We start from the raw sequence: 115,343 nt of genomic DNA, 5'->3' as shown, positions 1-115,343 counted from the left end.
GCAAGGGCCGCCGAGGAGACAAGCACGAGGGCGCCAACCATGATGCTGCGCAAAAACAAGACGGCCATGAGAGACCTCTAACCTGAACAAGGGGTGTGATCCTACCGACAACGGCTACCTCTCGACACCCGGGAGGCGATCCGTGGCTGACAGGAGATGCCCCAGCGCCGCAGCATTTACCGCTATAATCGCGCATTTTTCCGGGCCCACGGGCCCGCCAACGCTTTCAAGCAGGCACGCATCCATGACCACTCAGGCCGCCGAAGTCGCCAAGCGCCGTACTTTCGCCATCATCTCGCACCCCGACGCCGGTAAAACCACCATCACCGAGAAGCTGCTGCTGATGGGGCAGGCAATCGCCGTGGCCGGTACGGTCAAGTCGCGTAAATCGGACCGCCATGCGACCTCCGACTGGATGGAGATGGAGAAGCAGCGCGGGATTTCCATCACCACCTCGGTGATGCAGTTCCCCTACCGCGAGCACATGGTCAACCTGCTCGACACCCCCGGCCACGAAGACTTCTCCGAGGACACCTACCGTACCCTGACGGCGGTGGACTCGGCGCTGATGGTGCTCGACGGCGGTAAAGGCGTGGAGCCGCGCACCATCGCCCTGATGGACGTCTGCCGACTGCGCGACACGCCGATCGTCAGCTTCATCAACAAGCTGGACCGTGACATCCGTGACCCGATCGAGCTGCTCGACGAGATCGAGGCGGTGCTGAAGATCAAGGCTGCGCCGATTACCTGGCCGATCGGTTGCTACCGCGACTTCAAAGGCGTTTACCACCTCGCCGACGACTACATCATCGTCTACACGCCTGGCCATGGCCACGAGCGCACCGCGACCAAGATCATCGAAAAACTCGACTCCGACGAAGCCCGCGCTCACCTGGGTGACGAGTACGATCGCTTCGTCGAGCAACTCGAACTGGTGCAGGGCGCCTGTCACGAGTTCAACCAGGAAGAGTTCCTCAGCGGCCAACTGACCCCGGTATTCTTCGGTACCGCGCTGGGCAACTTCGGCGTCGACCATGTGCTCGACGCCGTGGTCGACTGGGCGCCGCGCCCGCTGGCCCGCGTCGCCCACGAGCGCACGGTGGAGCCGGTGGAAGAGAAATTCACCGGTTTCGTGTTCAAGATCCAGGCGAACATGGACCCCAAGCACCGCGACCGCATCGCCTTCATGCGCATCTGCTCGGGCAAGTACGAGAAAGGCATGAAGATGCGCCACGTGCGTACCGGCAAGGACGTGCGCATCGGCGACGCCCTGACCTTCTTCTCTTCCGAGCGGGAAATGCTCGAAGAGGCCTGGGCTGGCGACATCATCGGCCTGCACAACCACGGCACCATCCAGATCGGCGACACCTTCAGCGAAGGCGAGGCACTGGGCTTCACCGGCATCCCGCACTTCGCTCCGGAACTGTTTCGCCGTGTGCGCCTGAAGGACCCACTCAAGTCCAAGCAACTGCGTCAGGGCCTGCAACAGCTCGCCGAAGAAGGCGCCACCCAGGTGTTCTTCCCCGAGCGCAGCAACGACATTATCCTCGGCGCCGTCGGTGTGCTGCAGTTCGACGTGGTCGCCAGCCGCCTGAAGGAGGAATACAAGGTCGAGTGCGGCTACGAGCCGATCACCGTCTGGTCTGCGCGCTGGATCGACTGCAGCGACAAGAAGAAGCTCGAGGAATTCTCCAACAAGGCCGTGGAAAACCTCGCCCTCGACGGCGGCGGCCACCTCACCTACCTGGCGCCGACTCGCGTCAACCTGAGCCTGATGGAAGAGCGCTGGCCGGATGTGAAATTCAGGGCGACACGCGAACATCATTGATTGGCGCGGATGTGAAGTCAGGATGAAAAGAACCGGCCAGTAGGCCGGTTCTTTTTTGCGCGTCAGGCTGCGCCAAACGCCGGCCTATGGGTTCCGCGGCACCTGAGATGGACGAAAAAAGCGTCACCCACCCTACGCTCACCTCGCCGTACCGCTGCCATCGTCTATCGCTTATCCTCCGGCAAGCTCCAGGCGATGACCGAATCACCGATCCTGGTGCCGAACGAGCCGTGCCCGCCAGCCATCTGCACGACGAACTGCCTACCGGACTTCTCCGAGACGTAGGTCATGGGCGTGGCCTGACCGCCTGCGGGTAGGCGGCCCTTCCAGAGCTCCTTGCCGGTTCGCAGATCGTACGCACGCAGGTAGTAGTCCAGTGAACCGCTCATGAAGGCCACCCCGCCGGCAGTGACGATCGGGCCTCCCAGCGCCGGTGTGCCGACCGGGAATGGCAGCCCCAGCGGAGCACTGTCGCGACTGGTGCCATTCTTGTGCATCCATACTTTCTTCATGCTGCGAAGGTCGACAGCCGTCACGTAACCCCAGGGCGGCGACTGGCAGGGCAGGCCGAGCACCGACAGGAAAGGCTCCAGACGCACCATGTAGGGCGCACCCAGGTTGGGCTGCAGGCCGGTTTCACCACCACCGCGGCGCTCCTCGATTTCGACCTCGCTACGCTTGACCATTTGCGAGATGAAGGCCAGGTAGTTCGGTGCTCCGAACAACAGTTGCCGATCTGGATCGACCGCCACGGATGGCCAGTTGAAAACCCCGACGTTGCCCGGATAGATCAGCGATCCCTGCTGGGAGGGTGCCGTGTAGTCACCCTCGTAATGCAGTTTGCGGAACTGGATACGGCACATCATCTGATCCAGCGGCGTGCCGCCCCACATGTCGCGCTCGCGCAGTGGCTGCTCAGGCGCATAGCTGAGCGCGGACGCCGGCTGAGTTGGCGCCGTGGAGTCGCCATAATCGGTGCCTTGCGGAACCGCGACTTCGTTGACAGGCACGATGGGCTCACCCGTGCGACGATCGAGCACATAGAGGTCGCCGCGCTTGGTCGCCTGGATAATCGCCGGCACCCTGCCCTGCGGGCCGTCGATATCGACCAGCGTAGGCTGAGAAGGCAGGTCGCGATCCCATAGGTCATGGTGCACGGTCTTGAACTCCCAGCGCACTTTGCCAGTGGCCAGATCCAGCGCCAGCAGACTGGCGATGAAACGCTCGGACAATTCCGTCCGAGGAATCGACCATTGGTCCGGGGTCTGGTTGCCCGTAGGGATGTAGACCAGCCCCAGCGCCTCGTCGGCGGTGGCGATGGTCCAGGAGTTGGGCGTGCTGCGTACGTAAGTCTCGCCTGGCGCCAGCGGTTCGGTGGCCTCCGGATTACCCGGATCGAAATTCCATACCAGCTCGCCGGTCTTCACATCGTAGGCGCGGATGACACCACCGGGAGAGTCCACCGAACCGTTATCGGTGATGGAGCCGCCGACGATCACCAACTTCTCGGTGACCACTGGCGGAGAGGTAGGCAGATAGACGCCAAGCGCGCCCTCTCCCAGGCCCGCCTTCAGATCGACCGTACCGGCATCGCCAAAGTCCTCGCAGGGCTGGCCATCCTCGACATCCAGCGCAACCAGCGTGCCGTCATTGGTAGGCAGGAACAGGCGACGCTCGCAGCGCGCGGCAGGCTGATCCACCTGCTCGACAGCCGCAGAGGTTCTCTTGCCCTCATGATAGGCCAGCCCGCGGCAAGTCATGTGCTGGTAGTACTCGGCGTCTCGATTGATGCTGGGATCGAAACGCCAGCGCTCCTCCCCCGTGTCGGCATCCAGCGCAATGGCCACACTGTGAGGCGTGCAGATGAACAATTTGCCACCGACCTTCAGCGGGGTGACCTGATTGGTCAGCTCGCTGGGATCACCGGGCCCAGGCAGATCACCCGTGTGAAACTCCCAGGCCTTCTCCAACTTGCCGGCATTCGCTGGGGTGATCAGATCCGCCGTCGAATAGCGGTCACCCTGCTTCGAACCACCGTAGGCCGGCCATTCGCTTTGCGAACGCTCGGCGTGGCCCCGCGGAGTGCCCCCCTGCATCTGCGCGTCGCTGAATTCACCCTTGATGGAGTGGTAGTCCTGCGTCAGGGAATAGCCTGCCATCAACGCACCGGCCAGCACGCCAAGCCCCAAAATCCCGCTGGCGCCATCACGCCAGACTGGCCGAATGCCGACACTGCGATTAACGAAGGGCAGGAGTAGCCAGAGGCCCAGAATGCACCACAGATCGATCCGCGGCGCCAGCTGCCACCAATCGAAGCGAACCTCATAAAAGGTCCAGGCCAGCGTCCCGAGAAGCAACACACCATAAAGACCAATAGCCGCCCTGCGCCGGGCGAACAAAAGGGCTGCTACCACCAGCAAACCAATGCCTGCCACAAGGTAGTACCAGGAGCCACCCAGAAAGGCGAGATAGCAACCGCCGACGACCATCAGCAGAGCAAGCAGAAGTATCGCCAAGGTTGTGAGGGTGATGGGTAGAGGACAGTAGTCGTTTTTAATCATGATGGCTCTCCGCCTGAACTTTTCGCGCCGGAAACCGAAATCATGCAAATATCGGACAGGCCCATTTAATGGAACGGACAAAATATTATTTAGTTCCGTCTACCGACACGGAGAGCAGCCGGAAAACACCATACTCAACTTAAGGCTAAATAGGCGACTCGCAGATAAAAACTCATCACACAAACTATAGTTAATCGCCAAAACAACATGAGATCAAAACCATGCCCCTAAACTTACAGAAACCATTAAATAGAAACAACACATCTCACAAATTTTTCTCTCAACCCCTACATGGAGCATCTAAAAAATCATCACCTAACAATCAGAGGGCCGACAATCACCTTTCCAGCCGCGCGCTGAACTACCATCGATGACGCACGACCAAGCTCCTGCACTATCGCGACGAATTGATATGATCACGCCTGCTGGAGATGAACTCGCACCGCCTCCCATAACCACGTCGAGCACGACACCTCCATCCCCATAAAATCTAGCCACTTGTGGCTCCTCAACAACTAATGAACTGGATTGAGCGCAGCCTAGTTCAAAGTGAAATCGAAGTTACACCGCCTGAAACCTCTCCTTCAACCAAAGCGCGACAACCAGATAACTCTGCTTATTAACGGAAATAATATAATCTTTATAAGAAGGAACAGAAATAGCAACCAGAACTGCAGCAACAGCAACTACAACCACCAACCAAACCAAATCCTTTATAAGCACACATACTTCGCCCCCTTGGCAATCCTATTGATCGAAGTCCATGGGTATCCACCCCTGATGCCAGAACCGTGGCGCCCACCCAACGACATTTTTATCCAAGTATTTTTCCTCTGCGCGGGGAACATCTGGGGCTTGAACCAAAAGCACAAATGTGAGTATAGCCATAGCAAATACACCGCCCCCCAACCAAAAAAACCTTAATAGTGAAACGTTGCTCAGGCCGCCCTTCTGCCATCGCGCCACTGCAACTCCGGCCATTATTGCCATCCATGTTTCTGAGTAAGGCATTACGAAAACCCCATCAACCTGAGCCAAGACTAAAGCGCCAATAAGCGTAGTCCACAAAGCCGCATCAACAGGGCTAGCCCCGTCGCAACGAAGAGCTAGAAACCCACGTTTTACGCCCCTGAAGAACATTACCAAAAGTATAAACGTAGCAGCCACGCCCCACTCACATAGCCATTGAAGAATGGCCTGATGAGGATGCGCTGCTATTGGATTATAAAAAGCCGAAAAATGCATTGGCCCTACACCCAGCCATGGGCTTTCAAGGAAAAGTTCCCATGCCAATAACCAAATGGTCTCCCGAGAAGATAACCCTGTACGCAACACCTCACTTTCAACCGGTTCCATGCCATAAAAAAGAGGGATCACTTTAAACAAAAAATAAAACGCAAAAAAACCTAAGAGTACAAAACCGACTTGCACCGCACAAAAACCAATAAAACGCCGACCAATCAAAGCAAGACTAAAATAGGAAATAAATAGACTAAACCAAAGCCCACGCCCACCCAAAAGAAAACTTAGACACCACTGCGTAATGAGCATAAAACCAAGAAGTGCTGTCACCCAAAAACGATCGCGCCTAACAGCCTCTGCAAAAAAAAGACCTATGATTGGAATAACGATAACCTGAAATTGCGCAAAAAAACGCGGATTTGCGAAACCACTAAACATTACTGAGGCATCCAAAATCCTGATACCCGTTAAGAATGCAGAAAAATATGATACCCAGAAATTAAAAACATGTAGACCAGAAACGCAAACAGATAGAAGCAACAATACTCGCTGAAAAGAAAAACTAACAGAAAAAAAACTAACAAGCAAAACCACACCAAACAAACCTAGATATCGCGCCCACTCAATTAATGCCCAGACAGGATAACGAGAATTAAAGCATGAAAGTATACCCAGAAAAAAAACCGCCCCCCCTGCAGCAACCAAACCGGGACTCACCTTCAAACGAGGAGTGGAGAAAATAACCGCCAGAGAAAAAACACACAGTATAATTTGCCCAATACGCTGCTGATCGTGCCATCCATACCCTGGAAAAATTATAAAAATTGAAGTAGCCGAAAAGCATACCGCAAACACCGTGAAAACAAAGAACAATACCGTGCGATACACACTCATTTTTTTATCCTAAAAAAAAAGGGCCAACTCCGAAGAGAGGCCCCCAAAATCTAAAGCTAAAATTTATTACGATTTAGTGCAACCACTTGGAAGGAAAGAGTCTTTGAACGAGGTAGGTGCACTGACAACACGGCAAGTCCAAACGCCATCAGCGGCACGACCCAACTGAATGCTGGCGCCAGCGATGGCAGGATTTCCAGCCAAAGCACAGGTCAGCGCATTGTTTGCGACGCCAGCAACAGGCCTATTCACACCGATAGTAGTGCAACGTGCAGTACTTGCTGCGAGCCCCATATTAGTAGCGGTGTAGAAGGCATCTGCTTTGCCCTCGTTCACTGCAGACTCATACGAAGTCTTGGCGCCGGCAATTTCAGCCAGGCCGGTAGTTACCTGAGTCTTGGCAACATAGTCTTGATAGGCCGGAATAGCGATTGCAGCCAAAATACCAATGATCGCAACAACGATCATCAGTTCAATGAGAGTGAAACCCTTCTGCATTTGAGCTTTCATATTAATCTCCGAGTTAGTGTTAGGCAGACAGCCTGACACAAGCAATGCAGTTCTCGTGCCAGAAAACCACTCGCACAATTTTCGCGGTAATTCAGGCAGGTCAAATCAGCTGTCCTCCAGTTTGAATCGGCTAAAGCCGCTAATTTTTTTCACCTTGTGCCATTTTTCGTCAGTTCGCTACCAGCCGTTTGGCAGCAATTGGCATCTGCGCTATAACGCATCCAAAGAATTGCATGAGGTTCCCATGAGCGAGAACATTCCCCTTTCCGGCCTAGCCAAGCAAGTGGTGCTGGCTGAATTGCTAGATGAAAAAGCCGCTCAGCAAGCGCAAGCACAAGCCAAGCGCAATAAGCTGTCGCTAGTGCATTATCTTGCGCAGAACAAATTGGTTAAAAGCAGAGCCCTGGCCGAGCTTACCGCAGACCAGTTCGGCATCGCTTATTTCGACCTGTCGGCGCTGGACAAAGATAGCCAGCCAAAGGAGCTGGTTAGCGAGAAGCTTGTACGCCAACACCGCGCGCTCCCTTTATGGCGCCGGGGCAACAAGCTTTTCGTCGGCATTTCCGACCCCTCCAACCACCAAGCCGTAACCGACATTCAGTTCAGCACTGGCCTTTCCACCGAGGCTCTGCTGGTGGAGGACGACAAACTTGGCGATGCCATCGAGAAATTTTTCGACACGGGCCATACCGGACTGGAGGACATGGGTGATGTCGATCTCGATGGGCTGGAAACCGAATCGGTGGATGATGACAAAAGGGGCGACGGGGCTCAGGAGGCTGACGATGCTCCAGTCGTTCGCTTCGTCAACAAGATGCTGCTCGATGCAATCAAGGGTGGCTCGTCCGACCTGCACTTCGAACCCTACGAGAGAAGCTACCGCGTGCGTTTCCGTACGGACGGCATTCTCCATGAAACGGCGCGCCCGCCTATCCAGCTAGCACCGCGCATTGCTGCACGCCTGAAGGTAATGGCCGGGCTGGATATTTCCGAACGGCGCAAGCCTCAGGATGGCCGTATCAAGATGAAGATATCGAAGAGCAAGGCCATCGACTTTCGTGTGAACACTCTCCCGACCCTATGGGGGGAGAAAGTTGTAATGCGGATTCTCGACCCCAGCAGTGCCCAGATGGGCATCGATGCACTGGGCTACGAGGAAACCCAAAAGGACCTCTACATGGCGGCGCTAAAGCAGCCCCAAGGGATGATTCTGGTCACAGGCCCCACAGGCTCGGGCAAAACCGTCTCCCTCTATACAGGCCTGAACATTCTCAACACTGCTGACGTAAACATCTCTACCGCCGAAGATCCGGTGGAGATCAATTTGGAAGGCATCAACCAGGTAAACGTAAACCCTAAACAAGGGATGGACTTCACCCAGGCGCTGCGGGCATTCCTGCGCCAGGATCCGGATATCATCATGGTTGGTGAGATTCGTGACCTGGATACGGCGTCTATCGCCATCAAAGCCGCACAGACCGGTCATATGGTGATGTCGACCCTGCACACCAATAGCGCAGCGGAAACCCTGACACGGCTACGCAACATGGGTGTTCCCTCCTTCAACATCGCCACCTCGGTGAACCTGATCATCGCCCAGCGCTTGGCTCGCAAGCTCTGCGGCAGTTGCAAGAGAGAGGTGCCGATTCCCAATGAGGCGCTTCTGGAGGAGGGCTTCCCAGAAGACAAGCTTGGAACCTTCAAGCTCTACGGGCCGGTGGGGTGTGAAAATTGCAAGGGCGGTTATAAAGGTCGTGTCGGTATTTATGAAGTAGTTAAAAACACGCCAAGCCTGCAGCGGATTATCATGGAGGAAGGCAACTCCATCGACATTGCCACGCAAATGCGTAAAGACGGCTTCAACGACCTGCGCACCTCGGCCCTGCTGAAGGCCATGCAAGGCGTTACCAGCCTCGAGGAAGTCAACCGCGTGACCAAGGATTAATCATGGCAGCAGCAAAAGTAGCAAAGACCAGCACGTTCGTCTGGGAAGGCAAGGATCGAAAGGGTTCCGTAGTCAAGGGCGAGCTTAGCGGACAAAACCCTGCGTTGGTCAAGGCTCAGCTGCGCAAACAGGGGATTAACCCGACCAAGGTACGCAAGAAAGGTATATCGATATTAAGCACGGGCAAGAAAATCAAACCCATGGATATCGCATTGTTCGCTCGGCAGATGGCGACAATGATGAAGGCAGGCGTACCACTGCTGCAGTCCTTTGATATCATTGCCGACGGTCTGGAAAATCCAAATATGCGTAAGCTTGTCGACGAGCTCAAACAGCACGTAGCAGCAGGTAACAGCTTTGCAGCTGCGTTGCGTACGAAGCCCGCTTATTTTGATGATCTATTTTGCAATTTAGTTGACGCAGGGGAACAGTCAGGAGCACTAGAAACTTTGCTAGATCGGGTGGCGACCTACAAAGAGAAAACCGAGGCATTGAAAGCCAAGATCAAAAAAGCAATGAACTATCCAATAGCAGTAGTCGCAGTGGCAGTGATCGTTACTTGTATTTTGTTAATTAAAGTAGTTCCACAGTTTCAGGATGTTTTCTCGAGCTTCGGGGCAGAGCTGCCTGCATTTACACTTTTTGTAATCGGTATCTCAGAAGGGCTCCAAGAGTGGTGGTTCATCTTCATTATCACGTTTGTGGCAGCAGGTTATGCCTTCCTGCAAATTAAACAACGTTCGGAAAATTTCCGTGATGCTTTAGACCGCTCTATCCTTAAAGCCCCCGTTGTGGGCAATATAATTTACAAATCATCGGTTGCACGTTATGCCCGCACCCTGTCGACTACTTTTGCTGCCGGCGTCCCATTAGTTGAGGCGCTTGACTCGGTAGCGGGAGCAACAGGCAACGTGGTTTTCCGCAATGCCGTTAACAAGGTAAAGCAAGACGTGTCCAGCGGCATGCAGCTGAACTTCTCCATGCGCTCTACCAATGTGTTTCCTGCCATGGCAGTTCAGATGACCGCTATCGGTGAAGAGTCAGGCGCACTGGATACTATGCTCGACAAGGTGGCCAGCTACTACGAAGCAGAAGTTGATAACGCAGTTGATGGGCTAACAGCTCTCATGGAGCCCCTGATCATGTCCGTTCTCGGCGTACTGGTCGGCGGCCTGATCATCGCCATGTACCTGCCAATCTTCCAGCTGGGTGCCGTCGTTTAATCCATGACCGTAATCGACTTCCTGGCCGGCAATACGCCGGCCTTCGTTTTCTGCGCGCTCGTTGTCGGGTTGCTGGTCGGCAGCTTCCTCAACGTCGTGATTCACCGCCTGCCCAAGATGATGTTTCGCGACTGGCGTATTCAGGCGCGTGAGGTGCTGGAGCTACCGGCAGAGCCCGAGGGTGAGACTTACAATCTGGTACTTCCCCACTCCAGTTGCCCGCAATGCAAGCATGAAATCCGCCCGTGGGAGAACATCCCGGTTGTCAGCTACCTTTTTCTGCGTGGCAAGTGCTCTGGCTGCAAGGCGAAGATAAGCCTGCGCTATCCGCTGGTCGAGCTAAGCTGCGGGCTGTTGTCGGCGTATGTCGCCTGGCATTTCGGCTTCGGTTGGCAGGCGGCTGGCATGCTGGTGCTGGCCTGGGGGCTGCTGGCGATGAGCCTGATCGATGCTGATCACCAGCTATTGCCGGATTCGCTGGTGCTGCCGCTGTTGTGGTTGGGCCTGATCGCTAACCACTTCGGCTTGTTCACCAGCCTCGAAGAAGCCCTGTGGGGTGCGGTCGCCGGTTACCTGAGCCTCTGGTCGGTGTTCTGGCTGTTCAAGCTGGTCACCGGCAAGGAAGGCATGGGTTATGGCGACTTCAAGCTGCTGGCGATGCTCGGCGCCTGGGGCGGCTGGCAGATTCTGCCGCTGACCATCCTGCTGTCCTCGGTGGTCGGTGCGGTACTCGGCGTGATCATGCTGCGAATGCGTGATGCCAATACCAGCACGCCGATTCCCTTCGGGCCCTATCTGGCCATTGCAGGCTTTATCGCGCTGCTGTGGGGCAAGCAGATCACCGACGGTTATTTGCAGTTTGCAGGCTTCAACTAACGCCCGGGCCTTGCGTCGAGCAAACCAGGCTGCGGGCCGCTGCGGTGAATGGCCTGGCCATCGCCGATAGCGCGGTGAACCTTCATACGCTTCGCGCCGAGGGCGGCGCTCCTACACTTCTGGTGGCGTGTTGCGATTCTGTGGGAGCCGCGCCCCCGCGGCGAATAGGACGGGCAAAATCGATGGTGCGGACAGCGATGCAATCGCCTCGCTTCGCAGCGAATGCCGCCTCGGATAGCGCGCCAAGCCTTCGATCTTTTCGCGCCAAGGGCAGCGCTCCTGCAATCGGGGCGCTTGCCAACACGCAGAGCTGATTCGCCACACGCAGGGTCGCTCCTTTACAATTCGCCCCTGATTTCGAATGAGGGGCGCGCGCGCACCATGAAACTCTGGACGCTCGGCCTTACTGGCGGCATTGGCAGTGGCAAGAGCGCGGTTGCCGAACACTTCGTCGCACTGGGCGTGGACCTGATCGATGCCGACCAGGCCGCGCGCTGGGTCGTGGAGCCTGGCCGCCCCGCCCTGGCCGCCATTGCAGAGCACTTTGGTGCACAGGTTCTGCAGGCCGATGGCCAGTTGAACCGTTCGGCCCTGCGCGCACGGATCTTCGCGAATCCCGCGCAGCGCCGCTGGCTGGAGAGTCTGCTGCACCCGCTGATCGCTGAGGAGGTTGCGCAGTTCCTGGCCAATGCGAAATCGCCCTATGCGATCCTGGTGTCGCCACTGCTGATCGAATCCGGGCAGTACAAATTGACGCAACGCGTGCTGGTAATCGACGTCCCCGAGCGGCTGCAGATCGAGCGCACCATGCGCCGCGATCGGCTGTCAGCTGAACAGGTGCAGGCGATTCTGGCCGTTCAGGCGACCCGCGAAGAGCGCTTGCGCCATGCCGATGACGTGCTGACCAATGATCGCGACCTGGCCTGGGCGCGAAGCGAAGTCGAGCGCCTGCATGCCTTTTACCTGACCTTGAATGGAGGCCAACCATGAGCACACCTACCCTCGTCGCCTGCCCGACCTGCGCCGCCCCCGTTGAATGGGGCCCGCAGAGCCCGAGCCGGCCGTTCTGCTCCGAGCGCTGCAAGCTGATCGACCTCGGCGCCTGGGCCTCGGAAGAGCACGCGATTCCCGGCAACGAACTGGAAGATGACCTTTTCTCCGAAGATCTGCCGCCTAGCCGGCACTGACAGCTGCCGATTGCTTCGGACCACTTGCAACCGCCTGCCAGATGAAGGACGGTCCGACTTCCAGGCCGGCGATTTTCGTCAGCGTGATCGATGATCGTTGCGGCGACCAGAGAGGCCCGCCCATCGGTTGAGGAATCCGCCAGTGAAACCACACGGGAACACCATGAGCCCTCTGCAAACCCTCCTCGCCACGGTGCCGCAGCAAGGGCAGGTGCGCTGGATCGGCGTGCGTCCGCAGTCACGTGGCGAGATGCTCGCCCTGGACGCAGTGGAAGCGCGCCGTGAAGCCGGCCTCACCGGAGATCATGCGCGCCCGGGGCCACTTAACGCGCGGCAGGTCACGCTGATCCAGTGGGAGCACCTGGCCGTGGTCAGCGCCCTGCTGGGGCGCGATCCCGAACGCGCGATAAGACCGGAAGATCTGCGGCGCAATATCGCCATCAGCGGCATTAACCTGTTCAGCCTCAAGGGTCGCCGCTTTCGGATCGGCCAGGCCATTCTGGAAACCACTGGCTGGTGCCAACCCTGCGCACGCCTCGAGGAGCGCCTGGGCCTGGGAACGTTTCAGGCAGTGCGCGGCCACGGCGGCATAACCGCACGAGTGCTGCAGGGCGGCGTCATCCGCCTGAGCGACTCGCTCGAGGTCGAGCCTCTGGAGCGATTCGAGTAGCGCCAGAGCACTCCATGTCGCGCTCCGTGCACAGTGGCACCCTGCTAGACTGAGCGCATTGTGGAAGCGGTGGCTGCCCTGCCGATTGAACCTTGGTGATCAACGTCGAGTCGATGAATACCTGAGTGCCCCTCGGCATCGCTGCGCACGTCGGTTCGACCTGCCCTGCTGAGCCGCCCTCCGAGTCGCCTGGCGCTATGAGCCTTCGCTCGCCCGGACTCGACACCGATTTTTTAGCCTTGTGAGAAGTATCGATGACCCATCGAATCGTAATTGTCGGCGGTGGTGCCGGCGGCCTGGAACTCGCCACCCGCCTGGGGAGAACCCTCGGCAAACGTGGCAAAGCGCATATCACGCTGGCCGACGCCAACCTGACCCACATCTGGAAACCGCTGCTGCATGAAGTGGCTGCTGGCTCGCTGAACTCCACGGAGAACGAGCTCAACTACGTTGCCCAGGCCAAATGGAACCAGTTCGAATTCCAGCTTGGCCGCATGAGCGGCCTGGATCGCGAACGCAAGACCATCCAGCTTGCGGCGACTCTGGATGAAGACAACCGCGAACTGGTGCCCGCGCGCGAACTCGCCTACGACTCGCTGGTGATCGCGGTAGGCAGCACGACCAATGACTTCGGCACGGAGGGAGCGGCCAACCACTGCATCTTCCTGGATACCCGTGAACAGGCCGAGCGTTTCCACCGCAAGATGCTCAGCCATTATCTGCGCGCCCATGCAGGCAATGGCGACAACGACCAGATCAGCGTTGCCATCGTCGGCGCCGGCGCCACCGGCGTGGAACTGGCTGCGGAGCTGCACCACGCTGCCCACGAGCTGGCGGCCTACGGCCTGGATCGTATCCGCCCCGAAAACATGCGCATCACCCTGATCGAGGCAGGCCCACGCGTGCTACCAGCGCTGCCGGAGCGCATCAGCGCACCCGTGCACCGTACCCTGCAGAAGCTCGGCGTGAACGTGATGACCAATGCCGCGGTGAAGGAGGTCACGGCTGACGGCCTGCTGACCGCCAGCGGTGAACAGATTCCAGCCAGCCTCAAGGTGTGGGCAGCGGGCATCCGCGCGCCAGCGTTTCTCAAGGATCTGGATGGCCTGGAGAGCAATCGCATCAATCAACTGGTCGTCACATCGACCCTGCAGACCACGCGCGACGAGAACATCTTCGCCTTCGGCGACTGCGCAGCCTGCCCGATGGGCGATGGCAGCGAACGCAATGTACCGCCTCGCGCGCAGGCCGCTCACCAGCAAGCCTCGCTGCTGGTCAAATCGCTTGCGCTGCGCCTTCAGAATCAGCCGCTGCCGACATACGCCTACAAGGATTACGGCTCGCTGATCTCGCTGTCGAGCTTTAGCGCCGTCGGCAATCTGATGGGTAACCTGATGGGCAGCGTGAAGCTGGAGGGTTGGCTTGCGCGGATGTTCTACGTGTCGCTGTATCGCATGCACCAGATGGCGCTTTATGGCCCATTCCGCACGTTGCTGCTGATGCTCAGCGACCGTATCGGCCGCAGCACCGATCCGCGACTCAAGCTGCACTGATTCCAAGGGCAGCCTGTCGTAAGGTGGACGACGCTTGCCCCGTCCACCACTCTGCAAGCGCAATGGTGGATGAAAAAAGCGTCAGCTACGCCCCCATCCACCATCCGGGGAGCAGGACGCTGCCGCCAGAAAGCAAAAAACCCGCTCTAGGCGGGTTTTTTACTCTCAAGCAGTGCTTGAAATGGTGGGTCGTGTAGGATTCGAACCTACGACCAATTGGTTAAAAGCCAACTGCTCTACCAACTGAGCTAACGACCCAAAAATGGTCGGGGTGAGGGGATTCGAACTCCTGACATCCTGCTCCCAAAGCAGGCGCGCTACCGGACTGCGCTACACCCCGAAGAAAGATTGGCTCCGCGACCTGGACTCGAACCAGGGACCCAATGATTAACAGTCATTTGCTCTACCGACTGAGCTATCGCGGAACTATGCTTCTTTCAGTCTCTGTTACTAACTTTTGGCTTTCGCCATTTGCCGCTGCAGAGGCGCGCCATTTTACGGTTCCGCGAACACATGTCAACCCCCTAAATTGCTTTTATGACAATGCTTTGCGAAAGAATGGCCAATTGCTATACCTTCACCGCATACCTGCACTGTTCGAAGCACCACGGTGAGGTTTCAATCAGGATTACAGATGACCACTCAGGGCACGCCGCCGACACCACCAAACGGCTCGCGCACACTGGCAAGCCGAGGCATCCAACCCCGCTTCAGTGAGCTGGGGCAGAGCTGCCGCAAGATGGTGCTCAATCATCTGGCGGATAATCTGCAGCGCACCTTCGCCCAGGTCGATGACACCCTTTTCCAGTGCGCGGAGAAAGCCGAGAACAATCAGGTGCAGGCATTGTTCTTCGACAACATGCGCAGCATCCGCAAACTGCGCCCGCAGATCGAACGCCACTATCACCTCAGCATCTCTCAGGGCATTGCCGACTTTCTCGACGGCAAGCGGGTAGCAACCACGACATCGCCCACTGATATGCATGCCGAGGACATGGCCCTGGTACAGACCGAGGATTACGAAGAGATCCTTCAGGTGACCAATATGGCCAGCCGCGTTCAGGCCCGCTGCGCCCAGGCATTGTTCGCGCTGGAGCAGCGCCTGGCCCTGCTCAATAACGGCCAGCCGCTGCCCGAAGGCAGCAACCCGATCGCGCCGAAAACCATCGCCCAGGCTTTTCTAGGCGCACTGGCTCCCTGCGGGCTGACGCTACAGATAAAGCTGGTGCTGTATGGCCTGTTCGATAAACAACTCATGCACGAACTGGACAAGCTGTATGACGCGCTCAATCAGCGCCTCATAGATGCCGGCGTGCTGCCCAACCTGAAATACACCGCCACGCGCTCGGCGCAGACAGCTCGTGCGCCTGCGCAGCCCGAGGCGGCACGGCAGCAGACCCGCAGCAACGTGACCGATGAGCCCGCGCTGCTCGATCTGGATGCCGCGCCGCCTGCCGACCTGAATCAGCTGGTCGACGGTGTCAGCGCCCTGCTCGCCGAGTACCGCAAGCACCAGAGCGCACTCAGCCTGCTCAGCGGCACGCCCAGCATGGCCAGTTTCGCGCCAGAGGGGGCGAGGCGTACCTACGATGCGGGTGAGTTACTGGCGGCGCTCAATCGCATGCAGCAGACCTCCGCCAGCGAACTGGCCCTGCGCCTGGAACACCCCCTGCAGGTCGCCGGGCTGAAGGCTGATCTGCAACGACAACTGGCCAGCCACAGCGAGGATCCGCAGCAGCACCGCCTGGGCAATCGTGAAACCGATGTCATCGACCTGGTCGGCATGCTGTTCGATTTCATTCTCGATGACGACAATCTGCCTCAGCCCTACAAGGTCGCGCTCTCCCACCTGCATACGCCGTACTTGAAAGTGGCATTGCTGGACAAGGCATTGTTCACCCGCCAGCACCACCCGGCGCGCAAGCTGATCAACGCCATGGCCAAGGCTGGCGTTCTCTACGGCGCAGTGGATGAAACCCATGGCCTGCTGGCCAAGGTGCACTGGGTGGTGAAGCAGGTGATTCAGCACTTCACGGGCGACCTGCACCTGTTCGACGAGTTGTTCAGCGAGTTCAGCGAGTTCACGGGCACGCTCAAGCAACGCGTCGACCTGCAGGAACGCCGTGCCGTGGAAACCGCCAAGGGCCGCGACAAGCTACTTGGCGCACGGCACACCGCCGCTCAGGTCATTGCGCAAAGCCTGGCCAAACGCTCGCCGCCGCCGATCATTCGCCACTTCCTCGAACGCACCTGGATCGACGTGCTGGTATTCATTCAACTGCGCCACGGCCCAACCAGCAGCGAGTGGCAGCGCGCCAGCGAAGCCGCCGAGCAACTGGCCTGGAGCGGTACGCCACTCGATGCGGCGCAACGGGACCACCTGCAGCGGGTACGCGTCGAGATGCTCGAAGCGCTACGCAAAGGCCTGATGCTGCTGGGCGGCTATCACGAAGACGATATCCGCCGCCTGTTGCAGGACCTGGTCGCCTGCCAGCACGCCGTGCAAGCGGGCCAACCGGGGATCGCCTCAGGGCTTGCGTTGCCGCCCAGCCCAAGTCAGTTAGGCGCGATGCTGGGAGACGATGCCGCGCTCCTCGACCCGACCCTGGCCAACGCACCACTGTCGAAGGGTGGCATGCGCCTGGTGGGTGATCTGGAAAAAATCGAGTTCGGCACCTGGTTCGAATTCATCGAAGGCGATAGACGGCAGACGCTGAAGCTGTCCTGGTACAGCCCCACGACCCACAACTACATGTTCGTCGACCTCAACGGACAGCGTGCCGCGGTCAAGTCGATCAGCCAGTTGGCCCTGGAAATGGAACAGGGTACGGCACGCCTCAGCAAACCGGACCGCGCGGCGCCCATGGTCGATCGTGCATTGACCGCCGTTTATCGCGTTCTGCAGCAACTCACCGGCCGCAATCAATGAGGTTCGTGTATGGATGATCGTCGTCAGCATGCCCGTTACCAGGCCACGTCACTGCTTGAAGTTTTCGAACAGCACAGCGGTCGCTACCTCGGCCGTGTCGCCGATATTTCCAGCGATGGGCTCATGCTCTGCAGCCCAACGTCTCAGCCTGCCGATACCCTGGTGGAATGCCAACTGGTGTGCCAGACGCCGCTCAACGGCGTGGGCGAGCTGCACTTCATCGGCGACTGCCTGTGGAGCCGCGAGGGCGAGCCAGGCCAGCAATGCTGGGCGGGTTACCGCATCATCGATATCGATCAGCACAACACCGAGGCGCTGAACGCCGTCCTGCGGCACTTCCAGGCTCATACCTGATCTTCCGACCCGGGCCGGAAAGCCCGATTGCAGAGCCCGACCCGCCCGACCGATAGACAGCATCGATCAAGACATCGGCAACAGCGATTAGACGCATACTGGCCAAGGGCCTACGCTTCTCTGTGTCAATCCGCCGCAGGGGAGCTTGCCGTGCCCCGGTCAGCCGAGATATCCAGCACTTCCGACGTTACCGCACCAGCTGCCGCGCAGCCGGAGAGCTACGCCTACGCGGAGCTCGGCAACCCAGAGACCGGCGACTGCGCCGTCCTGGCTCAGGAGAGTGCGCTGGCCATCAGCTACAACGGCATCAGTTATGCCGTGATGATGGTGTCGCCCACAGCAGTGGAGGACTTCATCGCCGGTTTCAGCCTCAGCAGTGCAGTGGTCGACTCCATCGACGATATTTATGACATTCGTTTGCGTTATATCGGCGCAGCGATCAATGCCGAAGTAGAAATAAGCAGCCGCGCCTTCTGGGCAATGAAGCAACAGCGCCGGCAGCTGGCCGGAAGCAGTGGCTGCGGCCTGTGCGGCGTGGAAGCCCTCGATCAGGCCCTGCCGCAATTGACCACCCTGGCCAAGGCCGAGCTGCCCGACCCCGCTCACCTGGTCAACCTGCGCGAGCGGATCGCCGCCGTTCAGGACCTGGCCCGCCGCAGTGGTGCCCTGCATGCCGCCCTGTATGTCGATGGCAGTGGCGAGATACGCGCCTGCCGTGAAGACATCGGCCGGCACAACGCGCTGGACAAGCTGATCGGCGCCCTGCTGCGCGAACACCTCGATGTTCGCCAGGGCTTTGCGGTGGTAACCAGCCGCTGCAGCCTGGAATTGATTCACAAGGCGGTCAGAGCCGGCCTCGGCAATCTGGTCAGCCTTTCGGCACCGACCGCCCTCACCGTGCAGTGGGCGCGCCGGCACAACCTCAACCTGATCCATCTGCCCCACCACAGCGCGCCCCGGGTCTACAGCCCCGCGCCGCCTGCAAGAGAAGAACAGCCATGAGCCTGCAACCCGTTAACCCGCGTTACAAACCCTATAAAGGCGCTGCCGCCGGTTGGGGTGCGCTGATCAGCGTCACCCAGTTCTGGCTGGACAGCAAACAGCCGTTCAAGAACCTGCGTGCGCTGCTCAAGACCAACCAGAACGGCGGCTTCGACTGCCCGGGCTGTGCCTGGGGCGACTCCCCGGAAGACGGCCGCATCAAGTTCTGCGAGAACGGTGCCAAGGCAGTCAACTGGGAAGCCACCAAACGCCGCGTCGACGCGAAGTTCTTCGCCAAGTACAGCGTCAGCCAGTTGCGTGAACAGAGCGACTACTGGCTCGAGTATCAGGGCCGACTGACCGAGCCGATGCGTTACGACGCAAGCACCGATCGCTACGTGCCGACCTCCTGGGACGACGCTTTCAGCCTGATCGCCAAACACCTGAAGAACCTCGAAAGCCCGAACCAGGCCGAGTTCTACACCTCCGGCCGGGCCAGCAACGAAGCGGCGTTCCTGTATCAGTTGTTCGTTCGCGCGTTCGGCACCAACAACTTCCCCGACTGCTCGAACATGTGCCACGAAGCCAGCGGTGTCGCGCTGATCCAGAGCGTCGGCATTGGCAAGGGCAGCGTGACCTTCGCGGACTTCGAACACGCCGATGCCATCTTCGTGCTCGGCCAGAATCCGGGCACCAACCACCCGCGCATGCTCGAGCCGCTGCGTGAGGCGGTGAAACGTGGCGCCCAGGTGGTGGCCTTCAACCCGCTGAAAGAGCGTGGCCTGGAGCGTTTCCAGCACCCACAACATGCCCTAGAAATGCTTACCAACGGTTCCGAGCCGCTGAACACCGCATTCTTCCGCCCGGCTCTCGGCGGCGACATGGCGGCGCTGCGGGGTATCGCCAAATTCCTGCTGCAGTGGGAGCGCGAAGCGGTCGCCAAGGGTGACAAGCCGGTCTTCGACCACGCCTTCATCGCCGAACATACCGATGGCGTCGATGCCTACCTGGCGGTGCTCGATGAAACCTCCTGGGAATCGCTGGTCGAGCAGTCCGGCCTGACCCTGGAAGACATCGAGCAGGCCGCCCTGATGTACCGCCGCGCCGACAAGGTGATCATGTGCTGGGCGATGGGTATCACCCAGCACTTGCACTCGGTGGCGACCATCCAGGAAATCGTCAACCTGCAACTGCTGCGCGGCAACCTTGGCCGCCCTGGCGCGGGCCTGTGCCCGGTACGTGGCCACAGCAACGTGCAGGGTGACCGCACCATGGGCATCAATGATCGCCCACCGGTGCTGCTGCTCGACAACATCGAGAAGCGCTTCCAGTTCAAGGTGCCCCGCGAAAACGGTCACAATACCGTGGAAGCGATCAACGCCATGGTCGATGGCCAGGCCAAGGTGTTCATCGCCCTGGGTGGCAACTTCGCCCAGGCCACGCCTGACAGCCCACGCACGCATCAGGCACTGCAGAATTGCGAGCTGACCGTGCAGATCAGCACCAAGCTCAACCGCAGCCACCTGACCACCGGTACCGACGCACTGATCCTGCCGTGCCTCGGCCGCACCGACATCGACGTTCAGGCCAACGGCCCGCAAGCGGTGACCGTGGAGGATTCGTTCAGCATGATCCACGCCTCCAACGGCCAGCTCGATCCGCTGTCGAAGGAAATGCGTTCCGAACCGGCCATCGTTGCCGGTATCGCCAAGGCCACCCTGGGCAATCACCCGGTGGACTGGGATGCGATGATCGCCGACTACAGCCGCATCCGTGAGCTGATTGCCGACACCATCCCCGGCTTCCAGGACTTCAACAACCGCGTACAGCACCCGGGCGGCTTCTACCTGGGTAACTCGGCTGGGGCCCGCCAGTGGAAAACCACCACCGGCAAGGCCAACTTCAAGGCCAACGCCCTGCTCGCCGATCTGCTGCCAGCACAGGTCCGCAACAGCGGCCAGACGCCGGATCTGATCCTGCAGACCATGCGCTCTCACGATCAGTACAACACCACCATCTATGGCCTCGACGACCGCTACCGCGGCGTCCGTGGTCAGCGTGACGTGCTGTTCGTCAACGAGGCCGACCTAACGCGACTGGGCTACAAGCACGGCCAGAAAGTCGACATCACGTCGCTATGGGACGATGGCATCGAGCGCAAGGTCGTCGGTTTCACGCTGCTGGCATTCGACATCCCGGCAGGCCAGGCGGCCGCCTACTACCCGGAAGCCAACCCGTTGGTGCCGCTGGAAAGCGTCGGCCTGGGCAGCCACACGCCGACCTCCAAGTTCGTCGCCATTCGCCTGCACGCGGCGCAGGAAACCGCGCGTATTCTGTAAGCCTTGGCACCGCCCTCCCGCTCCGGCGCATGGCTGGAGCGGGAGGGTGACTGGCTGCGTACGGCATGCCCGATGCATGCAGCTCGTCGGAAACAGTGGCACTTATCGCCAAAAATAAGCTCTGATGTCCCTTTGCCGTTACCGCCCTCGGTTAACGTGCCCGCTTGAGCGCTCGACCGAAGCGCGTAGTTTCCAACCCAAGCCACGATGTGGCCCTTCGGGTTTCTGCCAGACGAGCGACAACCGTGCGAATGACCACCAGGCCGACTGCCTGGCACTTGGGTCATTGGCCTGCAACGGGAGGGAATACCATGCGGTTTTCATCTGCCGTCCTGCTTGGGGCGGCTCTGCTGAGCATCCACGCCCAGGCGGCGATCATGGAGCGCGAGCTGGGTGACTACGAGCTCAACCTGGGGACTACGCCGAGCCGCAGCATGGCGCAGGGGCTGGTCAAGCCAGAGAGCGGCGGCGCCTTTCACGGTGGCCTCGACTTGAGCCATCCAAGCGGCTGGTATCTGGGACAGTGGTCGCCCAATCTGGGTATCAGTCCAGGCAGTCGCATGGAGCTCAACAGCTATGTCGGCTATCGCCAGCAATTCGTCGACTCGCTTGGCTATGAAGTCGGCACCATTCGTTACAGCCATCCGGGTTACACCTACCTCGACAGTCAGGACGTCTACGCGGGCCTGACCTATGACACACGACGCTTCGGCTTCTCCTTCAGCAATGACCCCAGCCGTTTCAACAGTACGGTTCTGGCCGACCTGGGCCGCATCCACTTGCTGGGCATGGCCGTCGTGGTGCGCTACGGCAATCACTTGCTCGACAACCCCAAGACGGTTTCTGGCGGCGGCCAGGTGAATTCGTTCAATGACTGGTCCCTGAGCCTGTCTCGGCCCTGGAAAGGCATCGACTTCGATTTTTCCTATTCGGACTCCAGCCTGAGCGGCGACGCCTGTTCGGCCTATTCGGGCCACAATACCGAGTGCGAGGGCTGGTTCCTGATCAAGGCCTCCCGTTCGCTGTTCTGAATACGGGCAAAGCCACGCGCCGCCTGGGCAAGCCCAACGTCGCACACATTTAGATACATTCATTCGTGTATCTTTAATCCCCCCTCTCGGGAATTTCCTTGCAGATCAGGCTCTAAGCTTGTGTCGCCGGTACAGCACCGCCGACCGCATGATCCATGGCCATGCCATGACTACGCCCGCAAGGGTATTTTTCGAGGGTTGCGCGATGCGTACATTCCTTACCGCATTGGCTTTCAGTGCACTGGTTTCTCCCCTGGCCAACGCCGATACCACCAAGACCGCCATTGGCAGCGGCGTCGGTGGCGCACTCGGCAATATCGTCGGTCAGCACCTGGGTGGCAGCACAGGCGCCGCGATCGGCGCTGGCCTGGGCGGCGCAGCAGGTGGCGCCATCAGCTCACGCAACAAAACGGAAGCCGCATTGGGCGGCGGCCTGGGTGCAGCAGGCGGGTCGGTACTGGGCAGCCAGTTCGGTGGCAGCACCGCATCGACCATTGGCGCAGGTCTGGGTGGCGCTGCCGGCGGCGCTCTGGCCAACGAGGTGGCCGACAGCAACCGTAACGAATCCCGCTACCGCGATAACGGCCATCGCCATGGCAAGAAGCACTACAAACGCCATCACAAACATCGTCATCGCTAATATCCATACAACCAAGGGCGCCGTCAGCGCCCTTGGTCGTTCAAGGGACTCGCAACGCGTCCATCGCCAGTCGTAGCGTTTGCGGAATGGCAACCGGTCGGTTGCTCGACCGGTCGACGAACACATGCACGAAGCGCCCGGCCGCACAGGCCTGCTGCTCCCCTTCCTTGAACACCGCCAGCTCGTATTGCACCGAGCTATTGCCCAGATTGCCGACACGCAAGCCGATTTCGATGCGCTCGGGAAAGGCAATCGAAGCGAAGTAGTCGCAACTGGAGCTGACCACGAAGCCGACGACCTCGCCACGGTGGATGTCCAGGCCGCCCACCTCGATCAGATAGGTATTCACCGCACTATCGAAATAGCTGTAGTAGGTGACGTTATTGACGTGCCCGTACAGGTCGTTGTCATGCCAGCGCGTAGTGATCGGCAGGAAATGACGGTAGTGCTCGCGCAGATGCTGCGGCTGCTGCATGGGGACGACACCTTGCGTGGAGGATAAGCCGGCATGGTGCCGGCCTCCGCCACCACTGACAACCCGCGAGCAGCCATTCGATCAGTAGGCGACCTGATAGATCGCCAGCGCATGGGCCTGGGTCATCTCCCGCGGATTATTGGCCAGCAGACGCTCGTGCAGCATGGCATCGGTAGCCAGACGTGGCAGCAGCGCATGGTCGACACCGATGTCACGCAGGCGCCCAGGCAGGCCGCTACGCTCGCTGAGGTCGGCCAGTTCGATGATGAACTGCTCGGTATGATCCGTGGCATCGCCCGCACGCAAACGCTCGCCGAGCAACAGCGGCGCCAGCTCTTCATAAAGCGGTGCGGCGACGGCTGCATTGAAGCCCAATACATGCGGCAACAGCACCGCCGTACTCACCCCGTGAGGCACCTGACAATGCCCGCCGAGGGGATAGGCCAGGGCATGCACTGCCGCCAGAGGCGCGTTGGCATAGGCCTGACCGGCGAGACAGGCGCCAAGCAGCATGGCCTGACGTGCCTCGCGGTTACTGCCGTTGTGCACCGCTTCGTCCAGATTGGCGCCGAGCAAGCGCAACGCCTCGCGAGCGAGCATGTCGGACAGCGGATTCTTGCGCCGCGCGCCGGTGTACGCCTCGACAGCGTGGCCCATGGCGAGCATGCCGCAGGCGGCGGTTACAGGCGCTGGCAATTGCAGGGTGAGATCAGCATCCAGCAGCGCCAGGTCCGGCAGCAAACGAGCCGACACCACCGCGATACGCGTCGCATGAGCCGTAGTGACCACCGCAATGGGCGTGACTTCAGAGCCACTGCCTGCAGTGGTCGGTACCTGAATCAACGGCAGGCGCTGCCCCATGGCCTTGTCGAGCCCATACAGATCATCAAGCGATTGCCTGCATTGCGGGTGGGCCAGCAAGGCAACCAGCTTGGCAACGTCCAGAGAGCTTCCGCCGCCGAATCCAATGATCAGGCCGGCCTGCACGTTCTTCGCGAAGTGTGCCGCGGCGTTTACCACGCTCTCCGGTGCTCCCGCCGTTACCCCATCGAATAGGTGCAGGGCGATATCACCGGCAGCAAAGGCAGCCCGTACTTCTTCGACAAAATCGAGCCGAGCGACACCGGCATCGGTGACCAACACCACCGAGCGCGCTCCCCATGCTCGGCACAAGGGCACGAGCCGCTGCACGGCTCCCGGTTCGCAGATGAGATGGGCGGCCGTAGCGAAACTGAATGGCTGCATGACGCTTTCCTCTTCCAGTGGAGCGCTTGGATGATTGCGCGGCAGGCCATGCTTTTTTACGAATCGTACGAACTCGCAGATCACCACGATCAGGCAACGGCCCCTGCTGTTCATAGTAGGCCGTGAAACGACATCTGCCCGGAAAAGCCGATGACTCCTGCCATTCGTCGCGTTCTTGGGGACATACAGCATGCTCCGCAACGCACTTCCCCGCCGCAAGGCGCTTCGCTCGGGCATTTGGCCTCTGACCGCGCAGGCGAGCAACCATGCACCTTTGCACGCAGATGACGCAGATCGACGCGACTGCCCGACATTCAGCCACCGAAAAAGTGCTAGTCCATCCGGTTCTTGGGTTTATGACACATCCGCCTAAGGGATGCGTGATACCGGGCTTAGACTGAAAGCATCGAAGCGAAAGATGAGGTGACTCATGCCCCTTTCTATCGACGGCATGAATATCGGCCAGTACAGCTACCGCCCCGTTACGTCGTCGGGCAATGGCCTGCAGACCAACCAACTGGAGCGGGTGACGCCGTCCGCTCAGCGTCTCAATGAAGCACAGGAACGCCTGCTCGAACGTCAGCGCCTGGAGCAGGATCGCCAGGAGCAGCTGCGTGAGGCACGTGAGCAGCGCATCGCCTTGCAGGAGGAGAGAGAAGAGCGAGCGCTGCAGTTGCGTCTCGAACGTGAAGATGCGGCGAGCGCTCTCGATGAGCAATTGCGTGAGCAGCGCCTGGAAACCTTGCAGGAGCAGCGTCAGGACAACCTCAACCCGCTGTCGGCGGAGAACCTGGCAAGGCAGCGGGTACAACTGGAAACCAATCCAGCGGCCACCAATGCCTACCAGGTCAGCCCGCGATTGGCCGAGCAAGCCATCTCGACGTATCGGCAGACCGAGTCACCGGACTTCATCGGACGCAGCCTGGTGGCCTGACAAACGAACCGGCCGCCATGGGACGTCGCGATAACGACGCCCCATGGCGGCCGGTTTCATGCACGAGTTGGGAACATGCGCTCACCCGGACGAGTAAGCGCATCGAGAAATCATTCCTTGCCGAGCGCCTCCTGACGTTCCAGAAACTCTTCTTGCAGCAGCGCATCGGAATTTTCCGGCTCGCTGACATCCAGTTCCTGCTCGAGATGTCCGGTACCGACCGCTTTGCTTTCCAGCTTGCCGACCAGATGCTCCAGCGCGTGGCGCATCTTCTCGGCAGCGCCCTCCACCGCCTGATCCAGTGACTCGGCCTTGTGAGTGACCGAAAGCGGCTGATGGCCCTTGGGCCTGGCTTCGATCTGGCAGCGCTTGTCATCGGCACCGCTCTTGCTGCCATTCTCGTCGCTGATGTGCACTTCGACACGCGACAGGAACTCCTCGTAACGCTCCAGACGATCCGCCACCGATGCGCCGACCCATTCCTGGAGTCGGGCACTGCCTTCGATATGGTTGCTGTTCACTTGAACTTGCATGGTATTCCTCGCTTTTGACGGGTCTACAAGCTTGGAGGCAACGGATCAGGACTAGGTTCCTGCTGATTACCCCCTCGGCCAAGATACGCAGCACGCGCCAAGAAAGCGAAGGATGATCAGAACCGGTCGCGGATCACCACCTCGTCGAATGGCAGCTTGCCGATCCGCGGCTTGGCATCGACAGCTTTTCTGCCCACCGCGACCATCAGGCCGATCACGTGATTTTCCGGCAGATTGATCAGCTTGGCCACGGCATCGAAATCGAAACCATCCATGGGACAGGAGTCCAGGCCCTTGCCACGAGCGGCCAGCATCAGGGTCTGCGCCATCAGGCCACAACTGCGCATGGTCTCGTCGCGCTGCACCTGAGGCTTGTCACGGTAGTAGGTGTCGATGGCACCCGCCATGTACTGCTGCACTTCAACCGGCGCCCCCTCCCACACTCGACCGACATTCTGCTCCCAGCTATCGACCTGCGCACAGATCACCACGAGCATCGAGGCATCGGTCATCTGCGCCTGCCCCCAGCCAGCTTCGCGAATCTGCTGACGCAAGGCCGGATCACTGACCTCGACCAGCCGCACATGCTGCAGGTTGAACGCTGACGGCGCGAGCAGTGCCAATTGCAGCAACTCGTTCTTCTCTTCACTGCTGAGGGTGAACCCTGCGTCGTAGCCCTTGATGGCGCGGCGGCTGCGAATGGCTTCGTCGATATGCATGGGAAACTCCTGAATCGCTGACGGAAAGAATCAATGCTAGGGTCTGTTGCCTGGCAAAACCATCGGGCTTTTGCGATTCGATTCATCGCCTGCAACGATTTATTCGAACCCCGTCCGCCCTGGTCAGTCGATTACCCATAGCCCGCACCAGCGCGGGTTTGCCACGCGCCTTGCGAATCGTGCATGCAAGCCAGGGTTTACAAGGGACCCTTGAGGCTCTATTACGGATGTCCCACACGAACGTTCGAGCGTTAAGCTGTCGACCATGACCAACCCGCCCTACATCTCCCTTGCCACTGCCGACGCCGCTGCGCTGAAGGTGGGTGGAGACTGGACGCTCGCACACTATGGTGCACTGCTCCCTCAGGTGGATGCGATCAGGCGCGAGCGCACCGATGATCTGCATGCCGACATCAGCGAACTGGACGCGCTGGATACCGCTGGCGCCAGCCTGCTGGTCGAGTTGCTCGGTGCCGAACGGCTGATGGAGCTGCTGCCCACGGCAACGCTCAGCGACGAACGCCGCGCCTTGCTGCAGACCGTCGCCGCCGCCATGCAGACGGATCAGCAGGCCGCCGAGCATCCCGCCCGCTCGACCTACCGGGAGTTCTTCGGCCATATCGGTGAAGTGGTGGAAGGGGTCTGGCACAAGGCGGTCGGCCTGCTGGGCTTCGTCGGCCTCACCCTCAGCAGCATGCTGCTGATTCTGCTCAACCCGCGCCGCTGGCGGCTGACGTCCCTGGCTTCACACCTGGAACAGATCGGCCTCAACGCGGTGCCCATCGTTGCCTTGCTGACCTTTCTGGTCGGCGCCGTGGTGGCCTTCCTCGGCGCGACCATCCTCGCCGACTTCGGGGCGACCATCTACACGGTCGACCTCGTGGCGTTCTCATTCCTGCGTGAGTTCGGCGTACTGCTCACCGCCATTCTCATGGCCGGCCGCACTGCCAGTGCCTTCACCGCGCAGATCGGCTCGATGAAGGCCAACGAGGAAATCGACGCGATCCGCACTTTGGGTCTCAACCCGATGGAGCTGCTGGTGCTGCCGCGGGTGTTCGCCATGCTCATCGCCCTGCCGCTGCTGACATTCGTCGCCATGGTATGTGGCATGGTTGGTGGCGCCATGGTGTGCATGCTGACGCTGGATATCTCGCCGCCGATGTTCCTCTACCTGCTGCAGGAGAACATCCCGATCAATCACTTCCTGGTGGGCATGCTCAAGGCACCTATCTTCGCTTTTCTGATTGCCGTGATCGGTTGCCTGGAGGGCTTCAAGGTCACCGGCAGCGCCCGCTCGGTGGGGGAACGCACCACATCCAGCGTGGTGCAATCGATCTTCGTGGTGATCGTGGTGGACGCCGTGGCCGCCCTGTTTCTGATGGAGATGGGCTGGTGAGCGAGAGAGCGATCATCCAGGTACGCGACCTGACCAATCAGTTCGGCCCGCAGGTGGTTCACCAGCATCTGGATCTCGATCTGTACCGCGGCGAAGTGCTTGGCGTGGTGGGCGGTTCGGGTACCGGCAAGTCCGTGCTGCTGCGCACCATCGTCGGCCTGCGTCAGCCCAACGCGGGCACGGTGCGGGTATTCGGCGAAGACCTGCTGACGCTGTCGGCACAGCGTCGCTCCGAACTGGAGCGGCGCTTCGGCGTGCTCTATCAGCGTGGCGCGCTGTTTTCCTCGCTCACCGTCCTGGAGAACATCGCCCTGCCGCTGATCGAACATGCCGGGCTCACCCGTGCCAGTGCCGAGCGCCTGGCCGAATCCAAGGTGGCGCTGGTTGGCCTGCCCAGCCATGCGGGCGACAAATACCCGACCGAGTTGTCGGGCGGCATGATCAAGCGTGCAGCCCTGGCCCGCGCCCTGGCACTGGAGCCGGACATTCTGTTTCTCGATGAACCGACGGCGGGCCTCGACCCGATTGGCGCCGCGGCTTTCGACCAGTTGATACGCACCCTGCGTGATGCCCTGGGCCTCAGCGTTTTTCTGGTTACCCACGATCTGGATACGCTCTACACCCTCTGTGACCGGGTGGCGGTGCTGTCGCAGAAACGCGTGCTGGTGGCTGACAGACTGGAAGTGGTCGCCGCCACCGACGATGCCTGGATTCACGACTATTTTCACGGACCGCGCGGACGCGCCGCCGAGCAGGCCGCTGTGCCTAGGAGTGTTTGAATGGAACCGCGTGCCCACCACGTATTGATAGGCATGTTCACGGTGGCGATCGTCAGCGCCATCCTGCTGTTCGCCCTGTGGCTGGGCAAGTCCAGCGCGGACAAGCAGTTCAACTACTACGAAGTGGTCTTCACCGAGGCGGTCAGCGGCCTGTCCCAGGGCAGCGCCGTGCAATACAGCGGCATTCGCGTAGGTGACGTCACCAGCCTGACCCTCGACCCGCAGGATCCGCGCAAGGTGCACGCGAACATCCGCATCACCAGTTCCACACCGATCAAGGAAGACACCCGCGCGCGCTTGACCATCACCAATATCACCGGTGGCGCGGTGATCCAGCTGCATGGTGGCTCACCCGAAAGCCCGCCGTTGAAAGCAGGCAATGGTGCAACGCCGGTGATCATCGCCGACCGCTCGCCGCTGTCACGGCTGATGGCCAATGGCGAAGACCTGATGGTCAGCGTCACTCGCCTGCTCGACCGCGCCAACGCCATGTTCTCCCGCGAGAACACCCAGAACATCGCCAAGACCCTGCGCAATCTCGAGCAGATCACCGCCAGCGTTTCCGAACAGCGTGACGAACTGCGCGAGGCACTGACTCAGATGAGCGCCGCCGGACGCGAAGCCGCAGCCCTGATGAACAACGCCAACCAGCTGTTCTCCGGCCCGGCGCAGAACACCCTGGACAGTGCCGAACGCCTGGTGACCTCGCTCGAGCGCACCAGCAACAATATAGAGCAGTTGCTGCAGGATAACCGTGCCGCACTCGACGGCGGTATGCAGGGCATCGGTGAGCTGGGCCCGGCCATCAACGAACTGCGTGACACGCTCGGCTCTCTGCGCTCGTTCTCACGGCGCCTGGAAGAGGACCCCGCCGGCTACCTGCTGCGCAGCGACAGCATCAAGGAGTTCCAACCATGAAAGCACTCGCCACCGCTGGCGCTCTGTTGCTGACCGGTCTGCTCAGCGCCTGCTCGATTCTTCCCGCGGGCGAGACGCTGAGCGTTTACCTGCTGCCCAGCAATCTGCCCGTACGCGCCGCGGATGTGCCGCGAGAAAACTGGTCGCTACGGGTCAACCGACCGCAGAGCAGCCAGTTGCTCGACAGCCCACGAATTGCCGTGCTGCCGGACGGCGACCTGATCAGCGCCTACCAGGGGGCGCGCTGGAGCGATCGTGCTCCCGCCCTGTTTCGCGATCGGCTGATCGGTGCGTTTCTCGATGACGGTCGTATCGGTGCCGTCAGCAGCGACGACAGCCGCCTGCAGGCCGACCTTGAACTGAGTAGCGACCTGCGCGCCTTCCAGAGCGAGTACCGCAACGGTCGGCCGGAAGTGCACATCCTGCTCGACGCCCGCCTGGTGCAGGCAGGCAATCAGCGCATCCTCGCCAGCCGCCGCTTCGAAGTACGGCATATCGCCAACGACACCGCCGTGCCATCGGTGGTGAAGACATTCGGCGCCGCCAACGACCAGCTCTCGCAGCAGGTCATCGACTGGGTGGTGGAACAAGGGCGGCGCAATGCGCCAGGTAGCGGCAAGCCCTGAATGGAGCGGCTCTACTGCCTTATGTGATCGTTCTACTGTGGGAACGGGCCATGCCCGTGACTTTTTCGCGGGCATGGCCCGCTCCCACAGGGATCTGCACATTCCGCTACAGCTTTGTTAGCGCCGACCTTCCCCAGGCCACAAGAGAGCCGAAATAGAACGGCCGGTGTGATCACTCACACCGGCCGTTGGTCTTTCCACAGAGTAGGACTCAGGCGAAAACGATTTCCTCGCCGTCCACCTTGCCGATGACCGTGCTGCCGGGGTTGAACTTGCCAGCCAGGATCATCTGCGCCAGCGGGTTCTCGATCCAGCGCTGGATCGCCCGCTTCAATGGCCGTGCGCCGTACACCGGGTCGTAACCCACGGCAATCAGCTTGTCCATCGCCTCGTCGGACAATTCCAGGCTGAGCTCGCGCTCGGCCAGGCGCTGCAGCAGGCGCGACAGCTGGATACGGGCAATGCCGGCGATCTGCTCGCGGGCAAGCGGTTCGAACACCACCACCTCGTCGATACGGTTGACGAACTCCGGGCGGAAGTGATTGCCCACCGCGTCCATGACCGCCGCGCGCTGCGCCTCGCGATCACCGACCAGCTCCTGAATCTGCGCAGATCCCAGGTTGGAGGTCATCACGATCACGGTGTTCTTGAAGTCCACGGTACGGCCATGGCTATCGGTCAGGCGACCATCCTCGAGCACTTGCAGCAGCACGTTGAAGACGTCCGGGTGAGCCTTCTCGACCTCGTCGAGCAGCACCACCGAGTAGGGTTTACGGCGTACTGCCTCGGTCAGGTAGCCGCCCTCCTCGTAACCGACATAGCCCGGTGGGGCGCCGATCAGACGAGCGACGGAATGCTTCTCCATGAACTCGGACATGTCGATGCGCACCAGAGCGTCTTCCGTATCGAAGAGGAACTCGGCCAGCGCCTTGCACAGTTCGGTCTTGCCGACACCGGTCGGGCCAAGGAACAGGAACGAGCCGCTGGGCCGGTTAGGGTCCGACAGGCCTGCCCGGGAACGACGCACGGCATTGGCGACGGCCACCACGGCTTCGTCCTGACCGATGACCCGCTGGTGCAGCAGCCCTTCCATCTTCAGCAGCTTGTCGCGCTCACCCTCGAGCATCTTCGACACCGGAATGCCGGTCCACTTGGAGACGACCTCGGCAATCTCTTCCTCGGTGACCTTGCTGCGCAGCAACTGGTTTTCGGTCTTGCCGTGCTGATCGACCATCTGCAGGCTGCGCTCCAGGTCGGGGATGATCCCGTACTGCAATTCGGCCATGCGGTTCAGGTCGCCCTTGCGGCGAGCCGCTTCGAGTTCGGTACGCGACTGTTCGATCTTCTGCTGGATCTGCGCCGAGCCCTGAACTTCGGCCTTTTCCGATTTCCAGATTTCATCGAGATCGGAGTACTCCTTCTCGAGCTTGGCGATGTCTTCCTGCAGTTTGACGAAGCGTTTCTTGGCCGCCTCGTCTTCTTCCTTCTTGAGCGCCTGGGCTTCCACCTTGAGCTGGATCAGACGACGATCCAGTCGATCGAGCACCTCCGGCTTGGAGTCGATTTCCATGCGGATGCGGCTGGCGGCTTCGTCGATCAGGTCGATGGCCTTGTCCGGCAACTGGCGATCGGTGATGTAGCGATGGCTGAGCTTGGCCGCGGCGATGATCGCACCGTCGGTGATGGCCACCTTGTGGTGCACCTCGTAACGCTCCTTGAGGCCACGCAGGATGGCAATGGTGTCTTCTTCGCTCGGTTCGTCGACCAGCACCTTCTGGAAGCGACGCTCCAGCGCGGCATCCTTCTCGATGAACTGGCGATACTCGTTCAGGGTGGTGGCGCCCACGCAGTGCAGTTCACCACGAGCCAGGGACGGCTTGAGCATGTTGCCGGCGTCCATGGCGCCCTCGGCCTTGCCGGCTCCGACCATGGTATGCAGTTCGTCGATGAACAGAATGACGCGGCCCTCCTGCTTGGACAGTTCGTTGAGTACGGCCTTGAGGCGCTCCTCGAACTCGCCGCGGAACTTGGCACCGGCGATCAGCGAGCCCATATCCAATGACAGCAGGCGTTTGTCCTTGAGGCCGTCCGGCACTTCACCATTGACGATCCGCTGGGCCAGCCCTTCGGCAATGGCGGTCTTGCCCACGCCAGGCTCGCCGATCAGCACCGGATTGTTCTTGGTGCGGCGCTGCAGCACCTGGATGGTCCGGCGGATTTCATCGTCACGGCCGATCACCGGATCGAGCTTGCCCTCTTCGGCACGCTTGGTGAGGTCGACGGTGTACTTGTCCAGCGCCTGACGGGATTCCTCGATGTTGGGGTCATTCACCGCATCGCCGCCGCGCAGGTTGTTCACGGCGTTTTCCAGAGCCTTGCGGCTCACGCCCTGGCCGAGCAGAAGCTTGCCCAGCTTGGTGTTCTCGTCCATGGCGGCAAGCAGCACCAGTTCGCTGGAGATGAACTGGTCACCCTTCTGCTGCGACAGGCGATCGGCCTGGTTGAGCAGACGCGCCAGATCCTGGGACAGGCTCACATCGCCAGTCGGGTTCTGGATCTTGCCGAGGTGATCGAGCTCTTTGCTCAGGGCCTGGCGCAGGCCATTCACGTCGAAGCCCACCTGCATCAGCAGCGGGCGAATGGAGCCGCCCTGCTGGTCGAGCAGCGCCAGCATCAGATGCAGCGGCTCGATGGCGGAATGGTCGTGGCCGACGGCCAGGGACTGGGCGTCGGAAAGGGCAAGTTGCAACTTGCTGGTCAAACGGTCGATTCGCATGGCGTCATCCTTCCTCTTGGAGGCAGGCCGGCGCGATGGATGCGCCTAAATGAAGAACCTGCCGAGATGGAGCATAGATGAGGCCGATTGCGCGGGTTTCAAGCGGAGACGGTTTTGATAGGTGTCAGTGCAGTGACCGGCAACGCAAACGTCGTAGCATTTTGGCCCTGGAGCGAAGGTTGGCGGACGTTAACGCCAACGCATCGCGCCGAGGGCGACGCTCCCACGCAATCGTGAGCTAACACCGATCCGTGGGAGCCGCGACCTCGCGGCGATTGAGTCTGATAACGCCATTATTGCGGCATAACGCTGCCGAAATTGCGCTCAGCGATCCGCCAACCAGATCAGCGAAGCGAAGCGGCCGGTCTGCGCGGCACTGCGGTAGGAGTAGAAGCGCGGGTCATTGACGGTGCAGAACCCGCCGCCATACACGGCGTTGATACCCCGGGCAGCGAGACGGATACGCGCCAACTGATAGATGTCCGCCATGAAGCGGCCAGCATTGGCGCTGGGCACGAAGGCGCTGGCGGCCTGGGCATGCACACTGACGAATGCCTCACGTACCTCGGGCCCGACCTCGAAAGCCTGGGGACCGATGGCCGGGCCGAGCCATACCAGGGTGTCGTCAGGCTCGATGGCCAGCGCATCCAGAGTGGCCTCCAGCACACCGTTCGCCAAGCCACGCCAACCCGCATGGGCGGCGGCGACGCGGGTGCCAGCGCGGTCACAGAACAGCGCGGGCAAGCAATCGGCGGTCATCACCGTACAGGCAACGCCCGGCGTCGATGTCCAACTGGCATCGGCTTGCGCGACCGTTTCCGGGTCAGCCTGGGCGACGGCAATGCCATGCACCTGCTGCAGCCAGGCCGGACGGCAACCCAGCTGACTCAGCAGACGCTGACGATTCTTGGCCACGGCTACCGGGTCATCCTCGACATGCTCGGCGAGGTTGAAGCTGTCGTAAGGTGCCGTGCTCACACCGCCAGCGCGGGTGGTCACGCAGGCCCGCACCCAACCTGGCGCGGGCCAATTGGGCGTCAACCAGTCATGGGCCTTGCCACTCATCCGATGAAAGCCTCGCGGTCCTGACGCAGCAGCGTCAGCAACCAGACGAAGTCATCGGGCAGCGGTGACTGCCATTTCATCCGCTCACCGGTGATCGGATGATCCAGCTCGAGGAACCGAGCATGCAGGGCCTGACGCGGAAACTCCTTGAGGCTCTGCACCATGGTCTGGCTGGCGGCCGGGGGAATACGGAAGCGCCCGGCATACACCGGGTCACCCACCAGCGGATAGCCGATGTGGCTCATGTGCACGCGAATCTGGTGCGTGCGCCCGGTTTCCAGTTTGACCCGGCTGTGGGTATGCGAACGGAAACGCTCGAGTACGCGGTAATGACTGACCGCGGGCTTGCCGCCGTCGGTCACGGCCATGCGCTGGCGCTGCGAGGAGCTACGCCCGATGGGAGCGTTGATCTTGCCGCCGGCGGTGATCACGCCGATCACGATGCATTCATAGATACGGCTGACCGTACGCTTCTGCAACTGATCGACCAGGCGGGTCTGCGCCTCGATGGTCTTGGCCACCACCATCAGACCGGTGGTGTCCTTGTCGAGACGATGGACGATGCCCGCCCGCGGCACGTTGACGATATCCGGCACGTGATGCAGCAGCGCATTGAGCAGGGTGCCGTCGGCGTGCCCGGCAGCCGGATGCACGACCAGGCCAGCCGGCTTGTCGATCACCAGAATCTGCTCGTCTTCGTAGACGATGTTGAGCTCGATGTCCTGGGCGATCCATTCACCCTGGGCTTCCTGCTCGGCGGAGAGGGCCAGCACGGAGCCGCCGTGAACGATGTCACGGGGGCGCAGCACCTGACCGTCGACGGTCAGATTGCCCTCCTTGATCCAGCCGGACAGGCGCGAGCGCGAGTGCTCGGCGAACAGCTGGGCGGCGACTTGGTCGAGGCGTTGACCGCCCAGATCGTAGGGCACCTCGGCGGATAACTGAATGGCCTGCTTATTAATAGATGACATGCTCGGCAACGGCGGGGGCATAGCCTTTGGTTTCAGCTACACGCTTGTGGTTAAATACGGCGTCTTTGCCCCAGGGATACCGGGGGCGCTCATCATAACAGGACGGCCCTGCCCAAGACAGCCGCCGTCCCAGGGACGCAAGCCGCCATGCAAGTGAAACACCTGCTGCTGATCGCCATCCTCGCACTCACCGCCGCCTGTTCGTCCAAGGAAGTCCTGGATGAAAACCTCAGCGAGGCAGAACTCTACCAGCAGGCTCAGCAAGATCTGGACAACGGTAGCTATACCAGCGCCGTTACCAAGCTCAAGGCTTTGGAGTCGCGCTACCCGTTCGGCCGCTACGCCGAGCAGTCGCAGCTCGAGCTGATCTACGCCAACTACAAGAACGCCGAGCCGGAAGCCGCGCGCTCCTCCGCCGAGCGTTTCATCCGTCTGCATCCGCAGCACCCGAACGTCGACTACGCCTACTACCTGAAGGGCCTGGCCTCGTTCGACCAGGACCGTGGCCTGCTGGCGCGCTTCCTGCCGCTGGACATGACCAAGCGTGACCCGGGCGCTGCCCGCGACTCGTACAACGAGTTCGCCCAGCTGACCAGCCGCTACCCGAACAGCCGCTACGCGCCGGACGCCAAGCAGCGCATGATCTACCTGCGCAACCTGCTGGCGTCCTACGAAATTCACGTCGCCCACTACTACCTGACTCGTCAGGCCTACGTCGCCGCAGCCAATCGTGGCCGCTACGTGGTGGAAAACTTCCAGGAAACGCCGTCCGTCGGCGACGGCCTGGCCGTGATGGTCGAGGCGTATCAGCGCCTGACCCTGGACGACCTGGCCGCGACCAGCCTGGAAACTCTGAAACTCAACTACCCGGATCACCCGAGCCTGGTCAACGGCGAGTTCGTGCCCCGCGAAGAGGAAGCCGACAGCCGCTCCTGGCTGGCCAAGGCCACACTGGGCCTGATCGAGAGCGATGTACCGCCTCCGCCTAGCCAGACCCAGGCTAGCCAGGATGTGATTCGTCAGTACGAAGAAGCCTCGGATCAGATCCCGGCCGAACTCAAGCCGGAAAACCAGACCGAGCAAAGCGATGAGCCGCAAGGCAGCAAACGCTCCTGGTTCAGCTACGCAACGTTCGGTCTGTTCGACTGATCAGCACCGCAACACACGAAATGCCAGTCGATCGACTGGCATTTCGCATTCCGGTCGAGCAAAAACGCTGACCAGGCAACTGTCCGCACACCCCTTCCTTGGCTAAACTGGCGCATTCCTCTATATGAAGAGAGCGTCATGGGCCTGTTCCGCCTGCTGTTCTGGATTGCCATCATCTTCGCCGTCATCTGGGTATGGCGCCGCTACGTCGGTGCGGCTCGCCGACGCCAGACGCCGCCACCGGCAGACACGCCGGCACCGATGGTGCGCTGCGCCCACTGCGGCGTGCACACGCCACAGCAGCATGCCGTACAGCTGGCAGAGCGCTGGTACTGCAGCCAGGCGCATCTCGAACAAGGCCGCAAGCCCGGTGCCCGATAAAGCCCTCGCACTGAGCGGCCTCCAGGGCCGGCGTATTTTCAGGCTGTACCACCTGTACCGCCTGCTCATCGGCGTCTTGCTGGTCCTGCTGGTCTCCGCCGACCTGGATGCAGAGCTGCTCCAACTGGCGCACGTGCCAATGTTCCGCGGCGCCAGCTGGCTGTACCTGATCCTCAATATCTTCGTCGCAGTGCTCATTCACAATCCGCGCAGCCTCATTCAAGTGTTCGGCGTGGCGCTGGTCGACGTCATTTTGCTGTCTGCACTGTTCTATGCCGGTGGTGGTACGCCCAGCGGTATCGGCAACCTGCTGATCGTTGCAGTGGCGATCGCCAATATCCTGCTGCGTGGCCGAGTGGGCGTATTGATCGCTGCGAGCGCGGCGATCGGCCTGATCTACCTGACGTTCTACCTCAGCCTCAACCATCCACAAGCCAGCAGTCAGTACGTGCAGGCCGCGGCACTGGGCGCGCTGTGCTTCACCGCCGCCCTGTTCGTACAGGGTGTGACGCGGCGCCTGCAGGCCAGTGAAATCCTCGCCGAGCAGCGTGCCGCCGACGTGGCGGATCTGGAAGCCCTGAACAACCTGATCCTGCAGCGCATGCGTACCGGCATTCTGGTGGTCGACGAGCAGCATCGCGTGCTGCTGGCCAACCAGGGGGCCTTGAGCCTGCTGGGGCAAGAGCATCTGGCCGGCAAGATTCTCGACCCGCACTGCACAGAGCTGGTCAAGCGCCTGCAGTACTGGCAGGAAAATACCAGCCTGCGCCCAACCAGCTTGCAGGCACGTGTCGATGGCCCGACCCTGCAACCCAGCTTCATCGCCCTGCAACGCGGCGGCCAGCGCCACACGCTGATCCTGCTCGACGATATCTCGCAGATTGCCCAGCAGGCCCAGCAACTCAAGCTGGTCGCCCTCGGCCGACTGACCGCAGGCATCGCCCACGAGATTCGCAATCCGCTGGGCGCCATCAGCCACGCGGCGCAACTGCTTCAGGAGTCCGAGGACCTGCATGGGCCGGACAAGCGTCTGGCGCAGATCATTCAGGATCACTCGCGCCGCATGAACCTGATCATCGAAAACGTGTTGCAGCTGTCTCGACGCCGTCAGGCGGAGCCGCAGCTGCTCGACCTCAAGTACTGGCTGCACCGTTTCGCCGCAGAATTTCGCAGCACCGCCCCGACCACGAAAATTCTGCACCTGGCCATCGAAGGCAGCAGCATTCAGACGCGCATGGACCCCAACCAGCTGACCCAGGTGATCACCAACCTCGTGCAGAACGGCTTGCGCTACAGCGCTCAGCTCAATCCGCAGGGCCAGGTGTGGCTGAAACTGTTCCGCGACCCGCGCAGCGATCTGCCGGTACTCGAGGTGCTCGATGACGGCCCCGGCGTTCCTGCGGACCAACTGCATCACATCTTCGAGCCTTTCTACACCACGGAAAACAAAGGCACCGGCCTGGGCCTGTATATTTCCCGCGAGCTTTGCGAAAGCAACCAGGCTCATCTTCACTACAAACCACGCGAAGGCGGCGGCGCATGCTTCCGTATCACCTTCGCTCATCCGCGCAAAATGAGCTGAACGATGAATCGCCAGAGAGCCCTGATCGTCGACGACGAACCCGATATCCGCGAGCTGCTGGAGATCACCCTCGGACGCATGAAGCTCGACACGCGCAGCGCGCGCAACGTCAAGGAAGCGCGTGACTGGCTGGCCAAGGAGCCATTCGATCTGTGCCTCACCGACATGCGCCTGCCCGACGGCACCGGCCTGGATATCGTGCAGCACATCCAGCAGCGCTATCCGCAGACCCCGGTGGCCATGATCACTGCGTTCGGCAGCGTGGATACCGCGATCAACGCGCTCAAGGCAGGTGCCTTCGACTTCCTCACCAAGCCGGTCGACCTCGGCCGCCTGCGTGAACTGGTCGCCACCGCTCTGCGCCTGGGGGGCACGGACGATGAAGGGGCACCAGGCGCCAGCCGTCTGCTCGGTGAGTCGCCACCGATGCGCGCGCTGCGTGCACAGATCCAGAAACTGGCGCGCAGCCAGGCGCCGGTCTACATCAGCGGCGAGTCTGGCAGTGGCAAGGAGCTGGTAGCGCGCCTGATCCACGAACAGGGGCCGCGCCGGGAGCGCGCCTTCGTGCCGGTCAACTGTGGCGCCATTCCATCGGAGCTGATGGAAAGCGAGTTCTTTGGCCACAAGAAAGGCAGCTTCACCGGCGCCATCGAAGACAAGCAGGGCCTGTTTCAGGCGGCCAACGGCGGCAGCCTGTTCCTCGACGAAGTGGCCGATCTACCGCTCGCCATGCAGGTCAAGCTGCTGCGGGCGATCCAGGAGAAGGCCGTTCGCAGTGTCGGCGGCCAGCAGGAGGTGGTGGTGGATACTCGCATCCTCTGCGCCACCCACAAGGATCTCGCCGCCGAAGTGGCTGCCGGACGCTTTCGCCAAGACCTGTACTACCGCCTCAACGTCATCGAACTGCGCGTACCGCCACTGCGTGAACGCCGCGAAGACATCCCACTGCTCGCCGACGTCATGCTCAAGCGCCTCAACGAGGGCATCGGCCTGCCACCCGTGAAGCTCGATGGCCCGGCCCTGGACAAGCTGAAGAGCTACCGCTTCCCGGGTAACGTGCGCGAACTGGAAAACATGCTGGAGCGCGCCTACACGCTGTGTGAAGGCGATGTGATCTGTGCCAACGACCTGCGCCTGGCCGACGCCTCATCTGCCGGCGAGAACGGCGATGCCAGCCTGGCACAGATCGACAACATCGAGGACTACCTGGAAGACGTCGAGCGCAAACTGATCATGCAGGCCCTCGAAGAAACCCGCTGGAACCGCACCGCCGCAGCCCAGCGCCTGGGCCTGAGTTTCCGCTCGATGCGCTATCGACTGAAGAAGCTCGGGATCGACTGACCGCAGCGCTACTCAGGACGATCGTGCCTGACGGCGCTACGCCAACCGCCCCGATGGTGCATAAGGAGCAGGATCGATGATCGGCTCCCGCCCCAGCATCAGGTCCACCAGCAACTGGCAGGACGCTGGTGCCAGCACCAGGCCATTGCGGTAATGCCCGCAGTTCAACCACAGGCCCTCGTGGCCGGGCACCTCGCCAATGAACGGAATGCCCTCGGGCGAACCGGGCCGCAACCCAGCCCAGTGCCCAACCACTTGGGCATCCTTCAGCGCCGGCAGCAAGGCTTCGGCCGACGCGCGCAAGCTGCTCAGGGCATCGACGGTGGGGGTCTTGTCGAAGCCGGCGTGCTCAAGCGTACTGCCCACCAGGATATGACCGTCACGGCGAGGAATCGCGTAGCGCCCACGGGCCAGCACCATGCTCAGCAGAAAATCTTCGGCGCATTTGAACAGGATCATCTGCCCCTTCACCGGCTCTACCGGTAATGCCAGCCCGAGACTACGCAGCACTTCGCCGCTCCAGGCCCCCGCCGCCACTACCACCTGCTCGCCCAACGACTCTCCGTCGGCGGTACGCACGCCGACAACCCGATCGACATCGCGCACGAAACCTTCAACCGGACTGTTTTCGATCAGCGTGACGGCAGGCATTGCCTGCAGTGCCATACGCAGCGCTTTCACCAGGCGCGGATTGCGGACATTGGCCACGCCCGACATGTAAATGGCGCGTTGAAACCCCTCGCCCAATGGCGCAACGGCGGCGTAAGCGGAGTCGACGGAAACTTCATGCAAGGGTCGCCCTTCACGCTGCGCCCAGGCCAGCGCCTCGGCCTGATCTTCCAGATCCAGCCAGTACAGCCCGGTGACATGCACCTCGGGATCCAGACCCGTCTGGGCCAGCAACCGCTGACCAAGCCCGGGGTAGAAATCCTGAGACCAGTGGGCCAGCGCCGTCACCGCCTGGCTGTAACGCCAGGGATACAGCGGCGAAACGATTCCGCCACCCGCCCAGGATGCCTCGCCACCCAAGGGCCCTCGGTCGAGCAGCGTCACCCGCTTGCCTGCCGCAGCCAGCTGATAGGCCGACAACAACCCGATGACCCCGCCGCCAACAACGATCACATCCGCACGCACAACTCACCCCATCGCATGAACGGCAAACCTTGACAGCGACACCTCAGGGTCTAAACAGAAAAGGCAGGCCAGGAAGGCCGCCAATGATACGCGCAAAGGGATTTGCATCATGAACGGAGATCAACAGAAGGCGTTCAGCCTCGTGGAATGGCTGGCTACGCTTGCCCTTCTTCTGACCCTGGTTAACCTCGCCATGCCATCGTTCGCGAGCTGGATGGAAAGCAGGCGCCAGGCAATCGCCCTCGACCTGCTCACCCAGTACATCCAGAAAACCCGCGCCAAGGCCGTTCTCTTCGGACGCCCCCATCGGCTGTGCGGCTCCAGCGACGGAGAGGCCTGCGACGGTGATTGGGCCGGCTACTGGCTGATTACCACGACAGGTAGCGACCCCACCCTGCTGCGCCAGCAACAGGCACCCACGAAGAACCTCTGCTGGTCCGGTTTCAGCAGTGACAGCATTCACTTCCACCCCAACGGCACCAGCTGGAAAAGCAACGGCACCTTCTCCTTCTGCAATGCGAACGGCCCCCATCGGCAGCTGATCCTCAACCGCCAGGGTCGCCTGAAACATGACAGCGGCCACAAATCGAAATGTTGCTAGACCGGCCATCCGCGCCGCGGAACCGATCATCTCCAGCCGCAAGACAGGCAACAACGGAGCCGTCAGGATTCGCTTGCCCTCCTGTATTCAGACTGGACAACCATGCCAAGACTCTCGGATAGCCAGCCATCGGCGTACTCGCATACGCAGCGTGGCTTCACCCTGATTGAGCTAATGATCATCATCGCTCTGGTCGGCATTTTTGCAGCCATCGCAGTGCCAAGTTTCACTCAGTTCATCAACAAGAGTCGTACTCAGTCGTTCAACAACGAGCTGCTGGAGTTGCTGCAATTCGCCCGCGCCAGCGCAGTCGAGCGGCGCACCTTCGTCAGGGCCTGCAAGGAAGACACTGCCTGGACAGTGAAGAAGGCCTGTACCGATACCGATGTCATCCGCCGGCTGGACATTCCGTCCACCATCACGGCAACCACGACAACCACCCCGATCAGCTTTCGCTACAACGGGAGCGGCACAGAGGCAACGCTCGTGACTTGTCAGGGAACAGATTCAGCGAATGGCTTCACCATCAACGTCAAGCCTAGCGGCAGCATCCAGGCTTGGCCACGGGGCAAGAATGGGACCAGCAGCGATATGAGCAAGTGCCAGTGAAGGGGCGAATGGCGATGAGCAAACACAATCGGGGATTCAGCCTGATCGAGGTATTGGTGGCGCTGGTGCTGACCACGGTCGGCGTGCTGGGCATGGTCGCTCTGCAAGGACGTAGCGTGCAGTACTCGCAAGACTCCGTGCAGCGTAACGTGGCCGTGGATCTGGCCAGCGAACTGATCGAGATCATCCGTACCAACCCAGGCGAAACCTTCAATAATACTGCACCACAGTTCCCAATGAACAATGGACTCAAGTCCAGTTCGATCTTCTACAAAGCCAAAACTGCCGACTTCTCCGATACCGCCGCATGCGTGTCCAGCGCTACCGTCATAGCCAAGACCGCAAAAGAGCAGCGCGACTGCTGGGCCAGCAAAGCCAAGGCTTTACTGCCGGGTGGCTCGACGGTATTCGTCAGCGATTCGTATATCTGTCGTAGCAGCAGCGCAGGCAATTGCAACGGTCAAGGCTCGATGATCGAAATTCGCCTCGCCTGGCAGGTTCGTGAAGGCACCTGCCTGGACGCGGCGGATACCAACAACTCTTCCACCATCTGTACCTACACCGTGCGAGTGCAGCCATGAGCGATATCAAGCGCCAATATGGCCTATCGATGATCGAGCTGCTGATTGCGCTGGCGATCAGCAGTTTCCTGATCCTCGGCATTACTCAGGTCTATATCGATAACCAGCGTCATTACCTGTTCCAGCAGAGCCAAAGCGGCAATCTGGATAGTGGCCGCTTCGCGTCACTGCTAATAGATCAGTATCTGGGCAAGGCCGGCTATCGCCGTACACCGTCGAGTTTGGAGGAGCGTGCCTTTCCTCAGCGTGAAGCATCGGGGGGCTGCATGAGCTTCGCTGCGGGGGCCTCGATTACCGGCCTGGACGCTTCGGAAGGAACAGGGTTCTGCCTGCGCTATCAACCTCAGGTAAGTGGCGATCTCGATTGCCAGGGCGTGGCCAGCAGCACCACATTCACTCAGGCCTTCCCGCCGAACCTGACCGCAAGTGATCTGATCGTCCTAGCCTTCAAATACGAACCGGGAGCGTCCACCGAACTGCAGAACGGCAGGCTTCTCTGCAAGAGTCTGAACGCGACTACACCTCAATTTACCGAACAGCTCACAGGCATCGCTGATATGCGCGTGGACTTCGGCATCGGCAGCGCCGATGTACTGTCGAAAGAAGTCACCTCTTTCGTCCCGCAAAAAGACTGGACCACGAGCTCTGGCGCCATCCGTAGCGTGCGCTACTCCCTTTTGATGGCAAGCCGCACCGGGCAACGCGATAGTGACGACTCGAAAATACTCGCCGACTGGCTGGTCTCAGCCCCTAACACCACCAAAACGCGCCTGCAGAACGGTGACAGCAAACGCATCTACCAAGTTGTGGGAAGCACCCAGACCGTCAGGAACCTAATGCCATGACTCAACTTTCTGATCGCCACTCGCAAAACGGGGCCGTCCTGGTCGTCGCACTTGTGATGTTGCTCGTACTGACGCTAATGGCTGTTGGCAGCATGCGTGGTACCACGCTGGAAAGCCGTATCACTGCAAACAGAGCCCACGATACTCAACAGCAAAGTGCAGCCGATGCAGCACTTCGCGAAGCAGAGTTCCGCTATTACGGCCCTGCCAACTTGGCAGACAAGCTGGAAGGGAAGATGGCCAACTGTCAAATAACAAATACGCTGAAGGCCAATGGCCTCAACAAACCTTGCCTCTTGGCCATCAATGACGCAGACCTACTCAATTTCGTGGATAAGCCTTGGCTGACCAAAGACAGTTTTCTCAAGAGCGAATCGACTCAGAGCCTGCTATGGATGCCCTATCGCGGGACGGACGCAGCCAATCAGACGGTAGCTGGTAACCGAGAAACAGGCTCCACGCAGACAACGTATTGGAACAGCACGCGCGCATTAACCGTGGGCAATGCTGCGGTGAACGCGGAGTACGGCATGGTCGCGGAAGGCCAGGGCACCTATTACTACCTTAACAATGCCAAGGCGGACGATCAGGTTTACCTGCAATCGACTCACGCCAATATCTATCTTGGCCTGAACAATTGAGAGCCAGCATGATGAAATCCCGTAGACTTACATCCTGCGCCAAAGCACTTTCATATGCGGCTTTCGGTATAACAATGCTGCATGGTGCAACGAGCTATGCAGCCGTATCACAAAGCCCGGTGAGCCTGACCATTGGCGTCCCACCGAACATGTTGTTGACGCTGGATGACTCGGGAAGCATGCGTTTTGCGTTTGCGCCAGACGGCATTAGTGGTACTTCTGCGACGAGACGCGCCAAATCAAGTGCCTACAACCCACTTTCCTACAACCCCAGCGCTACCTATGAAGCACCTACTATCTTCACGACAGCAGGTGCTGAACAACAATTGACGACTAGTTTCACTCAGGCCTGGCATAACGGATTCAACACTGCGGTAGGCTCGGTCGATCTCAGCGGAGCCAACTATCGCCCAACCTGGGACGTTCCCATTACCAGTGCTCCTTCGAGCTTCAGCTACACCAATTCGACCAACTATTCAGGTACTGGCGTCGTATTTCGTCTGGGCTCGAACCCTAGCGCGGACTTCGAAACGTCTGTAACCATGGCCAGTAATGGGACCACGACCAGAACCGTTGGCACCATTACCTTCACCTTCGTCCGCACGACCAATAACAGGGGCGTTGTTTCCTGCACAGCTACCGCCAGCAGTACCGCTTGGGCCGCTGCAATCAACGCGCCGTGCACACCGGGCAATAACAACGTACTCACTGCCACGCTCACTCAAACCCCGACGCCGGCGTACTACTACGTATACGATTCAAGCCTCACCACCGGATGCAGCACCGCTAATGACGCGTGCTACAGGCTGAGGTTTGTCGGCAGCGCAGAGCAGCAGAACTTTGCCAACTGGTATTCTTTCTACCGCAATCGTGCACTTGCAACCATTTCTGCCGCAGCCTTGGCCTTCTACAACGTGTCTCCGTCCGTGCGCCTGAGCTGGCAGGGGCTGAATCGCTGCACAACCTTCACCGGCTCGGACAGCGACTGCGGCAACAATGCCTTCAAGGCCTATAACCCGACACACAAAGGTCAGCTGTATAACTGGTTGCGGACCATGACCTTCGACCAAGGCACTCCATTGCCCGTGGCCATGAAACGAGCTGGTGACTTCTACCAGACCACTACGCCATGGCAAGCTTTTCCCAATGCAACCGGCAATACCACTCAGAACACCTACGCCTGTCGCCCCAGCTATCACATCATGATGACCGATGGCGTATGGAACTCTGCGGCAACCGAACCTGGTAGCTTTCGGCACGACGCAGCCACCTTCACCCTGCCTGACGGCACCCCGTTCGTGCGCCGCGCGCCCTACTACGACAGCACGGCCAATACGCTCGCGGATTTGGCCATGCACTACTGGGCGACAGACCTCAACCCCAATCTGGCCAACAAACTGAAGGACTACACCCCCTTCAAAAGTGGCGACAGTACGACAGACTACTGGGATCCACGCAATGACCCGGCCACTTGGCAGCACATGACGAACTTCACAATGGGACTTGGCCTCACCCAGTCTCTCGATCAGAGCAATATTCCATGGGCTGGTAGTACCTTCACAGGTAGCGGATACAACGCCCTCGCTGCGGGCACGGTCAACTGGCCCGCAGCGGGGACAACCGCGACCAGCGCTAACGTCTACGACCTTTGGCACGCTGCAATCAATTCACGAGGCGAGTTCTTCAGCGTGGACAGTCCTGAGGCAATGGTTCAGGCCTTTGCGGATATTCTCTCCCGCATCGCTGATCGCAAATCTTCGGCTGCCCGGCCGGCAATCAATTCAGGCCAGGTCAGTACCGACGAAAACAATAACGGCACAGTCAAAACGGTGTCTTACCAGACATCCTATGCAAGCGATGAAAACTGGTCTGGCGATGTCAAGCGCTTCGAAAAAACCTGGAATGCCCAGACCAGTACCCTGGAGACCAGAGAGGTCTGGAGCGCCAAAGCGAAGGTACCAGGCGCACGCAGTATCTTTATCGCAGGTTCGAGCAATACAGGCCTTGCACCCTTTACAGCGACCAATGCGGCGTTGACCAGCTATTCGGGAACCACGTTGCTAACGTACCTGAACCGAGACCCAGAAAATGCCAACGCCACCGATAGCAAAGCCGCCGGCCGGATCAGCTACCTAAGCGGCGATCGTGCCGGCGAGGGCAGCACCTACAGACAACGTAGTGGCGTACTCGGCGATTTCTATTCGTCAACACCTGCGGTGGTTCTGGATACACTTCGCAATCTCGAACAATTTTCCAATAGACTAGAAGGCAACACTGCATACACCACTTTCAAAACACAGATCTCCGGGCGTTCGCCGCGAATTTATGTCGGCGGCAACGCGGGAATGCTTCACGGCTTCAACGCACAAACAGGTGTTGAGGAATTTGCATTCATACCCTCGGCCGTTTTCCCAAAACTCAACAAACTAACGGGCAGTAACTACAGCCATGAGTTTTATGTCGATGGATCGCCTGTAGTGGCAGACGTCTATGACGGAACAGAATGGAAAACTATATTGGTCGGTACACTGAAGGCTGGTGGAAAGTCCATATTCGCTCTGGACATCACTAATCCTGGGCAGGAAAAACTGCTCTGGCAGTTCGATGAGAACAGCATTACGGCAGGCGATGCCGTGAAGATGGGATACAGCTTTTCACAACCCACGATCGCTCGTCTACATACCGGCAAGTGGGCAGTGGTCTTCGGCAACGGCTATGAAAGCGCTGGAAATACAAATGGCAAGGCAGCTCTTTTCATTCTCGACGCAATGAACGGCAGCCTGGTTCGAAGCCTTGAAGTACAAGGTACAACAGGTATTGCAAACGGCCTGTCAACCCCTCGACTGTCCGACTATAACGCCGACGGTACCGCTGACTACGCTTACGCGGGCGATTTACAAGGCAACATGTGGCGTTTCGATCTATTGCGCGCAACTCAAGACAGAGACAATCCCTTCAAAGTCACGAACGATGTTCCTGCGAGCGCCTTTAAAGTCGGCTTCCGTGGAAACCCGCTATTCAAAGCATCCGCCGACAACGCCGGCACTCAGCGCCAAGCAATTACGTCAGCACCAAGCCTGTTGCTGCATCCTAGCGGCACTGGATATCTGATCGTCTTCGGCACCGGCCGTTTCTTCGATACTGCCGACAAGGAAGGTGATAAGAGCATGCCGCAGACCGTATATGGCATCTGGGATAAACAAACGTTAGGGGAAACAGCCAGCAACCCTAACATCTCTCGCTCGAGCCTGCAGGCACAGAGCATTATCACAACCTCAACTGTATCCGGCGATGGCCCCGCGACTCAGGGTCGGGTTATCAGTAACAATACCGTTCGCTGGCAGCAAACTACCGACTCGTCGGGCGGTACGCTGGCAGCTCAGAATGGCTGGTATTTGAATCTGGTACAGACTGATGGAGAGATGGTGGTAGAAAACATGTCGCAATTGGGCCGCACCATTTTCTTCCAGTCTCTGGTGCCCAATAGTGACCCCTGCCTCGACGGTGCCGGCAACTGGACCTACGCGCTCAATCCGTACACTGGTGGCAGGACCACTCAGAAAGCATTCGACTACACATCAAGTGCGGATGTCGGCACGAAGATCATTTCAGCCGTTCGCCAGGATGGTGAGGGCGGCGGTACGCTGTCGCAAACCCCCAATAGCGGCTTTCAATACTGCACAGGCCAGTCGTGCATCAACATCTACCCGGACCCAACCAGCATCGGCCGTCAAGCCTGGCGCCGTACGGAGGACAAGGAATGAATCGCCTCAGAAGTAGCGCAGGGTTGTCAGTTCGCCGTAACGGCCAAGCCGGCTTCACCCTGATCGAAATGATGGTCGTGGTTGTCATTGTCGGCATCCTGGCGGCCATCGCCTACCCGAACTACACCCAGTACGTGCAGCGCGGCCACCGTACCGAAGGCCAGGCGCTGTTGAATGATGCGGCGGCCAGGCAGGAGCGCTACTTCAATCAGAATAACGCGTACGTCACCGCTGCCGCCGATATCGGCAAGCTTGGGATGAACCTCTCGAGCAACAGGTCGGCTACTGGGAAATACGTCTTCTCGGTGAGCAAGGCTGATGGTGATGGCGGTTATACCCTTACGGCCACCCAGCAGTTCAACGACACCAAGTGCGGCAACCTGACGTTGACGGCTAGCGGTACGCGCGGCGTAAGCGCCTCAGGAGCCAGCGTGAGCGACTGCTGGCGTTGAGGCCACGGCTGTATCGCTCGATGAAAACCGCGCCTGGCGCGGTTTTTTTTGGTCCGGATTTCGCTACACCACGATCAACCAGCAGCCTCCCGCTGGAATATCCAGAAGCACACTGCACCGCCCCCGAGCCGAGCGCATCAGAGATCCCTGTCTATAGTTAAGGAAATAGGCCGATCACGGCGCCACGAGTTCTCGCCATGAAGCACACCCACAGCGTTGACAGTGCCCCCATCCAGGCTTTCGCCTGGAACAGGGGCCGGCCATGTCGGCAATCGAGGTTCGAGCGGCACCGGCACCTTCCGCGCCTCGCCAGCGTTGAGCGCAGACCGGCCCGGATATTCTTGCCTGCCCCCTGTGAATGCAGTCATGACCGTCTATAAAGCGCCGAAGGCCGCCATGAGTTGCCCTCTACCCCCAAGCATCCTCAGGGGGCGCGTCTGCGATAGACCCTCCCCCGTCCCGTGGCAGCACACCAGCAGCGATAGCCACGTCATCGATTCACCCTCCTCACGGCCGGATAACGATCCGAGCTTCTACTTGCCGCGCCATCACGTGCCGGCGAAGCCTCACGCCATTCGTCATCGACACGCCAGCAGTGACGCTGGCGAGCGACGAGAGGTACCTGATTCAGGAAGAACTATCTGCAGTTGGCGCAAGCCTATACCTGAAGACGTTCGAGCGATGGAGAGCCGGCAGGATGAAATCTCTTACAGCCATCTTGGGCGTTAAGACGCTTTTCCACACCGTTGCCGGTATTGCCTTGCTGAGTGCTGCGAACAGTTACGCAGCCGTCTCGCAGAGCCCGCTGAGCCTAACCACGGGCGTTCCGCCCAACATGCTGCTGACGCTCGATGACTCGGGAAGCATGCGCTGGGGATTCGCGCCAGACGGGCTGAGTACCGAATCAGCTACTCGCCGTGCCAAGTCGAGCGCCTACAACCCGATCTACTACAACCCTGCTGCGACTTACGATGCACCGGTGGTCTTCGATGCAGCCGGCAACGAACAGCAATTGGCGACCTCGTTCACCCAGGCCTGGCATAACGGTTTCAGAACGACAGTGGGTTCGACCAATCTGAGTGGTGCGGGCTATCGAGTCGCCTGGGACGTACCCATTACCACGGTCCCTGGGAGTACCAGCTACAACTATGGCGACGTCAGCAACTACGCTCAACCGACAGGCACCGTCTCCAGGCTGGCCGATAACCCGAGCGCCGACTTCTCCGCCACGGTCGGCCTTGGCACGCTGTTCGCCACCCAGGCGACATCGCCCGGAGGCATCCAATTCACCATTACGCCGATCCTGATCGGCGTACTCGGCTGTACGGCAGTGGCCAGCTATCCCGGTGTTTTTTCCGGGCTCACGGCCGATTGCAGCAGAACGGCCACCGGTTACACAGCAACGCTGGTCAGGCGAGCGGTTCCCGCCTACTACTACATCTACGATTCGAGCAGAGCCAGCAATTGCAACGCCGGCAACGACAGTTGTTATGCCTTGCGATTCGTCGTTAGCGGTGAGCAGGCGAACTTCGCGAACTGGTACTCCTTCTATCGCAATCGTGCACTTTCGACCATCTCTGCAGCAGCTCTGGCGTTCTACAATCTCTCGCCATCCGTGCGACTGAGCTGGCAGGGTCTGGGCCGCTGCACCACGTTCGACGGCAGCGATACCACCTACTGCAGAAACAACGCCTTCAAGGCATATACACCCGCACACAAGGGTCAGCTATACGCCTGGCTGCAAAACATCGCCTTCGATCAAAGCACCTACCTTCCGGCGGCGATGAAACGGGCTGGCGAGTTCTACAGAACGACCACTCCCTGGCAGGCATTTCCCAATGCCGCCGGCACCAACACCACCCAGAACACTTACGCCTGTCGCGCCAGCTATCACATCATGATGACCGATGGGCAATGGAACGAAGCGGCCAGTGCGCCCAGTAACTTCCGCCATGATGCGGCGACCTTCACGCTCCCCGATGGCAGGGCATTCACTCAGCGTGCGCCCTACTACGACAGTACCGCCAACACGCTGGCCGACCTGGCGATGCATTATTGGGCAAGCGACCTGAACCCCAATCTGAGCAACGACATCACGGCCTACATCCCCTACAAGACGGGTGATACCACCACCGACTACTGGGACCCGCGTAACGATCCGGCGACCTGGCAACATATGACCAACTTCACCATGGGCCTGGGGCTGACCCAATCACTGACGCAGAGCAACATCCCCTGGGGGGGCAGTACATTTGCCGGCAGCGGATATGCCGCGTTGGCAGCGGGTACGGCCTGGCCAGCTGCAGCGGCCAACGCCACGGACGCCAACGTCTACGATCTGTGGCATGCCGCGATCAATTCACGGGGCGAATTCTTCAGCGTGGACAGCCCCGATGCCATGGTTCAGGCCTTCGCGGACATTCTTTCGCGCATTGCCGACCGTAAATCCAGTGCAGCCCGTCCCGCCATCAATTCGGGACAGGTCAGCTCGGATGAAAGCAGCACACAAACCGTGTCCTATCAAACCTCCTACGCCAGCGATGACAACTGGTCAGGCGATGTGAAACGCTTCGAGAAACGCTGGAATTCGGTGACCAATACCATCGACACCGTCGAAGTCTGGAGCGCGAAAACCAAGGTACCGGCATGGTCCCAACGCAGGATAAAAATCGCCAGCCCAGCGTCGATCAACACGAGCGGTCTGCAGGATTTCAATGCCACCAATGCGGCACTCAGCCTGTATTCAGGCAGTACCCTGCTCGCCTATCTGACAAGAAACCCGGAAAACGGCCTGACGGATACCCTGGCTGCCTCGCGGGTCGACTACCTGCGTGGCAACCGAACGGGAGAAGGCACCACGTTCCGCCGCCGTAGCGGACTGCTGGGCGACTTCTACTCCTCCAGCCCAGCCGTGGTCTCGGGCGCTCGTTATCTGGAGCAATTCTCCAATCGCCTGGAGGGCAATACGGCCTACACCACCTTCAAGGCCAGCATCGCCAATCGCACACCTCGCATCTACGTAGGCGGCAACGCAGGGATGTTGCACGGTTTCAATGCCCTGACGGGTGTCGAGGAGTTCGCCTTCATCCCGTCCTCGGTATTCCCGAAACTGAACAAGTTGACCGGTTCCAATTACTCCCACGAATTCTACGTAGACGGCTCGCCAGTGGTCGCTGACGTATACGACGGCACCACCAGGCAATGGCGGACCATTCTGGTCGGCACATTGAAGGGCGGAGGAAAATCCATCTTCGCACTGGACGTCACCACGCCAGGCAGTGAAAAACTGCTCTGGCAATTCGACGAGAACAGCATCACAGCCGCCAACGCCGTGAAAATGGGCTACAGCTTTTCCCAACCGACCATTGCCCGTCTGCACAACGGCAAATGGGCGGTGGTGTTCGGCAACGGCTACGAAAGCGCGGGCAACACCAACGGCAAGGCAGCGCTGTTCGTTCTCGACGCCATGCAGGGTACGGTGCTCAGGAGCCTGGAGGTACAGGGCACCAGTGGTATAGCCAATGGCCTCTCGACGCCCAAGCTGGCTGACTACAATGCGGATGGGGTCGCCGACTACGCCTATGCTGGCGACCTGCAGGGCAACATGTGGCGCTTCGATCTGCTGCGCAGCAATCGCAACAACACAAGCCCCTTCACAACCGCTGATGACGCAGCTGCAGCAGCCAGCGAATTCAAGGTTGGCTTCGGCGGCAACCCATTGTTCAAGGCGAGTGCGGACAATGCCGGCACGCAACGCCAGCCGATCACCTCGGCGCCAAGCCTGGTCGCTCACCCAACCGGTACCGGCTATATGGTGGTGTTCGGCACCGGCCGCTTCTTCGACAGTGACGACAAGGACGGAGACAAGAGCATGCCGCAGAGCGTCTACGGAATCTGGGACAAGCAGACCCTCGGTGAAGTGGCGAACAACCCGTCCATCAACCGCAACAACCTGCAGCAACAGAGCATTACCAACACGGTTACGGCAACGACCACCGACGGCGCAAACCGTCAGGCCCGGGTGATCAGTAACAACAGCGTCCGCTGGCAGGCCAGCACCTCTGGCGGCTCGACACTGCCGGCACAAAACGGCTGGTACCTGAATCTGGTGCAGAGCGATGGCGAGATGGTGGTGGAGAACATGTCGCAGCTCGGTCGCACCCTGTTCTTCCAGTCACTGACGCCGAACAGCGACCCTTGCGGTGACGGCGCCAGCAGTTGGACCTACGCCATCAACCCGTTCACCGGGGGCAGAACCTCCCAACGCGCATTCAACTACACCCCGTCGAGCCTCAACAGCGGCACCGGCACCTCCATCGTTTCGGCGGTTCGTCAGGATGGCGAAGGGGGTGGCACCCTTGCGCAGAATCCTGACAACAGTTACCAGTACTGCACTGGGCAGGAGTGCATCACGGTCTACCCGGATCCCTCGAGCATTGGCCGGCAGAGTTGGCGCCGTGTCGAGGAAAGGGAATGAAGTACGTCGGTAAATTGCCAGGCATGCGTATCGGGTGAGTCACGCAATCTGCCCGTACGGATCAGGGTGACGACCAACAGTCCATGCAGTGATCAGCCGCCTGCAAATGACGTGGCCGTTGTGTGCGCAACTGAGGCACCTTGCGGGCTGCCTTCACAACACGATCGTCCATCGTCAACCACACCTCCCCCGCTGCTGCTACTATCTCCCTCTGTCATTCGATGCGACCAAATCGCCAGTATTGGGGTCGTATGCCGATAACGAAACAACAACGGATCGATGATGCAGGACAACCCGATTTGGACGCTTCCACCGCGCAAGCAGCGTAGCCGCCTGGCTGAAGACCTGGTGGCGAAGATTTCCCAGCACATGCGTGACGGCACGCTCAAGCGTGGCGAGAAGCTGCCGGCCGAGCTGGATATCATGAGGGCCGAGGGAGTGAGCCGGACGGTGGTGCGTGACGCGCTGTCACGCCTGCAGGTGGCGGGCCTGGTGGAGACGCGCCGGGGTGTCGGAACTTTCGTGTGCGACATGCCTGCAGCACCGGAGCTGCAGCTTGGGCCGGCGACCATCAGCACCGCGCAGGATGTGCTGGAACTGCTGGAACTGCGCATGAGCCTGGAGGTGGCTACCGTGGGCCTGGCAGCACAACGGCGCACACCCGAATCACTGAAGGAGATCCGCGTTGCGCTGGATGCCCTGCAGCAGGGCGCCGTACAGTTGCCAGCCGGCCTGCCGATCAGTGCGGACTTCCAGTTCCATATCAAGATCGCCAAGGCAGCGCAGAACGCTCACCTGCTCGACATCATGAAGCACCTGGGTGCCAAGCAGATCCCGCGCAACAAGTTCAACTCGGCCTACAAGGCACACGAGGACGGCGAGGCCTACAAGGAAAACCTCAGCCTCGAGCACGAGATGATCTACGAGTCCATCGCCCGTGGCGATGTCGACTGCGCGCGAGCCGCCATGCAATTGCACCTGATCAACAGCCGTGAGCGCCTGCTCAAGGCTCAGCGTCGGGGCTGATGCGCCGCGACTGCTGTACAAAACGGCGGCCGGCCGCTGAATCAAGGCGCCGCACCCCACGGCGAATAAACCGGCAACCTCGATAGCAGGGCGCGGCCACCATCGCCTCGCCCGCAAGCGGGCTCCTACACTGGCGAACGAAACGGACGCCTGCGGACTCTTCACCTTGCGATGTCGAGCCCTCGGGCGTCCGTTATTGGCACCTGCGTGCGCTCTTGATTACATGAAGTTGTACTGAACCCCGATGCGCCAGCGCATCTGGCGATCATCCTCGGTGGGGCTCACGCGTACGTCACCGATTTCGATGAAGGGCGCCCAGGACTTGTCCAGCTTGTATTTGACGATCAGGTTCTGCTCGTAGTCGCTCTTCTTGTTGTCGTAACGGATGTAGTCGGTATCGAAGTAGATGTACTGGTACTCGTAGGACAGCTTGCCGGCCGGGGTGTAGCCGATCCAGCCCTCGTAGCGCTGGGTATTGCGGTTGTCGGAGCCGCGATCCGGGACATCTTCATCGATCCGGTCGCGGTTCAGCTTCAGCGCATCGAAGCGGTAGCGGGCGGCGACATAGAACTGGTCACTCAGCTTGCGGGTGTACTTGAGGCCGAACTTGTAGGTCGTGCCGTTCTCGTTGCTGTCCAGCTGGATCGCCGGTTGCCAGGTCGACACCGCGCTGTACTTGTACTGGTAGCTGGTGGTCAGTTCGTGGCCGCTCGACACGGTGTTGTCGAAAGCGACGTCCTTGCGGTCCCCGGCGGTGCGGTACTTCAGCTCGCCTTCGAATCCCCAGCCATTGTCCATGCGGTAGGACAGTTTGACCCGGTCGGCGTGCATGCTGTCGTCGTCGAGAAACTGGTGGCGATAGTTGATCGAGGCACTGTCGGCCAATGCACTGCCCGCAGCGGCAGTGGACAGCAGGCAAACGAGTAGACGCAGTGTGAGAGTTTTCTTGGTCATGATGATCTTCTTGTTGTTTTCTATGGGTTGAGTGTGTGTTGCCCGGTTTTCAGGCAAAGCGCCGCCCTGCAGCGCTTTGTCCGCATGTTCGAATCGCTGTGTGGGCCATCGCGCAGGCGAGTCCGTGCCGCGGGCCTGCAAGCCCGTGTTGGAAAATCGGCAGGGGAACTCGCGCTAATGCGCGGTGCAGAGCGCTCAGGTGCTGGCGGGCCCCCGAGGCCTGCGGGTTATGCTGTCAAGGCGGTGCAACGGCACCGATGTCACGGCTGGCATCGACCAGCAGTTGGGTGTAGGCGTGCTCAGCACGGTTCTGCGCCAGCAAGCCGGTGTCGAGTGTTTCCACGATGCGCCCGTGCTGCATCACGGCAACCCGGTCACAGAGGTGGGCGACCACGCCCAGGTCATGGGTCACCAGCAGGTAGGTCAGGCCTTCCTGCTCGCGCAGGTCGGAGAGCAGGTTGAGGATCTCCGCCTGCACCGACACGTCGAGCGCCGAGGTCGGCTCGTCGAGCAACAGCACCCGCGGCTCTAGGATCAGCGCCCGGGCGATGGCCACCCGCTGCCGCTGGCCACCGGACAACTGGTGGGGGTAGCGATAGCGGAAGCTGTCGTTGAGGCCGACCTTGTTGAGGATCGAGGTGACCCGGTCCCCCCGATCACCGATGCCGTGCACGCTGAGCGGCTCGCTCAGTGCCGAGTCGATGGTGTGGCGCGGGTGCAGCGAGCCGTAGGGGTCCTGGAAGACCATTTGCACCTGGCGAAAGTGCGCCAGATCCAGCTTGTGGCGCAGGCCCCGACCAGCAACGCTCAGGTGCCCTTCCCAATGTCGGTACTGCCCGGCCAGGCAGCGCAGCACCGTGGTCTTGCCCGAGCCGGACTCGCCGACCAGGCCAAACGATTCGCCCTCTTCGACGCGCAGGGCAACGTCGTAGAGCACCTGATTGCGCGCCGCACTGACGCCGAAACTGAGATTGAGTGAATCCACTTCGATCATGGCCATGGGTGCGTACTCAATGGGTCAGCCAGAGGGGATCGCGCTGCAGGTTGGGCAGGCGCGGACGAGGTCGGTCGATGTTCGGCAAAGCGGCCAGCAGGCCCTGGGTGTAGGGATGCTTGGCGTTGTCCAGGTCGGCGGCATCGAGTGCCTCGACCACGCGGCCGGCGTACATCACCAGCACCCGATCGCAGAAACTGCGCACCATGTTGAGATCGTGGCTGATCAGGATCAGGCCCAGATCACGCTGCCCGACCAGTTCATCGAGCACGCTGAGCACCTGGCGGCGAACCGAGACGTCCAGCGCCGAGGTGGGCTCGTCGGCGACGATGATTTCCGGGTCGGTGATCACCATCATGGCGATCATGATGCGCTGCGCCATGCCGCCGGAGACTTCGTGCGGGTAGAGGCCGTAGACCCGTTTGGGATCACGGATGTGCACCTTGTCGAGCATGTCCAGCACCCGCTCGCGGGCGTCGGCGCGGCTGGCGCGGTGATGCGCCAGGTAAGCTTCGGCGATCTGCTCGCCGACACGCACCACGGGGTTCAGCGAGTACTTGGGGTCTTGCATGATCATCGAGATGCGCTTGCCGCGAATCGCCTGAATCTGCTTTTCGCTGGCACCGAGCAGGTCGACCTCGCCGAGCGTCATGGTCTTCGCGGTGATACGCGCGCTGGCCGGATGCAGGCGCAACAGGCTGCGCCCCACGGTGGACTTGCCAGAGCCGGACTCACCGACGATGGCCAGCTTTTCGCGGCCCAGGCTGAAGGACACGTTGCGAACCGCGTCGACCTCCTTGCGGCCGCTGGTGAAGCGTACGCAGAGGTCGTTTACTTCCAGTTTGATAGCGGACATGGGGCCTCCTTATTCGCTGCGCGGATCGAGAACGTCGCGCAGACCGTCCCCCAACAGATTGAACGCCAGGCTGACCAGCATGATGGTCGCCCCCGGCACGGCTACCAGCCACCAGCACTCGAGCATGTAGCGACGCCCGGTGGAAATCATCGCGCCCCACTCCGGCAGCGGTGCCTGGGCACCAAGGCCGAGGAAGCCCAGCGCGGCGGCGGTGAGAATGATGCTGGCCATGTTCATGGTCAGGCGGATGATCACCGACGACATGCACATGGGCATGATGTGGCGAAAGATGATGCGTGACGACGAGGCGCCCTGCAGCTGTACCGCGACCACGAAATCGGCGTTGCGCAGCGACAGGGTTTCCGCCCGGGCCAGGCGCGCGATGGGCGGCCAGGAAGTCAGCGCGATGGCGATGACCGCATGCTCCAGGCCTGGGCCCAGTGCAGCGATGAAGGCCAGCGCCAGCACCAGGCTGGGGAACGAGATGAAGATGTCGGTGATGCGCATGAACAACGCATCCACGAAGCCACCGAAGTAGCCGGAAATGGTGCCGACCAGCAAGCCGATGGGGCCGACGATGATGGTCACCAGACCGATGATGTACAGGGTGATGCGCGAGCCGTAGACCAGCCGGCTGAACACGTCGCGGCCGTACTCGTCGGTGCCGAACCAGTGCGCGGCGCTCGGCGCCTTCAGGGCGTTGCCGAGGTTCTGCACGATCGGGTCGTGGGTGGCGATCCACGGCGCGAAGGCGGCCACCAGGATCAGCAGCATGACCACGCTGGAACCCATCAGCGTCATGGGGTTGCGCAGCAGGTGCTGTATCACACGCACGCTGCTGTGGCAGAACGCCTGGAACGCCGAGACTGGCGTCTGTTCGCCCGTGCGCTTGATGGATGAAGATGAAGAGATGTTGGCAATCATCGTATGCCTCCGGAACTCGGTTCGGGTCGGTAACGGGCACGCTGCCGCGCCCGATCACTCAACGCTGCTTGTACACACCCAGGTAACGCGTCGCCTCGGCGTCGGCACCCTGGAATCCTTTGACGTCAGCCGCGCTGACCACCGGATCGGTCATCTGCGAAATCATCATGATCGGCCCCGCCAGCTCGTCGTAGCGCTGCTGCACGCGGTGATACATGCTCAGCTTGGCGGCTTCGTCGCGCTCCACGCCGAGCTTGTCGATCAGCGTGTTGAGCTCGTCGTCCTGAAACGCAGCGCGCCAGCCCTGGAAGTTGGCGATACCGGCGTCATCGCGGTTGTCCGGGTTGTAAACGAAGGTGCGCAGACTGAAGTACGGATGCGGATAACGCTCGGCGCCGCGGGCCACGATGATCTCGAAGTTGCGCGCACGCATGGCGCCGTACACCTGATTACCGGTACCGGTGACGATGCTCGCCTGGATGCCGGCCTGGGCCAGGGTCGACTGCAGGTTCGAGGCGATGTTGACGAACGGCGGCTCGGCCAGGGTGCGGATGGTGGTCTTGAACCCCTGCGGGTGGCCGGCCTCGGCGAGCAGCGCCTTGGCGGCGTCGACGTCGAGCGTGTAGCCAGGATCCGGCAGGCGCGCCGTCAGCCCCAGTTGCATGGGCTGCTGGTTGAGCTTGCCGTAATAAGGCATCACCACCTTGTCCAGCCCCTGATAGTCGATCAGCGAACGCACGGCCTTGCGCACGCGGATGTCGTCGAACGGCGCCTGCTTCATGCTCATGGCGACGTAGTACATGGTGCCGCGCTGCAGCGTCTGGATCTGCATGTTGCCCTTGGCGGCCAGCGCCTGGACGTCGGACGCGGCCATGCCGTAGCCCATGTCCAGGTCACCGCGCTCGAGCATCAGGCGCAGCGATTGCGATTCGGTGATATGGCGGATCAGTACGCGCTTGAGCTTGGTGGCGCCGCCCCAGTAATCGGCGAACGCGGTCATCACCAGGGTGTCGTTGGCACGCCAGGAACTGAGGGTGAACGGGCCGCTGCCCGCTTCGTTGGTGACCAGCCAGGCAGCGCCCAGATCGCCGTCCTTTTCATGTTCGAGCACGGTCTTGCGATCCAGCACCACGGCGCTTGGCGACGTGGCCAGGGTGTCGATCACCAGCAGCGGGTCGGTCGGCTGCGGCAGCTCGATGACCAGCGTCGAATCGTTCTCGGCGCGGATCAGTTGCCCAATGTTGTCCAGGGTGTAGCCGTAGGCCTTCCAGGTGGTGGCCAGGCCGAAGTTGAGTTTCAGCACCCGATACAGCGACCAGGCGACGTCCTCGGCGGTCAGCGCATTGCCGGAATGGAAGCGCACGTCATCGCGTAGGTGGAAGGTCAGTCGGCGACCGTCTTCGCTGACGTCCCAGCGCTCGGCCAATTGCGGGATGTGCGCGTCGGGGCTGCCGTCCTTGCGCAACACCAGGGTGTCGTACAGGTTGGCGTTGATGCCCGAGGCATCGAGCCCCGGCGCATTGGCCGGGTCGATGGAAAACAGGTTGGCCATGCTCATGCCGACGATCAGTTGATCGTCCGGGGTCTTGGCCTGGGCGGTCAGCAGCGGAGCGCTACACAGCAGCGCACCGAGCACGCCGCAGAGCAGCGTGGAGCGAAACGATTTCATGCGGATGTCCCTATTGTAATTATTGAAGGGCTGCAATCGAGTGGGTCGGGTCAGCGGGTGCGCGGGTCGAACACCTTGTACAGCGCATCGCTGAGCAGATTGAGACCGACGAAGATGAAGCCGATCACCAACACGCAGCCCATCACCGCGTTCATGTCACCGAGCAGCAGGCTGCTGGTCAGGTACTGGCCAAAGCCGGGCCAGGCGAACACCGTCTCGATCAGCACCGCTCCTTCGAGCAACGAGCCATAGGCCAGCGCCACCACGGTGAGCAGTTGCACGAGGATGTTGCGGAAGGCATGGCCCCAGATCACCTTGCGCCGCGACAGGCCCTTGACCCGAGCGGTGAGGATGTATTCCTGGGAAAGCTGCTCGAGCATGAAGCTGCGGGTCATCCGGCTGATGTAGGCCACCGAGTTGAGGCCCAGGATCAGTGCCGGCAGGAGGATGTGCTTGAGGGCACTGGAAAAGGCATCCCAGTCGCCAGCGATGGCACTGTCGATCAGCAGCATGCCGGTCACCGAGGGCACCATGCCGTCGTAGGCCAGATCGATACGCCCGGCACCACCCGCCCAGCCGAGCCAGGCATAGAACACCAGCAGGCCCATCATGCCGAGCCAGAAGATCGGCGTGGAATAACCGAACAGGGTCACCACACGCGCCAGGTGATCACCGATACGGCCCTGGTTGGCCGCCGCGAATACGCCCAGCGGCAGGCCGAGCACCACACCGAAGATGATCGCCAGCGTGGCCAGCTCGATGGTCGCCGGGAACACCCGGGCGATGTCCTCGATCACCGGGTGGCCGGTGAGCAGCGCATTGCCGAAATTGCCCTGGGCAAGATCGCGCAGGTAGTAGCCGAACTGCACCAGCAGCGGCCGGTCCAGGCCCATGGCCTGATAGACCTGGTCGTAGGTGGAACTGTCGGCATCCGGGCCGACCACCGCCAGCACCGGATCGAGTGGCATCACTCGGCCGATGAAGAAAGTCATCGCCAGCAAGCCCAGCAGGGTCATCAGCACCGCGCCGAAACGGCGTGAAGTACCGCCCATCCGCGTGCCGAAGAAAGACGCAGTCGAAGCAAACATAACAGGCTCCCGATTGATCGCAGCTCGTTCGTATAAGCAGGGGCGGCGCTACGCCGCCCGGCGGCTCAACGATCCTTGTGCACATCCTTGTAGCGCGTGGTCGCCGCGCTGTGACCGATATAGCCGACGACGTCGTGGTAGATCACCACCGTGTCGGTCATCTGCGAAATCGGCATGATGGCGCCGACCTGCTCGTCGTAGAGGTTTTGAAACTGGTGATACAGATCCATCTGGGTCTGCTTGTCCGGCTCTACCTCGGCCTTTTCGATCAGCGCATTGAGCTCCGGGCTGTAGAACGAGGTACGCCAGCCCTGGAAGTTGCTCAGCTTGGCTTCGTCACGGTTGTCCGGGTTGTAGACCAGGGTGCGCAGACTGGAATGCGGGTGACGCTCAGCGCCGCCACCGCCACGACCGACGATGATGTCGAAGGTGCGTTCACGCATGGAGCCGTACACCTGAGTGCCGGTGCCGGTGACGATGCGCGCCTTGATGCCGGCCTGAGCCAGAGTCGATTGCACGCTGGAGGCGATGTTGATGAACGGGGGTTCCGCGAGTACACGGATAGTGGTCTGGAAGCCATCCGGGTAGCCGGCTTCGGCCAGCAGCTTCTTGGCTTCCTCGACGTTCAGGCGATAGCCGGGATCATCCAGACGCGCGGGCAGGCCGAGCGGCATCGGGCGCTGGTTGAGGGTGCCGTAATGCGGCATCACCACCTCATTGATGCCCTGATAATCGATCAACGAACGGACCGCCTTGCGCACGCGGGCGTCAGCGAACATCGGCTGTTTGGTGCTCAGCGCCACGTAGTAGAGCGTGCCGCGCTGCACGGTCTGGGTCTTGACCTTGTCCGAACTGCTCAGGGCCGTGATGTCCGGTGCCGACATGCCACGGGCGATATCCAGGTCGCCCCGCTCGACCATCAGGCGCAGCGACTGCGACTCGGTCATGTTGCGCATCACCACGCGCTTGAGCTTGGCTGGGCCGCCCCAATAGTCCTCGAAACGGGTCATCAGAATCACGTCATTGGCGCGCCATGCGTTGAGCACGAATGGTCCGCTGCCCGCCGCATTGGTGGTCAGCCAGGCACCGCCCATATCGCCATTCTTGTCGTGCTTGAGCACCTCTTTCTTGTCGAGGATGAATGCACTGGGCGAGGTGGCCAGGGTATTGAGCACCAGCATCGGATCGGTCGGGCGAGCCAGCTCGACCACCACGGTGTGGTCGTCAGGGGCGCGGATCTGCTGCTCGACGTTATCGGCGGTGAAGCCGTAAGCCTTCCATGTCGAGGCCAACGCCAGGTTGAGCTTGAGCACGCGCTGCAACGACCAGATCACATCCTGGGCGGTCAGCTCGTTGCCGGAGTGGAACTTGACGCCGCTGCGCAGGTGGAAGGTCAGCGTCTTGTGGTCATCGCTGACTTCCCAGCGTTCGGCCAGGGCCGGTACCAGGTTGTCCGGCGCGGCAGCGTCCTGCACCAGCAGCATGTCGTACAGGTTGGCGTTCACCTCGGACACGTCCAGGCCAGTGGCGGCAGCCGGATCGAGGGACAGCAGGTTGATCATGCTCATGCCGACGATGAGCTGATCGGCAGGGGTCTTGGCCTGCACCGTGGTCACGGAGCCCAGGGCCAGGGTAGCGGCCAGCAGGCCCGCGACCAGATGCGGAATTGGTTTGATCATGAGATAGCCTTCTTATAGTTATTCGACTCTCAGAAACAGCGCAGCCGCATGCGGCTGCGCACCGGTGCATCAGTACCGGTTGACGGTGTTCGTCTCGATGTAGGCGAAGTTGATGTCTTCGCCCAGACCCGGACGATCCGGCAGGTGCACGTAGCCATCGCTGTCCATCGGGTCGACGATGCTGTTCAGATAGGCAGGCACGTCGTCGTAGTTGAGGAACGGGTGCAGCAGGCCGCGCTCGTACCAGTCACAGTTCTTGATCGCACCGACCACCGCCAGGTTGGCGGCGCCGTTGCCATGAATCTCGCAGTGCATGCCATAGGATTCGGCCAGGTGCGCGACCTTCAGGCACGGCGCGATACCGCCGACCCCGGCCACGCCGGCGCGCAGGATGTCACAGGCGCCCTGCCCGACCCAACTGGCACGGCTCATGTACTTGCCCCCAAGGGATTCCGGCCCCAGCACCGGGATGTCCAGGTTGGCCGCCAGCCAGGCATAGGACTCGGCGGACTCCTCCATCATCGGCTCTTCGAACCAGGCGAAGTCGAGCTTTTCCAGTTCGCGGCCGATGTACAGCGCGTCGGTGCGGCTATACCAGTGATAACCGTCGAGCATCAGGGCGATATCCGGGCCGACCGCCTCACGCACAGCGGCGCAGGCACGCACGTCCATCTTCGGATCCGGCGCGAAGGAGATCGGTGGCATCCAGGTGTGCAGCTTGATCGCCTTGTAGCCACGGGCGACCAGTTGCTCGGCGAAGCGGCCGTACTCCTCGGGAGTCGACAGGCCGCCCGGCAGGTCATCGCCGCACATGGTCGACCCATAGGCCAACACCTTGTCGCGATAGCCACCAATCAGCTTGTGCACCGGCTGCTTGAATTTGCGCCCCGCCCAATCCCACAGCGCCTGCTCGACGAGCGCCAGCGCGCGGTCGGTCAACTGACTGGCACTGCCGCGCTGCCAGTGAGCGAGGTCCTGCCAGATCTTCTCGCGATCCATGACGTTCTGCCCGATCAGCACCTTGCGTACGAAGCTGTCGATGATGTGCGGACGAATCAGCTCGGGCGCGCCAAAGGCATAGCCTTCCACGCCGTCTTCGGTGGCGATGCGCAACAGCGCCATCTTGGCCAGGGATTCGTCGCCCGGGTGGGCATGACCGGCAGCATCGACGCTGCGGCGAGTGGGGTAGGTGAAAACCTCGACATTGACCTGAGTGATCTTCATTGAACGCGCCTTGGATCTTGTGATTATTTGAGTGGCCCGATGTATGTTGTCATACAGCGAATAACCCGATAATTGCGCCAATCCCAAACGCTGTCAAGAACCTGTAAAGAAGAAAATCATCCCCAGCAAAGATGTGAAATGGCCATCACGCACTCCGGTCAACGCCAAATTAAATCAATTAAAAACCTGTAAATTCATATAGTTATTTAAAAATAACCACAAATTCAAAGCGGGCAATGAAAAATACGAGCCCTCTCTTGAATGCCAGAAACTTTCACAACCGCGGGGCCGCGCGTCAAAAAGATGAGCGGGGTCCAGTCCGCCGAAAAAGGACAACTCAGGCAGGTTGTCGTACAGCTCAATTTCACATGGTGGGAACCGCAGGCACAAAAAAACCGCGCATTGCGCGGTTTCTGAGCCAGCCTGGAATCAGCGTTTGGCGATGATATACACGGCGTGAATGATGCCCGGGAAATAGCCGCACAGGGTCAGCAGGATATTCAGCCAGAAAGCGCCGCCGAAGCCGACCTGCAGGAAAACGCCCAGAGGCGGAAGAAGAATGGCGATCAGAATACGGATCAGGTCCATGGTGTACGTCCTATTGAAGTGGGCCCGGCTGGGCTATACCCCACAATCGACTGGCGCCACCGGCATCCGGTTCAAGGAAAATCACATCGCCATCAACCTCATGCAACGCGGCAGCGCCTATCCGCGCAAGCGCCACGTGCGATCGGGAGACAGCTATAGTGTTCTGGCTTGCCAACACCCCCTTCCACTCCTGATCAAGGGAACCCCCATGAGCAAGACCTACAACGTCGCCGTACTGGTCGGTAGCCTGCGCAAAGCATCGATCAACCGCAAACTCGCCTTGGCACTGGCCGACCTGGCACCGCAGAACCTGAGTCTGAAAATCGTCGAAATTGGTGATCTGCCCTTGTATAACGAAGACATCGACGTCGATCCGGCACCCGCTGCTTACAGCCACTTCCGCGCCCAGGTGAAGGCGGCGGATGCCGTGCTGTTCATCACCCCGGAGTACAATCGCTCGATCCCCGCCCCTCTCAAGAATGCCGTCGACGTAGGTTCGCGTCCCTACGGCCAGAGCGCGTTCAGCGGCAAGCCGGCTGGCGTGGTCAGCGCCTCCCCTGGCGCAGTGGGCGGTTTCGGCGCCAACCATCAACTGCGCCAGGCGCTGGTGTTTCTCGACATGCCCCTGCTGCAACAGCCGGAAGCCTACCTGGGCGGCGCCGGCAACTTCTTCGATGAAAGCGGCAAGCTGAGCGACGGTATCCGGCCGTTCCTGCAGAAATTCATCGACACCTATGCCGCCTGGGTCGAGACGACCGCCAAAGGTTGAGCCCTGCCGACAGGGAGCCCAACTGCCGGGCTCCTTCCAATTGAAAAAGCCTCTCAATCAGGTCTAGAGTACCGCCTTTGCCGGGCCAGACGATTTGCGTCTGCAGTACGACGAGGCGCAACCATGAACGATTCGGCCGAGAAGCTGGATATCTTCCTGTCCTGCCGCAGGGCATTGGTCAACTATGCGGCGCAGATCACCCAGGACCGGGATCGTGCCGAGGATGTCGTTCAGGAAGCCTATCTGCGCCTGCATCCCCTGCAGCGCCCCGAGCTGCAAGCCATCGAACAGCCCGTCGCTTACCTCTATCGCATCGTGCGCAACCTTGCCCTCGACATGCGCCTGAGCGAGGCCCGCGAGCAGCGCCGCCACGCCATGCCGCCGGACTGGCTGCTGCCGACCCTGGTCGCCAGCCCCGAAGAGGCCTGCCTGCACAGCGATGAGCTGGAGCACCTGTCCAGTGCCCTGGCGGACCTGCCGGAGCAAAGCCGCCGCGCGCTCGAGATGCATCGCCTGGGCGGCAAGACCCTGGCGCAGATCGCCGAACAGCTGGGCGTGTCCCTGGCCACGGCTCATCGCCTGGTACGCGATGCGCTGGTACGCCTGGCCCGCGCCCTGCCCGGTGATGACACGCGGGACCAGCAGCGTGACTGACTCTGCGGGCAACACGGACGACCTGCTCGAACAGGCCGCCGACTGGCACCTGCGCCTCAGCGAAACGCCGAGCGCACGCAAGGATTTCGAACGCTGGCTGGCGCAGGGCCCGGAGCATCTGCATGCCTGGCAACAGATCGAGCGAGTGTGGGGAGGCATCGCGCAACTGCGCGAACCCCCGACACAAACCGCTCGCCCGGCCAGCCCCCCGCCGCGACGCAAACGTCGCTGGCTGCCCGCGGCACTGGCGGCCGGCATCGCTGCGCTGGCGATCCTCACTTATCCCCAGGCCGCACTGCACTGGCAGGCCGACTACATCACCGCAGCGGGGGAAACCCGCACGGTGACCCTGGCCGACGGCTCGCTGGTCACCCTCGGCCCGCGCAGTGCCTTGCGCAGCGAATATCGCAGCGAGCGCCGTGATCTGCAGCTACTGGCCGGCCAGGCGTTCTTCGATGTACAGCGCGATGTCGAGCGGCCCTTCGTGGTCCAGGCCGGCAGCAGCGCAGTGCGGGTACTCGGCACCGCGTTCGAAGTCGACCTGAGCGAACGTTATCTGGACGTCGCCGTAGAGCGCGGCCTGGTGCGCGTAAGCAGCCAGGTCGATGGCGCCAGCAGCGAAGATGACCTCCACCCTGGTGAAGGCCTGCGCCAGGACAGATTCAGCGGAACCCTGCAGCATCTGCGGGTCGACAGTGAGCGCGTGGCCATCTGGCGGCGTGGCCAGTTGTTCGTGGAAAACGCCAGCGTCAGCGAAATTCTCGAGCAGATGCGCCGCTACACACCGGGCTGGATCGTGCTCGCCGACCCGGCTCTGGCGCAGCGCCGCCTCACTGGCATCTACGACATGCGCGACCCGGATCGCGCCCTCGGCGCCCTGGCTCAATCGCTGGCGGTACCCAGCCGGCGCATGACGCCCTGGATCCGCGTGCTGGGAACGCCTTGATCGCACCGCGCGGCGGACCATCAGAAAAAAATCCCTCGGCGATGAAAAAAATCGCCGAGGGTGTCGTCTTTACAATCGTAAATTTGAGAATCCCTCTCAAACGTTAACGATATGTATGAAGGACGACAGCATGCTGGTGCCGCGTTTGCGCTTTTCTCCTCGACTCGTCTTGCGTTTCGGCATCGGCTGCTTCGCCGCCCCCTGCCTGCTGCTCGGCTCGCCCCTGGGCATGGCACAGAGCGCCTTGCAGGCGCCAGGCAGCGGCGAAGACCAGCAACGCCATGCCTTCTCCATCAGCAGCCAACCGCTGGCCTCGGCGCTCGCCACCTTCGGCAGCCAACGGGGCGTCCAGGTCAGTTTCGACGCGCGCCTTGCCGATGGCCTGAGCGCACCGGCGGTACAGGGCAACTACAGTGAGCGACAGGCGCTCACCCTGTTACTGCAAGGCTCCGGCCTGGGCTGGACGCTCACCCCGGAGCGCACCCTGCTGCTGTTCCCGCAGGACAACAGCGGCTCACTGTCCCTGGCGCCGTCGACCATCAGTGCCAGCGGCGAGCACGAGTATGCCGATGGCCCGGTCAGCGGTTACCGCGCCACCCGCAGTGCCACGGGCAGCAAGACCGACAGCGCCCTGCGCGACATTCCACAGTCCATTCAGGTGGTGCCTCGTCAGGTTCTCGAGGACCAGCAGCTCAACCAGTTGGCCGACGCTCTGGTCAACGTCAGCAGCGTGCAACGCGGCAACTCCCACGGAGGTTCCACCGAGAGCTTCGTGGTGCGTGGTTTCCACTCTCGCACCTACGCGGTCGACGGCATGCTGATGAACCCGCTGGTGTCGCGCCCTGAGGTGATCAGCGATCTGGTCAACGTCGAGCGCGTGGAAGTGCTCAAGGGCCCGGCCTCGGTGCTTTACGGCCAGGGCGACCCCGGCGGGCTGATCAACCTGGTGACCCGCAAACCGACGTTCACGCCGGAGACCCGGATCAAGGCCCAGGCTGGCAGCGAAGACTTCTATCGCCTGGAGGTCAACGCCAGCGGCCCGCTGGACGAAGCGAAAACCCTCGCCGGGCGCATCGCCATCGCCGGGCAGACCGAAAGCAGCTTCCGCGATACCTTTCGCAACAACCGCCATACCTACATATCCCCCACGTTGCGCTGGGAGCCAACCGAATACACCCGGGTCGATGGCGGTCTGGAATACACCAACCAGACCAGCCAGTTCGACCGCGGCGTGATTCCGCAAAACGGCCGCATCAGCATGAAGCCGGAGCGCTTCCTGCACGAGCCCTGGTCCCACGACGACGCCAGGAAGGTCGCGGCCTGGTGGCGTGTCGAGCATGACGTCAATGACTGGCTGACCCTGCGCCAGGCGACCCGCTGGGACGAGTCGGATAAACAGCGCTACGTCGTCGACCTGCGCGACATGCGCGCCGACGGCCGCACCCTGCGCCGCCGCGCCACCGACGGCAAGGAAGCCGTACGCACTCTGGACATGCAGTTCGAGGCCATCGCTCGTTTCGCCACGGGCGGCCTGCAGCATACGGCCCTGGTCGGCTTCGAATACCTCGAAGGTGATCGCCATGCCGGCAGCGACCGCGCCCCGCTGGCCGATATAGATATCTACGAGCCGGTCTACGGCGCGGTACCCGGCACGTTCACCTATGGCGGCGGCTCGGAGTACGAGCTGGAAACCCGGAGCCTGTATCTGCAGGACCAGATCGACCTGAGCAGCCAGTGGAAACTGCTGGTCGGGGCACGCTACGACAGCACACGGCAGAAAAACCTGACCATCGAAGACGACTACAGCGAGGTTCCTACCAACCTCGATCCGGAAAAGGTCTCCCCGCGCGTCGGTCTGGTCTACCAGCCCAACGATCAATTGTCGCTCTATGCCAGCTACAGCACCTCGTTCGTCCCCCAGGGCGATATCGATCGCTCAGGGCGGCCGCTGGATCCAGAGGAAGGCAAGCAGTTCGAAGTGGGCGCCAAGGTCGAGCTGATTCCACAACGATTGAGCGCCACACTGGCAGTGTTCCAGCTAACCCGCGAAAACGTCGCCAGTACCGATCCGGAAAATGAAGATCGCTCCATCCAGACCGGCGAACAGCGCGTGCACGGCGTAGAACTGGATATCGTCGGCGAACCGCTGGACGGCTGGCACATCATTGCCAACGCCAGTGTGCTCAACGCCGAGCTGACCAAGCACACCCCCACCGCTGACTCACTGGTGCGAGAAGGCAACAAGCTGCAGGGCGTACCGACCCTGAGCGGCTCGCTGTGGAGCAGCTACCAGTTGCAATCGGGCAACCTGAAAGGGTTGGGCTTCGGTGCGGGAGTAATCGCCGTTGGCGCCCGCGAGGGCAATCTGGAGAACAGCTACGACGTCTCCGGCTACACGCGCTTCGACGCCAGCCTGTTCTACGACCTCAGCGAAGAGGTTCGCGTCTCGCTCAATGGACGCAACCTCACCGACCGCGAGTATCTGGAAACCGTCGCCTCCACCGATGGCAACTACTACGGCGAGCCGGCCTCGCTGCTGGCCACCATCAGCGCGAAATTCTAGCCATGCACGACACCTTCACGGCCCGGGAGCTGGCCGCGGCGTACGGGCGGGTGCTGCACAAGCGTCTGCTGATCTGCGCGGCACTGCTGGTGGCGGTGTTCATCAGCCTGGTGCTGGATATCGCCATCGGCTCCACGCTGTTTTCGCCAGGTGAAGTGCTGGGTGCGCTGTTCACACCCCAGATGGTGGATATCGACACGCAGGTGATCGTCCGCGAACTGCGGCTGCCCTTCGCGTTGATGGCGGTGCTGGTCGGCGTGGCCCTCTCGCTGGCCGGTGCGGAAATGCAGACCGTGTTGGGTAATCCCCTGGCCGATCCCTTCACCCTCGGTCTGTCCTCCGCCGCCTCGCTCGGAGCGGCGCTGGCCATCGTCCTCAACCTGGGCATTCCCGGTGTACCGGATAGCGCCCTGGTGACCCTGAACGCCTTCTTCTTCGCCTTCGCCTCGGTGCTCCTGCTACAGGGCGTCGCGCGCCTGGCTGGCGGCGTGCAGACCCTGCTGCTGTTCGGTATCGCCCTGGTGTTCTGCTACAACGCGCTGGTCGCTCTGCTGCAATACATCGCCTCACCCGACGCCCTGCAACAACTGGTGTTCTGGAGCCTCGGCAGCCTGACCCGCTCCAGTTGGCCTGCCGTGCAGACCCTGGCGCTGGTGGTGGTGCTGACCATTCCCTTCAGCCTGCGCGCGGCCTGGCCACTGACCGCCCTGCGCCTCGGCGAGGAGCGTGCGCTGACCCTGGGTATCGATGTCGGCCGCCTGCGTTTCGGCTCGCTGCTGCGCATCAGCCTGCTGGCCGCCACGGCGGTGGCCTTCGTCGGCACCATCGGTTTCATCGGCTTGGTCGGCCCGCATATCGCACGCCTGCTGATCGGCGAGGATCACCGCTTCTTCCTGCCGGTCAGCGCGCTGGTCGGTGCACTGGTGATGTCCCTCGCCTCGATCGCCAGCAAGCTGGTGATTCCTGGCGTGATCCTGCCGGTGGGTATCGTCACCGCACTGATCGGCGTGCCGCTGTTCATGACGCTGCTGCTGCGCCAGGGGCGGCGCCCATGACTGCGCCGGCCCTGACGATTGCCGGGCTGCAGGTGCACTGCCGTGGCACGCAGATTCTCCATGGCATCGATCTGCCCGCCATCGAGCCGGGGACACTGGTGGCGCTGGTCGGCCCCAATGGCGCAGGCAAGTCCACGCTGCTACGCAGCCTGGCAGGGCTGTTGCCCACGACCGGCAGCCTGCGCCTGGGCGACTTCGACCTGCTGCGCTGCTCGCGCCGCGAGCGCGCGCAGCAGATGGGTTTCATGCCCCAGCAATTGCCCGATGGTATCGCCATGAGCGTACTGGAAACCCTGCTCGGCGCTCTGCATGCCGGCCAGACTGGCCAAACGCCGGGCGCCATACAGCGAGCCCATGGCGTGCTGGAGCAGCTTGGCATCGTGCACCTGGCCATGCGCCCGCTCGAGCAGTTGTCCGGAGGCCAGCGGCAATTGGTGAGCCTGGCCCAGGCGATGATTCGCGAGCCATCGCTGCTGCTGCTCGACGAACCCACCAGCGCCCTCGACCTGCACCACCAGAACCGGGTGATGGGAACGGTGCGCAGTCTCGCCGACCAGGGCCGCATCGTCGTCGTGGTGCTGCATGACCTGGCCCTCGCCGCGCGCTGGGCGGATCGCCTGGTGGTGCTCGCCAACGGCCGCATGCAGGCCACCGGCAGCCCACAGGAGACGCTCACCCCATCGCTGCTGGCGAACGTCTACAAGGTCGATGCTCGGGTCGAAACCTGCAGCCGTGGGCACCTGCAAATTGCCGTGGATGCTTCGCTGTGACGCTTCGTGCTGCGCTGGCGGTGATCCTGCTGCTGACGGGTGCTGCCGTCCAGGCCGATGACTATCCACGCACCGTGATCGACCTCGCCGGCCGAGAGGTGCGCATCGAGGCACCGCCGCAGCGGATCCTGCTGCAGGACAGCAATGACCTGCTGGCCCTGGCCATTCTCGAACGTGAAGCGCCACTGGCCCGTGTGGTGGCCTTCAACAACAACCTGCGCGGCTCGGATCCCAGCCTCTGGCAACTGCTGATGGAACGCTGGCCAGCTGCCGCCCAGATACCGACACTGGGCTTTTCCTCCGCCGGGGATGTGGATATCGAGCGCGTCATTCGCCTTCACCCGGACTTGCTGGTGGTGCGTCTGGAGGCCCGGCCGGCCGTGGAAAACAGCGTGCTTGGCAGCCTGCTCGAACGCCTGGGCATCCCGTTGATCTACGTCGACAGCCAGGATGACCCGCTACGCAACGTACCGCGCAGCCTGTTGCTGCTCGGTGACGTACTGAATCGCCAGGCTCGCGCGCGGGCCTACGTCGACGCCTATCAGGCAAAACTCCACGAGTTGCAGCGACGCAGCCGTGACCTCCCCAAACCCCGGGTGTTCATCGAAGCCCGAGCGGGCCAGGCCGGCAGCGGTAGCTGTTGCCATACCCAGGGCGACAAGGGCTGGGGGGCGATGGTCAAGGCGCTCGGCGCGACCAATCTGGGCTCGCGGCTGCTGCTTGGCGACTCCGGAGACGTCGCCCTGGAGATGCTTATCCGCAGCAAACCGGATCATTACGTGATGACCGGCACTCAGCGCCTGCGTGAAGGCGTAGGTGCTTTGCCATTCGGCTATCGTGCCGACCCAGGCGCCGTGCAGGATCATCTTCACCGCCTGCTGCAACGGCCGGGCTTCGAGCGCATCCGCAAGGCGCCGAACCACTGCGTCCATGGCCTTTACCATCAGTTCTACAACAGCGTGTTCAACGTCATCGGCGTCGAATACCTGGCCAGCATGCTCTGGCCGCAAGCCTTCGCCGACCTCGATGCGCAGGCCAGCTATCGCGCCTGGATCGCTCGCTTCACCGAACTACCCGACGCGCCACTGGTATTCTCCGCCCGCCACTGCGGCATCGATGAGGCAACCCCATGAAACCCCTGCTAAGCACCCTGCGCACATGGGCCAAGGCGCTCAAACGTCAGATCATCCTGCTCTGGCTCTGCTGCCGTCAGCCAGACATGCCCTGGCCAGCCAAGCTGGTGGGCATCGCCGTGGTGTTGTATGCCGTCAGCCCGGTGGACCTGATCCCGGATTTCATTCCGGTGCTCGGCCTGCTCGACGACTTGCTGCTGTTGCCGCTGGGCATCGCTCTGGCCGTGCGCCTGACGCCTGCCGAGTTGATCCAGCGTTGTCGCCCGCAAGCCGAACGCCTGGCCGACACGCGCATCGGCGGGCGTGGTCGCTGGGTGGCGGCGGCAATCATCGTGGCGCTCTGGGTGCTGCTCGCAGCACTGGTCTGGCGCGGGCTTCGGGGATGACAACGATCAGATGAAGAGCAGGGCCGACGCCTCGGCAGGCGGGCTGGCAGTTGGACGATAGGCAATGCATTGGCAGCGGCCATGAAACACGTCATCGGGTATGGCTGACTTTATTCGCCCCAAAAAGAAAACCCCGCCGAGGCGGGGTTTTTCAGTCTGTATCCTGACATCCTTGATCAGCGCGCCATCCTGGCAGCGTCCCACGTATCCCTGTCTGTTTCAGTGCGCTTCCTGCGCTAAGTCCTTGAAGTGAAGATTACGCTTCGCCTGCAAATGCCAATAGTGGCTAAAGGCAGAACTGCGTGTAAGCATTGGCCTACACGCTGCAGGCCAACGACAGCGCGGACCACACCCCGTCAGAACTGCTCGGCATCGAGCAGGTACAGGCTCTCGCTGCCAGCGCTCACCGACGCACTCAGGGAATGGATGCGTGGCAGCAGGCGAGCGAAGTAGAAACGCGCGGTGCCCAGCTTGCTGGCGTAGAAATCCTCCTGCCCTTCCTTGCCCAGTGCCGCCTTGGCCATCATTGCCCACATGTAGGCGTAGGCGGTGTAACCGAACAGGTGCAGGTACTCCACCGAGGCCGCGCCGATCTCGTTGGGGTTGCTCCGTGCGCGCTCGAGCAGTGCCGTGGTTTGCGCCTCCAGAATGGCGACCGCGGCCAGCAGCGGCTCGCTGAACTCGGCAGGCGGAGCATCCGCGGCGCTGGCGAAGGCACGAATCTCATCGGTGAAATGCTGGGAGAAGGCGCCACCACTGCCAACCACCTTGCGACCGACCAGATCCAGCGCCTGGATACCATTGGTGCCTTCGTAGATCTGCGTGATGCGGCAGTCGCGAACCAGTTGTTCCTGGCCCCACTCCCGCACGTAGCCATGCCCACCGAACACCTGCTGGCCGTGAAGGGTGGTTTCCAGGCCGAGATCGGTCAGGAACGCCTTGGCCACCGGAGTCAGCAGCGCCACCAGTTCTTCGGCGCGCTTGCGGGTGATCGCATCTTCGCTGAACTTGGCGGTGTCGAGCTGCATGGCGACGTAGCTGGAGAAGGCACGTCCACCCTCGTTGAGGGCCTTCATGGTCAGCAACATACGGCGCACGTCCGGATGGACGATGATCGGGTCGGCCGCCTTGTCCTTGGCCACGGCACCAGTTGGCGCACGGCTCTGGATACGCTCGCGGGCATATTCGATGGCGCTCTGGTAGGAACGCTCACCGGTCGAAAGCCCCTGGATGCCGACCCCCAGTCGCTCGTAATTCATCATGGTGAACATGGCGGCCAGGCCGCGGTTCGGCGCGTCGATGATGTAACCGGTGGCACCATCGAAGTTCATTACACAGGTACTCGATGCCTTGATGCCCATCTTGTGCTCGATGGAGCCACAGGACAGCGCGTTGCGCTCACCCAGCGAGCCATCGGCATTGACCATGAACTTGGGCACCAGGAACAGCGAAATGCCCTTGGGGCCAGCCGGTGCATCGGGCAGCTTGGCCAGCACCAGGTGAATGATGTTCTCGGTCAGATCGTGCTCACCACCGGTGATGAAGATCTTGGTGCCGCTGACCTTGTAGCTGCCATCGGCCTGAGGCTCGGCCTTGGTACGGATGATGCCCAGATCGGTACCGGCATGGGGCTCGGTCAGGCACATGGAACCGGCCCAGACGCCGGCATACATGTTCGGCAGATAAGCCTGCTTCAGCTCTTCGCTGGCGTGCGCATTGATCGACAGACAGGCTCCGGCCGTGAGCATCGGGTAGAGGCCGAACGACAGGCTGGACGAGTTGACCATTTCCTCGACCTGGGCAGATATCACCTTGGGCATGCCCATGCCGCCGAACTGCGGATCGCCACCGACACCGACCCAGCCACCCTCGGCATACGCCCTGTAGGCCTCGATGAATCCGGCTGGCGTGGTGACCACGCCATCGGCCCACGAACAGCCCTCTTCGTCACTCGCCCGGTTCAAGGGCGCGATCATGCCTGCGGTGATCTTGCCCGCTTCTTCGAGGATCGCGTTGGCGGTCTCCTCATCGACGACCTCGGCCAGGGCTGGCAACTGCGCCCACAATGTTGAGACCTGTAAAACCTCGTTGAGCACGAAGCGCATGTCACGCAGGGGAGCTTTGTAATCGGCCATGGGAAGTCCTCGGTAGCACGTTCAGAAGCCGAGTCTAGCCCAACAACTTTTCAGACACATAGGGTCGTGTCGTGACCGGTCAGCCACTGATCGATCACACAGACGATCAGCCGCGCTCGGCCTTCAACTTGACCGCGCCGCGCCGCTGAACCTGACTGCTCACGCAGTTGCGCCCTGCGCTCTTGGCACCATAGAGGGCCTTGTCGGCGGCCTTGAGAACCTCCTCCACGCTGCGCTGCTCCTCGCCACGCTGAGCCACCCCGATACTCACCGTCACGGACACATGGGTGGCAGCGGAACCCCGGCGGCGCTGACGCCCCAACTGGTCGTCGTTCGGGCGCTGCTGGCCATCGCGCAACTGAATCCGGTAGCGTTCGACGGTCTGGCGTATCGCTTCCAGATGCGGCAGGCACTGTTCGATGGTCTTGCCGGGAAACACCAGGGTGAATTCCTCGCCGCCGTAGCGATAGACCTTGCCACCGCCGCCGACCTTGCGCAGCTGGCTGGCGACCACACGCAGCACCTGATCGCCGACATCGTGACCATGGGTATCGTTGAATTTCTTGAAGTGATCGACATCCGCCATGGCGAGCACGTAACTGCGCCCCAAGCGCTGCAGTCGCTCGTTAAGCGCCCGACGCCCGGGCAACCCGGTGAGCTCGTCTCGGAAGGCCATCTGGTAGGCCTCGTGCGCCACGCCGACGACGATCATCAGCATCACCACGCTGGACATCACCTGCAGCGCATGAGGCTGGATGAAGGTATTGGGCAGCATCCATAACAGAGCGATCACCCCGACGCACTGCACCGCGTGTACCGGGCGAGGCGTGCGCAGGTACTGCACCAGCAGTGCGACGATGACCAGCAGGAACAGCGGATAGGCCAGTTGCACGAGGCTCATCCACTCGGCATGCAGGGCGGGCCAGCGGATCACCGACAACCACTGCTCGAGCGCTTGCGGATAGCGTCGCGCAAGCGCAGCGGCCACGGCACAAACCGCCAGCAGCACCGCAAGGCGGGCGACCAGATCCTGAATCAGGTGGGTGCGCTCTCGCCACAGAGCGAACAACCCATAGAGCATCGGCAACAGCAGGCTGCAGAGGTGAAAGACCAGGGCCGCATCATCGCGCACCTGACCGAAATCGCGGTAATGATCGGCCTGCTCGTCGAGCACGAAGTAACCCAGATAGAGCACCAGCAGCAGGAACAGCTCGCGTTGCCGGCCGTAGACCACGCAGAAGGTGCCACCGAGCAGCAGCAACAGGGTCGGCAACACATTGAAGAGGGAGGTGAAGAAGTCGGTCAGCGTTGGCAGAGTCGCGGCCAGCAAGCCGCCGCCGAGCAGCAGCAACGCTGGCAGGAAGTGTCCCAAGCGCAAGGCGGTTAGGCGCGACAAGACGAGCTCCGCAATGACCAGAAAGAGACTGGCATTCTGCCTGTATTTGGTCAGCTACGCACGAGGTCCGAGCATCTCACCAGTGCAGGTCGGGCCGCAGTACCTAGCCGATGCCAGCCCGAAAGACAGCCATAAAAAAACCGCGACCCACCGGGTCGCGGTTCTTGCATCGCATGGGCAATCAGTAACCCAGAGCGAAGTCTTCTTCGTTCATGTCCATCAGGCTGCTTGCGCCAGACAGCATGGTCGCAACGTGGGTGCGGGTACGCGGCAGGATGCGTGCATAGTAGAACTGCGCGGTCTGCAGCTTGGCCTTGTAGAAGGCCTGGTCACCCTCGCCCGAAGCGATCTTCTCGGCGGCGACACGCGCCATGTCGGCCCAGAAGTAAGCCAGGCAGGCGTAGCCGGAGTACATCAGGTAATCCACCGACGCGGCACCGACTTCCTCGCGGTCCTTCATGGCGGCCATGCCGATCTTCATGGTCAGCTCGCCCCACTCCTTGTTCAGCTTGGCCAGCGGCTCGACGAACGCCTTGATCGCTTCGTTGCCTTCGTTGGCCTGGCAGAACTTGTGGACGATCTTGGTGAAGCCCTTGAGCGCTTCACCCTGAGTCATCAGCACCTTGCGACCGAGCAGGTCGAGGGCCTGAACACCGGTAGTACCTTCGTACATCATCGAGATGCGGCAGTCGCGCAGGTTCTGCTCCATGCCCCACTCGCTGATGAAACCGTGGCCACCGTAGATCTGCATGCCGTGGGATGCGGACTCGAAGCCGACCTCGGTCATGAACGCCTTGGCGATCGGGGTCAGGAAAGCCATCAGGCCATCAGCGGCTTTCTTCTGTTCCTCGTCCTGGGCGTACTTGAGGATATCCACCTGCTTGGCGGTGAAGTAAACCATCGCCCGGTTACCCTCGGCGAAGGCCTTCATGGTCAGCAGCATGCGGCGAACATCGGGGTGCACGATGATCGGATCGGCGGCTTTTTCCGGCGATTTCGGGCCAGTCAACGAGCGCATTTGCAGGCGATCACGGGCGTACTTGATGCCACCCTGGAAGCCCAGTTCGGCATGCGCCAGACCTTGCAGAGCAGTGCCCAGGCGGGCGGTGTTCATGAAGGTGAACATGCAGTTCAGGCCCTTGTTCGGCGGGCCGATCAGGAAGCCGGTGGCAGCATCGAAGTTCATCACGCAGGTGGCGTTGCCGTGAATGCCCATCTTGTGCTCAAGGGAGCCACAGTTCACCGCGTTGCGCTCACCGACGCCGCCTTCGGCGCTGGGCAGGAACTTCGGCACGATGAACAGGGAAATACCCTTGGTACCAGCCGGTGCATCCGGCAGGCGAGCCAGTACGATGTGCACGATGTTATCGGCCATGTCGTGCTCACCGGCCGAGATGAAGATCTTGGTGCCGGAGATTTTGTAGGAACCGTCGGCCTGAGGTTCGGCACGGGTGCGCAGCATACCCAGGTCGGTACCGCAGTGGGCTTCGGTCAGGCACATGGTGCCGGTCCATTCGCCGGAGACCAGCTTGGTCAGGTAGGTGTGTTGCTGCTCGGGCGTGCCGTGTGCGGAGATGGTGTTCATCGCGCCATGGGACAAGCCGGGGTACATGCCCCACGACCAGTTGGCGGTACCGACCATTTCACTGACAGCCAGGCCAAGCGACTCGGGCAGGCCCTGGCCGCCATGTTCGACGTCATGGGCCAGGCTGGGCCAGCCGCCTTCGACGAACTGCTTGTAGGCTTCCTTGAAGCCGGTCGGCGTTTTCACACCGGATTCGCTCCAGGTGCAGCCTTCGGTATCGCCTACGCGGTTCAGCGGAGAGAGCACCTGCTCGCAGAACTTGGCGCCTTCCTCGAGGATGGCATCGACCATGTCTGGCGTAGCGTCCTGGCAGCCAGGCAGGCTCTGATAGTGCGCTTCATAGCCGAGCAGTTCGTCACGAACGAAACGGATATCACGCAAGGGGGCCTTGTATTCAGGCATAGCGGGTACCTCTGCGGGTGGTCTCTTATGTTTGGGATGACCGATGGGCGGTCGTTTGCAGAATGGCCATATATGGAGTCGACTGCCAGCGCAGCGACTCAAACACATGTTTTAAACATACGTTTACGCCCTGGCACTGTCAAGGCCCGACACCGTTCGCTCAAGCGCGCAGATCGAGCGATCCAGAGGGCTTCTGATCGGCCGCGAACGCGGCGTAGAGGCTGATCCCGGCGGGCTCCGGGCGGGCCTGCTGATCGGCGGACGTGACTGACGGGTCGTCGCTTTCCTGATCCGTTTCGTCGGCAGGTGCCTTCGCCTCCTCGGCTTCGCTGCGCTGCTGTGCGGCGAGCTCGGCACGGGCTACCGCCATCTGTGCCTGCGCCTGGCTGGCGACACTGCGATCCTGGGCAGAGGGTTCGGCCGGCGCGAGCGCGGCACGGATCACGATCTCCATCTTGCTCAGCGTGGCCTGAGGATCATTGGCTACCGCCCCCACGTCGATGCTCACCTCACCCCCGGAAGCATAGCGCTTGCCATCCGGGCCACGGGTATAGGTGTAGGTGGGTGCGCCAGCGTGCACGCCGCCAACCGCCGCGTGCGCCTGCTCGTGGGTTCGCACCTCACGATCCCGGTTGACCAACTCGGAAATGACCAACTGCAACTCCTGCTCTTCCTGAGGAGTGCGGGGCTCGCCTGGTTTGGCGGTAGCAGAGGAGTCTTCTGACTTGTCCTGTTCCTCCTGCCCGGTTGCAGCTTTTGAGGAATCGGACTCAGCACTAGACGCCACAGGCGCAAAAGCGGCGCGGGCCAAATCAGGGGAGCTGGAGGAATCGACGGGGCGTGGAACGGCGGTCGCGGCAGGAAGTACAGGATAGTAAGAGGGAGAGAAGCCAGAAACTTGCATGTCATCCTCCCTCCTGGAACCGAGCGCCCGAAGGCGCGGCGATTAGGCGGTGACGTCGATCAAGGTGCCCAGCACCTTGTCCGCCGTCTGAACGACACGAGCGCCAGCCTGAGCTTCATATTGACCGACGCGCATCTCGACCATGTTATCGGCGATATCGGAGCGGGCAGCCGAGGGCTCGTTGGCCTGCGCGCGCTCGGCGATCACCGGCGCACTGGCGATTTCACCGGCAGCCTGATCGACGCGACGCTGGCCGGATTGAATGGTATTGATGCCAGCGTTGAATGCGCTGGTGGATGAGATCTGCATGGACGTCTCCTGGTGCAGGGACCTATGGCATGTATTTAAGCAGAAGCCGCTTAAAAAATGTACAGCCAAAAATAATGCATGAGCTGGCTTTATAGCATCATTCGCGATAAATCGAGGTACTGCGCCACCCGCTCCGGCAAAGCCGCTGACAAGTGCGGCACCTCGCCGATGCAAGGTGCGGGCAGACGCTCGCTCAGGGTATCGAGGTTGTCCTGCAGCCGCGCCGCATGCGGGTCGACGATATTGGCCACCCAGCCAGCCAGCGGCAAGCCATCGCCCAGGATCGCCTCGGCGGTCAGTAGCGCATGGTTGATGCAGCCCAGGCGTACGCCGACCACCAGAATCACCGGAAGCTCCAGTGCCCGAGCCAGGTCCGACAGGTTGGCCGCACCAGTCAGTGGTACGCGCCAGCCACCGGCACCTTCGACCAGCGTGAAGTCCGCACCTTTGCCCAGAATCGCCCGAACCGCTGCGCTCAACGCCGGCACCTCGAGCTGCACGCCCTCGTCGCGCGCCGCCAGATGGGGGGCGATGGCCGGTGCGAAGGCATTGGGGTTCACCTCGTCATAGCGCAGCGGCAGGCTGCATTGAGCGAGCAGTGCCAACGCGTCGTCGTTGCGCAGCCCCTCTGCGGTAAGCACACAGCCGGAGGCGACCGGCTTGGCCGCAGCCGTCGACAGCCCGGCGGCGCGGGCCGCATACAGCAGGCCGGCGGCGATGGTGGTCTTGCCGATTTCGGTGTCGGTGCCCGTGATGAAATAGGCTGCACTCATGAGCGCTGCTCCTTTTGCAGTACGCCATAGATGACCTGATAGGTGCAGGGCAGTCCCTCGGGCTGGCGCCGTTGTTCGTAAGCCTCGGCGAGCGCGCGCAAGCGTGCGCGCCCGGTCAGCCCGGCCGGGCGGCCATCGTTGAGATTATGCGCCCCCAACGCCTTGAGGCCGTGGGTGAGGCTGCGCAGATCCGGGTAGTGGAGGCGATGCGCCTGAAGCTGCAGCGCCTGCACCTGCATACCACTGGCAGCGCACAGCGCCTCATAGTCCTCGACGCGGCGGAAGCGGTTGACGTGCACGAAACCGTCCACGGCCTGCCAGCTGTCACGCAGCTCCTGCAAGGTGCCGACGCACAGGCTGCTGAACGCCAGCACACCACCCGGTCGCAATACCCTGCGCGCCTCGCTGAGCACGGCCTGGAAGTCGGCACACCACTGCAAGGCCAGGCTCGAGAAAATCAGATCACAGCTCTGATCACGCAGTGGCAGCTGCTCGGCGTCTCCAGCCACGTGGCACTGCGCGCCGCCCTGTTGCCGAGCGTGCTGCAGCATGCCTTCGGCGATGTCCAGGGAGATGCCCTGTGCAAGGGGGAACCATTCGCCCAGCGCCCGGCTGAAGTGGCCAGTACCACAGCCAAGGTCGAGCCATCGCCCCGGCTGCGTGGACAACGGCAGCCGCCACAACAACCGCCGCCCCACATCGCGCTGCAATTCGGCAACGCTGTCATAACTGCCAGCGGCCCTGGAAAAGGACGCCGCCACCCGGCGCTTGTCAGGCCGCTCGTTCACCGTGCGCCTCCATGAAACCGAGCAGCATGGCCGCTACGTGCTCGGCCTGTTCCACAGCGAACCCATGGCTCGCGCCCTCGACACTGCGCACCTGGGCAGCAGGCTGCACGGCCTGAACAGCAGCAGCGGCAGCCGCCGGTACCAACGCATCGGCGGTGCCGAACAGGTGAAGTTGCGGCCCCTGGAACTGCAGCAGTGCGGGTCGGGTATCGAGGGTAGCAAGCAGGTCGAGCCCGGCCAGCGAGTCGACGCCGCCAGCCTGCGCCAGCAATGCACGGGACAGCCCCCGAGCATCGGCAGCACCCTGGCTGCAGAGCATCGCGAAGCGCTTGAGGGTTGCGCTCGGGTTCTGGCGGTAGGAATCGTGAAACGCCTCGAAGGTAGCCGTCGGCATCGCTGCCGACCAACCCTCGCGGGCAATGAAAGAGGCATTGCTGGCCAGCGTCAGCAGACCAGGACAATCCTCTGCCCGCCGTGCTGCCAACAGGCTGGCGAGCATGCCGCCCAGTGACCAGCCACCCAGCCAGGCACCCCGGGGCAGGCGCTCGTCCAGTTGGTCGAGCCACAGCTCCAGTTGCCCATGTTCGAGCGGCGGTAGCGGCTCGATATCGACCTGCAACTGCGAGCCGAGGGCATCGACGAGCGGCTGCAGCGGCGCACTGCCGAGCCCCCAGCCGGGTAACAGAATCAGGCGCTCGGTCATCGTTCCGACTCTCCCGGCAGTTGCAGCCAGCAATGGGCGAGCACTTCAAGCAGCCGATCGACCTGGGCGAGTTCGTGGGCAGCCGACAGGGTGACCCGCAACCGCGCGCTGCCTGCCGGCACGGTCGGCGGGCGAATCGCCGTGACCAACATGCCGCGCTCGCGCAGCGCCTGAGACAAGGCGACGGCGCGGCCGCTATCGCCGACCAGGATCGGCTGGATCGGCGTATCACTGTCCATCAGTTGCAGACCGATGCTCGCGGCGCCCTCGCGGAATCGACGGATCAGTGCGGCCAGGTGCTCACGTCGCCAGTGCTCGCTGCGCAGCAGTTCGAGACTCTTCAGGGTGGCACAGGCCAACGCCGGCGGCTGACTGGTGGTGTAGATGTATGGCCTGGCGAACTGCACCAGGGTATCGATCAGATCGTCGCTGCCAGCGACGAAGGCGCCAGCGGTACCGAACGCCTTGCCCAGGGTGCCGACCAGTACCGGCACGTCGCTGATGCCGAGGCCGAAATGCTCGACCACACCACCGCCCGTTGCGCCCAGGGTGCCGAAGCCATGGGCGTCATCGACCATCAGCCAGGCATCCCTGCGACGTGCCTCGGCGCACAGTGCAGGCAGGTCCGCCATATCGCCGTCCATGCTGAAGACGCCGTCGCAAACCACCAGGGTATTGCCCTCGGCCTTGCCCAGGCGCGTAGCGAGGCTGCCACGGTCGTTATGCAGGTAGCGCGAGAAACGCGCGCCGCTGAGCAGGCCAGCATCCAGCAATGACGCGTGGTTGAGTCGATCTTCGAGTACCGTATCGCCTTTGCCGACCAGCGCAGTGACGGCGCCGAGGTTGGCCATGTAGCCGGTGGAAAACAGCAATGCGCGGGGGCGGCCGGTGAAATCGGCCAGGGCTTCTTCCAGTTCATGGTGCGGCGTGCTGTGGCCGATCACCAGATGCGAAGCGCCACCACCGACCCCCCAACGTTGGGCGCCGGCCCGCCAGGCCTCGACCACCAGCGGATGGTTGGCCAGGCCGAGATAATCGTTGGAACAGAACGCCAGCAACTGGCGCCCGTCCACCTCCACCAGCGGCCCTTGCGGGCTGCCTAGCAGCGGGCGCTGTCGATAGAGATCGGCGGCACGCCGCTCGGCCAGGCGAGCGGCAAGATCGAAAGGCATGCAAAAGCTCCAGGCTGCAAGCCACAAGCTTCAAGCGGCGCAACCATTCAGATCGCGCCGCGATGCTCGTCGCTTGTGGCTGTTCTCAGACCGCGTTGTAGAACAGCCGCGAGTCGCGCTGCTCGACCAGCGCCTGCTCGATGGCCGCCTGGTGCACCTCGTCGGCGTGCTCCTCGCGCGCTTCGGGCTGAATGCCCAGGCGTGCGAACAGCTGCATGTCCTTGTCAGCCTGAGGGTTGGCAGTGGTCAGCAGTTTTTCGCCGTAGAAAATCGAGTTGGCGCCAGCGAAGAACGCCAGGGCCTGCATCTGCTCGTTCATCGCCTCACGCCCGGCGGACAGGCGCACATGGGATTTCGGCATCATGATGCGCGCCACCGCCAGCATGCGGATGAAGTCGAAGGGGTCGACATCTTCCTCATTGGCCAGCGGCGTGCCCTCGACCTTGACCAGCATGTTGATGGGCACCGACTCCGGGTGCTCCGGCAGGTTGGCCAGCTGGATCAGCAGGCCGGCGCGGTCATCCAGCGACTCGCCCATGCCGAGAATGCCGCCGGAGCAGATCTTCATGCCGGCGTCACGCACGTAAGCCAGCGTCTGCAGGCGCTCGGAGTAGGTGCGGGTGGTGATGATGCTGCCGTAGAACTCCGGCGAGGTATCGAGGTTGTGGTTGTAGTAGTCGAGGCCCGCCTCGGCCAGGGCAGCGGTCTGTTCCTTGTCGAGCTTGCCCAGGGTCATGCAGGTTTCCAGGCCCAGGGCCTTCACGCCTTCGACCATCTTCAGCACGTAGGGCATGTCCTTGGCGGACGGATGCTTCCAGGCCGCGCCCATGCAGAACCGGGTCGAACCGATAGCCTTGGCCTCGGCCGCGGCCTCCAGCACCTTCTGCACTTCCATCAGCTTCTGCTTGTCCAGACCGGTGTTGTAGTGGCCGGACTGCGGACAGTACTTGCAGTCTTCGGGACAGGCCCCGGTCTTGATCGACAGCAGCGTCGAGACCTGCACACGGTTGGCATCGAAATGCGCGCGGTGCACGGTCTGGGCATGGAACAGCAGGTCGTTGAACGGTTGCTCGAACAGCGCCCGAACTTCCTTCAGGCTCCAATCGTGACGCAGGGTGGCGGCGGTACTAGCGCTCATGGGGGCAAGTCCTTATCTACAGGCGGCCTGCTACAGTCGAAAGCAGACCCTACACGGATGTGCGGCATAGTTAAGGAAGCATCATGCACTGTCAACCATATGCATTTATCAAGGTTTACAACTGGTTAAAAATAAAACAAACCTGCTCGCTCTGTGATGAGCGGGTGGATACGCCTTTGCCGCTGTGCGCCGAGTGCGATGCGGAGCTCCCATGGCTGGGGCCGCGCTGCCAGATCTGCGCCCTGCCGCTTGCTGTCGACGGCCTTGTCTGCGGCAACTGCCTGAAGCGCCCGCCTGCATTCAGCAGGGTCGAGGCCCCGTGGCGCTATGCGTTTCCGGTGGACGCCCTGATCAATCGCTTCAAGCATCAGGCTCGCTGGCCCATCGGCCGGTTACTCGGTGATCTGCTCGCCCGCCATCTGGTGCACGCCTTCGGCGAAGGGCTGCCCAGGCCGGACGTATTGTTGCCCGTGCCGCTTTCGCCCAAACGCCAGCGCCAACGCGGTTTCAACCAGGCGCAGATGCTCGCTCAGGTGATTGGCCAAGCCGTGCAGATTCCTCAGCGCAGCGAGTGGCTGCAGCGCATTGGCGATACACCCGCCCAACAGAAACTCGATGCCGTCGCCCGTCGGCGCAATCTGCGTGGCGCCTTTGCGGTCAGCCCCCGGGCGCAGGTGAAGAAGCGGCACGTTGCGCTGATCGATGACGTGCTGACTACCGGCGCCACGGCGCAGCAGCTTGCCCGCCTGCTGACTCGCGCCGGGGCGGCGCGCGTGGATGTCTATTGCCTGGCCCGTACGCCCGCGCCCGGGGATCATTGACGAGGGCTGGAGCGTCACGCACAGTGGCCAGCCGTCGTGATTACCGCTGCCCTGCCCATGACCACCCTCTCGCTGCTCGCCCAACACGTTACCCGCCGCCCACAACGCATCGCGCTGCTCGAACAGATCGCCGCGCAGGGCTCGATCACCCGCGCGGCCAAGGCCGCCGGCATGAGCTACAAGGCGGCCTGGGACGCCATCGACGAGCTGAACAACCTGGCCGATCAACCCCTGGTCGCTCGCAGCGTAGGCGGCAAGGGCGGTGGGGGTGCTCGGCTGACGTCGGCCGGGGAGCGTCTGCTGCAGTTGCACCAGCGCCTGCAGGCCATTCAGGCCGAAGTGCTGCAGGCCGCCGAAGACGACGCCGACCTGCAAGTGCTCGGCCGGCTGATGCTGCGTACCAGCGCACGCAACCAGCTCAGCGGTCGGGTACAGGCGATCCAGCGCCAAGGCGGCAACGACCTGATCGAGATCGAACTGCCCGGAGGCTCGTCGATCCAGGCGCAGATTACCCACAGCAGCACCGCTCACCTGCAACTGCAGGATGGGGTGCCCTTGATGGTGCTGATCAAGGCCGGCTGGCTGCAGCTCAGCGGGCTGGACCAGGAAGCCGACCCGAGCCTCAACGCGCTAGCGGGGACCATCGAACAGATCCTGCCCGAGGCCGATGGCCCCTGCGAGGTGCGCATCGCCCTGCCCAACGGGCAAACGCTGTGCGCCCAGGCCTGCGCCGAACAGCTCACCCGGCAGGGGCTGGGTGCGGGCAGCCCGGTACGCGCCCAGTTTGCAGCCAGCCATGTGTTGCTGGGGACGCAGGTCTGATGCGATTGGCGGGCTGAAACCCACCCTACTCCCCAGGCGCATCAACCGTAGGGTGGCGCTTTAGCCCACCAAAGCCATTCAACGCCGATGGTGGCCGACTGTTCAAAGCATGCGCTTCGAAGCTCCGGGCCGTGGGGGTTATTGATGGTGGGCTGAAGCCCACCCTACTCCCCAGGCGTATCAACCGTAGGGTGGCGCTTTAGCCCACCAAAGCCATTCAACGCCATGGTGGCCGACTGCTCAAAGCATGCGCTTCGAAGCTCAGGGCCGTGGTGGTATTGGTGGTGGGCTGAAGCCCACCCTACTCCCCAGGCGCATCAACCGTAGGGTGGCGCTTTAGCCCACCAAAGCCATTCAACGCCGATGGTGGCTGACTGTTCAAAGCATGCGCTTCGAAGCTCAGGGCCGTTGGGGGTATTGGTGGTGGGCTGAAGCCCACCCTACTCCCCAGGCGCATCAACCGTAGGGTGGCGCTTTGGCCCACCGAAGCCATTCAAAGCCGATGGTGGCCGACTGTTCAAAGCATGCACTTCGAAGCTTCGGGCCGTGGGCGTTATTGGTGGTGGGCTGAAGCCCACCCTACTCCCCAGGCGCATGAACCGTAGGGTGGCGCTTTAGCCCACCGAAGCCATTCAACACCGATGGTGGCTGACTGTTCAAAGCATGCGCTTCGAAGCTCCGGGCCGTGGGGGGTATTGATGGTGGGCTGAAGCCCACCCTACTCCCCAGGCGCATGAACCGTAGGGTGGCGCTTTAGCCCACCGAAGCCATTCAACGCCGATGGTGACTGACTGTTCAAAGCATGCGCTTCGAAGCTCAGGGCCGTGGGGGGTTATTGATGGTGGGCTGAAGCCCACCCTACTCCCCAGGCGCATGAACCGTAGGGTGGCGCTTTGGCCCACCGAAGCCATTCAACGCCGATGGTGGCTGACTGTTCAAAGCATGCGCTTCGAAGCTCCGGGCCGTGGGCGTTATTGGTGGTGGGCTGAAGCCCACCCTACTCCCCAGGCGCATCAACCGTAGGGTGGCGCTTTAGCCCACCGAAGCCATTCAACGCCGATGGTGGCTGACTGTTCAAAGCATGCGCTTCGAAGCTCCGGGCCGTGGGGGTTATTGGTGGTGGGCTGAAGCCCACCCTACTCCCCAGGCGTATCAACCGCAGGGTGGGCCGGACGATGATCCGCGTCAGCCCACCTGATACGTACCTATCAGGATACGAGCGCGAATAGTGGCCGTGCCGAAGGCCCTCAGGCGTTACACTCTCCGGCCAACCGACGGAGCTGATCATGTCTCATCCTTTCGCCGCCCTCACCCCCGATCTGGTTCTGGATGCCGTCGAGAGCCTCGGCTACCTCAGCGACGCCCGCGTGCTGGCGCTGAACAGCTACGAGAACCGTGTGTATCAGGTAGGCATCGAAGCGGAGACGCCGCTGATTGCCAAGTTCTACCGACCGGACCGCTGGTCCGACGAGGCGATTCGCGAGGAGCACAGTTTCACTGCCGAACTGGCTGAATGCGATGTGCCTGTCGTGGCGCCACTGCAACGCGATGGCGAAACCCTGTTCGAACACGCTGGTTTCCGTTTCTCGCTGTTCCCGCGCCGAGGCGGCCGAGCACCGGAGCCAGGCAATCTGGATCAGCTCTATCGTCTCGGGCAACTGCTCGGGCGCCTGCATGCGGTCGGCTCGCTGCGCCCGTTCGAACACCGCGAATCGCTGCGGGTGGACAACTTCGGCCACGCCTCCCTGGCGACCTTGCTGGAAGGCAACTTCGTACCGCGCAGCCTGCTGCCGGCCTACGAGTCTGTCGCCCGTGACCTGCTCAAGCGTCTGGATCAGCTGTTCGCGGAAAACCCGGTGAAAGCGATCCGCCTGCACGGTGACTGCCACCCGGGCAACCTGCTGTGCCGTGACGAGACCTATCACATGGTCGATCTGGACGACTGCCGCATGGGCCCGGCGATTCAGGATCTGTGGATGATGCTGGCCGGCGAGCGCCACGAGCGGCTTGGCCAGATCGCCGAACTGGTCGACGGCTATCAGGAATTCCACGACTTCAACCCGCGCGAGCTGCCGCTGATCGAGGGGTTTCGTTCCCTGCGGCTGATGCACTACAGCGCCTGGCTGGCGCGGCGCTGGGACGATCCAGCCTTTCCACAGAGCTTCCCCTGGTTCGGCAGTGAGCGGTACTGGGGCGAGCAGATCCTGATGCTGCGCGAGCAAATCGCCGCCTTGAACGAAGAGCCGCTGAAACTGTTTTGAGCATCAGGCGCCTGCGATAATAAAGCTGAACGCACGGACAACTCCGCACCAACGCACTAGAATGGTGCAAACCTCCACTGCCTTATCAAGGACTTACATGGCCACCGCAGACCTGCGCCGCGGCTACATCCTGGGCCTTTCGGCCTATGTCATCTGGGGCCTTTTCCCGCTCTACTTCAAGGCGATTCAGGCTGTTCCCTCGCTGGAAATCATCGTCCACCGGGCGCTCTGGTCGGCCGTATTCGGCGCGCTGCTACTGCTGGTATGGAAGCATCCCGGCTGGCTGCGCGAGCTGATCGACCACCCGAAACGCTTCGCGGTGCTGGCCATCAGTGGCTCGCTTATCGCCGGTAACTGGCTGGTCTACGTCTGGGCGGTGAACAACGGGCGTATGCTCGAAGCCAGCCTGGGCTACTACATCAACCCGCTGGTCAACGTGCTGCTAGGCATGTTGATCCTCGGCGAGCGGCTGCGTCGCCTGCAATGGGTTGCCGTAGGACTGGCAGCCGCCGGCGTCGCCCAGCAGCTATGGCAAGTCGGCAGCCTGCCCTGGGTGTCTCTGGCACTGGCACTGAGCTTCGCCGCCTACGGCCTGATTCGCAAGAAAGCCCCCGTCGCTGCGCTGCCAGGCCTGGTGGTGGAGACCTGGCTGTTGCTGCCGCTGGCCATTGGCTGGATTCTTCTGCACCCCGCGGCGATGAGCAACCAGCCGGCATTCTGGACCACTACCGAGGCCTTGTGGCTGATGGCGGCCGGCCCGGTCACCCTGATCCCGCTGGTGTGCTTCAACGCTGCCGCACGGCACCTGCCCTACACCACCCTGGGTTTTCTGCAATACGTGGCGCCGACTCTGGTGCTGCTGCTGGCCGTGTTCGTGTTCGACGAGCATTTCGACCCGAGCAAGATGGTCGCCTTCCTGTTCATCTGGGCAGGTCTGGCGGTGTATAGCGTCGATGCCTGGCTGACCCTGCGCAAACGCTGACCGGCAAAGCCGAGGGCAGGCATTCGCGCTTGCGGATTCCTGCCCGGCTCCGAGCCCCACGACCTTCCACACAAAACCGATCACAAGCGATTGCAGGGCCTGCTTGCATCCTGCAATCATATGCGAATAGTTATTGCTTTATTTCTCCTTATTCGCGGAGCTACGTGTGTCTGTCGGGGAATCCACGCATCAGCAACTGACGGGTCAGCTCTATCGCGATCATCGCGACTGGCTGCTCGGCTGGCTGCGTAAAAGCCTGAGTTGCCCGCAGCGAGCCGAAGACCTCAGCCAGGACACCTTCGTTCGTATACTCGGCAAGGCCGACCTGCAGCAGATGCGCGAACCCCGCGCCCTGCTCGGCACCATCGCCCGCGGGCTACTGATCGATCACTTCCGTCGCAACGCCGTTGAACGCGCCTACCTGGAAGAGCTGAGCCACACCCCTGAAGCGGTGCACGCGAGCCCGGAAGAACAGGCGCTGGTGCTCGAGGCCCTGCGCGAAATCGATCGTCTGCTCGGCACGCTGTCGCTCAAGGCGCGCAGTGCCTTCCTCTACAACCGCCTGGATGGCCTCGGTCATGCCGAGATCGCCGAACGTCTCGGCGTGTCGGTTCCCCGGGTGCGCCAGTACCTCGCCCAGGCGGTACGGCAGTGCTACATCGCCCTGTACGGAGAGCCGACGGCATGATCGCTGCCTCTGCGCCGGTCAGCAATCGCGTGCTGGAAGCCGCCATCCACTGGCAGCTGTGCCTCGACTCGGGCATGACCAGTGAACGGGAGAAAGTCGAATTCCAGCGCTGGCTGGCCAGCGACCCCGAGCATGTACGAGCCTGGAAACAACTGACCGGCCTGGACCAGCAACTCGCGGTGGCGGCGGCACCGGCAGCGCGCAAGGCCTTGTTGCGGCGCCCAGCTGGCAGCCAGCGACGCACCGTCAGCGGCCTGCTCGGTGTGTTGCTGGTCGCGGTGCTGGGGCTTGGCTTGCTCAACCAGCAGCGCCCGCTGAGCGACTGGCTGGCCGATGAAGTGACCGCAGCCGGCGAACAACGGGAACTGCAACTGGCCGATCGCAGCCGCCTGCGCCTCAATAGCCGCAGCGCGCTGGATATCGCTTTCACCCCCGAAGAGCGTCGGCTGTTCCTGCGCAGTGGCGAAATTCTCGTGGAAACCGCCCACGGCGATCCGCGGCCGTTCCTGGTCGAGACCGAACACGGCACCCTGCGTGCCCTGGGCACCCGCTTTCTGGTGCGCGAGGACGAGCAGGGCACCCAGTTGATCGTGCTGCAGTCCGCGGTGGCTGCACAGCCGCGCTACGCCAGCGACGAGCGGGTGATCCCGCAAGGTCAGCAAGTGCTGATGAGCAGCGACGGCCTGGGCGCCAGTGAGCCGGCACCGGCCGCAGCGGACGCCTGGATGCACGGCATGCTGGTGGTGGAAAACGTGCGTTTGGCCGAGTTGCTGGAGCGGCTTGGCGAGTATCAGAACGGCCATCTGGGGGTCGACGACAGCATCGCCGATCTGCGCATCAGCGGCAGCTTCCCGCTGCGTAATCTGGACCTGGCACTGGCCGCGCTACCGGCCAGCCTGCCGGTAAGGATCGAGCGCCATACCGACTGGTGGATAACGGTCGTGCCGCAAACGCCTCGGTAAAAAATATTTCGCGCTGGCCCTATCACTTTCTGCATCTGCTTCGGCATTAGGAAATCGAGACTCATTTCCCTGTAGGAGCCACCTGCGATGCAGATGTTCAGCCGTACCCCGTTCCGCCCGAGCATGCTGGTCGCCGCCATGGCGCTGGTCAGCCTGCCCGCACTCAGTCTGGCCCAGGCGCCGGACTCCGGCGTGCGTACCTACCAGTTGCCCGCTGCGCCGCTGGCCAGCTCCCTCAACCAGATCGCCGGCCAGGCCGGTGTGGTGCTGAGCATCGACCCGGGCCTGACCGCCGGCAAGAGCGCGCAACCGGTACAAGGTCAGTTCGACACCGCTGGCGCCCTGCGCCAGGCACTTTCCGGCACGGGCCTGATGCTGGTACCCGGTGCTGCCGGGACCTACAGCGTGCAGCCTGTAGCGGACAACGCCGCGCTGGCATTGCCCGAGACCACCATCAGCGCCAGCACTGGCGTGGAGGGTGCCTGGGGGCCGACCACCGGCTACCTGGCCACCCGCACGGCGGCGGGCAGCAAGACCGACACGTCGATTCTCGAAGCACCACGTTCGATCTCCGTGGCGACACGCGAGCAGATGCAGGATCGCAAGGTGCAGAACCTGGATGATGCCGTGCGTTACATGCCCGGCGTGATCGCCAGCAGCTATGGCAGTGACAGCCGCGCCGAATGGATGAAGATCCGTGGCTTCGAGCCGATCCAGATGCTCGACGGCTTGCCACTGCCCAAGGGCACCTACGTGATGCCCAAGCTGGAAACCTGGAACCTGGAGCGCGTCGCCCTGCTGCGCGGTCCCGCCTCCTCGGTTTACGGCCAGACACCTCCAGGCGGCCTGCTGGATATGGTCAGCCGGCGCCCGGAGGCTATCAGCAGCAACGAGATACAGCTGCAGGTCGGCACTTTCCAGCACAAGCAGATCAGCTTCGACAGCACCGGCCGCGTTGATGACGAGGGGCGTTTTCTTTACCGTATCGGCGGTGTACTGCGCGACAGCGGCACGGCGATCGAGCATATCGACGATCAACGCTTCAACATCGCCCCCAGCCTGACCTGGAACCTCGACGACGACACCCGGCTGACCTTCCTCAGCCAGTTCAACCGCGACGATACCGGCACCACCAGCCAGTTCCTGCCGTTGCAAGGCACAAAACTCGCTACGCCGGCCGGGAAGGTGGACTACCACAAGAATCTCGGCGATCCGGACTGGGAGTTCTACGACAAGAAGTATTACGCGCTGGGCTACGCCTTCGAGCATCGCCTCAACGATATGTGGCAGTTCCGCCAGAACCTGCGTTACACCAAGAGCGACTTGGAATTTCAGAGCATTACGGCGGGCGGTTTCGCAACGGCCGTTGCAGATGACGGAACGCTTTCTCGTGGTGCCAACGTGGTTGACGAGGATGTCAGCCAATTTGCGGTAGATTCCAACCTGCAAGCGGACTTCGATACCGGTGCGCTGAAGCACACCCTACTGCTCGGAGTGGACTACCAGCGCGTCAACACCAACTACCGGTGGCTGTTCGGCTCCGCGCCGACCAGCAACATAATCACCCCGATCTATGGCCAGGATTTCAGCAACGTCTCCTACAGCGCGTTTCAGGATTACAACCAGAAACGCCACAGCATGGGCTTGTATATCCAGGATCAGATCGCCCTCGACAACTGGCGCCTGACGCTGGGCGGCCGTCAGGACTGGCTCAGCACCGACACCACGTTCTATAACGCAGGCAACGCCGAAGACAGTCGCCGCGACAGCGCCTTCAGCGGTAATGCCGCGCTGAGTTACGTGTTCGACTCCGGCTTCACCCCCTATGTGTCCTACGCCGAATCCTTCCAGGCCGAGGCTGGAGGCAGTGGTGGTCGAACCTTCCGGCCCAGCACGGGCAAGCAGTACGAACTGGGCATCAAGTATCAACCGCCAGGCAGCGACATCCTGTTCACAGCGGCGGCCTATGACCTGAAGCGGCAGAACATCATCACGACCAGCACCGCCGGTGCCACTGAACCGGTTCGAGAAGTACAGGTACGCGGCCTGGAACTGGAGGCGGTGGGTAACGTCAGCGACAACCTGAAGATCACGGCCGCCTATACCTACGCAAACAGCAAGATGACCAAGGTCGGCGACCCACGGGACAAGAACAGAGCGCTGCCCCTGACGCCCGAAAACCAGGCATCCATCTGGGCCGACTACACCTGGAACAACGGCGCGCTGGCCGGGTTTGGGGTTGGTTTCGGTGCACGTTACATCGGCGAAACCAACAACATTGCCGTCGGCAGCATGGGCTTCGTTCGCGACGTGTCGGACGGTCATACCCGCTCCTATACCGTCTACGATGCAGCGCTGCGCTATGATCTCGGCAAATTCAACAGCACCCTCGAAGGCGCCAGCGTCGCGCTGAATGCCAAGAACCTGTTCGACAAGGAATACCTGTCGACCTGCGATGGCTTCTACTGCTACTACGGCGACCCGCGTAGCGTGATCGCCAGCGTCGACTACAAGTGGTGATCAGCTGACCCTGTAATGACAAGGCCGCCCTATCGGGCGGCCTTGTCGTTTCGATGGCGCTCATTCACTCAAACAGGCATGCCGATGGCTACTCCTCCATCCGTAACTTCAATTCCACCATCAAATCGTCCGCCAGGGTTTCCAGCGAGGTCTGCAGCGTGCTCAGTGGCAGCCCTTCCGGTACTGCCAGGGTCGCCTGGGCGTGAAACAGCGGCTCGCCGCTCATGGGCGCGGGCGTTACATCGGTGACCAGGTTCTCCAGGTTGACGCCGTTGTCCGCCAGCAGCCGGGTGATATCGCGCACGATCCCTGGGCGGTCATTGCCCAGCAGATCGAGATGGATGGACTTCCAGGTGCAGTCCGGCTCGGCGCCCGCTGACGCGAGCTGCACACGGATACCCTGGGCACTCAGCTCGCTCAGCGCCTCCATCAACGCACCGTGGGAGGCCGCCGGGACATCCACCCGCAGGATGCCCGCGAACTGCCCGGCCATCCGCGACATGCGGCTTTCCAGCCAGTTGCCGCCATGCCTGGCCACGCACTGGGCGACACGCTCGACCAGGCCGGGTTGATCCTGGGCGATAACGGTCAGTATCAGATGATCCATGCTCACGTCCTCGTCGTTGGTGCTCAACTCAGGTCGAGCCAATAGGTAAGGTAAACCGCATCCCGGACATAGCCGAGGCGTTCGTAGAGGGACTGCGCCGTCAGGTTGGTTCTTGCCGTTTCCAACTGCAACCCGCAGGCGCCGGTGTCCAGTGCATGCTGCCGCGCGGCATCGAGCAAGCGTTCGCCAATGCCCTGCCGCCGCGCGTGGTCGGCAACGTACAGATCGCTCAGCAACAGGCTCGGGCGCAAGGCCAGCGAGGCGTATAGCGGATAGAGCTGCACGAAGCCCTGAGCGGCACCTTGCCCGTCACGTGCGATGAAGATCGTCGAGTCGCCCCGCTCAAGACGCGCGGCCAGGAAACCACGGACGTCAGCGACGGCCTTGTCCACGCCATAGAAATCCAGATAAGCCGCAAACAGCGGCACCAGGTCATCGAGATCGGCAGTGGCAGCAGCGCTTATCGGCATGATCGACTCCTCACGGGTGCCCTGCAGTATAGGCCGCTCTCTCGACGATACAGAAAGCTCGAGTACGACCAAGGTAGCGGTGACCATTTCTGGACTGTTTTTCCTAATTCGTTCATGTAGTATCTGCAGAAAACCACTACATGAATTCAACCCCAGTCCTGCTGGTTGTGGAAAACCCCGCTCACGAAGCATCTCCAGACAAGCCGCATCGACGCGGGCAGCCGTCTACAACGGCCCCCGATAGCGATCTGTCTGCGCAGCACCGAGGGTTCCCTGCCGATACAGTGGCTAAGCGAAGCAGAGAGGCGAGAGATGACTGAGCGTATTCAAGTCGGTGGCCTGCAGGTCGCCAAGGTGCTGTTCGATTTCATCAATGACGAAGCCATTCCCGGCAGCGGCGTCACGGCCGATGCGTTCTGGGCCGGTGCCGATGCGGTGTTCCGCGATCTGGCACCAGAGAACCGGGCCCTGCTCGACAAGCGCGACCAGTTACAGGCGCAGATCGACGACTGGCACCGCAGCCGGGCCGGCAAGCCCCACGACGCGGTGGCCTACAGGGCATTTCTGGAGCAGATCGGCTATCTGCAGCCGCAGCCCGATCGGGTGCAAGCCAGCACCGAAAACGTCGATGACGAAATCGCCCGCCTGGCCGGCCCGCAGTTGGTCGTGCCGGTGATGAATGCCCGTTTCGCGCTCAACGCCTCCAACGCGCGCTGGGGTTCGCTGTACGACGCGCTGTACGGCACCGACGCGATCAGCGAGGACGGCGGCGCCGAACGGGGCAAGGGCTACAACCGGGTGCGCGGTGACAAGGTCATCGCCCTCGCCCGTGCCTTTCTCGATGAAAGCGCGCCACTGGCGGCCGGCTCCCATGCCGATGCCAGCGGCTATCGCATCGAAGGCGACAAGCTGCTGGTCACCCTCGACAAGGGTGATATCAGCGGGCTGCGCGATGCCAGCCAACTGGTCGGTTTCCAGGGCGAAGCCGGCGCGCCAATCGCCATTCTGCTCAAGCATAACGGCCTGCACTTCGAAATCCAGATCGACGCCAGCAGCCCAGTCGGCAGCACCGACGCGGCAGGCGTGAAAGACCTACTGATGGAGTCCGCGCTGACCACCATCATGGACTGCGAAGACTCGGTAGCCGCAGTCGATGCCGAGGACAAGACCCTGGTCTACCGCAATTGGCTGGGCCTGATGAAGGGCGACCTGAGCGAGCAAGTGAGCAAGGGTGGCAGCACCTTCACCCGCACCATGAACCCGGATCGCGTCTATACCCGCCCGGATGGCGGTGAGCTGACCCTGCACGGGCGCAGCCTGCTGTTCGTGCGCAACGTTGGCCACCTGATGACCAACCCGGCGGTACTCGACGCCAGCGGTAACGAGCTGCCGGAAGGCATTCTCGACGCGCTGTGCACCAGCCTGGCCGCGCTGCACAACCTCAACGGCAACAGCAGCCGCGCCAACACCCGCACCGGCTCGGTGTACATCGTCAAACCGAAGATGCACGGTCCCGAGGAAGTGGCGTTCACCAGCGAGCTGTTCGCCCGCGTCGAACAGGTGCTGGGCCTGCCGCGCAACACCCTGAAGGTCGGCATCATGGACGAGGAGCGCCGCACCACCGTCAACCTCAAGGCTTGCATCGCCGCTGCCAGCGAACGCGTGGTGTTCATCAACACGGGTTTCCTCGACCGTACCGGCGACGAAATCCACACGTCGATGGAAGCCGGCGCCGTGGTGCGCAAGGCCGCCATGAAAAGCGAGAAGTGGATCAGCGCCTACGAGAACAACAACGTCGACGTTGGCCTGGCCACCGGCCTGCAGGGCCGCGCACAGATCGGCAAGGGCATGTGGGCCATGCCCGACCTGATGGCCGCGATGCTCGAACAGAAGATCGGCCATCCGCTGGCCGGCGCCAACACCGCCTGGGTGCCGTCACCAACCGCGGCCACCCTGCACGCCCTGCACTACCACAAGGTCGACGTATTCGCCCGTCAGGCCGAACTGGCCAAGCGCACACCGGCCTCGCTGGACGAAATCCTCAGCATCCCGCTGGCGCCCAGCACCGACTGGAGCGCCGAGGACATCCGCAACGAACTGGACAACAACGCTCAGGGCATTCTCGGCTACGTGGTGCGCTGGATCGACCAGGGCGTGGGTTGCTCCAAGGTGCCGGACATCAACGATGTCGGCCTGATGGAAGACCGTGCCACCCTGCGCATCTCCAGCCAGTTGCTGGCCAACTGGCTACGCCATGGCGTGGTCAGTGAACAGCAGGTGCTGGAGAGCCTCAAGCGCATGGCCCCGGTGGTCGACCGGCAGAACGCGGGCGACCCGCTGTATCGCCCGATGGCGCCGGATTTCGACAGCAACATCGCCTTCCAGGCGGCGCTGGAGCTGGTGTTGGAGGGCACGAAACAACCTAACGGTTATACCGAACCGGTGCTGCACCGCCGCCGCCGCGAGCTGAAAGCCAGCCAGGCGCGCTAAACGTCCGCGCAAAAGGAAACCGCCGAAAGGCGGTTTTCCTTTTCCAAACCGGAATCGTACAAGTGGCGGGTTACGGCGCCCTATGGAGCCGCGCAAGACCCGTAGGGTGGGTCGGGCCGCGCAGGTTAGCGACGCACTGCCTATAAATTTCAAACACCGAAAATCTCCAAGCTTCGCGTAACCCACCAAGCGATCGTCGACATTGCGCCAATGCCGGGTATCCGCATCACCCAGCTGGCTGCACGGCAATCCGACGCTGCTGCCAGCGATAGGCGGAGAAACGCTTCGGTGCTTCGTACAACCAGTTGATGCCCAGCGCCTGGAGAATCTTCGCCGCGATGATCGGCAGCACTACGCCCGCCAGGCAGCCGGCGACGATATGCAGGGTGTCGTCGTTGATGCCCAGAAACTTGCTCAGGATCACTCGCATGCCACTGCCGGCGAGGATATGCATGAGGAAGATCGGCATCGACAGCGCGCCCAGGGTCAGCACCCAGTCCAGCGGGCGACGCGCCAGCACCATGCACAGGCTGACGCTGAACAGAATGCCGATGAAGGCCACGACCAGCGATGCCGCACCACGATCCGCATAGGTCAGGCCAAGCGGACCGTGGAACAGATACTGCACCACGATGAACGCCAGGCCGCTACCCAGGGCGAATGCCGAGGCGCGTGCCTCGATGCCATCACGGATCTGGTTGAACCAGACCCCAAGGGCGAAGAACACGAAATTCTGCGCCAGGAACACCAGCGCGGCGACCCGCGGCGTCCACTGTTGCAGCAGGTAGAACAGCGCACTGAGCACCAGCAGCGGCAGGAACGCCCTTGTCGAGAAACTGCGATAGAGCAGGATGGCCAGGCAGAACGCGGCGAACAGCGCGTACAGGAACCAGAACTGCGCGCGCGGTGACCACAGCAGCGCCAGCACTTCGCCCATCCCGACGCCCCCATTGGTATAGCGGGCCAGTACCACTTCGATGCTGCCTTGCAGCAACGACCAGAGCACGAAGGGATAGAAGATGGTGTCGATCTTGTTGCAGAACAGGCCACCACTGCCGCGATTGTTCAGCGAGTGCCAGAAGAACAGCCCGGACAGAAAGAAGAACAGCGGCATGTGGAAGGTGTAGATGACGCTGTCCACCAGCCAGTGGAAATCCACGTTCTCGGTAATGATGCCGCCGTTGAGCAAACCGCGCACCACATGGCCATAGACCACCAGGAGGATGCCGATTGCCTTGGCATAATCCACCCACAGATTGCGGTTTGTCATGTTTGCATCCTTGAGATGAGGTCTTACGAGGGGAACGGTGACGGCAGCATTGAGTGCCGCCCCGCTAATCAGAGCGCGAACGGGAACCTCAGGTTCCCGGACCGATACTGGTGCAGTTGCCGCCCCCCAGGTACTTCTGCAATACCGCCCATTGCGGCCGGTCCACGCCCTTGACCGGTTCGATCGACAACTTGTGCTTGCCCCACGAGGGCCCCGCCGCCCAATAGGTGAACGGGATGCAGTGTTTCTGCAGGTAGGCAAGGGTCTGATCCAGGGCCTTGAGGCCGCTCTCGTCGTCAGCCGGCACGCCGAACTCGCCGATATGGCCCTTCTTGTTGTGCTTGATCAGCCAGTTGACGAAGGGTTCGATGCGCTTGACGCCAATCTGCGGATCCAGATTGGGCGCCAGGGCCTGCTTGTAACTGCCGCTGCTGTCGGGGTCGATGTACATGTGCGCCGAATAGACGATGTTGTTCGCCGGATCCTTCAGGTCCAGCAAGGCATCGTTGAGCTTCGGCCACTGCGTTGCCGACGAATATTGCGCACCCTCGACGTACACCGCGTTCTTCGAATCGTACTTGCGCACCCCGTCGATGCCGGCCTGGGCCACTTCCGGCCAGAACTTGTTGGCTGCGCCGTAGGGCTCGTTCATCAGGTCGTAGGAATACACCGCCGGGTTGTTGCCCCAACGTGCGGCGATGCGTTCCATCAGATTCTTGTAGGCGGAGATCGGTACATCGTCGGTGCCGATCACCTTGTCGTAGTAGCGCCCGTAGTTGTGCACGTCGAGCATCACCTCGATGCCGCTCTGGTGGGCTTCGGTCAGGGTCTTGTCGATCAGCTTGGCGTAACTTTCATCGAACTCGCCATTGGCCTTGGGCTGCAGGCGCTCCCACTGAATGGAGAAGCGCACCCAGCTGATGCCCTTCTGCTGCCATTTGGTGTAATAACCGGACGGCGGGAAGAAGAAGTTGGTGCCGTGCTTGCCGGGAATGTGCGAACTGGCGAATGCCGCGCCAGCCACGTTGATGCCGATAAGCTCGATGGGCTTCTGCTGCGCGCTGGCGCTGCAACTCAGGATGATGCCAAGGCCGAGGGCCAGGGTTCGGCCAAGATGGTTGCCGCTCATGGTGCTCTCCTCTGTCTCCGGAATTGAACGAAGCGCTCCGGATTTAAAATGCGTCTCAGACAAAATGCGTCCCAGACAAAACAGGACGCCAAATGACCGCAGAGGTTCACGACCGGCCGCGCTAATCTCGTGACAATCGATAAAACGCAGGCCGCCGACAGACCCTAGACTTACGTCCTATGTCGAATCCGGGCCCAGGTCGCCACCATGTCGCCACAAGAACGAAAGGAACAGCGAGCGATGAAACCAGCGGACGATTTCGCCCTGGCCGGCAAGACCGCGGTGCAGCAGAACATCCACGGCACCATGGAGTTTCTGCAGAAGTTTCCACCGTTCAACCAGATGGATACCGCCCACCTCGCCTATCTGGTCGAACACTGCCAACTGCGCTTCTATGGCGAGGATGACACCATCATCCACCCGGACGATGGCCCGGTGCAGCACCTCTACATCGTCAAGCAGGGCCGCGTTCATGGCCAGCGCCCGCACTCGGCGCGGCGCGGCACGGAAACCACCTTCGAGATCACCAGCGGCGAGTGCTTTCCCATGGCTGCGCTGATCGGTGAACGGGCCACGCGCACCGCTCACCTGGCCGCCGAGGACACCTTCTGCCTGCTGCTCGACAAAACCGCCTTCGCCCGTCTGTTCGCGCAGTCCACGCCACTGCGCGATTTCGCCCTGCGCGGCGTCAGCAGCCTGCTCGATCAGGTCAACCAGCAGGTGCAGATGCGCGCGGTGGAAACCCTCGGCTCGCAGTATTCGCTGGATACCCGCCTGGGCGAGCTGGCCATGCGCCAACCGATCTCCTGCGCACCGGACATGCCCTTGCGCGATGCCGTGCGGCTGATGCACGAAGGGCAGGTCGGCAGCATCGTCATCGTCGATCCCGGGCTGCGCCCACAGGGCATCTTCACCCTGCGTGACCTGCGCCGTGCGGTGGCGGACGGCAGTTCGCTGGAGCTGCCGATCGACAGCCTGATGACCCAGTCGCCCTTCCACCTGCCGCCGAGCGCCAGCGCCTTCGATGCCGCCATCGCCATGACCGAGCGGCATATCGCCCACGTCTGCCTGGTGGAACAGGGCAAACTCTGCGGCGTGGTTTCCGAACGCGACCTGTTTTCCCTGCAGCGCGTCGACTTGGTGCACCTGGCCCGCACCATTCGCCACGCCGGGCGGGTGGAAACCCTCGCCGCCCTGCGTGAAGACATCCGCCAACTGGTCGACCGCATGCTAGCCCACGGTGCCAGCGCCAGCCAGATCACCCATATCGTCACCCTGCTCAATGACCACACCGTGTGCCGGGTGATCGAGCTGACCATCGAAGACCTGGGCGACCCGGGCGTTGCGTTCACCTGGTTGTGTTTCGGCAGCGAGGGGCGTCGCGAGCAGACCCTGCATACCGACCAGGACAACGGCATTCTCTTCGAGGCAGCGGACGGCGCGGAGGCCGCAGCGATCCGCGGCCGCCTGCTGCCACTGGCCATGGAGATCAATCAACGCCTGGCACGATGCGGCTTCAGCCTGTGCAAGGGCGACATCATGGCCGGCAACCCGCAACTGTGCCTGTCGCGCCAGGAGTGGTCGCGCCGCTTCGCTGGCTTCGTGCGCGAGGCGTCCCCGGAAAACCTGCTGGCCTCGACCATCTACTTCGACCTGCGCACCGTGTGGGGCGACGCCAGCGGTTGCGAAAAACTGCGCGACGAGCTGCTCGGGCAGATCGCCGACAACCGCCTGTTCCAGCGCCTGATGGCCGAGAACGCCCTGCGACAACGGCCACCCGTTGGGCGCTTTCGGGATTTCGTGGTGGCCCGTCGCGGCGCCGAGAAAGACACTCTGGATCTCAAGTCCCAGGGCCTGACGCCCTTCGTCGACGGCGCCCGACTGCTGGCCCTGGCCAATGGCATCAAGGCCTGCAATACCCAGCAGCGCCTGCGCGAACTGATCGACCGAGCCATCATCGACCCACTGGATGGCGCGGCCTACGAAGAGGCCTATCACTTCATCCAGCAGACGCGCCTGCAGCAGCATCAACTGCAGGCGCGTCAGGCCCAGCCGTATTCCAACCGCCTCGACCCGGACAGTCTCAACCACCTGGATCGGCGCATCCTCCGTGAATCCTTTCGTCAGGCCCAGCGCCTGCAAAGCAGCCTGGCGCTACGCTACCAGTTATGAATGCACTCACCTGGCTGACCCGCCGCCATACGACCCTGCCCCCTGAACAGCAACGCCGTCGCGATGCGCTGCCAGCCCCAGCCGTGCCGGATGAAACACCGCTGACGCAGCGACGCCTGGTGGTGCTCGACCTGGAAACCAGTGGGCTGGACATGAAGCGTGACCAGGTGCTGTCGATCGGTGCAGTGGTCATCGACAACGGTGCCATCCAGCTTGGCCAGCAATTCGAATGCACCCTGCACCGCGACGATCATCGGGTCAGCGCCAGTGTGCTGATCCACGGCCTGGCACCCAGCGCCATTGCCGCCGGCATCGAGCCCGGTGAAGCGCTGCTGGCTTTCATGGAGTTTCTCGGCGACAGCCCGCTGCTGGCCTTTCACGCCGGTTTCGACCAGCGCATGCTCGCCCGCGCCCTGAAAGAGACCCTGAACCTGCGCCTGCGCCACCCCTTCTTCGACGTCGCCGAGCTGGCCCCCCTGCTCTGCCCCGAGGCGGAAATCCGCAATGGCGGTCTGGATGACTGGACACGGCATTTCGGCCTGCAGGTGCAGCAACGTCACCACGCCAGCGCCGATGCCCTGGTGACCGCCGAGTTGGCACTGATCCTGTTCAGCCGGGCCCGCAAGCAGCAGATCGCCAGCCTAAAGACTCTGGAGCAGCGCCTCGCCGGCTGGCGCAGACGACAGCAGGCACCCTCGCTGTAATCGCCCCTCGCCACCTGTCGCCGCGGCTGCAGAGATTGAAGGCAGGCTCCTGCCAGGGACAGCGCGCCGGCTTCGCAAGAGCGGCAGATCAGTTGCCGCGGCGAGCATAAGCCGCGAGGATGGTGCGCTCGGATTGCACCAGATAGGCATCCAGCGCCTTGGCGGCTTCGTCTGGCCGCCCCGCTTCCAGTCGTTCGAGAATCGCGGCGTTCATGTCGATGTAGGGCGCGTGGAGAAATTCGGGGTCGTTGAGCAGGCCGAATACCAGCCGCAGCTCAGCGGACAGGTGCGCGTAAAAGGTGTTGAGCCGCTGGCTGTCGGCAAGCTCGACGATGGCCGCATGGAAGGCCATGTTGGCCGTGCCGACTGCGCCCCAGTCCGGCACCTCGGCGCTGCGCTGGGCGGCGCTTACCGCCTCGCGCATGCGTTTCACCGCCGGATGCTTGGGATACGCCTGCACCAGCGCCTGGCACTCGACGAATCGCCGTGCCCGGTAGATCTCGATGATCGAGGCCATATCGGGCACCGACACGAATACACCGCGGTTGGGCTCATGCTTGAGCAGACCCTCCTGAGTCAGCACGCGAAAGGCCTCGCGCAGCGTATTGCGGGAAATATCCAGGCTTTCGCTCAGCGCCGCCTCGGAAAGCCGCTGCCCCGGTACCAGCTCACCATCGACCAGCTTGCGACGAATCTCCGCCGTCACGGTTTCCCCGAGGGTTCGCGGGTTGTCAGGCATGTCTTTGTTCATCACCGATCCACCGAGCAATAGCTGGGCCCTGCGCAAACGAACGAGAGCCGAAGAGGCTCGATGGTCTCCGAGCGAGGCGCTTCAGGCAAGGGGCAAGGTTGTCACCTCACGCACCATGCTGAATCATCACTGGGTAACGAGGTAACAAAACAGTGCAAATAGATCATCAATACAAATAAGATTGTTGAACAATAAATGCGTCTAGAATCAACAACGAGAACGCATTTCTGGTGATGTGGCATGGTGATTGCCTTACACCCTGCACACGTAACCCAGTCCTCAGGAGTGTTCCATGCAGGCCCAGACCACCGGCGACTTCGCCCGCTCACGTCGTTCCTCCCTGATAGCGGCCATCTTCCTGATGGCGACCTCGGCCATCGGCCCTGGCTTCATCACCCAGACCGCTACCTTCACGGCGAACATGGGTGCAGCGTTCGCGTTCGGCATCCTGGCCTCGATCCTCATCGACTTCGTGGTGCAGTTGAACGTCTGGCGCATCGTCACCCTGACCCGCATGCGCGCATCGGATATCGCCAACGCGGCGATTCCCGGCAGCGGTTACCTGCTGGCCGTGCTGGTGATCTTCGGCGGCCTGGTCTTCAATATCGGCAACATCGCGGGCTCGGGTCTGGGCCTCAACGCACTGATGGGCCTGGATACCAAATGGGGCGGCGCACTCAGTGCCCTGGTGGGCATCGGCATCTTCATGTCGCACCGCGCCGGCATCGCCGTGGACCGGATCATGGTGGTGCTGGGGGTGATGATGATCGCCCTGACCCTTTTCGTGACCTTCGCGTCCAACCCGCCGCTCGGTGAGGCACTGCGCCAGACGGTATGGCCGGACGAAATCAACTTCGCGACCATCACCACCATCGTCGGCGGCACGGTCGGCGGCTACATCACCTACGCTGGCGCCCACCGCCTGCTGGATCGCGGCACGGTCGGCGTGGAGAACATCAACGAGGTGTCCAAGGCAGCACTGAGCGGCATCATGGTCACCGGGGTGATGCGCTACATCCTGTTCCTGGCCATTCTCGGTGTCGTCGCCAGTGGCGTGGTCATCGACACCTCGGGCCAGGGCGCCAACCCGGCCGGGCAAGCCTTCCAGGCCGCGGCGGGCGAATTCGGTCTGCGTGCCTTCGGCCTGATCCTCTGGGCAGCGGGCATCACCAGCGTGATCGGTGCGGCCTACACCTCGATGTCCTTCATCACGGTCTTCAACAAATCCATCAGCGAGCGCGGCCGCAACCTGGCGACCGTGGTATTCATCGCCATTTCCCTGGGCGTTTACCTGCTGCTCGGCACACCACCGGCAGCCCTGCTGATCTTCGCGGGTGGTTTCAATGGCCTGATCCTGCCGATCGGCCTGACCATCTTCATCTACGTGGGCTGGTGCCGCTCCGACCTCATGGAGGGCTACCACTACCCCCGCTGGTTGCTGGTGCTCGGCGTGCTGACCTGCGCATTGACCTGGTACATGGCGGCCAAATCGGTCGTCCCGATCTTCGCTTTCCTCAATGTGGCCTGACTCAAGGAGACCCGACATGCCGAACATCGACCTCAACAGCGACTTGGGCGAAAGCTTTGGCCAGTGGCGCATGGGCGACGATGCCGCAATGCTCGACATCGTGACCAGCGCCAACGTCGCCTGCGGTTTTCACGCTGGCGACCCGGCCGGCATCCTGCGCACCCTCAAAGCCGCCACGGCCAAGGGAGTGACCATCGGCGCCCACGTGGCCTATCCGGACCTGGTCGGCTTCGGCCGCCGCAACATGGACGTGGCCAGCGACGAACTGACCGCCGACGTGATCTACCAGATCGGCGCACTGCAGGCGCTGGCCCATGCCGCCGGCACGTCGGTACGCTACGTGAAGCCCCATGGTGCGCTGTACAACACCATTGCCCATGACCAGCGCCAGGCCCTGGCGGTGATCGAGGCGATACGCGTCGTCGACCCCAGCCTGGTGCTGGTCGCCCTGGCCGGTTCCAGCCTGGTCGATCTGGCTCGGGGCGAAGGCCTGACCTGCGTTGCCGAAGCTTTCGCCGACCGTGCCTACACCCCGCAAGGCACCCTGGTGTCACGCCGTGAGCCGGGCGCCGTGCTGCACGATGCCGAGAACGTCGCGCAGCGCATGCTGCGTCTGGTCGAAGACGGCACGGTAGAAGCCATCGACGGCAGCGTCACGCGGATCGAGGCCGATTCCATCTGCGTGCATGGCGACAGCCCCGGCGCCATTCAGATGGCCCTCGAGGTCCGCCAGTTGCTGGAGAAGTCCGGCGTGACCCTGCAATCCTTTGCCGGAGCCGCCCGATGAACGCCCTGCAACGCGCTCAACAGGCCGCCATCGCCGCCGCACGCGAAGCCCGCGCCGGGTATCGTAATGGCCTGATCGCGCCCTCCGCCGGTATCGCTCCCGGCATGACCCAGGCCAACCTGATCGCCCTGCCCCGCGACTGGGCCTACGACTTCCTGCTCTACGCCCAGCGCAACCCAAAGGCCTGCCCGGTGCTGGACGTCAGCGACGCCGGCAGCCCGCGCACCGTACTGGCCGAAGGCGCCGACCTGCGTACCGACATTCCGCTGTACCGCATCTGGCGCGACGGCAAGCTGGCCGAAGAGGTCAGCGATGCGAGCGCAGCCTGGGCGGAGCACCCGGACCTGGTGGCTTTTTTGATCGGCTGCAGCTTCACCTTCGAAACCGGCCTGCAGGAAGCTGGCATCGAAGTACGGCATATCGCCGATGGCTGCAACGTACCGATGTACCGCACCAACCGCGCCTGCCGCCCCGCAGGCCGTCTGCACGGTGAGATGGTGGTGTCGATGCGGCCGATCCCGGCGGATCGCGTCGCCGAAGCGGCCGGCATTTCCGGGCGCTACCCCTCGGTGCATGGCGCCCCGGTGCATATCGGCGAGCCACAACGCCTGGGTATCGCCGACTTGCAGAAACCGGATTTCGGCGACCCCGTGCGTATCGACGCAGGTGAGATACCCGTGTTCTGGGCCTGCGGCGTCACGCCCCAGGCGGCCGTCATGGCTTCCGGCGTGCCGTTCGCGATCACCCATTCGCCAGGCCATATGTTCATCACCGACGTGCCCGACAGCACGTACCACGTGTAGGAGCTTGCAGTGCGTTTTCTCCCCGTCAATCTGGATGCGTTGCTGGTGGAACTGGCCGATCTGGACGAAACCCTGGCGCTGTTCGACTCGCTGCAGGCCACGCCCATAGCCGGCATCGAAGAAATCGTCCCGGCAGCGCGCACCTTGCTGATCCAATACCGACCCAGTGCTGTCGACCGGCAGGTGCTGATCAACCACATCGCCCGCCGCGACCTGAGCCAGCGCAGCACGCGGGAAAGCCGCCGCGTGGAGATCCCCGTGCATTACAACGGCGAGGATCTCGACGAGGTCGCCAGCCTGTTGGGCATCAGCCGTGAAGAAGTAGTCAGCCGCCATACCAGCGCAGACTACGAGGTCGCCTTCTGCGGCTTCGCGCCGGGCTTCGGTTATCTCACCGGGGGCGCGGGCTTTCAGGTACCGCGCCGACAAACCCCGCGCACGCGCATCCCGGCTGGTGCGGTGGCATTGGCCGGCAACTTCAGCGGTGTTTATCCCAAGGCCAGCCCCGGCGGCTGGCAGATCATCGGCGTCACGCCCTTGCAGATGTGGGACCTGGGGCGCGACGAACCGGCCCTGCTGCGCCCCGGCTACAAGGTGCGCTTCACGGATGCCGGGCCACTACCGCCCGGCGGCCTGCCAGCGCACGAGCAGCCCGCGGCCAGCGAAACATGCAGCGGCGCCCACCTGGAAATTCTCACCCCCGGTCTGCAGAGCGTGCTGCAGGATCTCGGCCGCGCCGGTCACACCGACCAGGGCGTGTCGATGTCCGGCGCGCTGGATCGTGGCGCCCTGCGCGCGGCCAATCGCGCCGTGGGCAACGACTCCGCCAGCGCCTGCCTGGAAGTGGTGCTCGGCGGCCTGAGCTTCGTCTGCCATGGACGCACGATCATCGCCGTCACCGGCGCGCGCACGCCGCTGACCGTGACCACCGCCAGCGGCCTGCAGTGGCAGCCTGGCAATTACCAGCCCATCGAACTGGAAGACGGCGACCGCGTCAGCCTGGGTGCCCCCAAGGCGGGTTTGCGCAGCTACCTGGCGATTCGCGGCGGCTTCGCTGTCGCGCCCGTGCTGGGCAGCCTGGCCACCGACACCCTGGCGCAGGTCGGCCCCCCGGCCCTGGCTGCCGGCGACCGGCTGGGCTTCAACGAAACCAGCGGTGGCTGCAGCGTATCGGTGCAGGAAGCGCCCGCCTTCGCGCTACCGACCGCCAACGACGTGATCACCCTGGATGTGGTCATGGGCCCGCGCAGCGACTGGTTCACCCAAGCCGCCATCCAACGGCTGAGCAGCCAGCTGTGGCGCGTAACCCCGCAATCCAATCGGGTGGGCATTCGCCTGGCCGGTGAGGTGCCGCTGGAGCGTTGCAACCCTGACGAGCTGCCCAGCGAAGGCACCTCGCTCGGCGCCATTCAGGTGCCTGCCAGTGGCCAACCGGTGCTGTTCCTTGCCGACCATCCGCTGACCGGCGGCTACCCGGTGATCGCCGCCGTGGCCAGCCACCACCTGGACCTGGCCGGACAGATACCGATCAATGCGCAGATCCGCTTCAACCCGATCGATGCGTTCGCCGAGCTGCAGGCCGACGCCCTCCTTTCCACTGCCGACGTGAAAGAGATCCCATGAAAAAAGTACTGATCGCCAACCGTGGTGAAATCGTCGTGCGCATCGCCCGCGCCTGCCGCGACCAGGGCATTGGCTCGGTGGCCGTGTACGGCAACGCCGACATCGACGCCCTGCACGTCCGCCAGGCCGACGAAGCCTATGCCCTGGACGGCGAGCGCCCCGCCGACACCTACCTCGACATCGGCAAACTGCTGGCCATCGCCAAACGCGCCGGTGCCGATGCCGTGCACCCCGGCTACGGTTTTCTCTCCGAGCGTGCCGACTTCGCCCGTGCCGTGCAGGACGCCGGGCTGATCTGGATCGGTCCCAACCCGGAAACCATCGACGTGCTCGGCGACAAGGTCGAGGCCCGCAAGCTTGCCCAGCAGGTCGGCGCGCCACTGGTCGCCGGTACGCCCGGCCCAGTGCAAAGTGCTGCCGAAGTGCTGGCCTTCGCCGAGCAGCATGGTCTGCCAATCGCCATCAAGGCCGCGTTCGGCGGCGGTGGGCGGGGCATGAAAGTCGCCTGGCGCATGGATGAAGTCGCCGAGCTGTACGCCTCGGCAGTACGCGAAGCCGAGGCGGCGTTCGGGCGTGGGGAGTGCTTCGTCGAGCAGTTCCTCGACCGCCCGCGGCATATCGAAGCGCAGGTGATCGCCGACACCCACGGCAACGTGGTGGTGGTCGGCACGCGAGACTGCTCGTTGCAGCGGCGTAACCAGAAACTGGTGGAAGAGGCACCTGCGCCCTTCATCAGTGACGAGCAGCGCCAGCGCATCCACCAGGCCGCTCACGACATCTGCGCCAAGGCTGGCTACGTCGGCGCCGGTACCGTGGAGTTTCTGCTCAGCGCCGATGGCACCCTGTCGTTCCTGGAAGTGAACACCCGTCTGCAGGTCGAACACCCGGTAACCGAAGAAACCACCGGCATCGATCTGGTGATCGAACAACTGCGTGTCGCCGACGGCCTGCCGCTGTCGTTCAGCGAAACGCCAACACCCCGTGGTCACAGCTTCGAATTCCGTATCAACGCCGAAGATGCCGGCAAGGGCTTTCTGCCCACCCCGGGGCAGATCGCTGCATTCCGCCCCCCGAGCGGTCCCGGCGTGCGCCTGGACAGCGGCGTGGAAAGCGGCTCGAAAGTGCCCGGCACCTTCGACTCGATGATGGCCAAACTGATCGTCACCGGCGCCACCCGCGAACAGGCCATCGCTCGCGCCCGCCGTGCGCTGGCCGAATTCCAGATCGAAGGGATCGCCTCGGTGCTGCCGTTCCACCAGGCCGTGATGGCCCACGACGACTTCACCGGCCCCGAGCGCTTCGCCGTGCACACGCGCTGGATCGAGACCGATTTCGCCGAACAGATCACCCTCGCACCACGCACCCTGCCAGCCGCTGATGCCGCCGTGCTGCGCACCTTCATCGAGATCGACGGCAAACGCCATGAACTGGGTTTGCCCAGTGCATTGCTGCAAGGCCTGACACCGCTGGCCGGTGGAACCCAAGCGGCTCCCCAGGCAGCGCCCCCCACAGCGGAAGAAGGCCTGGTGACAGCGCCGATTTCCGGCAACCTGCATGCCTGGCTGGTCGAGGATGGTACCCAGGTAAAGGCCGGCGACGTGATTGCCGTGATGGAAGCCATGAAGATGGAAACCCAGATCACCGCGCCGGTGAGCGGCACATTGACCATCCGCGAACAGGCCGGCGCCTACCTCGACGCAGGCGTAGCGCTGGCCAAACTCGAAGGCTGATATCGCCGCAAACCAGCAGGGTGGATAAGGGCCGCCGTTTCCATTCACCATCACGATGGTGGACGGATGAAGCGACGTCCACCCTACTTTCAGAACGGCGAGCCGCGTGCGAGAACATCGCTGGCAAGCCAGCTCCTACAAGGAAGTTGCGGGTTGGCTGTCGGTGCGAGGGTGCACTCAGGACCTTTGTGGATATCGCTTCGAGCAAACCCATCCGGCTATCAATTACACGAACAGCCTCCTGTGTAGGAGCCAGCTTGCTGGCGATCGCGGCGCTGATGCAAAAAGCCCCATCCGGGTGGATGGGGCTTTTGTGTGCAGCCTGGGGACTCTGGTGCCGTCAAGGCACTCAGGAGCCGCTTTGTTCGGCGAGGGCAACGGCCTTGAACATGGCGCGGCGCTTGTTGAGGGTTTCTTCCCACTCCAGGGCGGGGACCGAGTCGGCGACGATGCCGGCGCCAGCCTGGACGTGCAGTTCGCCGTCCTTGATCACTGCGGTGCGGATGGCGATGGCGGTGTCCATGTTGCCGTTCCAGGCGTAGTAACCGACCGCACCGCCATAGACGCCACGCTTGACCGGTTCGAGCTCGTCGATGATCTCCATTGCGCGGATCTTCGGTGCGCCCGAGAGGGTACCGGCCGGCAGGATGGCGCGCAGGGCGTCCATGGAGGTAAGGCCTTTCTTCAGCTCGCCGGTGACGTTGGAAACGATGTGCATGACGTTGGAATAACGCTCGATGACCATCTTCTCGGTCAGCTTCACCGAGCCGATTTCCGAGACGCGGCCGGTGTCGTTACGGCCCAGGTCGATGAGCATCAGGTGCTCAGCGACTTCCTTGGCGTCGGAGAGCAGGTCCTGCTCCAGCGCCAGGTCGGCCTCTTCGGTGGCGCCGCGCGGACGGGTGCCGGCGATGGGGCGTACGGTGACCAGGTTGTCTTCCACGCGCACCAGCACTTCCGGCGACGAGCCGACGACGTGGAAGTCACCGAAGTTGAAGAAGTACATGTACGGCGTCGGATTGATGCAGCGCAGTGCCCGATACAGGTCGATGGGCGCGGCCTTGAACGGGATCGACATGCGCTGGGAGATCACCACCTGCATGCAGTCGCCAGCGAGGATGTAATCCTTGATGGCGTTGACCGAGCGTTCGTAGTCGTCGCGGCTGAAGCTGGAGCGGAAGGACGGCTCCTCACCCGACGCCTTGTTGAGGTCTACGCCAAGGCGCGGCGTGAAGGGCTGACGCAGCTTGTGCAGGATGGCCTGCAGCTGCTCCTGGCCACGGGCGAAGGCGTCGGGCTCGGCCGGGTCGACCAGCACGATGGCGTGCATCTTGCCGGCCAGGTTGTCGAACACCACCACGGCGTCGGAGACCATCAGCAGGATGTCCGGGGTACCCAGGGTGTCGGGGTTGACGCCACCGGCCAGCTTCGGTTCCACATAGCGCACGCTGTCATAGGCGAAGTAGCCGACCAGGCCGCCGTTGAAGCGCGGCAGACCGGCAATGGTCGGTACGCTGTAGCGAGCCTTGAAGGTCTCGACGAAGTCCAATGGGTCGGCACATTCGTGGCGTTCGACGTCGACGCCATCGGTGCTGATCACCACGCTGTGGTCGTGCACGCGCAGCACGGTACGCGCCGGCAGGCCGATGATCGAATAGCGGCCCCACTTCTCGCCGCCCTGCACCGACTCGAGCAGGTAGGAATTGGGCGCGTCGGCCAGCTTCAGGTAGATCGACAGTGGCGTGTCGAAGTCGGCGATGGTTTCGCAGGCAAGCGGAATGCGGTTGTAGCCTTCAGCGGCCAAACGCAGGAATTCTTCATGGATCATGATCAGCCTCGTGGCTTGGAAAATCGGTCAGTGCGAACGGGCCGCCTGTTGCGGCAGATGAATGTCAGGCGCGCCAGCGCCAGCGGGCCAGGGCCTTGATGACTTTCATCCAGAGTTTGCAGGTGACCACCACGGGCGCATCTCGAAGAGGGGGAATAACGAGCGGCCAAGGTAGCGCAGCCGCTCGGTTCAGGCAACCAAATGCCGCAGGTGCGCCCTCAGAGAAGTTCGGCCATGCTATCGACCACCAACTGCGGCTCTTCTTCGGCGATCGGTCGGCCATGGTTGTAACCGTAACTCACTGCCACGCAGGGCACACCGGCGGCGCGAGCGGCAAGTACGTCGCTGCGCGAGTCGCCGATGAACAGCGATTGCGCGGCCGTCACTCCAGCCAGTCGCATCACCTGCAGCAACGCGGCCGGGTCGGGCTTCTGCTGGGGTAGGGTATCGCCCCCGATGATCCAGCGGAAATAACCACCCAGGCCAACCTGCTCAAGCAGCGGCGCGACGAAACGCTCCGGCTTGTTGGTGACCACGGCCAGCTCGACGGCGGCAGTGCTCAGGGCTTCGAGCAGTTCGTGCACGCCGGGGTACAGGCTGATCAGATCGTGGCAGTCGGCATAGATATCGAGAAAGCGCGCCAACGCCGCATCGGTTTCGGCCTCGCCTATCGACGAATGATCCATGCCGCCGGCCAGGGCACGGCGTACCAGCACGCGCGCGCCGTTACCGACCCACTGGCGCACGCACTCGACGCCGACGGGCTCACGATCCAGCTCGACCAGCATGCGGTCGACGGCGGTGGCCAGGTCCGGCACCGAATCGACCAGGGTACCGTCCAGGTCGAACATCACCAGACGTGGCAGCTCACCGGCGCACAGCGCGCGCAGCGGTTTCATCCACGCACCTGGGCCAGCTCGGCACGCATGGCGTCGATCACGGCCTTGTAGTCCGGCTGATTGAAGATCGCCGAGCCGGCGACGAAGGTGTCGGCGCCCGCTTCGGCGATCTCGCGGATGTTCTTGGCGCTGACGCCACCGTCGATTTCCAGGCGGATGTCACGGCCACTGGCGTCGATCAGGGCGCGGGCTTCACGCAACTTGTCGAGGGTGCCGGGGATGAATTTCTGGCCACCGAAACCGGGGTTGACGCTCATCAGCAGGATCATGTCGACCTTGTCCATCACGTACTTCAGTGACTCCAGCGAGGTCGCCGGATTGAACACCAGGCCGCACTTGGCGCCGCCATCCTTGATCAACTGCAGGGAGCGGTCGATGTGCAGGGTGGCTTCAGGGTGGAAGGTGATGTAGCTGGCACCGGCTTCGAGGAAGTCACCGATGATGCGATCCACCGGACTGACCATCAGGTGCACGTCGATGGGCGCGGTGACGCCGTACTTGCGCAGCGCCGTGCAGACCATCGGGCCGATGGTCAGGTTGGGCACGTAGTGGTTATCCATGACATCGAAATGGACGATGTCCGCCCCGGCGGCGAGTACGTTGTCCACTTCCTCACCCAGGCGAGCGAAGTCGGCGGAAAGGATCGACGGGGCGATGGCGAAGGGTTGCATGGCGCACCTCTGAGTGCTTGGTCACGGTGGCGCGCATTGTAACGACTGACAGGCCTTTGATCGACAGGCGCACGGCTTGGAGTCTGCACCGCTCGTAGCTTGGGTTGGGCGCAGCCCCCGGGTGGCGCTACGCTCGGACCGGGCTACATGCCGGAGCAGATGCCCACGCGCAAACGCGCTCACTGAAGATGGCGGCGGTAGTCGTAGGGTGGACGACGCTTCACCCGTCCACCGTGCATGCCGCTACGCGTGCAAACCTCAAGCACGCTGATCGGCTTTTCTACCAACGCCTCGAAGAGCCGCTCAGATACCCAGGCAGAGGTACTTGATCTCCAGATACTCGTCGAGGCCGTACTTGGAGCCCTCGCGGCCCAGGCCGGAGGCTTTCATGCCGCCGAACGGCGCCACTTCGTTGGAGATCAGCGTCGTAGGGTGGACGACGTTTCACCCGTCCACCAGGCAGCAACCACGAAGGTGGATGAAAAGAGCGTCATCCACCCTACATGCTGCCATTTCGGTGCTACGACTATCGTTTAGCCGGCAAGCCAGCGCCTTCGGAGTGCGATCCAAGTCGTAGGGTGGACGACGCTTCACCCGTCCACCGTGCATGCCGCTACGCGTGCAAACCTCAAGCACGCTGATCGGCTTTTCTACCAACGCCTCGAAAGAGCCGCTCAGATACCCAGGCAGAGGTACTTGATCTCCAGATACTCGTCGAGGCCGTACCTGGAGCCCTCGCGGCCCAGGCCGGAGGCTTTCATGCCGCCGAACGGCGCCACTTCGTTGGAGATCAGCCCGGTATTGATACCGACCATACCGTACTCAAGCGCCTCGGCCACCCGGAAGGTACGGCCCAGATCGCGGGTGTAGAAGTAGCAGGCCAGGCCGAACTCGGTGTCGTTGGCCTGGCGTACCACCTCGGCTTCGTCGCTGAAGCGAAACAGCGGTGCGAGCGGGCCGAAGGTTTCCTCGCGGGCGACACGCATCTCGGTGGTTACGTCTGCCAGCACGGTCGGCTCGAAAAAGTTGCCGCCCAGCGCCTTGCCGCCCTGCACGACCCTGGCGCCCTTCTCCAGCGCATCGGCCAGATGCGCCTGCACCTTGGCCACGGCATTGCCGTCGATCAGCGGGCCGGTGGTCACGCCCGCCTCGTCGCCGTGTCCGACCTTGAGTTTGGCAACCGCTGCCGCGAGCTTCTCGGCAAAGGCGTCGTACACCGCATCGTGGACGTACAGGCGGTTGGCGCAGACGCAGGTCTGCCCGGCGTTGCGGTACTTGGCGACCATGGCGCCCTCTACCGCAGCATCCAGATCGGCATCGGCGAAGACGATGAAGGGTGCATTGCCACCCAGCTCCAGGGACAGTTTCTTGAGCGTCGGCGCGCACTGCTTCATGAGCTTGATGCCGACACCGGTGGAGCCGGTGAACGACAGCTTGCGCACGATGGGGTTGGCGCACAGTTCGGCGCCCACCTCACGGGAGCGCTCGGCGTCTGCCGGCAATACGCTGAACAGCCCGGCTGGAATGCCGGCACGCTCGGCCAGTACGGCCAGAGCCAGAGCGCTGAAAGGCGTTTGCGGCGCAGGTTTGAGCACCATGGCGCAGCCAGCCGCCAGGGCCGGGCCAGCCTTGCGGGTGATCATCGCCGCGGGGAAATTCCAGGGCGTGATCGCAGCGGTCACGCCGACCGGCTCCTTGGTCACCAGCAGGCGCTTATCGGCCTGATGACCGGGGATGGTATCGCCATAGACGCGCTTGGCTTCCTCGGCGAACCACTCGATGAACGAGGCGGCATACAGCACTTCGCCGCGCGCTTCGCTCAGTGGCTTGCCCTGCTCGGCCGTCATGATCTGCGCCAGGTCTTCCTGATTGGCGAGCATCAACTCGTACCAGTTGCGCAGGCGCGCAGCGCGCTCCTTGGCGGTCAGCGCGCGCCAGGCCGGCTGGGCATCACGGGCAGCCTCGATGGCCGCGCGGGTCTGGGCGGCGCCCAGGTTCGGCACGCGGCCCAGGGATTCACCATTGGCCGGATTGAAGATTTCCGTGGTGGCGCCGTCGCTGGCGTCGCGCCACTGACCATTGATATAGGCCTGATGACGCAGCAGATCGGGATCGTTGAGTTTCATGATCTCTCCAGTGGCCGGGAGCCGTCGGTTCCCGGATTGATAGTTAGTCTTTGCCGACCGGTTCGGCGGGCGGCAGGTCCTTGCTGAAGGTCTGGTCGTTCTCGCCGCGGAAGAAGCGGGTGCCATAGATCAGCAGGCACAGGCCGAGACCGATGGCGAACGCCCAGCCGGCGCCCTTGATCGCCAGCACCGCGCCGATCACCCCGGCAATGCCCAGATCGCGCTGGCTGCGCGCTTCCATGATGCCCAGGCGTACGCTCACGTAGCCCTGAATGAGCAGGGTCAGCGCCAGGGCGACGCCGAGAATCGGCTGCACCAGAGTCACCACCGGCAACAGCAGCAAGCCGGTATTGGTGCCCCAGCGGAACGAACCGACACCGCCGTAGATGGATTTCATCGCCTTGGCGCCGCCTTTGAAGCGCTCGGTGATCACCACCTGCATGGCTGCCCACTGTGGGCCGCACATCGCCACATCGGGGCCGAGGATGCTCATCAGCGCATTACGCCCGCCAAACAGCAGGTGCGAGCGATTGGGATCGAAGTCGATCTTCTCGTCGCGGCGCACCTTGCCGCCCTCGTCGAGGATCGCCTGGTTGCTCAGTACGTCGCCGAACACCACCAGATAGGCGGCCAGCACAGTGGGGATGGCGGTGACGAACATCATCAGCGGCGGCATACCGAGGCCGAACACGGTGTATTCGTTCCACAGGGTGATGAAGTCGGGCTTGCTGATGCCCCACTCGATGCTCGGCCAGGGTGCTTCGCCGAAGATCGGCGCGACGATCACCGCCAGCAGGATGATCGGGAAGATGCCCAGCTTGGCGAAGTTCCACCAGAAGCGGTTGCACTTCTTCAGCTCCTGGAAGTGCATGGAGAACACCAAGTAGAAGGCCACGCCGATGGCGATGGAGATCGTCCAGGGGAAGGCGTCGAAGCGGCCGCCCTCCTTGAACACGGTGACCACCGCACTGAGCCCGGCGCCCATGATGATTCCGGCCTTGAGCGCCGAGGGCACCAGCGACACCACCCTGCGTGCCATCCCGGTCATGCCCAGGCCGATGGAGAATATCCCCAGCATCAACTGGAAGGCGATCAGCGCGTGCACCCGCTCGGCGCCCTCCGGGAACTGGCTGCAATAGGCCATGAGCATGGGAATGGCCGGCGTGATCCAGCCCGGCACCACCGGGTCGCCAAGCAGGTGGTGGATCAGGTACAGCAGACCGTTGAGCATGACCACTGCCAGCGCCACCTCGAAGGGCATGCCGAGGAATTCGGTCATCAGCGGGATCGCCGCCAGATCCACCGCGCACATCAGCAGACCCTGCATGTAGTCGGAGATTTCGAAGCGATAATGGATGA

The 115,343-nt window shown here is 62.2% G+C and carries 96 protein-coding genes, 3 tRNA genes and 1 pseudogene (2 of these 100 only partly in view); 55 read left to right on the top strand and 45 right to left on the bottom strand.

All coding sequences use genetic code 11. The features are described 5' to 3' along the window. Positions 1-68 carry the start of a DUF192 domain-containing protein gene (locus tag FHR27_RS25060; protein ID WP_052493819.1) on the bottom strand. Its footprint begins 370 nt before the window's first position, so the window shows 68 of its 438 coding nt (coding positions 1-68); its start codon is at positions 66-68; its stop codon lies off the left edge, out of view. Between the two features lie 176 nt (positions 69-244). Between FHR27_RS25060 and FHR27_RS25055 the strand changes: the two genes are divergently transcribed. Continuing rightward, complete coding sequence (locus FHR27_RS25055; RefSeq protein ID WP_042554696.1) at positions 245-1,828, top strand: peptide chain release factor 3; 1,584 nt, start codon at positions 245-247, stop codon at positions 1,826-1,828. A gap of 164 nt (positions 1,829-1,992) precedes the next feature. Here FHR27_RS25055 and FHR27_RS25050 read toward each other — a convergent pair whose 3' ends face one another. The 3 genes from FHR27_RS25050 to FHR27_RS25040 form a co-directional block, all read right to left on the bottom strand. Further along, a complete protein-coding gene (locus tag FHR27_RS25050; RefSeq protein ID WP_179539852.1) occupies positions 1,993-4,389 on the bottom strand; it encodes a glucose/quinate/shikimate family membrane-bound PQQ-dependent dehydrogenase in 2,397 nt (798 codons plus the stop codon). 747 nt (positions 4,390-5,136) lie between these two features. Continuing rightward, a complete protein-coding gene (locus FHR27_RS25045; RefSeq protein ID WP_179539851.1) occupies positions 5,137-6,525 on the bottom strand; it encodes an O-antigen ligase family protein in 1,389 nt (462 codons plus the stop codon). Between the two features lie 66 nt (positions 6,526-6,591). Next, a complete protein-coding gene (locus FHR27_RS25040) occupies positions 6,592-7,035 on the bottom strand; it encodes a pilin (RefSeq protein WP_179539850.1) in 444 nt (147 codons plus the stop codon). A 244-nt stretch (positions 7,036-7,279) separates the two neighbouring features. Between FHR27_RS25040 and pilB the strand changes: the two genes are divergently transcribed. From pilB to FHR27_RS25000, 7 genes are all read left to right on the top strand, one after another. Continuing rightward, positions 7,280-8,980, top strand: a complete 1,701-nt coding sequence (gene pilB, locus FHR27_RS25035) for a type IV-A pilus assembly ATPase PilB (protein WP_179539849.1) — start codon at positions 7,280-7,282, stop codon at positions 8,978-8,980. Between the two features lie 2 nt (positions 8,981-8,982). Then, a complete protein-coding gene (locus tag FHR27_RS25030; protein WP_179539848.1) occupies positions 8,983-10,203 on the top strand; it encodes a type II secretion system F family protein in 1,221 nt (406 codons plus the stop codon). Between the two features lie 3 nt (positions 10,204-10,206). After that, complete coding sequence (locus FHR27_RS25025; RefSeq protein WP_179539847.1) at positions 10,207-11,079, top strand: prepilin peptidase; 873 nt, start codon at positions 10,207-10,209, stop codon at positions 11,077-11,079. 381 nt (positions 11,080-11,460) lie between these two features. Then, positions 11,461-12,069 carry a dephospho-CoA kinase gene (coaE, locus tag FHR27_RS25020; RefSeq protein WP_179539846.1) on the top strand — a complete coding sequence of 203 codons (609 nt, stop codon included), beginning with the start codon at positions 11,461-11,463 and terminating at the stop codon, positions 12,067-12,069. Next, positions 12,066-12,266 carry a DNA gyrase inhibitor YacG gene (yacG, locus tag FHR27_RS25015; protein WP_042554690.1) on the top strand — a complete coding sequence of 67 codons (201 nt, stop codon included), beginning with the start codon at positions 12,066-12,068 and terminating at the stop codon, positions 12,264-12,266. Before coaE ends, yacG begins: the two co-directional genes overlap by 4 nt. Before the next feature lie 163 nt (positions 12,267-12,429). After that, positions 12,430-12,936, top strand: coding sequence for an MOSC domain-containing protein (locus tag FHR27_RS25010; protein WP_179539845.1), 507 nt, complete (start codon positions 12,430-12,432; stop codon positions 12,934-12,936). A gap of 254 nt (positions 12,937-13,190) precedes the next feature. After that, positions 13,191-14,489, top strand: a complete 1,299-nt coding sequence (locus tag FHR27_RS25000) for an NAD(P)/FAD-dependent oxidoreductase (protein ID WP_179539844.1) — start codon at positions 13,191-13,193, stop codon at positions 14,487-14,489. Positions 14,490-14,671: 182 nt separating this feature from the next. On the opposite strand, the gene FHR27_RS24995 is transcribed toward FHR27_RS25000, so the two are convergent. The 3 genes from FHR27_RS24995 to FHR27_RS24985 all read right to left on the bottom strand — a co-directional run bounded on the left by FHR27_RS24995 (position 14,672) and on the right by FHR27_RS24985 (position 14,914). Beyond that, a tRNA-Lys gene (locus FHR27_RS24995) sits at positions 14,672-14,747 on the bottom strand. Positions 14,748-14,752: 5 nt separating this feature from the next. Next, positions 14,753-14,829 (bottom strand) — tRNA-Pro (locus tag FHR27_RS24990). A gap of 9 nt (positions 14,830-14,838) precedes the next feature. Next, a tRNA-Asn gene (locus tag FHR27_RS24985) sits at positions 14,839-14,914 on the bottom strand. A 209-nt stretch (positions 14,915-15,123) separates the two neighbouring features. On the opposite strand from FHR27_RS24985, the gene FHR27_RS24980 reads away from it, so the two are divergent. The 6 genes from FHR27_RS24980 (at position 15,124) to FHR27_RS24955 (ending at position 22,763) form a co-directional block, all read left to right on the top strand. Next, positions 15,124-17,418, top strand: a complete 2,295-nt coding sequence (locus tag FHR27_RS24980) for a DUF1631 domain-containing protein (RefSeq protein ID WP_179539843.1) — start codon at positions 15,124-15,126, stop codon at positions 17,416-17,418. 9 nt (positions 17,419-17,427) lie between these two features. Beyond that, positions 17,428-17,772, top strand: coding sequence for a PilZ domain-containing protein (locus FHR27_RS24975; RefSeq protein WP_042554686.1), 345 nt, complete (start codon positions 17,428-17,430; stop codon positions 17,770-17,772). Positions 17,773-17,922: 150 nt separating this feature from the next. After that, complete coding sequence (fdhD, locus tag FHR27_RS24970) at positions 17,923-18,774, top strand: formate dehydrogenase accessory sulfurtransferase FdhD (protein ID WP_179539842.1); 852 nt, start codon at positions 17,923-17,925, stop codon at positions 18,772-18,774. Next, complete coding sequence (locus FHR27_RS24965; RefSeq protein ID WP_042554684.1) at positions 18,771-21,092, top strand: FdhF/YdeP family oxidoreductase; 2,322 nt, start codon at positions 18,771-18,773, stop codon at positions 21,090-21,092. The genes fdhD and FHR27_RS24965 overlap by 4 nt, the downstream gene beginning before the upstream one ends. A gap of 311 nt (positions 21,093-21,403) precedes the next feature. Beyond that, positions 21,404-22,123 (top strand): TorF family putative porin, encoded by a 720-nt coding sequence (locus tag FHR27_RS24960; RefSeq protein ID WP_179539841.1) that lies wholly within the window; start codon positions 21,404-21,406, stop codon positions 22,121-22,123. 205 nt (positions 22,124-22,328) lie between these two features. Then, a complete protein-coding gene (locus tag FHR27_RS24955; protein ID WP_042554682.1) occupies positions 22,329-22,763 on the top strand; it encodes a hypothetical protein in 435 nt (144 codons plus the stop codon). Between the two features lie 40 nt (positions 22,764-22,803). Here FHR27_RS24955 and FHR27_RS24950 read toward each other — a convergent pair whose 3' ends face one another. Together FHR27_RS24950 and FHR27_RS24945 are read right to left on the bottom strand one after the other, a co-directional pair. Continuing rightward, entirely contained in the window at positions 22,804-23,238 is a 435-nt protein-coding gene (locus FHR27_RS24950; protein WP_179539840.1) for an acyl-CoA thioesterase, read from the bottom strand. Positions 23,239-23,319: 81 nt separating this feature from the next. Then, positions 23,320-24,483 (bottom strand): iron-containing alcohol dehydrogenase, encoded by a 1,164-nt coding sequence (locus FHR27_RS24945; RefSeq protein ID WP_179539839.1) that lies wholly within the window; start codon positions 24,481-24,483, stop codon positions 23,320-23,322. A gap of 430 nt (positions 24,484-24,913) precedes the next feature. On the opposite strand from FHR27_RS24945, the gene FHR27_RS24940 reads away from it, so the two are divergent. Beyond that, positions 24,914-25,417, top strand: coding sequence for a hypothetical protein (locus FHR27_RS24940; RefSeq protein ID WP_179539838.1), 504 nt, complete (start codon positions 24,914-24,916; stop codon positions 25,415-25,417). A 110-nt stretch (positions 25,418-25,527) separates the two neighbouring features. Here FHR27_RS24940 and FHR27_RS24935 read toward each other — a convergent pair whose 3' ends face one another. After that, entirely contained in the window at positions 25,528-25,950 is a 423-nt protein-coding gene (locus FHR27_RS24935) for an HPF/RaiA family ribosome-associated protein (RefSeq protein WP_042554679.1), read from the bottom strand. A 116-nt stretch (positions 25,951-26,066) separates the two neighbouring features. Continuing rightward, positions 26,067-26,669: a nitroreductase family protein gene (locus tag FHR27_RS24930; RefSeq protein WP_042554678.1), complete on the bottom strand. Its 603-nt coding sequence runs from the start codon at positions 26,667-26,669 to the stop codon at positions 26,067-26,069. Between the two features lie 265 nt (positions 26,670-26,934). Between FHR27_RS24930 and FHR27_RS24925 the strand changes: the two genes are divergently transcribed. The 4 genes from FHR27_RS24925 to FHR27_RS24910 are packed head-to-tail and all read left to right on the top strand — an operon-like array spanning position 26,935 to position 30,388. Further along, positions 26,935-28,065, top strand: coding sequence for an MlaE family ABC transporter permease (locus tag FHR27_RS24925; protein WP_179539837.1), 1,131 nt, complete (start codon positions 26,935-26,937; stop codon positions 28,063-28,065). Beyond that, a complete protein-coding gene (locus FHR27_RS24920) occupies positions 28,062-28,844 on the top strand; it encodes an ABC transporter ATP-binding protein (protein ID WP_042554676.1) in 783 nt (260 codons plus the stop codon). The genes FHR27_RS24925 and FHR27_RS24920 overlap by 4 nt, the downstream gene beginning before the upstream one ends. Next, positions 28,845-29,762: an MlaD family protein gene (locus FHR27_RS24915; RefSeq protein ID WP_042554675.1), complete on the top strand. Its 918-nt coding sequence runs from the start codon at positions 28,845-28,847 to the stop codon at positions 29,760-29,762. Then, the gene (locus FHR27_RS24910; RefSeq protein WP_042554674.1) at positions 29,759-30,388 is read left to right on the top strand and encodes an ABC-type transport auxiliary lipoprotein family protein; all 630 of its coding nucleotides are present in this window, start codon (positions 29,759-29,761) and stop codon (positions 30,386-30,388) included. The genes FHR27_RS24915 and FHR27_RS24910 overlap by 4 nt, the downstream gene beginning before the upstream one ends. 211 nt (positions 30,389-30,599) lie before the next feature. On the opposite strand, the gene clpB is transcribed toward FHR27_RS24910, so the two are convergent. The 3 genes from clpB to rluD form a co-directional block, all read right to left on the bottom strand. Then, the gene (gene clpB, locus FHR27_RS24905; RefSeq protein WP_179539836.1) at positions 30,600-33,164 is read right to left on the bottom strand and encodes an ATP-dependent chaperone ClpB; all 2,565 of its coding nucleotides are present in this window, start codon (positions 33,162-33,164) and stop codon (positions 30,600-30,602) included. 324 nt (positions 33,165-33,488) lie between these two features. Then, on the bottom strand, positions 33,489-34,229 hold the full coding sequence (gene pgeF / locus FHR27_RS24900) for a peptidoglycan editing factor PgeF (RefSeq protein ID WP_179539835.1): 741 nt from the start codon (positions 34,227-34,229) through the stop codon (positions 33,489-33,491). Continuing rightward, the gene (gene rluD / locus FHR27_RS24895) at positions 34,226-35,200 is read right to left on the bottom strand and encodes a 23S rRNA pseudouridine(1911/1915/1917) synthase RluD (protein ID WP_042553344.1); all 975 of its coding nucleotides are present in this window, start codon (positions 35,198-35,200) and stop codon (positions 34,226-34,228) included. The genes pgeF and rluD overlap by 4 nt, the downstream gene beginning before the upstream one ends. 147 nt (positions 35,201-35,347) lie before the next feature. Between rluD and FHR27_RS24890 the strand changes: the two genes are divergently transcribed. The 4 genes from FHR27_RS24890 (at position 35,348) to FHR27_RS24875 (ending at position 39,653) form a co-directional block, all read left to right on the top strand. Then, the gene (locus FHR27_RS24890; RefSeq protein WP_042553343.1) at positions 35,348-36,349 is read left to right on the top strand and encodes an outer membrane protein assembly factor BamD; all 1,002 of its coding nucleotides are present in this window, start codon (positions 35,348-35,350) and stop codon (positions 36,347-36,349) included. A 138-nt stretch (positions 36,350-36,487) separates the two neighbouring features. Then, positions 36,488-36,730 carry a PP0621 family protein gene (locus FHR27_RS24885; RefSeq protein WP_042553342.1) on the top strand — a complete coding sequence of 81 codons (243 nt, stop codon included), beginning with the start codon at positions 36,488-36,490 and terminating at the stop codon, positions 36,728-36,730. Beyond that, positions 36,720-38,312 (top strand): sensor histidine kinase, encoded by a 1,593-nt coding sequence (locus FHR27_RS24880; protein ID WP_042553341.1) that lies wholly within the window; start codon positions 36,720-36,722, stop codon positions 38,310-38,312. Before FHR27_RS24885 ends, FHR27_RS24880 begins: the two co-directional genes overlap by 11 nt. Before the next feature lie 3 nt (positions 38,313-38,315). After that, entirely contained in the window at positions 38,316-39,653 is a 1,338-nt protein-coding gene (locus FHR27_RS24875; RefSeq protein WP_042553340.1) for a sigma-54-dependent transcriptional regulator, read from the top strand. Positions 39,654-39,689: 36 nt separating this feature from the next. Here FHR27_RS24875 and thiO read toward each other — a convergent pair whose 3' ends face one another. Then, a complete protein-coding gene (gene thiO / locus FHR27_RS24870; RefSeq protein ID WP_179539834.1) occupies positions 39,690-40,787 on the bottom strand; it encodes a glycine oxidase ThiO in 1,098 nt (365 codons plus the stop codon). Between the two features lie 109 nt (positions 40,788-40,896). Here thiO and FHR27_RS24865 point away from each other — a divergent pair, with 109 nt between their 5' ends. The 9 genes from FHR27_RS24865 to FHR27_RS24820 all read left to right on the top strand — a co-directional run bounded on the left by FHR27_RS24865 (position 40,897) and on the right by FHR27_RS24820 (position 53,783). Beyond that, entirely contained in the window at positions 40,897-41,388 is a 492-nt protein-coding gene (locus FHR27_RS24865) for a GspH/FimT family pseudopilin (protein ID WP_042553338.1), read from the top strand. 102 nt (positions 41,389-41,490) lie between these two features. Further along, positions 41,491-41,997: a GspH/FimT family pseudopilin gene (locus tag FHR27_RS24855; protein ID WP_218878532.1), complete on the top strand. Its 507-nt coding sequence runs from the start codon at positions 41,491-41,493 to the stop codon at positions 41,995-41,997. Between the two features lie 14 nt (positions 41,998-42,011). Further along, positions 42,012-42,578, top strand: a complete 567-nt coding sequence (pilV, locus tag FHR27_RS24850) for a type IV pilus modification protein PilV (protein WP_373565131.1) — start codon at positions 42,012-42,014, stop codon at positions 42,576-42,578. After that, complete coding sequence (locus FHR27_RS24845) at positions 42,575-43,423, top strand: PilW family protein (protein ID WP_179539832.1); 849 nt, start codon at positions 42,575-42,577, stop codon at positions 43,421-43,423. Before pilV ends, FHR27_RS24845 begins: the two co-directional genes overlap by 4 nt. Then, the gene (locus FHR27_RS24840; RefSeq protein WP_042553334.1) at positions 43,420-44,064 is read left to right on the top strand and encodes a PilX N-terminal domain-containing pilus assembly protein; all 645 of its coding nucleotides are present in this window, start codon (positions 43,420-43,422) and stop codon (positions 44,062-44,064) included. The genes FHR27_RS24845 and FHR27_RS24840 overlap by 4 nt, the downstream gene beginning before the upstream one ends. Before the next feature lie 8 nt (positions 44,065-44,072). After that, on the top strand, positions 44,073-47,828 hold the full coding sequence (locus FHR27_RS24835) for a pilus assembly protein (RefSeq protein ID WP_257026977.1): 3,756 nt from the start codon (positions 44,073-44,075) through the stop codon (positions 47,826-47,828). Further along, positions 47,825-48,280, top strand: a complete 456-nt coding sequence (locus tag FHR27_RS24830) for a type IV pilin protein (RefSeq protein WP_179539831.1) — start codon at positions 47,825-47,827, stop codon at positions 48,278-48,280. The genes FHR27_RS24835 and FHR27_RS24830 overlap by 4 nt, the downstream gene beginning before the upstream one ends. Before the next feature lie 697 nt (positions 48,281-48,977). Further along, positions 48,978-52,757 (top strand): pilus assembly protein, encoded by a 3,780-nt coding sequence (locus FHR27_RS24825; RefSeq protein WP_179539830.1) that lies wholly within the window; start codon positions 48,978-48,980, stop codon positions 52,755-52,757. Positions 52,758-53,039: 282 nt separating this feature from the next. Then, the gene (locus FHR27_RS24820) at positions 53,040-53,783 is read left to right on the top strand and encodes a FadR/GntR family transcriptional regulator (RefSeq protein ID WP_179539829.1); all 744 of its coding nucleotides are present in this window, start codon (positions 53,040-53,042) and stop codon (positions 53,781-53,783) included. A 219-nt stretch (positions 53,784-54,002) separates the two neighbouring features. On the opposite strand, the gene FHR27_RS24815 is transcribed toward FHR27_RS24820, so the two are convergent. The 9 genes from FHR27_RS24815 to FHR27_RS24775 form a co-directional block, all read right to left on the bottom strand. After that, positions 54,003-54,737 (bottom strand): oligogalacturonate-specific porin KdgM family protein, encoded by a 735-nt coding sequence (locus tag FHR27_RS24815; RefSeq protein WP_082045758.1) that lies wholly within the window; start codon positions 54,735-54,737, stop codon positions 54,003-54,005. Between the two features lie 235 nt (positions 54,738-54,972). After that, complete coding sequence (locus FHR27_RS24810) at positions 54,973-55,737, bottom strand: ABC transporter ATP-binding protein (protein WP_042553331.1); 765 nt, start codon at positions 55,735-55,737, stop codon at positions 54,973-54,975. Positions 55,738-55,747: 10 nt separating this feature from the next. Further along, a complete protein-coding gene (locus FHR27_RS24805) occupies positions 55,748-56,587 on the bottom strand; it encodes an ABC transporter ATP-binding protein (protein ID WP_042553330.1) in 840 nt (279 codons plus the stop codon). Positions 56,588-56,596: 9 nt separating this feature from the next. Then, positions 56,597-57,511 (bottom strand): ABC transporter permease, encoded by a 915-nt coding sequence (locus FHR27_RS24800; protein WP_042553329.1) that lies wholly within the window; start codon positions 57,509-57,511, stop codon positions 56,597-56,599. A 58-nt stretch (positions 57,512-57,569) separates the two neighbouring features. Further along, complete coding sequence (locus tag FHR27_RS24795; protein WP_042553328.1) at positions 57,570-59,180, bottom strand: ABC transporter substrate-binding protein; 1,611 nt, start codon at positions 59,178-59,180, stop codon at positions 57,570-57,572. Between the two features lie 50 nt (positions 59,181-59,230). Further along, a complete protein-coding gene (locus tag FHR27_RS24790; RefSeq protein ID WP_042553327.1) occupies positions 59,231-60,268 on the bottom strand; it encodes an ABC transporter permease in 1,038 nt (345 codons plus the stop codon). Between the two features lie 65 nt (positions 60,269-60,333). After that, a complete protein-coding gene (locus tag FHR27_RS24785) occupies positions 60,334-61,947 on the bottom strand; it encodes an ABC transporter substrate-binding protein (protein WP_218878531.1) in 1,614 nt (537 codons plus the stop codon). 69 nt (positions 61,948-62,016) lie between these two features. Beyond that, positions 62,017-63,171: a mandelate racemase family protein gene (locus FHR27_RS24780; protein ID WP_042553325.1), complete on the bottom strand. Its 1,155-nt coding sequence runs from the start codon at positions 63,169-63,171 to the stop codon at positions 62,017-62,019. A 429-nt stretch (positions 63,172-63,600) separates the two neighbouring features. Continuing rightward, positions 63,601-63,759, bottom strand: coding sequence for a YqaE/Pmp3 family membrane protein (locus tag FHR27_RS24775; protein WP_042553324.1), 159 nt, complete (start codon positions 63,757-63,759; stop codon positions 63,601-63,603). 208 nt (positions 63,760-63,967) lie between these two features. On the opposite strand from FHR27_RS24775, the gene FHR27_RS24770 reads away from it, so the two are divergent. The 8 genes from FHR27_RS24770 (at position 63,968) to FHR27_RS24735 (ending at position 72,035) form a co-directional block, all read left to right on the top strand. After that, positions 63,968-64,528, top strand: a complete 561-nt coding sequence (locus FHR27_RS24770; RefSeq protein WP_042553322.1) for an NADPH-dependent FMN reductase — start codon at positions 63,968-63,970, stop codon at positions 64,526-64,528. Positions 64,529-64,651: 123 nt separating this feature from the next. After that, a complete protein-coding gene (locus FHR27_RS24765; RefSeq protein ID WP_042553321.1) occupies positions 64,652-65,182 on the top strand; it encodes a sigma-70 family RNA polymerase sigma factor in 531 nt (176 codons plus the stop codon). Then, complete coding sequence (locus tag FHR27_RS24760) at positions 65,175-66,128, top strand: FecR family protein (protein ID WP_179539828.1); 954 nt, start codon at positions 65,175-65,177, stop codon at positions 66,126-66,128. The genes FHR27_RS24765 and FHR27_RS24760 overlap by 8 nt, the downstream gene beginning before the upstream one ends. A gap of 115 nt (positions 66,129-66,243) precedes the next feature. Next, positions 66,244-68,691 (top strand): TonB-dependent siderophore receptor, encoded by a 2,448-nt coding sequence (locus FHR27_RS24755; protein WP_179539827.1) that lies wholly within the window; start codon positions 66,244-66,246, stop codon positions 68,689-68,691. A gap of 2 nt (positions 68,692-68,693) precedes the next feature. Next, positions 68,694-69,746: a FecCD family ABC transporter permease gene (locus FHR27_RS24750; RefSeq protein WP_042553319.1), complete on the top strand. Its 1,053-nt coding sequence runs from the start codon at positions 68,694-68,696 to the stop codon at positions 69,744-69,746. Continuing rightward, entirely contained in the window at positions 69,743-70,516 is a 774-nt protein-coding gene (locus FHR27_RS24745; RefSeq protein WP_179539826.1) for an ABC transporter ATP-binding protein, read from the top strand. The genes FHR27_RS24750 and FHR27_RS24745 overlap by 4 nt, the downstream gene beginning before the upstream one ends. Continuing rightward, positions 70,513-71,649, top strand: coding sequence for an ABC transporter substrate-binding protein (locus FHR27_RS24740; protein ID WP_179539825.1), 1,137 nt, complete (start codon positions 70,513-70,515; stop codon positions 71,647-71,649). Before FHR27_RS24745 ends, FHR27_RS24740 begins: the two co-directional genes overlap by 4 nt. Further along, complete coding sequence (locus tag FHR27_RS24735) at positions 71,646-72,035, top strand: YkvA family protein (protein WP_179539824.1); 390 nt, start codon at positions 71,646-71,648, stop codon at positions 72,033-72,035. The genes FHR27_RS24740 and FHR27_RS24735 overlap by 4 nt, the downstream gene beginning before the upstream one ends. A gap of 356 nt (positions 72,036-72,391) precedes the next feature. Here the strand turns inward: FHR27_RS24735 and FHR27_RS24730 are convergent, their stop codons facing one another. The 10 genes from FHR27_RS24730 to bioB form a co-directional block, all read right to left on the bottom strand. Continuing rightward, a complete protein-coding gene (locus FHR27_RS24730; RefSeq protein ID WP_042553316.1) occupies positions 72,392-74,170 on the bottom strand; it encodes an acyl-CoA dehydrogenase C-terminal domain-containing protein in 1,779 nt (592 codons plus the stop codon). A gap of 106 nt (positions 74,171-74,276) precedes the next feature. Next, positions 74,277-75,566 (bottom strand): GGDEF domain-containing protein, encoded by a 1,290-nt coding sequence (locus FHR27_RS24725; RefSeq protein ID WP_042553315.1) that lies wholly within the window; start codon positions 75,564-75,566, stop codon positions 74,277-74,279. 181 nt (positions 75,567-75,747) lie between these two features. Continuing rightward, on the bottom strand, positions 75,748-77,553 hold the full coding sequence (locus FHR27_RS24720) for a phenylacyl-CoA dehydrogenase (protein WP_179539823.1): 1,806 nt from the start codon (positions 77,551-77,553) through the stop codon (positions 75,748-75,750). Between the two features lie 160 nt (positions 77,554-77,713). Next, positions 77,714-78,457: a putative metalloprotease CJM1_0395 family protein gene (locus FHR27_RS24715; protein WP_179539822.1), complete on the bottom strand. Its 744-nt coding sequence runs from the start codon at positions 78,455-78,457 to the stop codon at positions 77,714-77,716. 42 nt (positions 78,458-78,499) lie between these two features. Continuing rightward, the gene (locus FHR27_RS24710) at positions 78,500-78,766 is read right to left on the bottom strand and encodes a hypothetical protein (RefSeq protein ID WP_179539821.1); all 267 of its coding nucleotides are present in this window, start codon (positions 78,764-78,766) and stop codon (positions 78,500-78,502) included. A gap of 89 nt (positions 78,767-78,855) precedes the next feature. Next, positions 78,856-79,539, bottom strand: coding sequence for a dethiobiotin synthase (gene bioD / locus FHR27_RS24705; RefSeq protein ID WP_042553311.1), 684 nt, complete (start codon positions 79,537-79,539; stop codon positions 78,856-78,858). Continuing rightward, entirely contained in the window at positions 79,536-80,327 is a 792-nt protein-coding gene (gene bioC / locus FHR27_RS24700) for a malonyl-ACP O-methyltransferase BioC (protein WP_042553310.1), read from the bottom strand. Before bioC ends, bioD begins: the two co-directional genes overlap by 4 nt. Then, the gene (locus tag FHR27_RS24695) at positions 80,311-81,030 is read right to left on the bottom strand and encodes an alpha/beta fold hydrolase (RefSeq protein ID WP_042553309.1); all 720 of its coding nucleotides are present in this window, start codon (positions 81,028-81,030) and stop codon (positions 80,311-80,313) included. The genes bioC and FHR27_RS24695 overlap by 17 nt, the downstream gene beginning before the upstream one ends. Next, the gene (gene bioF, locus FHR27_RS24690; protein ID WP_179539820.1) at positions 81,027-82,202 is read right to left on the bottom strand and encodes an 8-amino-7-oxononanoate synthase; all 1,176 of its coding nucleotides are present in this window, start codon (positions 82,200-82,202) and stop codon (positions 81,027-81,029) included. Before bioF ends, FHR27_RS24695 begins: the two co-directional genes overlap by 4 nt. 85 nt (positions 82,203-82,287) lie before the next feature. Further along, positions 82,288-83,340 (bottom strand): biotin synthase BioB, encoded by a 1,053-nt coding sequence (gene bioB, locus FHR27_RS24685; RefSeq protein WP_042553307.1) that lies wholly within the window; start codon positions 83,338-83,340, stop codon positions 82,288-82,290. An 83-nt stretch (positions 83,341-83,423) separates the two neighbouring features. Here bioB and FHR27_RS24680 point away from each other — a divergent pair, with 83 nt between their 5' ends. The 7 genes from FHR27_RS24680 (at position 83,424) to FHR27_RS24650 (ending at position 92,396) form a co-directional block, all read left to right on the top strand. Further along, on the top strand, positions 83,424-84,161 hold the full coding sequence (locus FHR27_RS24680; protein ID WP_179539819.1) for a ComF family protein: 738 nt from the start codon (positions 83,424-83,426) through the stop codon (positions 84,159-84,161). 57 nt (positions 84,162-84,218) lie between these two features. Next, positions 84,219-84,983 carry a TOBE domain-containing protein gene (locus tag FHR27_RS24675; protein WP_179540159.1) on the top strand — a complete coding sequence of 255 codons (765 nt, stop codon included), beginning with the start codon at positions 84,219-84,221 and terminating at the stop codon, positions 84,981-84,983. Positions 84,984-86,269: 1,286 nt separating this feature from the next. After that, positions 86,270-87,244, top strand: coding sequence for a serine/threonine protein kinase (locus tag FHR27_RS24670; protein ID WP_042556623.1), 975 nt, complete (start codon positions 86,270-86,272; stop codon positions 87,242-87,244). 97 nt (positions 87,245-87,341) lie between these two features. Continuing rightward, positions 87,342-88,226, top strand: a complete 885-nt coding sequence (gene rarD / locus FHR27_RS24665; RefSeq protein WP_042556622.1) for an EamA family transporter RarD — start codon at positions 87,342-87,344, stop codon at positions 88,224-88,226. Positions 88,227-88,392: 166 nt separating this feature from the next. Beyond that, positions 88,393-88,914, top strand: coding sequence for an RNA polymerase sigma factor (locus FHR27_RS24660; protein ID WP_042556621.1), 522 nt, complete (start codon positions 88,393-88,395; stop codon positions 88,912-88,914). After that, the gene (locus FHR27_RS24655) at positions 88,911-89,876 is read left to right on the top strand and encodes a FecR domain-containing protein (protein WP_042556620.1); all 966 of its coding nucleotides are present in this window, start codon (positions 88,911-88,913) and stop codon (positions 89,874-89,876) included. The genes FHR27_RS24660 and FHR27_RS24655 overlap by 4 nt, the downstream gene beginning before the upstream one ends. An 87-nt stretch (positions 89,877-89,963) precedes the next feature. Next, entirely contained in the window at positions 89,964-92,396 is a 2,433-nt protein-coding gene (locus FHR27_RS24650) for a TonB-dependent siderophore receptor (RefSeq protein ID WP_179539818.1), read from the top strand. A gap of 88 nt (positions 92,397-92,484) precedes the next feature. Here the strand turns inward: FHR27_RS24650 and FHR27_RS24645 are convergent, their stop codons facing one another. Both FHR27_RS24645 and FHR27_RS24640 read right to left on the bottom strand, forming a co-directional pair. Next, positions 92,485-93,003: a glycine cleavage system protein R gene (locus FHR27_RS24645; protein WP_042556631.1), complete on the bottom strand. Its 519-nt coding sequence runs from the start codon at positions 93,001-93,003 to the stop codon at positions 92,485-92,487. A 23-nt stretch (positions 93,004-93,026) separates the two neighbouring features. Further along, a complete protein-coding gene (locus FHR27_RS24640) occupies positions 93,027-93,473 on the bottom strand; it encodes a GNAT family N-acetyltransferase (RefSeq protein ID WP_179539817.1) in 447 nt (148 codons plus the stop codon). 312 nt (positions 93,474-93,785) lie between these two features. Here FHR27_RS24640 and FHR27_RS24635 point away from each other — a divergent pair, with 312 nt between their 5' ends. Beyond that, positions 93,786-95,963, top strand: coding sequence for a malate synthase G (locus FHR27_RS24635; protein WP_179539816.1), 2,178 nt, complete (start codon positions 93,786-93,788; stop codon positions 95,961-95,963). A gap of 226 nt (positions 95,964-96,189) precedes the next feature. Here the strand turns inward: FHR27_RS24635 and FHR27_RS24630 are convergent, their stop codons facing one another. Beyond that, entirely contained in the window at positions 96,190-97,233 is a 1,044-nt protein-coding gene (locus FHR27_RS24630; RefSeq protein WP_179539815.1) for an acyltransferase family protein, read from the bottom strand. An 88-nt stretch (positions 97,234-97,321) separates the two neighbouring features. After that, positions 97,322-98,362, bottom strand: a complete 1,041-nt coding sequence (locus tag FHR27_RS24625) for a glycoside hydrolase family 5 protein (RefSeq protein WP_042556615.1) — start codon at positions 98,360-98,362, stop codon at positions 97,322-97,324. A gap of 240 nt (positions 98,363-98,602) precedes the next feature. Here FHR27_RS24625 and FHR27_RS24620 point away from each other — a divergent pair, with 240 nt between their 5' ends. After that, positions 98,603-100,534, top strand: coding sequence for a DUF294 nucleotidyltransferase-like domain-containing protein (locus FHR27_RS24620; protein WP_179539814.1), 1,932 nt, complete (start codon positions 98,603-98,605; stop codon positions 100,532-100,534). Continuing rightward, on the top strand, positions 100,531-101,238 hold the full coding sequence (locus FHR27_RS24615; RefSeq protein ID WP_042556613.1) for a 3'-5' exonuclease: 708 nt from the start codon (positions 100,531-100,533) through the stop codon (positions 101,236-101,238). The genes FHR27_RS24620 and FHR27_RS24615 overlap by 4 nt, the downstream gene beginning before the upstream one ends. An 88-nt stretch (positions 101,239-101,326) precedes the next feature. On the opposite strand, the gene FHR27_RS24610 is transcribed toward FHR27_RS24615, so the two are convergent. Next, positions 101,327-101,989, bottom strand: coding sequence for a GntR family transcriptional regulator (locus FHR27_RS24610; RefSeq protein ID WP_042556612.1), 663 nt, complete (start codon positions 101,987-101,989; stop codon positions 101,327-101,329). Between the two features lie 292 nt (positions 101,990-102,281). Here FHR27_RS24610 and FHR27_RS24605 point away from each other — a divergent pair, with 292 nt between their 5' ends. From FHR27_RS24605 to FHR27_RS24585, 5 genes are read left to right on the top strand one after another with little or no spacing between them, the layout of a single operon-like run. Further along, positions 102,282-103,517: an NRAMP family divalent metal transporter gene (locus FHR27_RS24605; protein ID WP_179539813.1), complete on the top strand. Its 1,236-nt coding sequence runs from the start codon at positions 102,282-102,284 to the stop codon at positions 103,515-103,517. A gap of 16 nt (positions 103,518-103,533) precedes the next feature. Further along, entirely contained in the window at positions 103,534-104,304 is a 771-nt protein-coding gene (locus FHR27_RS24600; protein WP_042556610.1) for a LamB/YcsF family protein, read from the top strand. Further along, a complete protein-coding gene (locus tag FHR27_RS24595) occupies positions 104,301-105,107 on the top strand; it encodes a putative hydro-lyase (RefSeq protein WP_042556609.1) in 807 nt (268 codons plus the stop codon). The genes FHR27_RS24600 and FHR27_RS24595 overlap by 4 nt, the downstream gene beginning before the upstream one ends. A 9-nt stretch (positions 105,108-105,116) precedes the next feature. Further along, a complete protein-coding gene (locus FHR27_RS24590; RefSeq protein WP_179539812.1) occupies positions 105,117-106,730 on the top strand; it encodes a 5-oxoprolinase subunit B/C family protein in 1,614 nt (537 codons plus the stop codon). Next, positions 106,727-108,460 (top strand): acetyl/propionyl/methylcrotonyl-CoA carboxylase subunit alpha, encoded by a 1,734-nt coding sequence (locus FHR27_RS24585; protein ID WP_179539811.1) that lies wholly within the window; start codon positions 106,727-106,729, stop codon positions 108,458-108,460. Before FHR27_RS24590 ends, FHR27_RS24585 begins: the two co-directional genes overlap by 4 nt. Before the next feature lie 349 nt (positions 108,461-108,809). Here FHR27_RS24585 and trpE read toward each other — a convergent pair whose 3' ends face one another. The 6 genes and pseudogenes from trpE to FHR27_RS24555 all read right to left on the bottom strand — a co-directional run. After that, entirely contained in the window at positions 108,810-110,288 is a 1,479-nt protein-coding gene (gene trpE, locus FHR27_RS24580) for an anthranilate synthase component I (protein ID WP_179539810.1), read from the bottom strand. A gap of 218 nt (positions 110,289-110,506) precedes the next feature. Then, entirely contained in the window at positions 110,507-111,187 is a 681-nt protein-coding gene (locus FHR27_RS24575; protein ID WP_179539809.1) for a phosphoglycolate phosphatase, read from the bottom strand. Continuing rightward, entirely contained in the window at positions 111,184-111,858 is a 675-nt protein-coding gene (gene rpe, locus FHR27_RS24570; protein ID WP_042556604.1) for a ribulose-phosphate 3-epimerase, read from the bottom strand. Before rpe ends, FHR27_RS24575 begins: the two co-directional genes overlap by 4 nt. Positions 111,859-112,161: 303 nt before the next feature. Further along, positions 112,162-112,287, bottom strand: a pseudogene (locus FHR27_RS24565) (aldehyde dehydrogenase family protein); the annotation flags it as partial. Positions 112,288-112,532: 245 nt separating this feature from the next. Next, the gene (gene gabD / locus FHR27_RS24560; protein WP_179539808.1) at positions 112,533-113,984 is read right to left on the bottom strand and encodes an NADP-dependent succinate-semialdehyde dehydrogenase; all 1,452 of its coding nucleotides are present in this window, start codon (positions 113,982-113,984) and stop codon (positions 112,533-112,535) included. 43 nt (positions 113,985-114,027) lie between these two features. Then, positions 114,028-115,343, bottom strand: the 3' portion of a protein-coding gene (locus FHR27_RS24555; protein WP_179539807.1) for a hypothetical protein. The gene runs 73 nt beyond the window's last position; only the last 1,316 of its 1,389 coding nucleotides appear in the window; its start codon lies off the right edge, out of view; it ends in the stop codon at positions 114,028-114,030.

This window comes from Pseudomonas flavescens (assembly GCF_013408425.1).
In the GTDB taxonomy this organism is placed as follows: Bacteria; Pseudomonadota; Gammaproteobacteria; order Pseudomonadales; family Pseudomonadaceae; genus Aquipseudomonas; species Aquipseudomonas fulva_A.
Note: the sequence above shows the minus strand (reverse complement) of the source record. Positions and strands in the feature narration are given on the sequence as shown.

Excerpts from the sequence above, each read along its gene's own strand:
- FHR27_RS25055 (WP_042554696.1), top strand. The coding sequence starts at position 245 with ATGACCACTCAGGCCGCCGAAGTCGCCAAGCGCCGTACTTTCGCCATC.
- FHR27_RS25050 (WP_179539852.1), bottom strand. The coding sequence starts at position 4,389 with ATGATTAAAAACGACTACTGTCCTCTACCCATCACCCTCACAACCTTG.
- FHR27_RS25045 (WP_179539851.1), bottom strand. The coding sequence starts at position 6,525 with ATGAGTGTGTATCGCACGGTATTGTTCTTTGTTTTCACGGTGTTTGCG.
- FHR27_RS25040 (WP_179539850.1), bottom strand. The coding sequence starts at position 7,035 with ATGAAAGCTCAAATGCAGAAGGGTTTCACTCTCATTGAACTGATGATC.
- pilB (WP_179539849.1), top strand. The coding sequence starts at position 7,280 with ATGAGCGAGAACATTCCCCTTTCCGGCCTAGCCAAGCAAGTGGTGCTG.
- FHR27_RS25030 (WP_179539848.1), top strand. The coding sequence starts at position 8,983 with ATGGCAGCAGCAAAAGTAGCAAAGACCAGCACGTTCGTCTGGGAAGGC.
- FHR27_RS25025 (WP_179539847.1), top strand. The coding sequence starts at position 10,207 with ATGACCGTAATCGACTTCCTGGCCGGCAATACGCCGGCCTTCGTTTTC.
- coaE (WP_179539846.1), top strand. The coding sequence starts at position 11,461 with ATGAAACTCTGGACGCTCGGCCTTACTGGCGGCATTGGCAGTGGCAAG.
- yacG (WP_042554690.1), top strand. The coding sequence starts at position 12,066 with ATGAGCACACCTACCCTCGTCGCCTGCCCGACCTGCGCCGCCCCCGTT.
- FHR27_RS25010 (WP_179539845.1), top strand. The coding sequence starts at position 12,430 with ATGAGCCCTCTGCAAACCCTCCTCGCCACGGTGCCGCAGCAAGGGCAG.
- FHR27_RS25000 (WP_179539844.1), top strand. The coding sequence starts at position 13,191 with ATGACCCATCGAATCGTAATTGTCGGCGGTGGTGCCGGCGGCCTGGAA.
- FHR27_RS24980 (WP_179539843.1), top strand. The coding sequence starts at position 15,124 with ATGACCACTCAGGGCACGCCGCCGACACCACCAAACGGCTCGCGCACA.
- FHR27_RS24975 (WP_042554686.1), top strand. The coding sequence starts at position 17,428 with ATGGATGATCGTCGTCAGCATGCCCGTTACCAGGCCACGTCACTGCTT.
- FHR27_RS24965 (WP_042554684.1), top strand. The coding sequence starts at position 18,771 with ATGAGCCTGCAACCCGTTAACCCGCGTTACAAACCCTATAAAGGCGCT.
- FHR27_RS24960 (WP_179539841.1), top strand. The coding sequence starts at position 21,404 with ATGCGGTTTTCATCTGCCGTCCTGCTTGGGGCGGCTCTGCTGAGCATC.
- FHR27_RS24955 (WP_042554682.1), top strand. The coding sequence starts at position 22,329 with ATGCGTACATTCCTTACCGCATTGGCTTTCAGTGCACTGGTTTCTCCC.
- FHR27_RS24950 (WP_179539840.1), bottom strand. The coding sequence starts at position 23,238 with ATGCAGCAGCCGCAGCATCTGCGCGAGCACTACCGTCATTTCCTGCCG.
- FHR27_RS24945 (WP_179539839.1), bottom strand. The coding sequence starts at position 24,483 with ATGCAGCCATTCAGTTTCGCTACGGCCGCCCATCTCATCTGCGAACCG.
- FHR27_RS24940 (WP_179539838.1), top strand. The coding sequence starts at position 24,914 with ATGCCCCTTTCTATCGACGGCATGAATATCGGCCAGTACAGCTACCGC.
- FHR27_RS24935 (WP_042554679.1), bottom strand. The coding sequence starts at position 25,950 with ATGCAAGTTCAAGTGAACAGCAACCATATCGAAGGCAGTGCCCGACTC.
- FHR27_RS24930 (WP_042554678.1), bottom strand. The coding sequence starts at position 26,669 with ATGCATATCGACGAAGCCATTCGCAGCCGCCGCGCCATCAAGGGCTAC.
- FHR27_RS24925 (WP_179539837.1), top strand. The coding sequence starts at position 26,935 with ATGACCAACCCGCCCTACATCTCCCTTGCCACTGCCGACGCCGCTGCG.
- FHR27_RS24915 (WP_042554675.1), top strand. The coding sequence starts at position 28,845 with ATGGAACCGCGTGCCCACCACGTATTGATAGGCATGTTCACGGTGGCG.
- FHR27_RS24910 (WP_042554674.1), top strand. The coding sequence starts at position 29,759 with ATGAAAGCACTCGCCACCGCTGGCGCTCTGTTGCTGACCGGTCTGCTC.
- clpB (WP_179539836.1), bottom strand. The coding sequence starts at position 33,164 with ATGCGAATCGACCGTTTGACCAGCAAGTTGCAACTTGCCCTTTCCGAC.
- pgeF (WP_179539835.1), bottom strand. The coding sequence starts at position 34,229 with ATGAGTGGCAAGGCCCATGACTGGTTGACGCCCAATTGGCCCGCGCCA.
- rluD (WP_042553344.1), bottom strand. The coding sequence starts at position 35,200 with ATGTCATCTATTAATAAGCAGGCCATTCAGTTATCCGCCGAGGTGCCC.
- FHR27_RS24890 (WP_042553343.1), top strand. The coding sequence starts at position 35,348 with ATGCAAGTGAAACACCTGCTGCTGATCGCCATCCTCGCACTCACCGCC.
- FHR27_RS24885 (WP_042553342.1), top strand. The coding sequence starts at position 36,488 with ATGGGCCTGTTCCGCCTGCTGTTCTGGATTGCCATCATCTTCGCCGTC.
- FHR27_RS24875 (WP_042553340.1), top strand. The coding sequence starts at position 38,316 with ATGAATCGCCAGAGAGCCCTGATCGTCGACGACGAACCCGATATCCGC.
- FHR27_RS24865 (WP_042553338.1), top strand. The coding sequence starts at position 40,897 with ATGAACGGAGATCAACAGAAGGCGTTCAGCCTCGTGGAATGGCTGGCT.
- FHR27_RS24855 (WP_218878532.1), top strand. The coding sequence starts at position 41,491 with ATGCCAAGACTCTCGGATAGCCAGCCATCGGCGTACTCGCATACGCAG.
- pilV (WP_373565131.1), top strand. The coding sequence starts at position 42,012 with ATGAGCAAACACAATCGGGGATTCAGCCTGATCGAGGTATTGGTGGCG.
- FHR27_RS24845 (WP_179539832.1), top strand. The coding sequence starts at position 42,575 with ATGAGCGATATCAAGCGCCAATATGGCCTATCGATGATCGAGCTGCTG.
- FHR27_RS24840 (WP_042553334.1), top strand. The coding sequence starts at position 43,420 with ATGACTCAACTTTCTGATCGCCACTCGCAAAACGGGGCCGTCCTGGTC.
- FHR27_RS24835 (WP_257026977.1), top strand. The coding sequence starts at position 44,073 with ATGATGAAATCCCGTAGACTTACATCCTGCGCCAAAGCACTTTCATAT.
- FHR27_RS24830 (WP_179539831.1), top strand. The coding sequence starts at position 47,825 with ATGAATCGCCTCAGAAGTAGCGCAGGGTTGTCAGTTCGCCGTAACGGC.
- FHR27_RS24825 (WP_179539830.1), top strand. The coding sequence starts at position 48,978 with ATGAAATCTCTTACAGCCATCTTGGGCGTTAAGACGCTTTTCCACACC.
- FHR27_RS24820 (WP_179539829.1), top strand. The coding sequence starts at position 53,040 with ATGCAGGACAACCCGATTTGGACGCTTCCACCGCGCAAGCAGCGTAGC.
- FHR27_RS24815 (WP_082045758.1), bottom strand. The coding sequence starts at position 54,737 with ATGACCAAGAAAACTCTCACACTGCGTCTACTCGTTTGCCTGCTGTCC.
- FHR27_RS24810 (WP_042553331.1), bottom strand. The coding sequence starts at position 55,737 with ATGGCCATGATCGAAGTGGATTCACTCAATCTCAGTTTCGGCGTCAGT.
- FHR27_RS24805 (WP_042553330.1), bottom strand. The coding sequence starts at position 56,587 with ATGTCCGCTATCAAACTGGAAGTAAACGACCTCTGCGTACGCTTCACC.
- FHR27_RS24800 (WP_042553329.1), bottom strand. The coding sequence starts at position 57,511 with ATGATTGCCAACATCTCTTCATCTTCATCCATCAAGCGCACGGGCGAA.
- FHR27_RS24795 (WP_042553328.1), bottom strand. The coding sequence starts at position 59,180 with ATGAAATCGTTTCGCTCCACGCTGCTCTGCGGCGTGCTCGGTGCGCTG.
- FHR27_RS24790 (WP_042553327.1), bottom strand. The coding sequence starts at position 60,268 with ATGTTTGCTTCGACTGCGTCTTTCTTCGGCACGCGGATGGGCGGTACT.
- FHR27_RS24785 (WP_218878531.1), bottom strand. The coding sequence starts at position 61,947 with ATGATCAAACCAATTCCGCATCTGGTCGCGGGCCTGCTGGCCGCTACC.
- FHR27_RS24780 (WP_042553325.1), bottom strand. The coding sequence starts at position 63,171 with ATGAAGATCACTCAGGTCAATGTCGAGGTTTTCACCTACCCCACTCGC.
- FHR27_RS24775 (WP_042553324.1), bottom strand. The coding sequence starts at position 63,759 with ATGGACCTGATCCGTATTCTGATCGCCATTCTTCTTCCGCCTCTGGGC.
- FHR27_RS24770 (WP_042553322.1), top strand. The coding sequence starts at position 63,968 with ATGAGCAAGACCTACAACGTCGCCGTACTGGTCGGTAGCCTGCGCAAA.
- FHR27_RS24765 (WP_042553321.1), top strand. The coding sequence starts at position 64,652 with ATGAACGATTCGGCCGAGAAGCTGGATATCTTCCTGTCCTGCCGCAGG.
- FHR27_RS24755 (WP_179539827.1), top strand. The coding sequence starts at position 66,244 with ATGAAGGACGACAGCATGCTGGTGCCGCGTTTGCGCTTTTCTCCTCGA.
- FHR27_RS24750 (WP_042553319.1), top strand. The coding sequence starts at position 68,694 with ATGCACGACACCTTCACGGCCCGGGAGCTGGCCGCGGCGTACGGGCGG.
- FHR27_RS24745 (WP_179539826.1), top strand. The coding sequence starts at position 69,743 with ATGACTGCGCCGGCCCTGACGATTGCCGGGCTGCAGGTGCACTGCCGT.
- FHR27_RS24735 (WP_179539824.1), top strand. The coding sequence starts at position 71,646 with ATGAAACCCCTGCTAAGCACCCTGCGCACATGGGCCAAGGCGCTCAAA.
- FHR27_RS24730 (WP_042553316.1), bottom strand. The coding sequence starts at position 74,170 with ATGGCCGATTACAAAGCTCCCCTGCGTGACATGCGCTTCGTGCTCAAC.
- FHR27_RS24720 (WP_179539823.1), bottom strand. The coding sequence starts at position 77,553 with ATGCCTGAATACAAGGCCCCCTTGCGTGATATCCGTTTCGTTCGTGAC.
- FHR27_RS24715 (WP_179539822.1), bottom strand. The coding sequence starts at position 78,457 with ATGCAAGTTTCTGGCTTCTCTCCCTCTTACTATCCTGTACTTCCTGCC.
- FHR27_RS24710 (WP_179539821.1), bottom strand. The coding sequence starts at position 78,766 with ATGCAGATCTCATCCACCAGCGCATTCAACGCTGGCATCAATACCATT.
- bioD (WP_042553311.1), bottom strand. The coding sequence starts at position 79,539 with ATGAGTGCAGCCTATTTCATCACGGGCACCGACACCGAAATCGGCAAG.
- FHR27_RS24695 (WP_042553309.1), bottom strand. The coding sequence starts at position 81,030 with ATGACCGAGCGCCTGATTCTGTTACCCGGCTGGGGGCTCGGCAGTGCG.
- bioF (WP_179539820.1), bottom strand. The coding sequence starts at position 82,202 with ATGCCTTTCGATCTTGCCGCTCGCCTGGCCGAGCGGCGTGCCGCCGAT.
- bioB (WP_042553307.1), bottom strand. The coding sequence starts at position 83,340 with ATGAGCGCTAGTACCGCCGCCACCCTGCGTCACGATTGGAGCCTGAAG.
- FHR27_RS24680 (WP_179539819.1), top strand. The coding sequence starts at position 83,424 with ATGCACTGTCAACCATATGCATTTATCAAGGTTTACAACTGGTTAAAA.
- FHR27_RS24675 (WP_179540159.1), top strand. The coding sequence starts at position 84,219 with ATGACCACCCTCTCGCTGCTCGCCCAACACGTTACCCGCCGCCCACAA.
- FHR27_RS24670 (WP_042556623.1), top strand. The coding sequence starts at position 86,270 with ATGTCTCATCCTTTCGCCGCCCTCACCCCCGATCTGGTTCTGGATGCC.
- rarD (WP_042556622.1), top strand. The coding sequence starts at position 87,342 with ATGGCCACCGCAGACCTGCGCCGCGGCTACATCCTGGGCCTTTCGGCC.
- FHR27_RS24655 (WP_042556620.1), top strand. The coding sequence starts at position 88,911 with ATGATCGCTGCCTCTGCGCCGGTCAGCAATCGCGTGCTGGAAGCCGCC.
- FHR27_RS24650 (WP_179539818.1), top strand. The coding sequence starts at position 89,964 with ATGCAGATGTTCAGCCGTACCCCGTTCCGCCCGAGCATGCTGGTCGCC.
- FHR27_RS24645 (WP_042556631.1), bottom strand. The coding sequence starts at position 93,003 with ATGGATCATCTGATACTGACCGTTATCGCCCAGGATCAACCCGGCCTG.
- FHR27_RS24640 (WP_179539817.1), bottom strand. The coding sequence starts at position 93,473 with ATGCCGATAAGCGCTGCTGCCACTGCCGATCTCGATGACCTGGTGCCG.
- FHR27_RS24635 (WP_179539816.1), top strand. The coding sequence starts at position 93,786 with ATGACTGAGCGTATTCAAGTCGGTGGCCTGCAGGTCGCCAAGGTGCTG.
- FHR27_RS24630 (WP_179539815.1), bottom strand. The coding sequence starts at position 97,233 with ATGACAAACCGCAATCTGTGGGTGGATTATGCCAAGGCAATCGGCATC.
- FHR27_RS24625 (WP_042556615.1), bottom strand. The coding sequence starts at position 98,362 with ATGAGCGGCAACCATCTTGGCCGAACCCTGGCCCTCGGCCTTGGCATC.
- FHR27_RS24620 (WP_179539814.1), top strand. The coding sequence starts at position 98,603 with ATGAAACCAGCGGACGATTTCGCCCTGGCCGGCAAGACCGCGGTGCAG.
- FHR27_RS24615 (WP_042556613.1), top strand. The coding sequence starts at position 100,531 with ATGAATGCACTCACCTGGCTGACCCGCCGCCATACGACCCTGCCCCCT.
- FHR27_RS24610 (WP_042556612.1), bottom strand. The coding sequence starts at position 101,989 with ATGAACAAAGACATGCCTGACAACCCGCGAACCCTCGGGGAAACCGTG.
- FHR27_RS24605 (WP_179539813.1), top strand. The coding sequence starts at position 102,282 with ATGCAGGCCCAGACCACCGGCGACTTCGCCCGCTCACGTCGTTCCTCC.
- FHR27_RS24600 (WP_042556610.1), top strand. The coding sequence starts at position 103,534 with ATGCCGAACATCGACCTCAACAGCGACTTGGGCGAAAGCTTTGGCCAG.
- FHR27_RS24595 (WP_042556609.1), top strand. The coding sequence starts at position 104,301 with ATGAACGCCCTGCAACGCGCTCAACAGGCCGCCATCGCCGCCGCACGC.
- FHR27_RS24585 (WP_179539811.1), top strand. The coding sequence starts at position 106,727 with ATGAAAAAAGTACTGATCGCCAACCGTGGTGAAATCGTCGTGCGCATC.
- trpE (WP_179539810.1), bottom strand. The coding sequence starts at position 110,288 with ATGATCCATGAAGAATTCCTGCGTTTGGCCGCTGAAGGCTACAACCGC.
- FHR27_RS24575 (WP_179539809.1), bottom strand. The coding sequence starts at position 111,187 with ATGAAACCGCTGCGCGCGCTGTGCGCCGGTGAGCTGCCACGTCTGGTG.
- rpe (WP_042556604.1), bottom strand. The coding sequence starts at position 111,858 with ATGCAACCCTTCGCCATCGCCCCGTCGATCCTTTCCGCCGACTTCGCT.
- gabD (WP_179539808.1), bottom strand. The coding sequence starts at position 113,984 with ATGAAACTCAACGATCCCGATCTGCTGCGTCATCAGGCCTATATCAAT.